Origin of the sequence: Seohaeicola saemankumensis (genome assembly GCF_021021435.1) — a bacterium.
Classification (GTDB): Bacteria; Pseudomonadota; Alphaproteobacteria; order Rhodobacterales; family Rhodobacteraceae; genus Seohaeicola.
The window spans coordinates 57672-173014 of sequence record NZ_JAINWI010000016.1; the positions used below are offsets into that span (position 1 = coordinate 57672).

At 60.7% G+C, this 115343-nt stretch carries 101 protein-coding genes (2 of these 101 cut by a window edge); 64 read left to right on the forward strand and 37 right to left on the reverse strand.

Annotated elements, in window-relative coordinates; translation table 11 throughout:
- The 8 genes from K7H22_RS15050 to K7H22_RS15085 form a co-directional block, all read left to right on the forward strand.
- A protein-coding gene (locus K7H22_RS15050) for an amidase (RefSeq protein ID WP_230801697.1) crosses the window boundary here: on the forward strand, positions 1–251 show its 3' end. The gene continues 1108 nt to the left of window position 1, outside the view; only the last 251 of its 1359 coding nucleotides appear in the window; its start codon lies beyond the left edge, outside the window; it ends in the stop codon at positions 249–251.
- 4 nt (positions 252–255) lie between these two features.
- Complete coding sequence (locus K7H22_RS15055) at positions 256–417, forward strand: hypothetical protein (protein WP_230801698.1); 162 nt, start codon at positions 256–258, stop codon at positions 415–417.
- Between the two features lie 167 nt (positions 418–584).
- On the forward strand, positions 585–1379 hold the full coding sequence (locus K7H22_RS15060; protein ID WP_230801699.1) for a UDP-2,3-diacylglucosamine diphosphatase: 795 nt from the start codon (positions 585–587) through the stop codon (positions 1377–1379).
- Positions 1376–2506 (forward strand): ceramide glucosyltransferase, encoded by a 1131-nt coding sequence (locus tag K7H22_RS15065; protein WP_230801700.1) that lies wholly within the window; start codon positions 1376–1378, stop codon positions 2504–2506. Before K7H22_RS15060 ends, K7H22_RS15065 begins: the two co-directional genes overlap by 4 nt.
- 4 nt (positions 2507–2510) lie before the next feature.
- Positions 2511–3083, forward strand: coding sequence for a DedA family protein (locus K7H22_RS15070; RefSeq protein ID WP_230801701.1), 573 nt, complete (start codon positions 2511–2513; stop codon positions 3081–3083).
- Positions 3080–3784, forward strand: a complete 705-nt coding sequence (locus K7H22_RS15075) for a glycosyltransferase family 2 protein (RefSeq protein ID WP_230801702.1) — start codon at positions 3080–3082, stop codon at positions 3782–3784. Before K7H22_RS15070 ends, K7H22_RS15075 begins: the two co-directional genes overlap by 4 nt.
- Before the next feature lie 52 nt (positions 3785–3836).
- The gene (locus K7H22_RS15080) at positions 3837–4187 is read left to right on the forward strand and encodes an MbcA/ParS/Xre antitoxin family protein (protein ID WP_230801703.1); all 351 of its coding nucleotides are present in this window, start codon (positions 3837–3839) and stop codon (positions 4185–4187) included.
- Positions 4187–4699, forward strand: a complete 513-nt coding sequence (locus tag K7H22_RS15085) for an RES family NAD+ phosphorylase (RefSeq protein WP_230801704.1) — start codon at positions 4187–4189, stop codon at positions 4697–4699. Before K7H22_RS15080 ends, K7H22_RS15085 begins: the two co-directional genes overlap by 1 nt.
- Here the strand turns inward: K7H22_RS15085 and K7H22_RS15090 are convergent.
- The 8 genes from K7H22_RS15090 to K7H22_RS15125 all read right to left on the reverse strand — a co-directional run bounded on the left by K7H22_RS15090 (position 4696) and on the right by K7H22_RS15125 (position 13394).
- Positions 4696–5448: a DUF1028 domain-containing protein gene (locus K7H22_RS15090; protein WP_230801705.1), complete on the reverse strand. Its 753-nt coding sequence runs from the start codon at positions 5446–5448 to the stop codon at positions 4696–4698. The two genes, K7H22_RS15085 and K7H22_RS15090, sit on opposite strands and share 4 nt — an antisense overlap.
- A 3-nt stretch (positions 5449–5451) precedes the next feature.
- Positions 5452–7239 carry a gamma-glutamyltransferase family protein gene (locus K7H22_RS15095; RefSeq protein ID WP_230801706.1) on the reverse strand — a complete coding sequence of 596 codons (1788 nt, stop codon included), beginning with the start codon at positions 7237–7239 and terminating at the stop codon, positions 5452–5454.
- A 19-nt stretch (positions 7240–7258) separates the two neighbouring features.
- Positions 7259–8119 carry an ABC transporter permease gene (locus K7H22_RS15100; RefSeq protein ID WP_230801707.1) on the reverse strand — a complete coding sequence of 287 codons (861 nt, stop codon included), beginning with the start codon at positions 8117–8119 and terminating at the stop codon, positions 7259–7261.
- Entirely contained in the window at positions 8116–9063 is a 948-nt protein-coding gene (locus K7H22_RS15105; RefSeq protein WP_230801708.1) for an ABC transporter permease, read from the reverse strand. Before K7H22_RS15105 ends, K7H22_RS15100 begins: the two co-directional genes overlap by 4 nt.
- Before the next feature lie 69 nt (positions 9064–9132).
- Positions 9133–10638 carry an ABC transporter substrate-binding protein gene (locus K7H22_RS15110; RefSeq protein WP_230801709.1) on the reverse strand — a complete coding sequence of 502 codons (1506 nt, stop codon included), beginning with the start codon at positions 10636–10638 and terminating at the stop codon, positions 9133–9135.
- Positions 10635–11717, reverse strand: coding sequence for an ABC transporter ATP-binding protein (locus tag K7H22_RS15115; protein WP_230801710.1), 1083 nt, complete (start codon positions 11715–11717; stop codon positions 10635–10637). The genes K7H22_RS15110 and K7H22_RS15115 overlap by 4 nt, the downstream gene beginning before the upstream one ends.
- Entirely contained in the window at positions 11714–12703 is a 990-nt protein-coding gene (locus K7H22_RS15120; RefSeq protein WP_230801711.1) for an ABC transporter ATP-binding protein, read from the reverse strand. Before K7H22_RS15120 ends, K7H22_RS15115 begins: the two co-directional genes overlap by 4 nt.
- The gene (locus K7H22_RS15125; protein WP_230801712.1) at positions 12696–13394 is read right to left on the reverse strand and encodes a FadR/GntR family transcriptional regulator; all 699 of its coding nucleotides are present in this window, start codon (positions 13392–13394) and stop codon (positions 12696–12698) included. Before K7H22_RS15125 ends, K7H22_RS15120 begins: the two co-directional genes overlap by 8 nt.
- 410 nt (positions 13395–13804) lie before the next feature.
- Here K7H22_RS15125 and K7H22_RS15130 point away from each other — a divergent pair, with 410 nt between their 5' ends.
- From K7H22_RS15130 to K7H22_RS15215, 18 genes are all read left to right on the forward strand, one after another.
- Positions 13805–15577 (forward strand): type I secretion protein, encoded by a 1773-nt coding sequence (locus tag K7H22_RS15130; protein ID WP_230801713.1) that lies wholly within the window; start codon positions 13805–13807, stop codon positions 15575–15577.
- Between the two features lie 876 nt (positions 15578–16453).
- Positions 16454–17158: a sugar transferase gene (locus K7H22_RS15135; RefSeq protein ID WP_230801714.1), complete on the forward strand. Its 705-nt coding sequence runs from the start codon at positions 16454–16456 to the stop codon at positions 17156–17158.
- A gap of 144 nt (positions 17159–17302) precedes the next feature.
- A complete protein-coding gene (locus K7H22_RS15140; protein WP_230801715.1) occupies positions 17303–18685 on the forward strand; it encodes a hypothetical protein in 1383 nt (460 codons plus the stop codon).
- A gap of 95 nt (positions 18686–18780) precedes the next feature.
- Positions 18781–20457 (forward strand): hypothetical protein, encoded by a 1677-nt coding sequence (locus K7H22_RS15145; RefSeq protein WP_230801716.1) that lies wholly within the window; start codon positions 18781–18783, stop codon positions 20455–20457.
- Positions 20438–21595, forward strand: a complete 1158-nt coding sequence (locus tag K7H22_RS15150) for a glycosyltransferase family 1 protein (protein ID WP_230801717.1) — start codon at positions 20438–20440, stop codon at positions 21593–21595. Before K7H22_RS15145 ends, K7H22_RS15150 begins: the two co-directional genes overlap by 20 nt.
- 70 nt (positions 21596–21665) lie before the next feature.
- Positions 21666–23669 carry a hypothetical protein gene (locus K7H22_RS15155; RefSeq protein WP_230801718.1) on the forward strand — a complete coding sequence of 668 codons (2004 nt, stop codon included), beginning with the start codon at positions 21666–21668 and terminating at the stop codon, positions 23667–23669.
- Positions 23670–23890: 221 nt separating this feature from the next.
- Positions 23891–24742, forward strand: coding sequence for a glycosyltransferase (locus K7H22_RS15160; RefSeq protein WP_230801719.1), 852 nt, complete (start codon positions 23891–23893; stop codon positions 24740–24742).
- Entirely contained in the window at positions 24739–26115 is a 1377-nt protein-coding gene (locus K7H22_RS15165; RefSeq protein ID WP_230801720.1) for an oligosaccharide flippase family protein, read from the forward strand. The genes K7H22_RS15160 and K7H22_RS15165 overlap by 4 nt, the downstream gene beginning before the upstream one ends.
- A gap of 118 nt (positions 26116–26233) precedes the next feature.
- Positions 26234–32707 carry a type I polyketide synthase gene (locus K7H22_RS15170; RefSeq protein ID WP_419248190.1) on the forward strand — a complete coding sequence of 2158 codons (6474 nt, stop codon included), beginning with the start codon at positions 26234–26236 and terminating at the stop codon, positions 32705–32707.
- Complete coding sequence (locus K7H22_RS15175; RefSeq protein ID WP_230801721.1) at positions 32704–33741, forward strand: glycosyltransferase family 2 protein; 1038 nt, start codon at positions 32704–32706, stop codon at positions 33739–33741. Before K7H22_RS15170 ends, K7H22_RS15175 begins: the two co-directional genes overlap by 4 nt.
- Positions 33741–38555: a MupA/Atu3671 family FMN-dependent luciferase-like monooxygenase gene (locus K7H22_RS15180; protein WP_230801722.1), complete on the forward strand. Its 4815-nt coding sequence runs from the start codon at positions 33741–33743 to the stop codon at positions 38553–38555. The genes K7H22_RS15175 and K7H22_RS15180 overlap by 1 nt, the downstream gene beginning before the upstream one ends.
- Positions 38552–39247, forward strand: a complete 696-nt coding sequence (locus K7H22_RS15185; RefSeq protein ID WP_230801723.1) for a 4'-phosphopantetheinyl transferase family protein — start codon at positions 38552–38554, stop codon at positions 39245–39247. The genes K7H22_RS15180 and K7H22_RS15185 overlap by 4 nt, the downstream gene beginning before the upstream one ends.
- 123 nt (positions 39248–39370) lie before the next feature.
- A complete protein-coding gene (locus tag K7H22_RS15190; protein ID WP_230801724.1) occupies positions 39371–40408 on the forward strand; it encodes a glycosyltransferase 61 family protein in 1038 nt (345 codons plus the stop codon).
- 112 nt (positions 40409–40520) lie between these two features.
- Positions 40521–40997 (forward strand): serine acetyltransferase, encoded by a 477-nt coding sequence (locus tag K7H22_RS15195; protein ID WP_230801725.1) that lies wholly within the window; start codon positions 40521–40523, stop codon positions 40995–40997.
- On the forward strand, positions 40994–42568 hold the full coding sequence (locus K7H22_RS15200) for an AMP-binding protein (RefSeq protein ID WP_230801726.1): 1575 nt from the start codon (positions 40994–40996) through the stop codon (positions 42566–42568). The genes K7H22_RS15195 and K7H22_RS15200 overlap by 4 nt, the downstream gene beginning before the upstream one ends.
- 21 nt (positions 42569–42589) lie before the next feature.
- Positions 42590–42826, forward strand: a complete 237-nt coding sequence (locus K7H22_RS15205; RefSeq protein WP_230801727.1) for an acyl carrier protein — start codon at positions 42590–42592, stop codon at positions 42824–42826.
- Positions 42807–44027 (forward strand): type III PLP-dependent enzyme, encoded by a 1221-nt coding sequence (locus tag K7H22_RS15210; protein ID WP_230801728.1) that lies wholly within the window; start codon positions 42807–42809, stop codon positions 44025–44027. Before K7H22_RS15205 ends, K7H22_RS15210 begins: the two co-directional genes overlap by 20 nt.
- Before the next feature lie 232 nt (positions 44028–44259).
- Entirely contained in the window at positions 44260–45465 is a 1206-nt protein-coding gene (locus tag K7H22_RS15215; protein WP_230801729.1) for a chain-length determining protein, read from the forward strand.
- Here the strand turns inward: K7H22_RS15215 and K7H22_RS15220 are convergent.
- A complete protein-coding gene (locus K7H22_RS15220; protein WP_230801730.1) occupies positions 45462–46394 on the reverse strand; it encodes a CpsD/CapB family tyrosine-protein kinase in 933 nt (310 codons plus the stop codon). The genes K7H22_RS15215 and K7H22_RS15220 overlap by 4 nt on opposite strands.
- A gap of 190 nt (positions 46395–46584) precedes the next feature.
- Positions 46585–47592, reverse strand: coding sequence for a glycosyltransferase (locus K7H22_RS15225; protein ID WP_230801731.1), 1008 nt, complete (start codon positions 47590–47592; stop codon positions 46585–46587).
- Positions 47593–47798: 206 nt separating this feature from the next.
- On the opposite strand from K7H22_RS15225, the gene K7H22_RS15230 reads away from it, so the two are divergent.
- From K7H22_RS15230 to K7H22_RS15255, 6 genes are all read left to right on the forward strand, one after another.
- Entirely contained in the window at positions 47799–48551 is a 753-nt protein-coding gene (locus K7H22_RS15230; protein ID WP_230801732.1) for a WecB/TagA/CpsF family glycosyltransferase, read from the forward strand.
- A 29-nt stretch (positions 48552–48580) separates the two neighbouring features.
- Complete coding sequence (locus tag K7H22_RS15235; protein ID WP_230801733.1) at positions 48581–49786, forward strand: glycosyltransferase; 1206 nt, start codon at positions 48581–48583, stop codon at positions 49784–49786.
- 623 nt (positions 49787–50409) lie between these two features.
- The gene (locus K7H22_RS15240) at positions 50410–51471 is read left to right on the forward strand and encodes a polysaccharide biosynthesis/export family protein (protein ID WP_230801734.1); all 1062 of its coding nucleotides are present in this window, start codon (positions 50410–50412) and stop codon (positions 51469–51471) included.
- A gap of 6 nt (positions 51472–51477) precedes the next feature.
- Positions 51478–51918, forward strand: a complete 441-nt coding sequence (locus K7H22_RS15245; protein ID WP_230801735.1) for a low molecular weight phosphotyrosine protein phosphatase — start codon at positions 51478–51480, stop codon at positions 51916–51918.
- Between the two features lie 3 nt (positions 51919–51921).
- Positions 51922–54114 (forward strand): polysaccharide biosynthesis tyrosine autokinase, encoded by a 2193-nt coding sequence (locus tag K7H22_RS15250; protein WP_230801736.1) that lies wholly within the window; start codon positions 51922–51924, stop codon positions 54112–54114.
- 11 nt (positions 54115–54125) lie between these two features.
- Complete coding sequence (locus K7H22_RS15255) at positions 54126–55067, forward strand: hypothetical protein (protein ID WP_230801737.1); 942 nt, start codon at positions 54126–54128, stop codon at positions 55065–55067.
- Positions 55068–55079: 12 nt separating this feature from the next.
- Here K7H22_RS15255 and K7H22_RS15260 read toward each other — a convergent pair whose 3' ends face one another.
- On the reverse strand, positions 55080–55970 hold the full coding sequence (locus tag K7H22_RS15260) for a hypothetical protein (protein ID WP_230801738.1): 891 nt from the start codon (positions 55968–55970) through the stop codon (positions 55080–55082).
- A gap of 339 nt (positions 55971–56309) precedes the next feature.
- Between K7H22_RS15260 and K7H22_RS15265 the strand changes: the two genes are divergently transcribed.
- From K7H22_RS15265 to K7H22_RS15275, 3 genes are all read left to right on the forward strand, one after another.
- Complete coding sequence (locus K7H22_RS15265) at positions 56310–57149, forward strand: 2OG-Fe(II) oxygenase (protein WP_230801739.1); 840 nt, start codon at positions 56310–56312, stop codon at positions 57147–57149.
- A 170-nt stretch (positions 57150–57319) separates the two neighbouring features.
- On the forward strand, positions 57320–58945 hold the full coding sequence (xrtE, locus tag K7H22_RS15270; protein WP_230801740.1) for an exosortase E/protease, VPEID-CTERM system: 1626 nt from the start codon (positions 57320–57322) through the stop codon (positions 58943–58945).
- Between the two features lie 6 nt (positions 58946–58951).
- A complete protein-coding gene (locus K7H22_RS15275) occupies positions 58952–59545 on the forward strand; it encodes an isopropylmalate isomerase (protein WP_230801741.1) in 594 nt (197 codons plus the stop codon).
- A 9-nt stretch (positions 59546–59554) separates the two neighbouring features.
- Here K7H22_RS15275 and K7H22_RS15280 read toward each other — a convergent pair whose 3' ends face one another.
- Positions 59555–60847, reverse strand: a complete 1293-nt coding sequence (locus tag K7H22_RS15280) for a replication initiation protein (RefSeq protein WP_230801742.1) — start codon at positions 60845–60847, stop codon at positions 59555–59557.
- Positions 60848–61453: 606 nt separating this feature from the next.
- Between K7H22_RS15280 and K7H22_RS15285 the strand changes: the two genes are divergently transcribed.
- Positions 61454–62890, forward strand: coding sequence for an AAA family ATPase (locus tag K7H22_RS15285; protein WP_230801743.1), 1437 nt, complete (start codon positions 61454–61456; stop codon positions 62888–62890).
- Positions 62883–63992 carry a ParB/RepB/Spo0J family partition protein gene (locus K7H22_RS15290; RefSeq protein WP_230801744.1) on the forward strand — a complete coding sequence of 370 codons (1110 nt, stop codon included), beginning with the start codon at positions 62883–62885 and terminating at the stop codon, positions 63990–63992. Before K7H22_RS15285 ends, K7H22_RS15290 begins: the two co-directional genes overlap by 8 nt.
- Before the next feature lie 86 nt (positions 63993–64078).
- Here K7H22_RS15290 and K7H22_RS15295 read toward each other — a convergent pair whose 3' ends face one another.
- Entirely contained in the window at positions 64079–64951 is an 873-nt protein-coding gene (locus K7H22_RS15295; RefSeq protein ID WP_230801745.1) for an integrase, read from the reverse strand.
- A gap of 143 nt (positions 64952–65094) precedes the next feature.
- Here K7H22_RS15295 and K7H22_RS15300 point away from each other — a divergent pair, with 143 nt between their 5' ends.
- Both K7H22_RS15300 and scpB read left to right on the forward strand, forming a co-directional pair.
- Positions 65095–65988, forward strand: coding sequence for a DUF1403 family protein (locus K7H22_RS15300; RefSeq protein WP_419248189.1), 894 nt, complete (start codon positions 65095–65097; stop codon positions 65986–65988).
- A 1-nt stretch (position 65989) separates the two neighbouring features.
- Positions 65990–66580: an SMC-Scp complex subunit ScpB gene (gene scpB / locus K7H22_RS15305; protein ID WP_230801746.1), complete on the forward strand. Its 591-nt coding sequence runs from the start codon at positions 65990–65992 to the stop codon at positions 66578–66580.
- 56 nt (positions 66581–66636) lie between these two features.
- On the opposite strand, the gene K7H22_RS15310 is transcribed toward scpB, so the two are convergent.
- Entirely contained in the window at positions 66637–67257 is a 621-nt protein-coding gene (locus K7H22_RS15310; RefSeq protein ID WP_230801747.1) for an exopolysaccharide biosynthesis protein, read from the reverse strand.
- Positions 67258–67579: 322 nt separating this feature from the next.
- Here K7H22_RS15310 and K7H22_RS15315 point away from each other — a divergent pair, with 322 nt between their 5' ends.
- On the forward strand, positions 67580–68140 hold the full coding sequence (locus K7H22_RS15315) for a helix-turn-helix transcriptional regulator (RefSeq protein WP_230801748.1): 561 nt from the start codon (positions 67580–67582) through the stop codon (positions 68138–68140).
- Positions 68141–68153: 13 nt separating this feature from the next.
- On the opposite strand, the gene K7H22_RS15320 is transcribed toward K7H22_RS15315, so the two are convergent.
- The 11 genes from K7H22_RS15320 to K7H22_RS15370 form a co-directional block, all read right to left on the reverse strand.
- Entirely contained in the window at positions 68154–69917 is a 1764-nt protein-coding gene (locus tag K7H22_RS15320) for a pilus assembly protein TadG-related protein (RefSeq protein ID WP_230801749.1), read from the reverse strand.
- Positions 69918–69924: 7 nt separating this feature from the next.
- Positions 69925–70362, reverse strand: coding sequence for a TadE/TadG family type IV pilus assembly protein (locus K7H22_RS15325; RefSeq protein ID WP_230801750.1), 438 nt, complete (start codon positions 70360–70362; stop codon positions 69925–69927).
- Position 70363: 1 nt separating this feature from the next.
- Entirely contained in the window at positions 70364–71332 is a 969-nt protein-coding gene (locus K7H22_RS15330) for a type II secretion system F family protein (protein ID WP_230801751.1), read from the reverse strand.
- Positions 71325–72278 (reverse strand): type II secretion system F family protein, encoded by a 954-nt coding sequence (locus K7H22_RS15335; RefSeq protein ID WP_230801752.1) that lies wholly within the window; start codon positions 72276–72278, stop codon positions 71325–71327. Before K7H22_RS15335 ends, K7H22_RS15330 begins: the two co-directional genes overlap by 8 nt.
- A 3-nt stretch (positions 72279–72281) precedes the next feature.
- The gene (locus K7H22_RS15340; protein WP_230801753.1) at positions 72282–73928 is read right to left on the reverse strand and encodes a CpaF family protein; all 1647 of its coding nucleotides are present in this window, start codon (positions 73926–73928) and stop codon (positions 72282–72284) included.
- Complete coding sequence (locus K7H22_RS15345; RefSeq protein ID WP_230801754.1) at positions 73925–75148, reverse strand: AAA family ATPase; 1224 nt, start codon at positions 75146–75148, stop codon at positions 73925–73927. Before K7H22_RS15345 ends, K7H22_RS15340 begins: the two co-directional genes overlap by 4 nt.
- Positions 75149–75231: 83 nt before the next feature.
- On the reverse strand, positions 75232–75438 hold the full coding sequence (locus K7H22_RS15350) for a Flp family type IVb pilin (RefSeq protein WP_230801755.1): 207 nt from the start codon (positions 75436–75438) through the stop codon (positions 75232–75234).
- Positions 75439–75786: 348 nt separating this feature from the next.
- Positions 75787–76992 carry an acyl-CoA dehydrogenase family protein gene (locus K7H22_RS15355; RefSeq protein WP_230801756.1) on the reverse strand — a complete coding sequence of 402 codons (1206 nt, stop codon included), beginning with the start codon at positions 76990–76992 and terminating at the stop codon, positions 75787–75789.
- 239 nt (positions 76993–77231) lie between these two features.
- The gene (locus tag K7H22_RS15360; RefSeq protein ID WP_269063141.1) at positions 77232–78317 is read right to left on the reverse strand and encodes a methyl-accepting chemotaxis protein; all 1086 of its coding nucleotides are present in this window, start codon (positions 78315–78317) and stop codon (positions 77232–77234) included.
- A 193-nt stretch (positions 78318–78510) separates the two neighbouring features.
- Entirely contained in the window at positions 78511–79896 is a 1386-nt protein-coding gene (locus K7H22_RS15365; RefSeq protein WP_230801757.1) for an aspartate aminotransferase family protein, read from the reverse strand.
- A gap of 66 nt (positions 79897–79962) precedes the next feature.
- Complete coding sequence (locus K7H22_RS15370; protein ID WP_230801758.1) at positions 79963–80895, reverse strand: 3-hydroxyacyl-CoA dehydrogenase NAD-binding domain-containing protein; 933 nt, start codon at positions 80893–80895, stop codon at positions 79963–79965.
- 165 nt (positions 80896–81060) lie between these two features.
- Between K7H22_RS15370 and K7H22_RS15375 the strand changes: the two genes are divergently transcribed.
- From K7H22_RS15375 to K7H22_RS15385, 3 genes are all read left to right on the forward strand, one after another.
- Positions 81061–82437, forward strand: coding sequence for a glutamine synthetase family protein (locus K7H22_RS15375; protein ID WP_230801759.1), 1377 nt, complete (start codon positions 81061–81063; stop codon positions 82435–82437).
- The gene (locus K7H22_RS15380; RefSeq protein ID WP_230801760.1) at positions 82434–83120 is read left to right on the forward strand and encodes a GntR family transcriptional regulator; all 687 of its coding nucleotides are present in this window, start codon (positions 82434–82436) and stop codon (positions 83118–83120) included. The genes K7H22_RS15375 and K7H22_RS15380 overlap by 4 nt, the downstream gene beginning before the upstream one ends.
- A 186-nt stretch (positions 83121–83306) precedes the next feature.
- Positions 83307–84620, forward strand: coding sequence for a sensor histidine kinase (locus tag K7H22_RS15385; protein ID WP_230801761.1), 1314 nt, complete (start codon positions 83307–83309; stop codon positions 84618–84620).
- A 15-nt stretch (positions 84621–84635) separates the two neighbouring features.
- Here the strand turns inward: K7H22_RS15385 and bchO are convergent, their stop codons facing one another.
- Genes bchO through crtA form a run of 4 tightly spaced genes read right to left on the reverse strand, consistent with a single transcriptional unit; the run spans position 84636 to position 88923 of the window.
- Positions 84636–85529 carry an alpha/beta fold hydrolase BchO gene (gene bchO / locus K7H22_RS15390; protein WP_230801762.1) on the reverse strand — a complete coding sequence of 298 codons (894 nt, stop codon included), beginning with the start codon at positions 85527–85529 and terminating at the stop codon, positions 84636–84638.
- 3 nt (positions 85530–85532) lie between these two features.
- Positions 85533–87218, reverse strand: a complete 1686-nt coding sequence (locus K7H22_RS15395; protein ID WP_230801763.1) for a magnesium chelatase subunit D — start codon at positions 87216–87218, stop codon at positions 85533–85535.
- Positions 87215–88219 carry a magnesium chelatase ATPase subunit I gene (gene bchI / locus K7H22_RS15400; protein ID WP_230801764.1) on the reverse strand — a complete coding sequence of 335 codons (1005 nt, stop codon included), beginning with the start codon at positions 88217–88219 and terminating at the stop codon, positions 87215–87217. Before bchI ends, K7H22_RS15395 begins: the two co-directional genes overlap by 4 nt.
- Positions 88216–88923, reverse strand: coding sequence for a spheroidene monooxygenase (gene crtA, locus K7H22_RS15405; protein ID WP_230801765.1), 708 nt, complete (start codon positions 88921–88923; stop codon positions 88216–88218). Before crtA ends, bchI begins: the two co-directional genes overlap by 4 nt.
- Before the next feature lie 108 nt (positions 88924–89031).
- Here crtA and K7H22_RS15410 point away from each other — a divergent pair, with 108 nt between their 5' ends.
- The 3 genes from K7H22_RS15410 to tspO are packed head-to-tail and all read left to right on the forward strand — an operon-like array spanning position 89032 to position 92101.
- A complete protein-coding gene (locus K7H22_RS15410; RefSeq protein WP_230801766.1) occupies positions 89032–90591 on the forward strand; it encodes a phytoene desaturase in 1560 nt (519 codons plus the stop codon).
- On the forward strand, positions 90588–91628 hold the full coding sequence (crtB, locus tag K7H22_RS15415) for a 15-cis-phytoene synthase (RefSeq protein ID WP_230801767.1): 1041 nt from the start codon (positions 90588–90590) through the stop codon (positions 91626–91628). The genes K7H22_RS15410 and crtB overlap by 4 nt, the downstream gene beginning before the upstream one ends.
- A gap of 5 nt (positions 91629–91633) precedes the next feature.
- Positions 91634–92101, forward strand: coding sequence for a tryptophan-rich sensory protein TspO (gene tspO, locus K7H22_RS15420; protein WP_269063143.1), 468 nt, complete (start codon positions 91634–91636; stop codon positions 92099–92101).
- On the opposite strand, the gene crtC is transcribed toward tspO, so the two are convergent.
- A complete protein-coding gene (crtC, locus tag K7H22_RS15425) occupies positions 92102–92977 on the reverse strand; it encodes a carotenoid 1,2-hydratase (protein WP_330165858.1) in 876 nt (291 codons plus the stop codon). It lies immediately after the preceding gene.
- The gene (gene crtD, locus K7H22_RS15430; RefSeq protein WP_230801769.1) at positions 92974–94554 is read right to left on the reverse strand and encodes a 1-hydroxycarotenoid 3,4-desaturase CrtD; all 1581 of its coding nucleotides are present in this window, start codon (positions 94552–94554) and stop codon (positions 92974–92976) included. Before crtD ends, crtC begins: the two co-directional genes overlap by 4 nt.
- Before the next feature lie 108 nt (positions 94555–94662).
- Between crtD and K7H22_RS15435 the strand changes: the two genes are divergently transcribed.
- The 13 genes from K7H22_RS15435 (at position 94663) to dxs (ending at position 107965) form a co-directional block, all read left to right on the forward strand.
- On the forward strand, positions 94663–95532 hold the full coding sequence (locus tag K7H22_RS15435; protein WP_230801770.1) for a polyprenyl synthetase family protein: 870 nt from the start codon (positions 94663–94665) through the stop codon (positions 95530–95532).
- 4 nt (positions 95533–95536) lie between these two features.
- Positions 95537–96679 carry an acetylserotonin O-methyltransferase gene (locus K7H22_RS15440; protein ID WP_230801771.1) on the forward strand — a complete coding sequence of 381 codons (1143 nt, stop codon included), beginning with the start codon at positions 95537–95539 and terminating at the stop codon, positions 96677–96679.
- A gap of 123 nt (positions 96680–96802) precedes the next feature.
- Positions 96803–97744, forward strand: coding sequence for a chlorophyll synthesis pathway protein BchC (gene bchC / locus K7H22_RS15445; RefSeq protein WP_230801772.1), 942 nt, complete (start codon positions 96803–96805; stop codon positions 97742–97744).
- The gene (locus K7H22_RS15450) at positions 97741–98745 is read left to right on the forward strand and encodes a chlorophyllide a reductase iron protein subunit X (protein WP_230801773.1); all 1005 of its coding nucleotides are present in this window, start codon (positions 97741–97743) and stop codon (positions 98743–98745) included. Before bchC ends, K7H22_RS15450 begins: the two co-directional genes overlap by 4 nt.
- A gap of 87 nt (positions 98746–98832) precedes the next feature.
- Positions 98833–100407, forward strand: coding sequence for a chlorophyllide a reductase subunit Y (gene bchY, locus K7H22_RS15455; protein ID WP_230801774.1), 1575 nt, complete (start codon positions 98833–98835; stop codon positions 100405–100407).
- A gap of 91 nt (positions 100408–100498) precedes the next feature.
- Positions 100499–101989 carry a chlorophyllide a reductase subunit Z gene (bchZ, locus tag K7H22_RS15460; protein ID WP_230801775.1) on the forward strand — a complete coding sequence of 497 codons (1491 nt, stop codon included), beginning with the start codon at positions 100499–100501 and terminating at the stop codon, positions 101987–101989.
- Positions 101986–102207, forward strand: coding sequence for a cytochrome PufQ (pufQ, locus tag K7H22_RS15465; RefSeq protein ID WP_230801776.1), 222 nt, complete (start codon positions 101986–101988; stop codon positions 102205–102207). The genes bchZ and pufQ overlap by 4 nt, the downstream gene beginning before the upstream one ends.
- Before the next feature lie 166 nt (positions 102208–102373).
- Positions 102374–102523, forward strand: coding sequence for a light-harvesting antenna LH1, beta subunit (gene pufB, locus K7H22_RS15470; RefSeq protein WP_230801777.1), 150 nt, complete (start codon positions 102374–102376; stop codon positions 102521–102523).
- 13 nt (positions 102524–102536) lie between these two features.
- Entirely contained in the window at positions 102537–102698 is a 162-nt protein-coding gene (gene pufA / locus K7H22_RS15475) for a light-harvesting antenna LH1, alpha subunit (protein WP_068289567.1), read from the forward strand.
- Positions 102699–102848: 150 nt separating this feature from the next.
- A complete protein-coding gene (gene pufL / locus K7H22_RS15480) occupies positions 102849–103688 on the forward strand; it encodes a photosynthetic reaction center subunit L (RefSeq protein WP_230801778.1) in 840 nt (279 codons plus the stop codon).
- Positions 103689–103690: 2 nt separating this feature from the next.
- Positions 103691–104677, forward strand: coding sequence for a photosynthetic reaction center subunit M (pufM, locus tag K7H22_RS15485; RefSeq protein WP_230801779.1), 987 nt, complete (start codon positions 103691–103693; stop codon positions 104675–104677).
- Position 104678: 1 nt separating this feature from the next.
- Positions 104679–105788: a photosynthetic reaction center cytochrome PufC gene (pufC, locus tag K7H22_RS15490; protein WP_230801780.1), complete on the forward strand. Its 1110-nt coding sequence runs from the start codon at positions 104679–104681 to the stop codon at positions 105786–105788.
- Between the two features lie 209 nt (positions 105789–105997).
- Positions 105998–107965, forward strand: coding sequence for a 1-deoxy-D-xylulose-5-phosphate synthase (gene dxs / locus K7H22_RS15495; protein ID WP_230801781.1), 1968 nt, complete (start codon positions 105998–106000; stop codon positions 107963–107965).
- Positions 107966–107972: 7 nt separating this feature from the next.
- On the opposite strand, the gene K7H22_RS15500 is transcribed toward dxs, so the two are convergent.
- The 4 genes from K7H22_RS15500 to dctP form a co-directional block, all read right to left on the reverse strand.
- Entirely contained in the window at positions 107973–108413 is a 441-nt protein-coding gene (locus K7H22_RS15500) for a universal stress protein (protein ID WP_230801782.1), read from the reverse strand.
- 12 nt (positions 108414–108425) lie between these two features.
- On the reverse strand, positions 108426–109712 hold the full coding sequence (locus K7H22_RS15505; protein ID WP_230801783.1) for a TRAP transporter large permease: 1287 nt from the start codon (positions 109710–109712) through the stop codon (positions 108426–108428).
- Between the two features lie 3 nt (positions 109713–109715).
- A complete protein-coding gene (locus K7H22_RS15510) occupies positions 109716–110333 on the reverse strand; it encodes a TRAP transporter small permease (protein ID WP_230801809.1) in 618 nt (205 codons plus the stop codon).
- A gap of 109 nt (positions 110334–110442) precedes the next feature.
- Positions 110443–111459, reverse strand: coding sequence for a TRAP transporter substrate-binding protein DctP (gene dctP, locus K7H22_RS15515; protein WP_230801784.1), 1017 nt, complete (start codon positions 111457–111459; stop codon positions 110443–110445).
- Between the two features lie 386 nt (positions 111460–111845).
- On the opposite strand from dctP, the gene K7H22_RS15520 reads away from it, so the two are divergent.
- From K7H22_RS15520 to K7H22_RS15535, 4 genes are all read left to right on the forward strand, one after another.
- A complete protein-coding gene (locus K7H22_RS15520) occupies positions 111846–112037 on the forward strand; it encodes a DUF3008 family protein (RefSeq protein WP_230801785.1) in 192 nt (63 codons plus the stop codon).
- A 73-nt stretch (positions 112038–112110) separates the two neighbouring features.
- Positions 112111–112887: an ion channel gene (locus tag K7H22_RS15525; protein WP_230801786.1), complete on the forward strand. Its 777-nt coding sequence runs from the start codon at positions 112111–112113 to the stop codon at positions 112885–112887.
- 108 nt (positions 112888–112995) lie between these two features.
- Positions 112996–113484 carry a DUF892 family protein gene (locus K7H22_RS15530; RefSeq protein ID WP_230801787.1) on the forward strand — a complete coding sequence of 163 codons (489 nt, stop codon included), beginning with the start codon at positions 112996–112998 and terminating at the stop codon, positions 113482–113484.
- 175 nt (positions 113485–113659) lie between these two features.
- Complete coding sequence (locus K7H22_RS15535; protein ID WP_230801788.1) at positions 113660–113827, forward strand: hypothetical protein; 168 nt, start codon at positions 113660–113662, stop codon at positions 113825–113827.
- 92 nt (positions 113828–113919) lie between these two features.
- Here K7H22_RS15535 and K7H22_RS15540 read toward each other — a convergent pair whose 3' ends face one another.
- Both K7H22_RS15540 and K7H22_RS15545 read right to left on the reverse strand, forming a co-directional pair.
- Positions 113920–114063: an entericidin A/B family lipoprotein gene (locus K7H22_RS15540; RefSeq protein ID WP_230801789.1), complete on the reverse strand. Its 144-nt coding sequence runs from the start codon at positions 114061–114063 to the stop codon at positions 113920–113922.
- Positions 114064–114200: 137 nt separating this feature from the next.
- Complete coding sequence (locus K7H22_RS15545; RefSeq protein ID WP_230801790.1) at positions 114201–114644, reverse strand: Lrp/AsnC family transcriptional regulator; 444 nt, start codon at positions 114642–114644, stop codon at positions 114201–114203.
- A gap of 124 nt (positions 114645–114768) precedes the next feature.
- Between K7H22_RS15545 and K7H22_RS15550 the strand changes: the two genes are divergently transcribed.
- Positions 114769–115343, forward strand: the beginning of a protein-coding gene (locus tag K7H22_RS15550; protein ID WP_230801791.1) for an indolepyruvate ferredoxin oxidoreductase family protein. The gene runs 2839 nt beyond the window's last position; 575 of the gene's 3414 nt are visible here — the first part of the coding sequence; the start codon lies at positions 114769–114771; its stop codon lies off the right edge, out of view.

Genomic DNA, 115343 nt, shown 5'->3' on the forward strand with positions numbered 1-115343 from the left:
GTTGTGACGCGATCCTGTGCCCTGCGGCCCTTGGCCCTGCCCCCGAAGGACTTGACGATACCGGCAGCGCGATCTTCAATGGTCTTTGGACATTGGGCGGAATGCCCGCAATCACCTTGCCGGTGTTCACGGCAGAAAACGGCCTGCCGATGGGCGTGCAACTGGTCGGACGGCGCGGCGATGACGCGCGCCTGTTGCGGACCGCGCGTTGGCTTGCGACACATCTGGAAACACTGGATCAGCGGAGTTGAACAAATGAATAAAGTGATGGCGGTGTTTGCCTTTCTCGTGCTTGTCGCCTTTCTGGCGATCCTTTTGATCCATGTCCCCCGGCTGGATCTGATTGTGGTGATCGGTTTCACCGTGCTGCTTGCCGCATGGGATCTCTACACCACACACCGTCCGCGCAAGCGCTGATTCAAAGCCGGACAGCGCACTTAAACGAATGACCGACAAAGGGTGTCCCGCAAGGGTCGCCCTTTTCCCGTTATTGTCGCTGCATTGCAGCAAAACTGTCATATTCCCGTTGCCTTGCCCGCCGATGCTGCGCCCAAAATGTCCCGAAGAGGCAAGGAGCAGCAGCAATGGCCCACCCCCTGCGGTTTCACAGAACGCTTCTTCTGTCTGATCTGCATCTTGGCGCGCTTGGCAGCAGGGCCGATCTGATCCTGTCCTTCCTGCAAGCCAACCGTGCCGAAACCTATGTTCTGGCCGGTGATATTCTGGACCTGTGGCAACCGCTTCTGCCGCATTGGACGGACGAGGCGCAGCGCGTGCTGACCCATCTGCAAGACCGGCAGGCCAGCGGCGCCACTATCCACTACCTGCGCGGCAACCATGACCCCGATCCGAATTGTGCACCTGCACCCAAGCGGCTGGACGTGACAGTGCAGGACCACCTGATCCATACCAGCCCCGACAAACGCCGCTATCTGGTGCTGCATGGCGATATCGTGGATGCGCGGATGGTGCGCTCGCATGCCATGACGCGGTTCGGCAGCCGGGTCGACCACCTTTTACGGCGGTTGGATCGCGGCCTGTCGGTGCTGCGCCGTGGAACATCCGCCGAGGCCCGCAGCACGATCGAAACCCTGCTGAGCGGTGTAAACGCCATGCTCTACCGCAGCCGCAAACACGAACGCCAACTGGTCGAAATGGCGCGGCGTCTGGATGTGCAAGGCGTCATCTGCGGACATTTCCACATCGCCGACCTGCACGAGGATCACGGCCTGATCTACGCCAATTGCGGGGACTGGCTGGACAGCATGACCGCACTGGCCGAAGCGCATGACGGCACCCTCAGCCTTCTGTCGGGACGACCGGCAGAAAGCCCCGAAACCGGCAGGGCACAGGCACTCGGACAAGGGGGAATGGCATGATGGCGCTTGGACTGACGCTTGCCGCTGTGACGCTTCTGCTCCTGCATCTGGGCGCCGTCGCCCTTTACCTGCTGCGCCTTGCGCGCCCTGATCCTGTGGGCAGCGTCATCGGACAGCCCTTTGTCACCTTGCTGCGCCCTGTCTGCGGGCTGGACCCGTTCGATGATGAAACCCTCCGCGCCTCCTTCCATCAGAACTATCCGCGATACGAGGTCATTTTCTGCGCGCAAACTCCCGATGATCCGGTAATCCCGCTTGTGCGCCGCCTGATCGCGCAGCATCCGCACATTCCGGCCCGCCTGCTGATCGGTCTTGATCGCAAGACCGGCAATCCCAAGCTGAATAATGTCTGGAAAGGCTGGCAACAGGCCGCCGGTGACTGGATCTGCATGACCGACAGCAACCTGACGCTGCCGCGCAACTATCTGGCCAATGTGGTCGGATCATGGGGGTCCTCGACGGGGCTTGTCTCGTCCCCGCCCATCGGGATCATGCCGCAGAACATGGCAGGTCATCTGGAATGCGCGTTTCTGAACGGCAATCAGGCACTTCTGCAACATGCCGCAGCCAGCGCGGGCATGGGTTTCGCGCAGGGAAAGACCCTGTTTTTCAACAAACCCATGCTGGAACATGCAGGCGGCCTGCATCTGCTGGGTCAGACATTGGCCGAAGATGCCGCCGCCACGCGGGTCGTGCGCGAGATGGGGCGCAGGGTCAGCCTGACACCTCTGCCCTCGGGCCAGCCTATCGGAAAACGGTCGCTGAAACAGGTCTGGGACCGTCAGTTGCGCTGGAGCAGGATCAGGCGCGACGCCTTCCCGCTGCTGTTCATGTTCGAGATATTCAACGGCGCGCTATTACCTGTGACCTTCGCCTTTGCCGCATCGCTGGCGCAGGATCTCAATCCATTGTGGGGACTAGGCTATGCCGCGATATGGTATCAGGCCGAGCTTGGCCTGAACAGGCGTGCAGGCTGGCCGACCGGCTGGCACACACTGTCGCTTTTTATCCTGCGCGATCTGATGATGCCTGCGATCTGGCTGGCCACCTATCTCAGGCGCGGCTTTGAATGGCGCGGCACCCCCTTGGACCCGACCGCAGGCAATACCGCCCTGCCAGCCGCGTGATGCGATGACCGAGGCCGATCTCGGCGCGCTGGTCCGCCACTACGGGATGCTGGTCATTGCCCCGCTCGCCCTGCTGGAAGGTCCCGTGATCTCGGTCATATCGGGCTATCTGGCCAAGCTGGGGCTGATCCGCCTGCCGCAGGTCTATGCGGTTCTGGTGCTGGCCGATCTGGCGGGTGATGTCCTGCTCTATACATTGGGTCGTCAGGGGCGCGCAGGCATGGCGCTGCCGTGGCTGTCGGTGTTCGGTGTGACACGGCGGCGGCTGGCACGGGTATTGCGCGGATTTCGCGCCAAGGGCGGGCGGCTTCTGGTGATCGGCAAGCTGACCCATTCGGCAGGGTTTGCCGTCTTGCTGGCCGCAGGCATGGCCCGCATGCCGTTTGCCCGCTTCCTTGCGCTGAACCTACTGGCAACCCTGCCCAAAGTGGCCTTCTTTCTGGCTTTGGGCTGGTGGTTCGGCCGGATCGCGGACCGTGTCGGCAACTGGCTTCTGGGCGGCACAGTGCTGGTGCTGGCCTGTGCCGCTATCGCGATCACCTTCATGATCATCAACCGGAAAAGAGGTGCCGAATGACCCCTGAAGTCACATGCCTGATCCCTGCCCACAACGAGGCCCCGCGCATCGCCGCCGTGCTGCGCGCCGCCCTGCATCATCCGTTGATTGCCTGCGTGATCGTGGTCGATGACGGCTCGACTGACGGCACCGCGCAGATCGCGCAGGATGCGGGCGCCGAAGTGCTGCGCCTGCACCCCAATCGCGGAAAGACCGCTGCACTGGCGCAAGCGCTGGCACAGGTCGGCACCAGCCATGTGATGTTGCTGGATGCCGATCTGACAGGGCTTCACCCCACCGACCTGACACGCCTGATCGCCCCCGTTTTGCGTCGGCAGACCGACGTGAGCCTGTCGCTGCGCGGCAATGCCCCACGCCTGTGGCACTGGCTGGGGGTGGATTACATCACCGGCGAACGGGTGCTGCCAATGGCTTTGCTGACACCCTGCCTACACCAGTTGCCGGACCTGCCCCGCTTCGGGCTTGAGGTATTTCTGAACAACCGCATCAGGGCGGCAGGTCTGCCGATCGCCATTGTCAGATGGAACAACGTGGCAAGCCCTTCGAAATCCAGCAAACGCGGATGGCTGGCAGGGGTTCGGGCCGACATCGCGATGCTGCGGGATATCTCGCGCACCGTGTCACCGCTGACGGCCCTGCGCCAGATCGCCTTTCTGCGCGCCGCCGCCACAAAGCGGGATCGCAGCGTTGCAGGCTTGTAATCCGGTGCTTTTGACGCTATTTACCGTCAGTATGACCGGTTAGGAAGCAGATATGACGATCGCCCAATATGCTGAGTGCGGCTTGTTCGAGCCCAAGAAGATTGCCGCGATCCTGCGGACCAGCAGTGAAGAAATCGCGATGACGGTCGGCTTGGGCAAAGATGCCCTGCAACGCCGCGCGCGTATCCAGTCGGATCGGACGCAACGCCGCTTGCGCGAACTGGTCGAACTTCTCAACAAGGTGGAGCCGCGCTTTGGCTCGGAACTGATGGCCTATGCGTGGCTGCGTTCGGAACCGCTTGCGGGGTTTGACGGGCGCACCGCGATGCAACTGGTGCAGGATGGCAAGGCCCAGCAGGTGCTCGACTATATCGACGCGGTAGATGCGGGCGTCTACGCCTGATGCCTCTGGTCAAAGGGCGCTACAAGGGCCCACTTTACCGCGCACTGAACCCTGTCTATGCCCGCGATCCGCTGTCGGGACGCGGGGCAGCCCTTTATGGCGGCCGGTTCAACCCCAAGGGGGTCGCCACGCTTTATACCGCCCTTGATCCTGTCACCGCGCTGCGCGAGGCCAATCAGGTCGGCGATCTGCAACCCACCACGCTGGTCAGCTACCGCGCCGATCTGGGACCGGTTTTCGACACCCGCGAGGCACAGGCCCTTGCCGCGTATGACATGACGCCAGAGGCACTGGCCGATCAGGGCTGGCGCGCTGCGATGCTGGACGGGCGCAAGGTTCCCACGCAGGAATTTGCCAGGGCATTGATCAAGGCCGGTTTCGCAGGCTGTCTGGTCCGCAGCTTTGCCCAAGGCACGGGGGTGGTCAACCTCAATCTGGTGCTCTGGCGCTGGGATAGTGCCGACGGCCAGCTTGCGGTGGTCGACGATGAAGGCAGGCTTCTTCGAACCTAGCCCTTGTTCACCATATGTGACGCCGTGGGTCGGCCCGCCGCGATCCGCTCTGCCTCAAGCCTAGCGATTGTGTCGTCAATCGCGGTCCGGTCCACCATGCCGTGCGGGTTTTCGCGTGTCGGCATGGTTTCGGCCACATGCAGGAACCGTTCCTGTGCCACAGCGTAAAGGCGGCGCAGCTCGGCCAAGGGATCACCGTGATCATCAGCGCGGATATCCAGCCACGCGTAGTCCTGATCGCGATACAGAACCAGACAGGCCGATTGCTTGCCGCGTTTGTCGCCGCCCGCATCCTCGCCCGCCTGCATCGCGATCAGCAACCGCTCGGCCAAAGGCTTGTCCATCGCGGCTTGATAGGCCGCCAGCGTTTGCGCGATAACGGCAGGTCCTTCCAGCATATTGCCTGCAACAGATACGCCATCCGCCACCAGATGCCCGCACCAATCCACGCAATTCGCACCTGTAAACGCAGCGTTCCGCCCTTTTGCGTCGATCAGATGGAATTGCCGGTTCGGATGCCCGTCATCCCGCCCCGTCAGGACCCCGATGATCGCATCCGGCGGCGCGCCCGCCTCCAGCAGGCGCAGACCGTCAGGCCCGTAGGTCGGATTGACGAAAGCCTGCGTCGCCACTGCCCCCACCCGCCCTTTCAGGAAGGGCACCGCACAGCCCACCGCGAAAAAGCGGCTGGCCACCGCGATGCCCAGATGGCCGGTAGCAGGGTCACGCGCTACGATGGAATAGGTCATGGCTCAGCGTCCTACCGCATAGGCTTGCATCAAACGGGGCGTCGCCGCCGCCCGCAACAACCCGTCGGGATCGCGCCGCGCGGCGGTCATGCGGCCCACGGTCCAGGGCTCGGCCTCGGTGATCAGATGGCCGCGCGCGCGCAAATCGTCCAGCACAGCAGCGCCAAAGCTTTTCTCGGCCATGATCATCCCCGGCTCGCGCGAGCGCGGGTAAAAGCTCGACGGGAAATGCGTGGAATGGAACAGCGGCGCATCAATCGCCTCTTGCAGGTTCATCTGGTGATGGACGTAGCGCAGGAAGAACACCAACTGCCACTGGTCCTGCTGGTCGCCGCCGGGCGTGCCGAAGCACAGTTGCGGCACCCCGTCTTTCAACGCAAGCGAAGGCGTCAGCGTGGTCCGTGGCCGCTTGTTCGGCTCCAGCGATGTGGGCAATCCCGGTTCAAGCCAGAACATCTGCGCGCGGCTGTTCAGACAGAAACCCAGACCGGGGATCGTGGGCGAGGATTGCAGCCAGCCACCCGATGGTGTTACCGAGACCATATTTCCCTCGTTGTCGATCACGTCGATATGGACGGTATCGCCCTTCTTCTCGGACAGATGCGCCATTGTTGGCTCATACACCGCCTCATCCGTGCGGCTGAGGGCGGACAAAAGCGCCATCGTGCGCGCCGCCTGATCTTCGAAACCTGCAACCGTTCCGGGGCGCAGGTCCATGCTGGCACGGTCGCCGATCAACTTGGCACGGTCCGCGTTATAGCTGTCGGATAGCAGCACATCGAGCGGCACGCGCGCGAAATCGGGATCGCCGTAATAAACCTCGCGGTCGGCATAGGCCAGTTTTTTGGCCTCGACGACATGATGGATGAAATCCGCACCCATCGGGTCCATCGCCGACAGATCGAACTTCTTGAGCAGCGCCAGCGCTTGCAGGAACACCGGCCCCTGCGTCCAGGGCCCGCATTTGGCAACCGTCCAGCCGTGATAGTCATAGGTCAGCGGCGCCTCGACATGCGCGGCATAGCCCGCCAGATCATCCGCGCTCAGCACGGCCTTGTGCTTGCGGCCCGAGGCATCCATCACCTCGGCGCGTGCCAGATAGGCGGCGATCTCCTCGGCCACGAAGCCGCGATAGAAGGCATCGCGCGCCGCATCAATCTGCGCCTCGCGGCCCTGCTTGGCCTCGGCCTCGGCCAGAATGCGCGTCCATGTATTTGCCAGCGCGGGGTTGGTGACATTGCCCCAAGGTTCCGGCGCTTTGCCATCCGGCAACCATGTCTCATGCGATGTCGGCCATTCCTTGGCGAAGAAATCCCCCAGCCCCGCAATCGTTGCCGCAACACGCGGCAGCACGGGATGACCTTGCGCGGCATAGAAGATCGCGGGCTCCAACACATCACGCAGGCTCAACCGCCCGTAATCGCGCAGCATCAGCATCCAGCCATCCCAAGCGCCGGGAATGACCGTGGCCAGCAGTCCGTCACCGGGGATGACCTTTATCCCTTCCGCTTTGTAATGATCAATCGTGGCACCCGCAGGTGTCGGGCCTTGGGCGCAGATCACCTCGACCTTGCCCGTCGCTGCGGAATAGATGATCGCGGGCATATCGCCGCCCGGCCCGTTCAGATGCGGCTCGACCACTTGCAGCACCAGCCCTGTGGCCACAGCCGCATCAAAGGCATTGCCGCCCTGCTCAAGCATCTTCATGCCCACAGCCGAGGCAATCCAGTGGGTCGAGGTCACAACCCCGAAACGGCCCAGAATTTCAGGCCGCGTGGTAAAGGCAGTCATTCGTTTCCTCCCGAGAAAATCAATGTTCGCGCGGGTCCAGCGCATCGCGCAACCCGTCACCCATCAGGTTGAATCCCATCACCACCAGAAAGATCCCCGCCCCCGGCCAGATCGCCATCCACGGCGCTTGGGACAGGAAGTTCTTGGCAGTGTTCAGCATCGAGCCCCAGCTTGGCGCGGGCGGTTGCTGGCCCAGACCCAGAAAGGACAGCGCAGCCTCGGCAATGATCGCGGTCGCGATGGTCAGCGTTGCCTGCACCAGAATGGGCGGAAAGACATTCGGCAGGATATAACGTGTCATGATCGGGATATGGCCAAGACCGATAGCGCGCGCGCCCTCGACATAATCCTCGGTCTTGACGGCCAGCACTTGCCCGCGAGTCAGGCGGATAAAGATCGGGACGGCAGACAGGCCGATAGCGATCATCGCATTGGTCAGCGATGGCCCCAAAAACGCCGCCAGCGCAATCGCCATGATCAGGAACGGCATGGCCAGCAGCGCCTCGGTCACGCGGCTGATGATGCTATCGGTCCAGCCGCCGAAATAGCCCGCGATCAGGCCGAACGGCACGCCGATCACCACGGCGATCAGCACCGACACAACCCCCGCCAGCAAGGAGGCCTGCGCGCCCCAGATCATCCGCGACAGCACATCGCGCCCGATCTCGTCCGTGCCCATCCATGCCGCACCCGATGGCGGCTTGCGGATCGCCCCCCAGTCGGTGCCCGCCGGATCGGCAATCGGCAGGATCGGGGCCAGCAATGCCAGCCCCACGAACAGCGCGACAATCAAGGCCCCCACCAGCGCGCTTTTATTGGCACGCAGCTTGCGCCACGCACGACTGGAGGTTCTGACAGACGGATCGGCGACAGCGCTCATTGTGCGGTCCTCAGTCTGGGGTTCAGGATCACGTAAAGCACATCCGCCACAAGGTTCATCAGGATGAAGCCGACGGCTGTGCACAGCACAACACCCTGCACCACGGCATAGTCACGGTTGAACACCGCATCCACGATCAGCTTGCCGAAACCGGGGATGGTGAAAATCTGCTCGGTCAGCACAGCCCCCGCCAGCAATTCGCCGAACAGCAGCGCCGACAGGGTGACAACCGGCAGAACCGCATTGCGGAACGCATGTTTCAGGATCACGACCCGCCCCCGCAACCCCTTGGCGCGCGCGGTGCGGACATAATCGGCCTGCAACACGCCCAGCATGGCGGACCTTGTATGCCGCATCAGCGTCGCCGCCAGCGCCGTGCCCAGCACAAAGGCGGGCATGATCATGGTTTGCAACGATTTCACCGGATCGACAAAGGGGCTTTCATAGCCTGACGCTGGCAGCCACCCCAGATTGACCGACACCAGCAGGATCAGCATGATCCCCAGCCAGAAATTCGGGATCGACAGGCCCGACAAGGCCACCAGATTGGCCAGCCAGTCCACCCATGTGCCCTTGCGGACAGCCGACAGGATACCGGCGGGAATACCGATCAGAAAGGCAAACAGCATCGACATCAGTGCAAGCTGGATCGTCACCGGCAGTTTCGACGCAATCAGGCTCAGCACCGGCTCGTTTGTCCGCAGCGAGATCCCCAGATCGCCGCGCAGCACGTCAGCGGCCCAGTAAAGATATTGCATCGGGATCGGCTCGTTCATGCGGTATTTCTCGCGCAGCAGCGCGATCACCTCGGGGTCGCGATCCTCGCCCGCCATCACAAGGATCGGGTCACCCGGCAGAAGTTTCTGCAAGGCAAAGACGAACATCGACACAAGGATCAGTGTCGGGATCGCGATCAGGATGCGGCGGAGGATGAACAACAGCATGGGCCTGTCCGTTTGGTCGGGGTCTATCCGGGGCCTCGTGGCCCCGGACTGTTTTGCAAGCCGTCAGGCTTATTCCATCGTCACACCGGACAGTCGGATCATGCCGTCAGGATAGGCGGTAAAGCCCTGCACCTTGTTCGACATCGCCCAAAGCCATGTCTGGTGATACAGGTAGATGATCGGCAATTCGTCCCGCAGGATCGCATTGGCCGCGTCATATTTGGCCTTACGGTCTGCCGTGTCTGTGGACAGGCGCGCCTCGTTCAGCAGAGTGTTGATCTCTTCCGAGCAGAACTTGCTGTCATTCAGACCGCCCTCGCAGGTCATGAAGGAATGGATGTTGCCATCGGGGTCCGTACGCCCCGACCAGCCCACCTGACTGCCTTCATAGTTACCGGCTGTCTGCTCTTGCAGCATGGTTGCGAACTCGGTCGCCTTGATCGAAATCTCGATCCCAGCTTCGGCGGCCATTGCCTGAATGACCTGCATCAGTTGCAACTGTACCGGATTGTTCGGGGCCTGGATCTCGATGCTGATCCCGTCCAGACCTGCCTCGGCCAGCAAGTCCTTGGCCGCATCGACATCGCGCGCCTGCACAGGATTGGTCTGGTCATACCAGGGCGAGGTCGGCGGGAAAGGCTGATTGCCCGCAGCATAGGTCCCCTCGAACACGACCTGATTGATCACCTCGCGGTCGATCGCCAGCGACAGGGCCTGACGCACGCGCTTGTCCTGACCAAAGGGCGTTTCCGCCCGCGCGCCGTTGTTCACGTTGACGGTGATACCCTGATAGCCAAGACTTGTGGCCGCCGAAAACGCCAGATTGCCATCTTCCTTCACACCAGCCACATCCGAGGGCGCCAGCCGCTCGAGCATGTCCAGATCACCCGAGCGCAGGTTGGCCAGACGCACAGTCGTGTCGGGGATCGGCAGGAAAATCAGACGGTCAAAGCTGTAGCTGTCCGCGTCATAGTGATCGGCAAACTTCTCCAGCACGATACGGTCCTGCTGGATACGCTCGACGAATTTATAGGGCCCCGAGCAGACCGGATCATTGGCCAGTTCCAGACCTTTTTCCGCCGCAGCCGTGGGCGACAGCATCATGCCCGCGCGGTCCGACAGTTGCGCGATCAGCGTCGCATCCGGCGAGGCGAGCGTGAATGTCACCTCATGCGTGCCGGTCGCCGCCACGCTTTCGACCGAGGCAAGTTCCGACTTACGGCGGCTTTCGGCAAGGTTCTTGGAGCGGTCGATATTCGCCACGACAGCCGCCGCATCAAAAGGCGTGCCGTCATGGAACACCGCATCGTCACGCAGTTGCATGGTCAGGGTCTTGGCATCCTCGGACCATTCCCAGGACGTCGCCAGTTCCGGCACGAAGTCCAGTTCCGGCGTGATGTTCACCAGCTTGTCGCACAGCGATTCAAACACGATCCGGCCCACGAAGGTCCGCGCCTGATCTGTATCCAGCGCATCGGGGTCTTCCTGCAACCCGATCCGCAGATCGGCGGCAAAGGCCCCTGTTGTCATCGCGACCGACGCCAGAAGCGCGGTCGTCAGCTTTCTTATGGTCATGTTGTCGTCTCCTTGTTGTTTGGTTTTTCATTCGTGGCCGCACGATACAGCGCGAAACGCGCTTCGGCGGCGAGGCTGCGGGTGCCGGTTCTGGCAATCGGAAGATCCGGAGGGGGCAGAGTCTGATGGTGGTGACAGGCCACCTGATGCACCGTCCCATCCAGCACCGGCCTTGTGCTGCGGCACAGATCGGTCGCATGCGGGCAACGGGTGTGGAACTTGCAACCGCTTGGCGGATTGGCGGGCGACGGGATATCCCCGCCCAGCACAGTGCGCGCCTGTGCAGCCCCCGGCACGGGCACCGGAATGGCCGCCAGCAAAGCCTGCGTATAGGGATGGCGCGGGGCCGTGAACAATGTCTCGGTATCGGCAAGCTCGACCACCTCGCCCAGATACATCACCGCGATCCGGTCGCTCATATGCCGGATCACGGCCAGATCATGGGCGATGATCACCAGCGTCAGGCCGAACTCCTGCTTGAGATCCTCCAGCAGGTTCACGATCTGCGCCTGCACCGACACATCAAGCGCGGATACAGGCTCGTCCCCGATCAGCAGTTTCGGCGCACTGGCAAGCGCGCGCGCAATGCAGATACGCTGCCGCTGCCCGCCGGAAAACTCGTGTGGGTAACGATCCGCCATATCGGGCCGCAAACCCACCCGCGCCATCAGTTCCGCCACCCTGGCCCGCCGCGCAGATGCGCCCAATGCGGTATGCAGACGCAACGGTTCCCCGATGATCGCCTCGACGCTCATGCGCGGGTTCAGCGATGAAAACGGATCCTGAAAGATGAATTGCAGATCGGACCGCAGCGCGCGCATCTGCGCCCCGCTCAACCCTGTCAGATCCTGCCCCTCATAGGACACGCGCCCTTCACTGGCATCAATCAGCCGCAAAAGCAGCCGCGCCAGCGTGGATTTCCCGCAACCGGATTCGCCCACAATGGCAAAGGTCTCGCCCCGCCTGACCTGAAGCGAGACACCGTTGACCGCATGGATTGTCGTCGTCTTGGCAAACAGACCGCCGCCTTGAACAAAGCGCTTATGCAGATCACGGGTTTCAAGGATGATATCGGTCATTCCGCCGCCACCATGCTATCCAGCGGCGCACGCAGGCAGGCCACCGATTGACCGTTGGCATCGGTCACCAGATCGGGCCGCACTGTCCTGCAAGCGTCGATCACAAAGGGGCAGCGCGTGGCAAAGCGACAGCCCGCAGGCATCGCATCCGGCGCAGGCACCGACCCCGGAATGGTCATCAACCGCCCCTGACGCCCCGCAATCGCGGGCATCGAGCCCATCAGCCCCAGGGTGTAGGGATGCTGCGGCTCGTCGAAAATCCGCCCCACCGGTCCGCTTTCGACAATCCGGCCCGCATACATCACCGCCACATCATCCGCGATCTCGGCCACGACCCCCAGATCATGGGTGATCATCAGCAGCGCCGCACCCGTTTCGTCCTGCAACTCGCGCATCAGGTCCAGAATCTGCGCCTGAATGGTCACATCCAGCGCCGTCGTCGGTTCGTCCGCGATCAGCAGCGCAGGATCATTGGCCAGCGCCATCGCGATCATCACCCGTTGGCGCATCCCGCCCGACATCTGGTGCGGGTAGTCATCCAGCCGCTTTTCGGCCGCTGGCATCCGCACCTTGCGAAACATCTCCAAAGCGCGGTCCCGCGCCTCGGCTTCGGAACAACCCTTGTGCCGCCGCACGGCCTCAGCCACCTGATGGCCGACGGTAAAGGCAGGGTTAAGGCTGGTCATCGGCTCCTGAAAGATCATCGCCATGCTGTTGCCGCGCAGATCCTCAATCTCGTGATCCGGCAGCCCCAGCAGATCGCGCCCGTTGAACCGCACCGCGCCTTGCCGCACGGTCGCCGCGCGCTTGGGCAGCAATCCCATGATCGCAAGCGAGGTCACGGATTTCCCGCAACCGGATTCCCCGACCAGACATAGTGTCTTGCCGCGCGGGATCGCAAAGCTGACATCGTCGATCAGGTCGATCGCCTGACCGCGAAACCGGATCGACAGATTTGCCACCTCCAGCACCGGATCATCAGGCATCTTCCAGCACCTCCAGCGATGTCAGCCGCAGGATACTGTCATTCAACGTCATCAGATGCGTCCGCATCGCAGCTCCTGCCCGCACCGGATCATGGGCAGCAATCGCATCGACAAGCTCGCGGTGCTGGCGCGTGGTCTGTTCCAGATTGGCACGGCTGCGCGCCCTTTCACGCAGCGCGCGCCATGCATCATCATGCCGCGCACGGTCCATCGAATCGAAAATCATCAGGAAGAACCGGTTGCCCGCCGCCCGCGCGATCTCGCGGTGAAGGGCGGAATCCCACAATTCGCGCCCGTCTGCATCCTGCGTCGCCTCCAAGCGCCCCAATATATCCCGCATCCGCGCGATATCGGCCCCCGACGCCCGCAACGCGGCCAGTTGCGCCAGTTGCGGCTCAAGCCGCAGGCGCACTTCCATCACTTCGGTGAAATTGGCATCCAGCGCCTCCGGCTCGGCCAGCGTGTCGGGGCGCGGTCCGGCAAAGGTTCCCGCCCCCTGCCGCCGCCAGACAAGACCCTCGGCCTCCAGCACCTCAAGCGCGCGCCGGACAGAGCGGCGGCTGATGCCGAGGCTTGTCGCCAGTTGACGCTCGGTCGGAATGCGATTGTCACCTGTTGCGGGAATGTCCCGCAGCATGGCGCGCAGCCGCTCCAGCGCAAGGGATGAGTTATCGCGATCTTGATCGGGCATAGCGGACCTTTGCGAACCAATTGGCAATAGGTTCATCATGTGCAGTTTCGGATTCGACGCAAGAAAAAATCTGCGCCGTCCTGTGACAGCACCGCTGGCGCAGTAAAACAAAGCCCCCTCTGCCCAAATTTTCACCGGCGCTTGCAACAAGGTCAAAGCCACCGGACCCGCCCCTGCAGATTCGCCACGCGCAGCGCGTATCGCGCCCATTTGGTTCGCCGCCACCACGCGCAGCACAGCTCAAAAGTTTGGCACGCGCTTCTGCGCGATGCAGCAGACCCATCCAAAGGTCTGTGCCGACTCCCGGTTGGCGCCGAAACCCATGCCAACGCCAGATCATTGCGGTCGCTGACGGCACGTAACCTGCAACCGGTTCCACCAGAAATTAACCAACTTGTCAGGGTCGGGACATGGAATTGCTTGCTCTTAAAGGCTTTCACGGGCGCACATTCACCGAAGAGCATTTCGGAGCCAACATTTTGTCCACGCGCGACAGGCTGGGGAACGATGGCACGTTCGACGATGCCGCGGACTATCTTGGTGCAGGCCCCATCCGCTATCCCGGCGGTTCGCTGACAGAACGCTATTTCGACATCACCGACCCCGACCGGATTGAAACCGAGCACTACAAGTCCGGCGCACCGATGGAGATGCTGCCCTATTCCGATTTCATGGACTGGGCCGAAGAAACAGGCCGCGCCGTTCTGATCGTCCTGCCCACACGCACCCAGTTGAGCGAGGAAACCGACGCCAATGGCGACCGCTACGCCGAAGTGGACGAAGACGCGTTGCGCACCTTCATCCGCGACACGCTGGACGGGACCTACGGCCAGCCCGAAATCGCTGGATTCGAAATCGGCAACGAATACTGGGGCAGCGGCGAGATGACGTCGGTCGAATATGGCCGCGTCGCCAGCACAATGGCACGCATCGTCGACGCGGAACTGACCGCACATCCCGAGTATGACGCGCTGTTCAGCGAGACCGATATCCTTGTGCAGATGGGTCTGAACTATAATTTCGCCAGCCTCAGCGACCGCTACGAGGGCACAGCAGAAGAACAGATCGCGCAATTCTCGGCCGAATACGACCTGCCACTGGAAGATGGATACATCTATTCCAGCGGCGAGATTGCATGGCCCAAGCTTGCAAACCTGCTAATCATGCGCGAGTTCGACGAGCCCGCTGAAATCGACGCCTTGGACGGGATCGTCGCGCATGTCTATTCGCGCGGAGAGGATCTGACCTCTAGCCAGACATTCGAGTTGCGCACGATCGAAGATACATGGGGTCAGGAATACGAAGACCTCAAGCCCGTCGTCACCGAATGGAATGTCAAAGCCCCCAGCCGCGACTCGACCGAGGATTTCGGCTTGGTGCAGGCGGGCCAGATGCTCGACATGGTCGAAGCGATGGGCCTTTACGAGGCAACGTCGGCCTATATCTGGGCCGTCCAGCAAGGCAGCCAGTCAAACCTGACCGGCGATGAAGGCCAGCCCGACATGAAAGTCGGCGGCGAATTCTTCAAAATGATGGCCGAAGCCCTGCCCGGTACCCGCGCGATCGAGCTTGACGGCGCCGACCCGCGCGAAAGCGAGATCGCGTTCGAGAATTCCGAGGTCCATCTGTTTGCGGGCGCGGAACGGGCTGTCTTCTATATCCAATCCACCAATTCCACGGAAACCCACAGCACCGATATCGACTTCAGCAACCTGATCACCGGATTTGACAATATCACGATGACAAAGCTGGGTGTCGCCCCCGGCGATCTGGTCGGCAGCTCGAAAGCGACGCCTGTCGTCACCGAACTGGACCCGAACGATCACTATGACAACGGAACCATCAGCGTTTCCCTGAACGCGCGCGAGATCGTGCAAATCACCATTGAGGGCGCGGATTTCACGCCCGAACTGGAAGCAGGGCTGGCGCAGTCCGAAGCCACCGAATTCGGCTTCATGCCGGAAACGGCCGACAGCGAATTTTTCACCATGATGACACAGCAACCCGCGCCCCAAAGCGATCCGCTGACAATCGAACAGATCGCGGCGCAAACAGAAGCGGCAAGCGCGCAGGCCGAGGCCAATACAGAAGAGGATGATTCCCCGGAGGGTGGCGGCATGATGGGCGACATGGGGATTCTGGCCATGCTCTTGCCGCTGATCGCGCTGGCGGGGGCACTCTGATCCGCGCTGCGGCGCAGATCTCGAATCAAATCATGCCGGAATTCGGGCGCGTTTTGCCCCGATCCTGGCCAGTCCGGAAACAAAGTGGCCGGCTCTGCCACATTGTTTGGCGCAAGTGATCGTGTCTCGGCTGTTCTTTTACCAACTTTCGATAGCTTCTCCATAAACATCCTGTGATTGTTCTCTACTTGTAGCGCGCCTTTTTTCGGCCTTTTTTCGGCCTCGTGTCTGGCACCGTTCTCACCCGGCTCAAGGCGGGTCCATCCCGGCGTTCCGGCAACCAAAACCAGCAAAAGAAACAGTTTTGTAGCCACTAGGTAAACAAGTGGGGATGTTATCCTTTCTTTGTGCCGCTTTGCGCAACAGTCTTTAGCTTTTTCGAGCGATTCCAAGTCGATGCAACCTCTGCGATCTAACCATCGCGCCGACGTCAATCATCACTTTCAGTTGCCTTTTTTACGCCCTAAAGGTGACTTCTACGCTGTTGCAGGCCGGCAAGAGCCAATCCTTTTTTATCGAAAGTTGGCCAACCGCCCAATTGACGCGATGGCAAAAAAAAGGCTTAAATGTGTTCACTGTTGTTCGGTGCTGAGTAGCCTCGTTTAAATTCAACCAAAACGAAGTTTGCGGCCTATCAGGGCCGAAGCAGAGAGTAACAAGACCTAGCGAATATCCTCCGCGTTGTGCTGCCAGATAGGGCGGGGGTAAGGGGAAATATATAACGACATTCGGAATTTATAGCCGCGGACCGGTGGTCTGCGAACAGCTTTCCCATGCCTGTTTCCCTGCTTTGGTGCTCATCCCTGCCGCCGCAGATGACCTGTTCACCTGTTCCGGGCGCTTATTCTGCGCCCGCTCATTTGGGGGAATGAGACTATGGCTTATGATATGGGCGTGTACTCGGATTCAGTCCGGGCACGCGCAACACGAAATGTTCTAACCTCGGCAACACCGCGTCTGGCAGCCGAACATGCTATTATCTACCCTGGGTTGGGTAAACGTCTGTTTGATCTTGCCTTTGTGGCAGCCATCGCTGTTCCCGTCGCGATCGTCATGGGCATCCTCGCGCTATTGGTCGCGTCGGACGGTCGGGCACCCTTCTATGTGCAAGAACGCGTCGGCCGTCATGGGAAAGTGTTCCGCATGTACAAGCTGCGCTCGATGGTGGCGGATGCGGATCAGGTGCTCGCCGGCTATTTGGCAAGCAACCCTGCAGCCCGTGCAGAATGGGATCGCGACCAGAAACTTAAAAACGATCCTCGTATCACACGGGTCGGGCGGTTGATCCGCAAGACATCGCTGGATGAACTGCCACAGTTTCTGAATGTCCTGAAAGGCGAGATGTCCGTTGTCGGCCCGCGTCCGATGATGTGCAACCAGAAGGATATGTATCCTGCATCCGAGTATTTCGAGATGCGTCCGGGCATTACCGGTGCTTGGCAAACCTCGGCGCGCAACGAAAGCAGCTTTCGCGAACGCGCCGCCTATGACAGCGACTATTTTTACAAGCTCTCGCTTCTCACCGACCTGAAGATCGTTCTCAGAACATTCGGTGTAGTTGTGCGGGCAACAGGTCATTGAAACAAAGCCTTTAGCGGACGCCTTTTCGGCGTCCGCACCATTCATTTCTCCAAAGTGCTTTGACCTGAGCGCAGCATTAGGGTTTGATACAACTCCTGAGGTCTTTCTCACTGTCAAGAGACCCAACCCAAGGAGATCAACTGCGTGACGCCGAACGGATTTGCCTATCTGGTTCTGATTGCCTGGCCTTTCATCAGCCTCGCCCTGTTCAGAACCCAACCCGTCGGCCGCGCCCTGATCGCCAGCATCCTGATCGCCTACCTGTTCCTGCCACCAGGCCCGACAGGTTTCGACTTGCCGCTGATACCAGACCTAGACAAGGAAACGATTCCTTCTCTGACCGCCTTCGCGATCTGCTTTTTCATGTATGGCCGGAAGATGAGGTTCCTGCCCGGTCCGACACCGGCAAAGATCTTGGTAGCTTTGTTTGTGTTCAGCCCTATCGCAACCGCGATGACAAATGGCGAGGGGGTCACATTTGGTAATTTCTACATTCAAGGCCTCGGCATCAAGGACGGACTGTCGATGGTGGCCAGCAAGATGGCCGCGCTCATGCCATTCATTCTCGCGATGAATTTCCTGAACCGCGAAACAGATCAGCGCGACATCCTGATCGCACTTGTAATTGCGGGTCTGGCCTATTCCCTTCCAATGCTTCTGGAGGTTCGCCTCAGCCCGCAGTTGAACACATGGATTTACGGATTCTTCCAACACAGCTTTGGCCAAATGATGCGCGAAGGCGGGTTCCGTCCGATCGTATTTCTTTATCATGGCCTTTGGGTTGCATTTTTCTGCTTTACGTCAATAGTTGCGGCGTTGACATTGTATCGAAGCGAAAAACGTCACAACAAACCTGCTCTGAAGTATCTAATCGCTGGCCTCTATCTCTTTGTAGTTTTGGTTCTGTGTAAGTCCCTTGGCTCTCTTCTTTATGCTATATTCTTGACACCGCTTCTACTTTTCTTCAGCCCTCGCACTCAATTTAGAGTAGCAACGCTTATTACGATAGTAGCCTTGCTTTATCCAGTTCTGAAAGGCAATCAAATTATCCCAGAGCGCGCCTTGATTGAACAAGCCTACGAGATTAACCCAAGTCGCGCTGCATCGCTAAATTTTCGCTTAATTCATGAAGCGATTCTATTGGAACGCGCATCCATGAAACCCATTTTGGGATGGGGCAGCTTTGGTCGACCTCTTATCCACAGCTCTGATGGCCAAATCTTGACGATTCCAGACGGAAGATGGGTCATTACAATCGGCGCCCTCGGGTGGGTCGGATACGTGGCCGAGTTCGGTTTACTGGCTTTTCCAATTTTATTAATTCTATTTAAGGGAAGACAATATCCTACCCTTTACAGGTCTTCACTCACCAGCGGCCTCAGCTTAATAGTCGCGGTTAATATGTTTGATATGCTACCAAACGCAACACTTACGCCTCTGACTTGGCTAATGGCGGGCTCTCTTCTTGGATACATGCAAGCACCTTTCGTTAGGCAACGGCAAACTATTGCTGCACAGACAGCGTAGAATGCAATTACCTTAATCTGTTGAACTACTTGTAGCTTCTCCGTATTAGAAATTCACTTGATTGATTCAGTATTTAAGAAGCAGGAGTTCACTGAATGCAAGAAAACAACAGCACACCACAAACTTGGGCAGTTGATCGAAGTGGCGATTCTGGGTTTGATTGTGCACAAAACCCTCAAACGTGGATAGACAAAGGATTTAAGACCCCTTTCTTGTTCATAGATGCTTCAACGGGCTCTAGCGGTGCACGTGCCACTGGTCAATTCAAAGGATATGTCGGTCATAGAATAAAGCAATATGATGGATCACGTCCCAGCGGGCTGTGGGGGAAATGGAATTGGGACGGCCAGACACTGGTCGCCGAAGTCGAACCACTGGGTTACTTTAGTCTATTTGTATATATCAAAGGGGCACAAGTAGGTATCTCGCCATCAATCTTACAATTACTGGCGGAAGGCGCTGACCCTAGCCCTGATGAAATAGCACTAGCCGTATTTCACCGGATAGGAAATTTCGTCGGAAATGACACTCCTTTCAAATATATAAAAGTTTTGCCCCCGAACGGTCAATTGGTCTGGCGCGATGGGAAGCACCAAATCAAAGGCGGGGCAGTAGTTCCCAAGGTAAGTTCTCTAAGCCGCGCCCAAGCGGTCGAGGCTTTTGTTGAAGTACCACGCGCTACAATTCGCAGATTCGTTCAAAGTTGGGAGGGGCCTATTGCACTGCCCTTGACTGGTGGACGAGACTCCCGACATGTTCTTCTAGAGATGGCCCATCAGGGACGCAAACCGGACACCTGCGTTACTTTCCATCACGGGGGCAAGGCGCTGAACGCGGAAGTGCAGGCCGCACGAGCTATCGCAGAGCGCGTTGGCGTGCGCCATGTGATTTTGGGTAACCCACGAAAACGATTGAGAGATTCGCTGCGCGCGCTTTTAATGACGCAACTCTGCTCAGACGAGCACGCTCAGATGGTTCCAATGCACGACTATTTTTCCGGAAGTGGCACGGCAGCAATCGATGGTATCGGCGGAGACATTCTGACCAATCCTGATGACTGGGCTGCGGAATTCAAGGAGCGCGCAAATCAAAACGATTATGAAGGAATTGCGAAACGAATGGTGGAAGGGCACAGCCGTGTTATCAGTCGGCCGGGACACCTGGGTGGCGCTGGCGCTGTGTTTTCGTCTGATTTACATGATGCTGCGATTGAACGCATTGCGAAGGCCATTCAGGTTTTTGACGCGGCGCCGGACCCCTACCAGGCTTTCTGGTTTTATAATCGGACAAGACGCGAAATCTCCTTCACCGCCACAGCGGTAATGGGCGGCGCTGAAATGGTATTCTGCCCCTATCTGGACCCAGAATTCGTTGAGCTCGGCTTGTCCTTGGATTGGTCAGTTACCCGCGATCAGAAGCTACATGATGACGCGATCTTCAGTGCATATCCTGGGTTTTCAGACATTCCATTTTCTTCCGGTTTTGTCAGTCAGCCACTAGCCAGATTTCGGCCCAGTCGCGTGACAAATATGCTAGATACACTCCGCGTCGGCTTGATGACCAGTCCTGATAAAAAAATCAAAGGATTGCAAAATGTATTTAAGCCGACGCCAATATGGCGCGGTCCGTCGGACACTTATCGGATGCATCACGATTTCGTTATGCAAATGGATCAATCTGAAGCAAGAAGACTGCTCGAACTTGGCATGAATTTGTCAGATACAGCGCCAAAAGGCGAGAATGTGGTAAGCAATGTCCATCTCGGCCACTAAAGTCCTGGCAAACAGGTTCCGCATTCATACGCGTTTCCGTCGTGCGGAGCGGCTTCGCAAACTAGCGATGGAACGCCCCTTTCTGGATGGCGCGCACACGCGGCTTCTTCTGGTAAGCCAGTCACATAGAATCCCACAAAGCCAAATCTTTCCTTTCCATCATTATGCGAAGGACCTGAAACGGCTATATGGAGCACAAGTTCGCGAGATTGATATCTCATCTGTTTTATCTGGCGAACCGGCTAAGGCGATGGGTGCAAACGTTGTTGCATTCCAAACACCTTTTGACATTGAAGACGAAAAGTTATGGCGGTTATTGGACCGTTTAAATCATGATCATCCGAAGGCAAGGATGGTATATCTTGATTGGTCTGCGCCGACCGATCTGCGCAATGCAGAGCGTCTAGATAAATATATTGATGTTTACGTCAAAAAACATGTCCTACGCAATCGCTTGGAATACTCTCAGTCAACGATCGGAGAAACCAATCTGAGCGACTTTTATAGCCGCCGTTTTGGTGTGGATGCACCTATAAGGCTCTTTAACGTTACACCGGATTTCTTGAGAAAATTAGTGGTCGGCCCATCATTTGCGACGGCGCCTGGTATTCTGCCGAGCTTACTTGGATCACCACCACCGCTTGGACCCCGCCCGATAGACCTGCACGCGCGTTTCGCCGTAGGTGGAACAGCTTGGTATCAATTGATGCGGGCTGAAGCCGAAGCCGCGCTTTCGCAGGTTTCCGATCTGGTTGTTATCAAAGGCAACAGCGTCGGACTAGCACGGTTCTTGGTCGAGATGCAGAGTACAAAAATTGTCTTCAGCCCTTTTGGCTATGGAGAGGTCTGTTGGCGCGACTACGAAGCCGTCATGGCAGGAGCAGTCCTACTGAAACCTGATATGAGCCATATTGAAACTAATCCGGATATTTTTGTGCCATGGGAAACTTATGTACCTTTAAAGTGGGATTTGTCCGATTTTGATGACTGTGTTCGCCAACTCGTGACAGATACGCAGCTACGACACAGGATCTCAAGACAGGCTTTTGACGTATTACATCGTTGGCTCGCTTCCGACAATTTTGCAAAAGCCATGGCTCCGTTGTTCGAACCTAATTCGATTCAAAATATCCCCTAAACGATGCAAGAGATGGAAACACGCCACCAAAAGAATTTTGACCTTTAACTGTTTTTGACCGGAGCACAAAATGGCGCCACTCAACGGATTGTCCAAAAGTCGGCTTGGTGTTTTTTATCTGGTGTGTAGCTTTGCTATTTTTTTGGTGGTTCCACTTTCCACCAGAGCCCAAACAGAACCAGCGCGCCAGAACCCCGCCCTTGCTATCGGGCTAAGTGGTGTTGCGGATTGGTCAACCCAGCACCCTTTCATTGATCTGATGAAAACGGCACGCCCCTGGATTGGCCATCGACCTGGCCAACATGGAGGTATGGACTACGAGGTGTTGCAATCAAACGGCCTGATTGATCCACAAGGTTGGCCCATTTCTGTCCCACTGGGCATCGAAGCGCTTGAGACCTACATTTTGGCCGATCAGCCTGCAGAGGCTAAAAGTTTGGCCGGCCGCTATTTACTCACCTATGAGGGAATCGGACGGGTCCAAGTTACAGGGCCAGTCTCGCAACTGCGCTACGGCAAGGGAGAGATAAGGTTCAACTATCAGCCCGGAGATGGTCTCGTGGGTGTGCGTCTTTCCAGGATTGATCCGACAGGTAGCGGCAATCATATCCGCAACATCCGCGTCATGCGCGAAGATCATATACAGCTTTATGAACTTGGTCTGCGTTTCAACCCTGACTGGCTTCGCCATATCAGTGACATGCGCGCTTTACGCTTCATGGACTGGATGGGAACAAACAATTCACGCCAGACTGTTTGGGATGATCGCCCCAAAGTCGAAGATTTCAGCTATGCCTATCACATTCGCGGCGTTCCTGTCGAAATCATGGTCGATTTGGCCAACGAAGTTGGTGCGGACCCCTGGTTCACCCTGCCACATCTGGCAGATGATGATTATGTCCGTCGTTTTGCAACCTATGTCCGGGACCATCTCGACACTGATCTGAATGCCTATGTCGAGTATTCCAATGAAATGTGGAACTGGCAATTCGAGCAAGCACATTGGGCTGCAGAACAAGCCGCGAAACGTTGGAGCGAAGGTGGTGACGGATGGGTGCAGTATGCAGGCATGCGCGCAGCAGAAATGGCGCGTATTTGGTCAGAGGTTTTCGGGGAACAAAACGCACAACGCCTTGTTCGTGTTATAAGTACGCAAACCGGATGGCTTGGCTTGGAACATGGCTTATTGAATGCCCCTAACTTCTTGGCCGAAGATGATACACACCGCCCCCCATTCGAGGATTTTGATGCCTATGCTGTAACCGGATACTTCAACGTGGAAGGAGACAGTGACGAAGCAGCACAGCGTGTTCTTTCCTGGCTCGAGAAAGGCGAAGGACACGCAACCGACCGCCTGTTGAAGCACCTTGCCAACACATCTGTCGACGCTTTGGTAAAGAGCTACTTCCCTTATCATGCCGAAATTGCCGCGCGGCATGGACTTCAATTGATCATGTACGAGGGTGGCACCCATGTCGTGGGAAGGGGCGAGTGGGTCAACAACCAGCAGCTGACCGACTTCTACACGCGGTTCAACTACAGTGAAGAGATCGTCAGACTCTACCAGATGATATTTGATGGCTGGCAGAGCGCCGGTGGCACTCTGTTCACCGCCTATCACGATGTAGCCGCCCCCGGCAAATGGGGTAGTTGGGGACATTTGCGACATCTCGACGACATCAACCAGCGTTGGACCGCACTTATGAACTACAACGCTACCCGATCAGTCACGTGGGAAACCCGGGCAACGGGGACGTTCGATAACGGCACCATTCGTAGAGCCGATGAAGAAGGGGGCAAAACGCTTGCGCGACATCCAAGCGACATTCTCTTGGGCGGTCCCGGAGATGATATCCTGATTGCCGAAGGCTGCTGCACGCGCATGCATGGCGGCAAGGGGACCAATACAGCAGTGCTGCCCGGAAAGGTGTCAGACTACACTCTGAAGTGGGATAACAACACTTTGCTCGCTGTTTCGGAACAAGGCGAGGCACGACTGATCAGCATGCAAAAAATTCTTTTCTCTGGTGAAAACACACCCGGGATTGACCTGATAATCGGAGTGCAGCCCTGAGATTTGGGGACCACAGCGATTGTGTCGGCCCTCAACACAATAACTCGATCATCCGATCATTGCGGACGAAACACAGATATCGATTGCCATATTGTTGCCAACATGCCGCCGGCCGTGGCAGGATATAGATGTTCGGTAATGGTGATGGCGGCTTTGGCTGCGGCTGGCGGCTCTCATGAAGGGCCAAAGCGTGATTTGACCCATTTTTCAGGATTACTGCAGTGCTCAGCGTTATCATTCCCGCCAACAATGAAGAGGCATTGTTGGGCACCTGTCTCGAATCCCTCTTGGCCTCAGAACCTCCAGCATGTTGTGTCGAAATTGTGGTTGTAGCGAATGGCTGCAACGACAACACGGCCGGAATTGCGCGCGAGTTCCAAACCCGCGTCGAAGCACGTGGATGGAAAATGCAGGTGCTGGATCTGACGAAGGGCGGCAAGATTCGCGCCCTAAACGCGGGCGATGCGGTGGCAAGCCTGCCATGGCGCGCATATCTTGACGCTGACGTGACCGTTAGCCCCACGCTGCTTGATCAGTTGTGCCGCGCGTTGGACGGACCAAAAGCGCGCTATGCAAGCGGCAATTTGCGGATAACAGCAGAGGGGTGGGTCAGCAAAGCCTATGCCGCTACTTACCGCAAAGTGCCATTTATTGCGCGCGGTGTTCCGGGTTGCGGATTGTTCGCGGTTAATGCCGCAGGACGCGCGCGATGGGGCCAGTTCCCTGATATCATATCGGACGATACTTTCGTCCGACTCCTCTTCCGCCAAGAGGAGCGCATTGCCGTAAAAGCGCGCTACAATTGGCCGCTTGTCGAAGGTTTCGGAAATTTGGTACGCGTAAGACGGCGTCAGGATCGTGGCGTCCGTCAGGTTGCAGCGCTCTACCCCGAACTCTGCAAGAATGATGAAAAATCCGTGTTGGGCATCACTGGAAAGTTAGCGCTGCTTGCCCGCAATCCGGTCGGTTTCACCATGTATTCAAGCGTAGCTTTGGCAGTCAGACTAGGCGACACAAATAGCGGCTTAGCGGGCGTCAATGCCAACCTCCCCGACTGGAGCCGCGGCAGATGAGCTATGCAGCCGTCACAACAAGCAGATTGCGTGAAATATTATCGGGCACGAGCCTGACATCGCGGGTCATGAGATCCTCCGCCTTTACCGTAATGGGATATGGGTTTTCTCAAGGTTTGCGGTTGCTGGGTAATCTTTTGCTAACTCGCCTGCTATTCCCAGAAGCTTTTGGCTTAATGGCGCTCGTTACTGTTTTTATGGTTGGCCTCCAGATGTTTTCCGATTTTGGCATCGGACCGGCAATCGCGCAGAGTAAAAGAGGTGACGACCAGATATTTCTGAATACCGCGTGGACAGTTCAGATATTGCGTGGCGCAATTCTGTTCCTTATTGGCTGTGCACTAGCCTACCCCGCATCTTTGATCTACGGCGAGCCTCTTCTTTTTGGCCTTTTGATACTTGCCTCAGTACAATTTTTGATTTCGGGCTTCATTCCCACGCGCCGCGATACGGCAGGGCGGCATCTGCGGCTTGGCCACGTAACTCTTATCGAGATGACTTCTCAAACTATTGGTTTGATCAGCATGATCTCCCTTGCATTTTGGACGCGCTCGGTCTGGTCACTCGTGGTTGGAATGGTTATTGGCACAATCGCGCAAACTATATTGATGACCATTTTTTTACCCGGTCAACGAAACAGGTTGCGTTGGGAAAACAACGCTATCCATGAGTTGATCCACTACGGCAAATGGATCTTTCTCAGTACAGTTTGTGGTTTTGCCGTAGCGCAGGGAGACAAACTCGTGTTGGGGAAGTTCCTGCCGCTAGATTCATTCGGTATTTACAACATCGGCTTTTTTCTTGGTAGCTTTTCATTGCTTCTGGGCATGATGGTCACCGGTCGCATCCTCATTCCCGTCTATCGGGATCGCCCCCCTGCTACTTCCCGAGAGAATTTCTTGAAACTGCGAAAACTTCGTGGATTGGTTACTTTGGGAATTTTGAGCCTTTTGCTTATTGTCGCCTATTCAGGTGTCTGGCTTGTCGAATTGATGTACGATGTTCGTTATCAGGATGCAGGCGCAGTCGTTGTATTGATCGCCTGTCTACAAATCCCGGTAGCAATCGGCCTAACCTATGATCAGGCAGCTTTGGCGGCAGGAGATTCGAAACGGTTTTTCATAGTAACCTTTGTCAAAGCCTTCCTTACCATCACAGGCCTGCTGATCGGCGTACAGACCTACGGGCTGATCGGCGCGCTGGCGGGGCAGGCTTTGGCGATCATCCTTGCCTATCCGGCCCTTGTCTGGCTGTCCGTGAAAATCGGGGTGTGGGACCCTTTGCACGACCTTGGCTTTGCCATCATCGGGCTGTGCCTCGCGGCAGGTGCGATCTGGTATAACTGGGCCGCGATCTCCGCTTTGGCCGCTTAGGCCGGACCACTAAATTCGACCGTCTTTGGTCAGATTATCACCTTATTTTGCGGCTACTCCAGCCGATGTGCCAGTAACGAGTTGACCAGTAAAGCCTCTGACGGACCTCAAAAGGGAGCTGGCAGCAGTGAACGCTGACAACGATATCGCCATCGTGGGCATGGCCGCGCATCTTCCGGGTGCGGGGGATGTCGGCACATATTGGCACAACCTGCGTCAAGGCCTCCGGTCGATCCGGCAGCTGTCCGAGGACGAGTTGCTGGCGGCGGGCGAGGCGCGGCATGTCATGGCGCGGCCCGATTACGTGCCTTTTGCCGCCCCTCTGGACAGGTTCGACCATTTCGATGCGGAGTTTTTCGGGTTCAGCCCCAAGGATGCGGCGATCATGGACCCGCAGCACCGCCAGTTTTTGGAAGTGATCTGGGAAGCGCTGGAAAACGCAGGCCATATGCCCGAGGATTTCAATGGTCCTGTCGGCGTGTTCGGCGGCTGTGGCATGGGCAGCTATTTCTATTTCAACATCTGCTCGAACCCCGATCTGGTGCAGGATGTGGGCATGTTCCTGCTGCGCCATACCGGCAATGACAAGGATTTCCTGACCACCCGCGCAAGCCATGTGTTCAACCTGACAGGGCCGAGTGTGAACGTGCAGACCGCCTGCTCCACCTCTCTGGTGGCGGTGCATTACGCGGTGCAATCCCTGCTGACGGGCGAATCCGATATGGCGATTGCGGGCGGTGTGACGATCGAACTGCCGCAGAACCGTGGCTATATCTATAAAGACGGCGAGATCCTGTCGCCTGACGGCGAATGCCATGCCTTCGACCATCGCGCGCAGGGCACGGTGTTCGGCTCGGGCGCGGGGGCTGTCGTGTTGCGCCGCCTGTCGGATGCCATTGCAGACGGCGATCATATCTGGGGTGTCATCAAAGGCACCGCGATCAACAATGATGGCGCGGCCAAGGCCGGATACCTGGCCCCGTCCGTCGATGGCCAATCCGCCGCGATTGTCGAGGCGCAGGCGGTGGCGGGCGTGTCGCCCGACACGGTCGGCTATATCGAATGCCACGGCACCGGCACCTATCTGGGCGACCCGATCGAGGTTGCCGCCCTGACCGAGGCGTTCCGCCAAGGTGGAGCGCAGGGCGAGGGCTTCTGCCGGATCGGATCGGTGAAAACCAATATCGGCCATCTGGACACAGCCGCAGGGGTGGCGAGCCTGATCAAGACAACGCTTGCACTGCATCACGGGCAGATCCCGCCCTCACTGGGATACGAGGCGCCGAACCCCGTAATCGGGTTCGAGGGCAGCCCCTTCACCGTGAATGACCGGCTGACCGACTGGCCACGTGGGACAACGCCGCGCCGTGCCGGTGTGAATTCGCTGGGCGTGGGCGGCACCAATGCCCATGTCGTGCTGGAAGAAGCCCCCCTTGTTGATGCATCGGGCCAAAGCGATTTTCCCTTCCAGCCGCTGGTGATCTCGGCCCGCAGCAAGGCAGCGCTGGACGAGGCCGCGCAAAGGCTGGCCGACCATCTGGAGCATAACCCCGATCAGCCGTTGCCCGATGTGGCCTTTACCCTGCGACACGGACGCCGCGCCTTTGAACAGCGCCGCGTGATCGTGGCCGAAACCCATGCCGAGGCTTCGGCCACCTTGCGCGCCAATGACCCGCGCCGTGTCTTTACGCATAAAGTGCTGGGCGACGCGCCTGATGTGGTCTTCATGTTCCCCGGTGGCGGCGCGCAATATGCTGGCATGGCGCGCGATCTTTATGATGCCGAGCCTGTGTTCCGCGACTGGATGGATCGCGGGCTTGATGTGCTGCAAGCCAAGCTTGATTATGACATCCGCGCGTTGTGGTTGCCCGCAGCGGGGCAGGAAGCCGCCGCAGACGAACGCCTGAAACAGCCATCGGTGCAATTGCCGCTGATCATGATCGTGGAATATGCGCTGGCGCAGCTCTGGATCAGTTGGGGCGTAAAGCCCGCAGCCCTTGTCGGCCATTCGATGGGCGAGAATACGGCCGCCTGCGTCGCAGGTATCATGAGCTTCGAGGATTGCATCGGGCTGGTCCATCTTCGCGGCACCTTGTTTGATACCGTGCCTGCGGGCGGTATGCTGTCGGTCGGTCTGCCCGCCGAGGATCTGCGCCCGCTTCTGGGGGATGATCTGGATCTTGGCGCGGTCAATGGTCCCGCGCTCAGCGTGGCCTCTGGCCCGCAAGCTGCACTTGACCGTCTGCAAGCCGAGTTGGAAGCCCGCGAGGTGGAATTCCAGCGCATCCCCATCGACATCGCCGCCCATTCGCGGATGCTGGAGCCGATCCTGCAACGCTTTGGCGATTACCTGCGGTCGATCAAACTGAACGCGCCGCAGATTCCGGTCATGTCCAACCGGACGGGCCAGATCCTCAGCGATGCGCAGGCGATGGACCCGTATTATTGGGTCGGCCATTTGCGCGGCACTGTGCTTTTTGCCGATTGCATCGCCACGCTGGCCGCCGATGCGCCCAAGGGTCAGGGCCGCGTGTTTCTTGAAGTCGGCCCCGGCAAGGGGCTGGCATCGCTGGCCGGACAACATGCGAATGTGACACCAAACGCCGTGATAGGGTCGTTACGCCATCCGCAGGACCATGTGGCGGATGATGCCTATTTCATGGCGATGCTGGCGCGCATGTGGGCCGTGGGTGTCGCCATCGACTGGGACCAGATCTGGGGCGGCGTGCCGCGCAATCGTGTGCCGCTACCAAGCTATGCTTTCCAGCGCAGCCGCTATTTCATCGAACCCGGCAAAGGCGCGCAGACGCAGGATGATGCCGATTTGTGGCCGCTCAGGTCCGACAATCTGGATGCTTGGGGTTACCGCCCCGCATGGGTGCCGCGTCTGGCCGAATGCGATGTCGATTTCGACAATCTGTCCGATCTGCCCACGCAAAACTGGCTGGTGTTCGAGGATGACGCAGGTCTTGGCGCGACCCTGACCGCGAAATTGCGCGCCGCGAACCAGCAGGTGATCACCGTACGCCCTGCCGATGCTTTTGCCCGCGCGGGCAAGGATGGCTATCTTCTGGCCCCCGAACAGGGGCGCGCCGGATATGACCAACTGGTCCGCGATCTGGTGGAACGCGGCATGATGCCCGACCGCATTGTTCATCTGTGGCAGGTCACGCGCGAACGCAGCTTCCGCCCCGGCAGCAGCTTTTTCCATCGCACGCAGGAACAGGGCTTCTACAGCCTGCTGTTTCTGGCGCAGGCCCTGGCCGAGGAAAACGCAACCCCGCATATCCAAGTCGTCACATCGGACGCGGCACAGGTGCGCGCCGAGCCTCTGACCGATCCCGACAAATCGACCATCATGGGCCCCGCCCGCATCATCCCGCGCGAAGTGCCGGGCATGTCCTGCGCCGTGCTGGATATCCGCCTGCCCAAACAGGGCAAGCGCCGCGATCAGGCGGCCCTTGATGCTCTGGCAGACAGGTTGCTTGAGGATCTGCTCGCAGCACCCGCCAATACGGTTGCCGCCCTGCGCGGCGACAAACGCTTTGCGCTGGAATTCAAACCAACCCCTCTGGCCAAGGTTGACGATACCGCTCTGCCCCTGCGCGACGATGGCGTGACGCTGATCACCGGCGGTTTCGGCGGTATCGGCCTCAGCATCGCAGGCGCCTTGATCGCGCGCGGGCAGAAACATGTCGTGCTCATCGCCCGCTCGCCCTTGCCCCCGCGCCCCAGATGGGACGCGCTGGTGCAAACCGGTGTGAATGACGCGACCGTGCAACGCATCCGCGCGGTTCAGGCGCTCGAGGCGCAGGGTGGCAATGTTCTGGTGCTTCAGGCCGATGTCAGCAATATCGAGGATATGCGCGCGGCCTGTGCGCAGACCGAGGCCGAGTTCGGCCCTGTCACCGCCGTGATCCATGCCGCAGGCGTGATACATGACGCGCCGCTTCTGACCAAGTCCCTGACCGAGATCGAGGATGTCTTTACCCCCAAAATCCACGGCACCAAGGTTCTGGAAGAGCTGTTTCCCGATGGCACATTGGACTGGATGGTGCTGTTTTCATCCTCCTCCACCGTCACCGCGCCGGTGGGTCAGGTCGATTATGTCGCCGCCAACGAATATCTGAACGCCTATGCGAAATCGCGCAAAGGCGGCAAGACGCGGGTGCTGGCGATTGACTGGGGTGTCTGGTCGGGTGTCGGCATGGCCGCCGATGCGATGGCCGCAAGGCTGGCGGGCGATGCGCCCCCCGAACGCCGCAACACGCCAGCGGATACGCCGCTGCTGTCCCAGATCACGCAGGACGAAAGCGGGCACCGCCTTTTCCTCAAGACACTGGATGCGCGCGCCGAATGGGTGCTTGACGACCACCGCACCAAGGCAGGCGATGCCGTCATGCCCGGCACAGGATATCTGCAACTCGCCGCCGCATCCCTGCGCGCTCAGGGCGAGGTCGGCGGGTTCGAAATCCGCGATCTCTACTTCCTGTCGCCCTTGCAAGTGCCCGATGGAAGCACCCTGGACATGCAGGTGCGCTTGCCCCGCGCGGATGCGGGCTATGGCTTCGAAGTGCAGACCGTGCAACCCACTGGCACCGTCACCCATGCCGAGGCGGAATTGTCGCTGCTCCCCCTCTCGCCGCCCGAATCCCTTGATCTGGACGCGATCGCCAAACGCTGTGCAGCACCTGAAACCGCCGATGCAGGCAGCTACCTGCCCGCCCCGCAAGAGGCGCATCTGGCCTTTGGTCCGCGCTGGCATGTGATCCGATCCATGGCCTTGGGGCAAGATGAAGGTCTGGCTTGGCTGTCATTGCCAGAACCCCATGCCGCCGATCTGACCCAAGGCTGGGGCCTGCATCCCGGGCTGATGGATCTCGCCACGGGTTGGGCGATGAACCTGATCGCAGGCTACCGCCCCGACCATCTGTGGGTGCCGGTCTCCTACGGATCGGTGCGCGTGCATCGTCCGCTGCCTGCGCGCGTCGCAAGCTGGGTCCGCAGCCGCAAGGACAACAGCGCCGATGGCCCGTCAGCCACCTTCGATGTGGTGATCACCGCCCCCGATGGCACCGTCTGTATCGAGGTCGAGGGCTTCAGCATCCGCAGGCTGGAAAACACCGCCGCTTTCGGGCGCGCCGCAGCGCCTGTCAAAGCTGCCACCAACCCGCAAACCCAAAGCGGCCCGCGCCCCCTGTCGCCCGCCGAAGAACGCCTGCGTCATCTGATCTCGCAGGGTATCCAGCCATCCGAGGGGTCCGAGGCTTTCTTGCGCGCCCTCGCCGGAAAGGACGCGCAGATCGTCATTTCCTCGCTCGATCTGTCCGCTTTGATCCGTCAGGCCAACGCCGTGGAAAGCGCCGCCGATACCAGCGGACAAAGCTTCGAACGGCCAAAACTCGACAGCGATTTCGTGGCACCGGAAACCGAGGTGGAAAAGCGCCTTGCCGGTTTCTGGCAGGAACTTCTGGGGCTGGACAGTGTCGGCGTCGAAGACAGCTTCTTTGATCTGGGCGGTCACTCGCTGATCGCGGTGCGCCTCTTCGCCAAGGTCCGCAAAGCCTTTGCCGTGGACTTCCCCATCTCCGTCCTGTTCGAGGCCCCAACCATCCGCAAATGCGCCGCCCTGATCGAGGAACGCGGCGTCGTGCCGGGGGCCGAGGCTGCACCTGACAGCGCGGCCAAACCCGCCACGCCGCAGCGCCGCTTTACCCATGTCGTGCCGATGCATAGCGGCGAGGGCGGCACGAAGACGCCCTTCTTCCTTGTTGCGGGCATGTTCGGCAATATCCTGAACCTGCGCCATCTGGCGCATCTTCTGGGCACGGATCGCCCCTTCTACGGCTTGCAGGCGCGCGGGCTTTACGGCGATCAGGAACCGCACCGCGATCTGAAACAGGCCGCCGCCGATTACATCGCGGAAATGCGGCAGGTCCAGCCGCAAGGCCCCTATATGCTGGGCGGCTTTTCCGGTGGCGGCATCACCGCGCTGGAAATCGCACAGCAACTGACCGCCGCAGGCGAAGACGTCAGCGCGCTGGTCATGCTCGACACGCCTTTGCCCGTGCGCCGTGGTATCACCCGCCGCGACCGTGCGCTGATCCAGTGGCAGGAATTGCGCGCCGCCGGTCCCGCCTATCTGGGTCGCTGGGCCGCCAACCGCATCCGCTGGGAGATCGAGAAGCGCCGCCCCAAATCCGACGATTTCGCGGAGCCTGCCGCGCAATTCCACAATGTCGCGATCGAAGCGGCATTCATGGAAAGCGTCACCACCTATCCGCTGCGTCACTGGGATGGTCCCCTGACCCTGTTCCGCCCGCCGCTGGTGGGCAAATGGCAGGTCGCACCGGATCGTCTGATCAATGCCGACCGCAACTATGTGCTGCATGACAATGACTGGACCGCATGGGCCCCCCGCGTTGACGTGCAGGAAGTGCCCGGCGATCACGATTCGATGGTGCTGGAGCCGAATGTGCGGGTGCTGGCCGCCCGTATGCGCCGCGTGATCGAAGCCGCCGAACGGCGCAGCACTCCGCGCAATCTGCGCGCCGTCGCAGGCCGCGATGTCGCGCAGGAGGCGGCTGAATGACACCCATGCCGACCGACCCCCGCCTGCTGATCGTGCTCCTGAACTGGCGCACGGCCCCCATGACCCTGCGCGCCGCTGCCGAGGGCCTCGCTGCAATGGCCGAACTGCGCCGGATCATGCCCACAGCACGTTGCGAGATGGTGATCGTCGACAACGCATCAGGCGATGGCAGCTACGAGATGCTGAGCGAGGCCGCGACGGGGCGCGGCTGGACCAAGGACGGCACCGTCCGCGTGATCCAGTCCGGCCATAATGGCGGCTTTGGCGCGGGCAATAACGTGGGCATCCGCGCAGGCATGAGCGATGGCACACCGCCCGATCTGGTCTATCTGCTGAACTCGGACGCATTCCCCGAACCTGATGCGCTTCTGGCCCTGATCCGCGCGCTGGCCGCCGATCCGGGTGCAGGGATCGCGGGCAGTTTCATCTTCGGCGAGGATAGCACGCCGCATGAAACCGCCTTCCGCTTCCCGTCCTTCTTGTCCGAATTCGAGACAAGCGCCTGCACCGGCCCGATCAGCCGCCTGCTGTCGCGCTTCCGCGTCCCGCTGGATATCCCGCAGCACACCACCCGCGTCGATTGGCTGGCAGGCGCCAGCATGATGATCCGCCGCGAGGTGCTGGAACAGATCGGTCTATTTGACGAAACCTTCTTTCTCTATTTCGAGGAAACAGACCTCTGCCTGCGCGCTGAACGGGCGGGTTTTGCCACGCTCTATGTGCCTGAAAGCCGCGTCATGCATATCGGCTCGGTCTCGACCGGCATGAAGACATGGGTCGAACTGCCCGATTACTGGTACGACTCGCGCCTGCATTACTTCACCAAGAACCACGGCAAGCTCTACGCAGGGCTGTGCAGTCTGGCGCAAATTTTGGGCGCAGGCGTGCAGCTTTTGCGTCGCCCTGCCAAACGCAGGGCCAGACCCGGCCAGCTTGGGAGATTGCTGGGCCACCATCGCCGGACCCTCGCCTCCGGCACGCCGAACAGGGGCGAAACACCGATGCCCCTGCGTGATATGAAAGGTAAATCGTGATGAGCTCTTTTTCCGCCGTGCTGATCGGCCATGAACCCCTGACACAAAACTGCGGTCAGGTGCTGCTGGATACGGGTCATAATCTGGCCGCCGTCGTCACGCGCTGCCCCAATATCACCGCTTGGGCCATGGATGCGGGCCTGCGTATCGAGGCTCCGGGGCCGGATCTGGCGCAGCGTCTGGCGGGACTGCCTTTCGACTGGCTGCTCAGCATCGCCAATCTGGACATGCTGCCCGCCGATCTGCTGGATCTGCCGGCAAAGGGTGCAGTCAATTTCCACGATGGCCCCCTGCCCCGCTATGCCGGCCTGAACGCCCCCGTCTGGGCCAAACTGGCAGGCGAGGCGCAGCACGGCATCACATGGCACCTGATCGCAGGCGGCGTGGACAAGGGTGATATCCTGCTGCAACGCATGTTCGACATTGCAGACGACGATACCGCCCTCAGCCTGAACAGCCGCTGCTTTGCCGAAGCGATCGACAGCTTCCCCGAACTGGTCAGCCTGCTGGCCACCGGCGCGCCCGCGCAGCACCAACAGGATCTCGCGCAGCGCAGTTATTTCGGCCTGTTCGACCGCCCCAGCGCCGCAGGACGTCTGGATTTCGCGCAGGATGCAATTTCACTAGTCCGGCTGGTGCGCGGTCTGGATCACGGTCATCACGGCAATCCGCTCTGCCTGCCCAAGATCATGACACCGTCCGCTCTGCTAGCTGTGCAGGGGGCCGAGGCTATCGCGGGCGGCGCAGGCGCACAGCCCGGCACGGTGTTGCAAGCCGATACGGACAGCCTGACCGTGGTCACCGCGACGGGCCCCCTGAAGCTGTGGGGCTTCACCGATCTGCACGGGCAAACCGTGCCGCATGGCGTGCAGGCGGGGCAGGTTCTGCCGGTTCTGAGCACAGCGGAAACCGAAGCGCTGGACGCCGCCCTTGCCCCCCGCATCAAGATGGAAGGTTTCTGGCGCAGACGGCTGGAAACGCTGGAGCCTGTGACGCTCGATCTGGCACAGGATACCAGCGCATCGGGCGAGATCACGCATGACCTGACCATCCCGTCAGACCTTGGTGCCGAAGGTATCATGGCTGCAATGGCCGTCCTGATGGCCCGCATGTCGGACCGCGACCATGTTGATCTGGCATGGCAAAGCGCTGCGGCAAGCGATCCCGCCCAAGCGCCCTATCTTGCCGGATGGGCCCCCTTGCGGATCACCCGCGCAGCGGCCCTGTCGGATGCGGCCCAAGGTTTCGGCACCGATCTGGCACGCGCCCGCGCCAGTGGCGGTTTCGTCGCCGATCTGCCGCCCCGCATTCCGGGCACAGCCCCGTTGCATATCCCTGCCGTCGGGCTGACCGAGGGCGCATTACAGCGGATCACAGGCACCGTCCTGACGCTGGCCATCGCAGGCGACCGCGCCCGCTTGATCGCGGATGCGTCCCGCCTGTCGCCCGTATCGCTTGACCTGATCGCCGCGCGTCTGGCTGTCGTCGCCGCAGCGCTGGATCATGACGATGCCGTGGACACACCCGTGGCCGATCTGCCGGTGATGCCCGATGCCGAACTGGTGCTTGTGACGCAAGGCTGGAACGACACCGCCACCGAACTGCCCGATACCGCCTGCCTGCATCACATGATCGAAGCCCAAGCGGCCCGCACCCCCGACGCAACCGCACTGGTTTTCGAGGGCCAAAGCCTCAGCTACGGCGATCTGGACAAAGCCGCCAACCGCACCGCCCATGTGCTGCAAACCATGGGCGTGGGTCAGGGCACGCTGGTGGGTCTCAACTGTGCGCGCAGCCCCGATATGGTGATCGCCGCCTTGGGTATCCTCAAGGCAGGTGGGGCCTATGTGCCGCTTGATCCGGCCTTCCCGCCGGACCGCATCGCGCTCTATATCGAGGATTCGGCCTGCCCCGTGATCGTCACACAATCGCGGCTTGCCCCCGATCTGCCGCAACATTCCGCGCAGATTCTGGTGATAGACACCGATCCACGCCTTGAATCCGCGCCCGACACGCAACCCGATTGCGCGGCCACCGCCGGCGATATGGCCTATATGATCTACACGTCAGGCTCGACCGGCAGACCCAAGGGCGTGATGGTCGAACACCGCAACGTGGTGAATTTCTGCATCGGCATGGATGCCCGCATCCCCCACAAACAGGGCGATACATGGCTCGCCGTCACCTCGCTTTCCTTCGACATTTCCGTGCTGGAACTGTTCTGGACGCTGGCACGCGGCTTCAAACTGGTGCTCAGCAGCGACGAGACCCGCGCGCTGGTCTCGAACGGTCCGGTCAATGTGACGGGCAAAGGCATGGAATTCAGCCTGTACTACTGGGGCAACGACGACGGCGTCGGGCGCGACAAATACAAGCTGCTGCTGGAAGGCGCGAAATTCGCCGACCAACACGGCTTTTGCGCGGTCTGGACACCGGAACGGCACTTCCACGCTTTCGGCGGCCCTTATCCGAACCCCTCGGTCACAGGCGCTGCTGTCGCGGCCGTGACGCAAAACATCAGCGTCCGCGCAGGCAGTTGCGTGGCCCCCCTGCACCATCCGGCACGGATTGCCGAAGAATGGGCGGTGATCGACAACCTGACCAACGGGCGCGCAGGCCTTGCCATCGCCAGCGGCTGGCAGCCCGATGATTTCGTGCTGCGCCCTGAAAACGCGCCACCCAACAACAAGCCCGCGATGATGCAATCCATCGCGGATCTACGCAAACTCTGGGCGGGCGAAACCGTCGACTATCCCACCGCCGCTGGCGGGATGCACGGCGTTGTCACGCAACCGCGCCCCGTGTCCAAAACCCTGCCGATCTGGGTCACCACCGCAGGCAATCCCGACACATGGCGCGAAGCTGGCACCATCGGGGCCAACGTCCTGACCCATCTTCTGGGCCAGTCCATCGACGAGGTCGGCGGCAAAATCCAGCTTTACCATCAGGCGCTGCGCGAGGCGGGGCATAACCCCGACGATTTCAAAGTGACCCTGATGCTGCACAGCTATCTGGGGCAGGACCGCGATTCGGTGCGCGAGATCGCGCGCGAACCGATGAAGGATTATCTGCGCTCGGCGGCGGGCCTTATCAAGCAATATGCCTGGGCCTTCCCCGCCTTCAAACGCCCGCAAGGGGTCAACAACGCCTTCCAGCTTGATCTTGGTTCACTGGAAGAGGACGAACTGGAAGCGATCCTTGATTTCGCCTTCCTGCGCTATTTCGACGAATCCGGTCTGTTCGGCACGATTGACGACGCAATGGAGCGCGTCGAACAGGTCCGCCGGATCGGTGTGACCGAAGTGGCCTGCCTGATCGACTACGGCATTCCCGTGGATCAGGTTCTGGAAGGTCTGGTGCCCTTGGCCGAGGTTGTGAAACGTGCCAATTCCGCGCTGGAACCTGACGCCGGTGATTATTCCATCGCGGCGCAGATCGTGCGCCACAATGTCAGCCACCTGCAATGCACCCCCAGCATGGCCCGCATGATCGCCATGAATGACGAGGCGCGCGGCGCGCTGTCCAAGGTCAAACACCTGATGCTGGGTGGCGAGGCGCTGCCCGGCGCATTGGTTGGCGAATTCGCCAGCATGACGCAGGCCAGCGTTGAAAACATGTATGGCCCGACCGAAACAACCATCTGGTCCACAACCCAATCCGCCACGCCGGAACAGGGTGTCATCAATATCGGCACGCCCATCGCCAATACGCAGGTCTATGTGCTGGATGACGCGATGCAGCCCGTCCCCGTCGGCATGGCGGGCGAGCTTTATATCGGCGGGCATGGTGTCACACGCGGCTATTGGCAGCGCGAGGATCTGACGGCAGAGCGTTTCCTGCCCGATCCTTTCGTCACGCCGGACCGCGCCGCCCCTTGGAGCGCGCGCATGTATCGCACCGGCGATCTGGTGCGCTGGCGCAGCGATGGCAGGCTCGATTTTCTGGGCCGCGCCGATCACCAGATCAAGCTGCGCGGCTACCGGATCGAACTGGGTGAGATCGAAGCCGCGATGGACGCCTTCACCGGCATCCGCCAAGCGGTCGTGATGGCGCGCGAGGATGTGCCGGGGCTGGTGCGTCTGGTCGGCTATTTCACCTGCACCGCCGCCGTGGATCAGGTCGCGCTCAAGGCGCATCTCGCCGCGATGATGCCGGACTATATGGTGCCATCGGTCTTCGTGATGCTCGACGCATTTCCGCTGACCCCCAACCGCAAAGTGGATCGCAAGGCCCTGCCTGCACCCCAAGTACGGACCGTCGCCACAGCACCGGCGCCCATGGAAACCGCCGTCGCGGCCCCCGCACCAAGGGCGGAAGAGCCTCCGGCGATGACGCCCGCCCCAACCCCTGCCGCTTCCGCCGCGCCCTCCGGCGATACCTTCACACAGTCCACAGCCGAGGCCGCCATCGCTGCGATCTGGTCGCGGATATTGGGCGTGCAGGGCATCGGCGCGCGGGACAATTTCTTTGATCTGGGCGGCCATTCCCTGCTGGCCGTGCAAGCGCATCGCGAAATTCGCGCCGATCTGGGCATCCGCAGCCTCAGCATCACCGACATCTTCCGCTTTCCGGTCCTGTCGGCGCTTGCCGCAAAACTTGTCGACCAACCCCTGCCCGAAGGCAGCACACCCGTCGCGGCCCCTGCTCCGACCGCTCCGGCCCCCGCAGCCCCGCAGGTCGCGGCCCCACCACCACCAGCACCGCAACCGGCAACGCAGCTTCTGCACCCGTCCGAAGACCGCGCCACCTTCCGCACCGAGGCGATGAACCGGCGCCGCCAACTCAGGGCCGAAAGGCTGCCGCGCACCGGATGAGCATCGCCTTGGAACAAAGTATTTCGGGTCTCTTCGGGGCTGGCGTCGCCGTGGCGGTCCTGCCCGTGACGGGCGCGCATCCCCCGCTTTTGCCCATAGAAGAGGTTGCGATGCGCCGCGCGGTCCCGTCCCGCCGCGCCGAATTTACTGCCGGACGCGCCGCCGCAAGACTGGCCCTGCAACGCCTCGGCCTGCCCCCCGCCGCCATTCCCAGCGCACCGGATCGCAGCCCCGTCTGGCCCGCCGGCGTCACCGGCTCCATCAGCCATGCCGCAGGCCTCTGCGTCGCCGTCCTGTTACGCGATCCCGCCGCAACACTCGGCCTGGATATCGAAGAAGCCACGCCCCTCGATGAAGACCTCTGGCCTCTGGTCCTGACGCCCTCGGAACTGCTGTCGCTCGACACCCACCCGCCCGCACAACGCGGCCGCATCGCCAAACGCATCTTCAGTATCAAGGAAGCCGCCTATAAGGCGCAATTCCCCCTGACAGGCGCGGTCATCGGCTTTCAGGCCCTCGAAGTCACCCCCGATTTCACAACCCATACTGCACAGATCTGCTGCACTGACATCGGCGCACAGGTGCCGGGCTTGGCCGCGCTGTTTCCGCCTAAAGGCGCTGCCTGTCAGATTCTCAAGGACGGCGAAGAGACGACCCCCATTTTCGTCGCAGGACTGGAACTCCGCAAATGATCAAATCAATGTCTGATCCCGCCTCATCCGACCACTTCCATACCGCTCCAACATTCGCCGACAACTTTCTGCGTTTGCGTATTTTCCAACCCGCCAGTCGTGTTTAGGGAAAGGTCGAAACCCGTGTTTTCAGCAAGTCCTCTGATTGGCAAGTTGCGCCGCATTCTGACAAAAGACGCCTCCGACTTCTTTGTAGGCGCGGAAGAGAAGTGGACTATCACGCCTGCGGAACAGATATCCTTTCCAGCCGCAATCATCCCTGTGGGACACAAGGACAAGGTTATCGCAACAGAATTTGGCAGTTTCGATGAGGTCATGCTTTCGTTGACTGAACCCAGCCATGGAACAGTTGGCTCAACAGTCGGCTATCGGTTCCGTGATGTCGATTATGTCGACGGGGTTCTGTATCACAAAGGTGCCGAACTGCATCTCAGACAGCGGCAATCGCGTCTCCCCCTTTATCGCCGCCCTCAACGCGAGATCTCTGGCGCGCTTTACGAAAGCTGGGTTGGAAACCGGTGGTTTGGAAACTGGTTGATGGATGATTGCCTGACATACCAACTGGCCGCAGAAGCGGGCGAACCTCTGACAAGTAACGACGCAATCGGTCATATGCCACGCTATGAAAACCTGCAGAGCATGAAACCTGTCAGGATCGGTGATGCCCATTTCAATGAACTGATCCTGTTCGATGACCGTCACAACAACTCGAACCGCATGGCCCGCGCCGCCGCCCAGCGTACCCTGTTGGCGGCAGGCCGTGATACATCATCAACTCCCGGTGTATTCCTTCTGAGGGGCACAACAGGCGATCACCGGCGTCTGTTGAACGAGATGGACCTCGCGGAACGCCTTTCTGCCAGATACGGCATCCGCTTCATGCTGGCCGAGGACTACACCACAGATGAACTTCTGGATGCCTGTGCTGGTGTAAAGCTGGTGATCGGTGTCGAGGGTAGTCAGCTTGTACACGGTTTGTCCGTGATGCCCGCAGGCGGCTCCCTCATCACCCTGCAACCACCCGACAGGGTCACAACAGCCCTCAAGCTGATGTGCGACCGGTTGGACTTGCGGTTTTGTGCCCTGATCGGTGAAGGCTCGACGGAAGGTTTCACCATAGATGCCAATGACGTGGACGCGGTGCTGGACATGATCCAATGACACAGGTTTTGCAAACTCAACCACATGCCCAAACAACCCGAGGCGCCATATGTTCGAAGATGTGAGAAAAGACTACGTCCGGCACGGACGTTCATTTACGGAACCCGCTTTCGTGTCTCTGGCTGTCTACCGCTACGGCAAATGGTCTATATCGGTAAAATCCAAACCACTTCGCTGGCTCGCGACAAAGCCCTATGCGCTCATGCGGATTTTCATTCTGAACGTCACCAAAGTCTGGATTCCCCCGGAAACGAAAATCGGAAGCGATTTCCACATCATTCACGCCGAAGGATCGCTTTCAATCCATCCCGACGCGATCATCGGCGACCGCGTCGGGGTCATGCACAATGTCACCATCGGCACCAATATGCGGGGTGGCGCACCTGTAATCGGTGATGACGTGTTTATCGGGGTGAACTCGACAGTGCTTGGACAAATCCGCATCGGAAATCGGGTCCGCATTGGTGCCAACACCTCTGTGACCACCAATGTCCCCGACGATTGCGTCGCTGTCGGCTCTCCTGCAAAGATTTACCCCAGCCTTCCGCTTTTCGCGCAGAAAAAATCGACGCCAAGGGACCAGAAATGAACGTCCTTGATCCGATTGACGAAGCTGATTCCAGCGTTTACCGCCTGCTTGACGACAACCTGCCAATGCGTTCAGGACAAATTGCGCTGATCGACAAAAGCGCAACTGTCACCTACGGCGCCTTGGCGATTGAAGTTGACCGTTTGGCCGCATGGCTTGTCAGCTGCGGCATTGTTGCCGGTGATCGGGTGATTATCTACCTGAGGAAGAGCATTGGCGAGGTCGCGGCCATGTTCGCGGCGTGGAAAATCGGCGCCGTTGTTGTCAACGTCAATACCCAGTGGACGGGCGCGCAACTCTCCTATGTTGCCCGTGATTGCCGCGCGCGTGCTGCGATCATGGATATCCCCAACAAGAACTGGCTGGAGGGCGCGGCCCTACCCGACACGCTCAAAGCGATCCTTGTGCGTGGCAAGCCGGTGGAGTCCGATCAAGTCATTCAATCATGGGCGACATTGCCCGAAAGTCAGGCCACCCAAGCAAGGCCGGACCCTTCAGACCTTGCCATGATCATCTACACGTCCGGCTCTACGGGCTTGCCCAAAGGCGTCATGCTCAGCCACCGCAATATCCGCGTGGGCGCAATTGCTGTCAGCACCTATCTGGAACTGAAGGACGACGACCGCCTTTTGTCGGTTCTTCCCTACAGTTTTGACGCGGGGTTGAACCAGTTGACCTCGATGTTCTGGAAGGGTGGATCGGTTGTCCATCAACCGCTCAGCATTCCATCGGAAATCGTCAAGATGGCGCAGGAATGGAATGTCACCGGCATTGCAGGCGTGCCGCCGCTTTGGAACATGATCGTGCGCTATCTGCATGACGCACCGACATCCTTGCCGGCACTCCGCCGCATAACGAATACTGGCGGCAAGATCGCGCCCAATATCCTAGATCTGATGCCGGACGTTTTTCCCGATGTGGACATCTACCTGATGTATGGTCTGACCGAAGCTTTCCGCTCGACATATCTTCCGCCAAAAATGTTCGCCTCCAAGAAAGGCGCAATCGGGCGTCAGATCCCGCATGCGCTTGTCTGTGCGATCCGCGCCGACGGTCAGATTGCAGGTGCTGGCGAAGAAGGGGAATTGGTTCATGGCGGCCCTCTGGTCAGTCTGGGTTACTGGGAACGTCCCGAACTCACAGCCCAGAAAATCCGCCCCTGTCCCGCTCTGAACGACGCCCTTTCCGGCGCCTCTGTTGTGTGGTCCGGCGATCTGGTCCGCGTTGATGACGATGGCGATATGTGGTTCGTCAGCCGCATGGATGAGATGATCAAAACAATGGGTTTTCGTGTCAGTCCAACTGAAGTCGAGGACCATTTGGCCAGAAGCGGCCTGATCCTCGAAGCCGTGGCTTACGGGGTCGATGATGATGAACGCGGCCAGAGGATCATGGCGGTTGTGACACTCTTGCCGCAGGCGGATGCCGAAACTCTGATCGCCTATTGCCGCAAACATATGCCTGGATACATGGTTCCCTACAAAGTTGATCTTTGGACAGGACCTATGCCCCGTACAGCCAGCGGCAAGATTGATCGCCCCTTGGTTGTTGGCAAGTTCTTTAATATCTAAACAAAAACCGAGGTAACTATCATGCGTTTGACAACCGACGAGCTTCACACATTCCTGACAACAGAACTGGGGCTGGAGGATGATGTCACTGCGGAAACCGAACTGTTCTCGACCGGAATGCTGGATTCCGTCGCCATGATGAACATCATCGGTTTCATCGAGGAAAAGTCCGGAATTGATGTGCGTCCGGCGGATGTGACCCTCGACAACTTTGATACAATGCAACGGATCGTTGATTATGTCGCCGCAGAATCCTGAGCGCGACAAACAGCTTTCTGTCGCGGTACAAAGGTTCGGCACCCCGTCCTATGTGTATTTCAGTGACTTGATCGACAACCGTATCGCATCGCTGAATACAAATTTCGGGCGCTGGTTTGCACTAAGCTATGCGATGAAGTGCAACCCCAACCCGAAGTTGCTGAACTGGCTGTCATCGCGGATCGACTATATCGACGTGTCCTCGGGCGGAGAGTTTCACGCAGCCGTCAAATCCGGTTGGGACGCCAGCCGGATCAGCTTTACTGGTCCTGCGAAGACCGCGCAGGAGCTTGAAGGCGCGATCACTGCAGAGCTCGGGGAATTGGTCATCGAAAGCCTGCGCGAGGCACGGCTTGCCAACAGCATCGCCCAATCGCATGGGAAGGTTCAGAATGTTCTGGTGCGAATTTCGCCAGACAGGGTGCCGCGCGGATTCGGCGATCACATGGCCGGACGGCCCAGCCCTTTCGGGATAGATATCGAGGAAGCTGATGCCGCGCTGCATGAGATCATCGCGCTACCGAACTTGGCTCTGAAAGGGCTGCATATCTATTCCGGAACGCAAAGCCTCAAACCCGCAGCGATTGCTGAAAACTGGCGCATCTTCATCGCGACGTTCCGCGACCTTTGCGAAACGCATGACCTGAAACCCGAAAAACTGATTTTCGGGGCGGGCTTGGGCATTCCCTATCATCCGGGGGATCTGCCTCTGGATATCTCGGAAATCGCCTCGGACATAGGCGGTGATCTGGACAATCTGCAATCCGATCCGCGTTTCAGCAACACAAAACTTGTTCTGGAACTGGGCCGCTATCTTGTCGGCGAGGCAGGTTTTTTTGTCACCCGTGTTGTCTCTATCAAGGAATCCCGCGGTGCCCGTATCGCGATTTGCGATGGCGGCATGAACGCGCATCTGGCGGCGTCCGGCCATTTCGGGATGGTTCTGCGCCGCGCCTATAACATGCACAGGCTGGGCGGCGGTACAGACGCGGAAAAAGTCGACATTGCCGGTCCGCTATGTACATCGATCGACAGGCTCGGCGGAAATGTGATGTTGCCGAAACTCGTCGAGGCAGATCTTATCGTGATCCATGCCAGCGGTGCCTACGGCCCGACGGCAAGCCCGACCCGCTTCATTTCCCATCCCGACCCGCGAGAGGTCTGGGTGGATACGACCGATATGGAAGACGTGACGCCGTAATTAGTGAGTGCGCGCGAAGGTAAGAACCTATCCAAGAAAATCGCCCCCGAAACGCTCTGTTTCGATCCGGTTTACTTTCCTTCCGGCCCTGAATGTGGCACTTGTGTGGCAAGGCGTGTGCGTAGCCTTTGTGCTCGGTTTTCCCAGATTTTGACAATGTGCCCGCAAGGCTGGCATCCGCCCGATAAAGGCGGATCACCGACCATACCGGCGCCTTATCCAAGGACCGCGCATGGCGCAGATCGACACGGTAGGACAAGGATTGCGCGTCCTGCACCGGCATGCGCGGCTGGCCTTCGCCTTGTTCATGCTGGGCTGCACGATCTCGCTGGGTGTCGCGCTGAAATCGCCCCGCGTCTACGAGGTCACAGCCTCAGTCCAGATCGAAACCCCTGCCATCACCATCGGCACCACCGGACGCAGCGGTCCCTCGATCGCCAGCCGCATCAGCCTGATTGAACAGAAGCTGAAATCGCGCGGCACGCTGGAACAGGTCATCACCGATTTCAACCTCTTTGACGAGGCAGAGGACCTGCCGATGGTGCAGCGCGTCACCATGCTGCGCGAGGCGGTGGGGATCACACGCATGATGGACCGCGATTCGGGTTGGGGTTCAGGCATCCAGCCCACGGGCCTGTTGATAACCGTGCGGATGGACGACGCGCAGATCGCAACCGATGTGGCCAACACCTTCCTTGATATGGTGCTGGCCGAGGGACGCAGCCGCGCCACCACCCGCGCCGACAGCACACTGTCTTTCTTCAGCGCCGAGGAACAGCGCGTCACCACCCAGATCGCCGAGGTCGAAAGCCGCATCGCCGCCCTGAAAGCCGCCAATCTCGGGGCATTGCCCGAAGCCGTCGACACGCGCAATGAACAGCTTGGTCTGCTGCGCGAAGCGCAACTGTCACTGGAACAGCAGATCATCACATTCGAACGCGGGCGCGACCGCTTGCGCGACGAAGAAGCCGCGCGGCAGGATGCGATCCTGCGCCAGCAAAGCCAGTTAATCGCCGACCGCATCAGCGAGGTGCAGGCCCTCAACGATGCGGCCCCCGAAATTGAACGCCAACTCACCCTGCTCGAACGGGACCGCAACCGCCTACAGGACGAATACACCGCCATCACCTTGCGCCGGGCCGAGGCAGCTATGACTCAGGAACTTGAAAGCCGCGATCAATCCGACAGGTTCGAAGTGCTGGAACGCGCGCTTGTGCCGGAATACCCCGTCAGCAAAAGCCGCCGCAAACTGTTGATGGCGGGCGTAATTGCCTCGCTTTTCGCCGCAATCGGCGCGGTTCTGGCTTTGGAATGGCTCAGCCCGAATCTGCGGACCGCCCTGCAGATCGAACGCGCCACGGGCCTGCGCCCCATCGTCGTGATCCCCGAACTTACCTCACCACGCCGCCGCCGCAGAACGGCCAGCCGCCCCGCCTAGGGCTCGCCGCGGTTCAGCACGACACCCAGCACAGGCGTATCATCGCCCAAACGCCGCATTGTTTCGGACAGATCGTCAGCACTGGTCAGCGCCCCGTTCGAAACCAGAAGCACCGCGTCATATTGCCTGCGGAATGTCAGCACATCATCATGGCTCAGTACCGATGGCAGGTCATGGATCACAAAGTCCGGCCCCAGATCTTCCATCATCCGGTCCAGCACCCGCGCCGAATCGGGATGCGCCAGAATCTCGGCGGCATAGGAATCCTCGCGGTCGTTCAGACCGATCGCCAGATTGGGCCCGATCCGTAGCAGATTCTGCCCCATCCGCATGAGGCTGCTCTCAAGCGCGCGCTGCCCGCGCAAAAAGCCGGCCATACTGCCGGCCTGCCGCGCGCCCAACATCCGCGCCACATCACCGGCACGCCGCAGGTTCATGTCCATCAGCACGGTGCGACAGCTTTCATAGCGCGACAACGCAATCGCCAGATTGACCGCCGTAAAGGTCTTGCCACAGCCGTCCGTCGGCGAGGTCACGGCAACCCGCTTCCAGTTATTGTCTGCCAAAGCCTTCACGATCCGCGCCCGCAACACCTCGAAATGGGCATGCGCCGGATCGGTCCGCGTCGCGGTGATGACCAGATTGCTGTCCAGCAACGCCTCGTCCACGGGGATATGCGCCATGTCGTTCCACAGATCGACCACCCGTGGCAGGTGCCTGTCAGCCTTGGGCGTCCCGCGCTTGAGCGCACGATCCCCCACGGCCACAACCTGCCCCGCCGACCTTTCGGCCTGCAATTCCGGCATCAACCCGTCCAAAGCCCCTTCCTCGAGCACACGCGCCAACACCCTGCGCCGCGCCTGCCCGTCAAGCCGAACCGTCTTGCGCCGTCTGGGTAGATATTCCGTCATTTCACCTGTCCGGCTCATTCATCAACCTTCCCGATTGTATCATCGGGTCTGACCCCCGTAAAATCCCTTACACTTGAACAAAGCGACCAAAATAAGCCAACTGACATTGTTTTGAAAGTTCGGGATGATCTGTTGCAAAAGCTTGGCCAAGTCCGCGATCCAAATGACTACCCTTGGATTGTGGTGAACCTGTCCCTGTCAACCGACCCTACTTATACTCGATCAACCGCATCTCCCGCCGCCGGAACCGCCGCCAGAAAAACCGCACGGCGCCGACCAGATTGGGAAACTTCGACAGGGTCAGGAACAAGGCCTGATGCGCCGCATGTCCTGCAGTCAGCCCTTCACGCATCAGGCCGCGCATCGTGCGCAGCCATGACAGTTCATAGACCGACAGAGCCAGAATAACCACGAACAGCCCCCATAAAACCGGTCCCGCAAGCAACATCACCACCCCCGCCGATGCAATCAACGGCAGCACTACGGCATAGAACAGGATGCGCCGCCTCGGTGCCACGAAATGTTCGGGGTGCAGCCCCCCGATCTGGGCATAGGCATGTCCGGCCCGCACAGCCCGTTGCCACCATTCGGAAAACCGCGTCATCGCGGCGTCATGGCGGGTCATCGCAAGTGGCAGGCGCTCCAGTCCCCAGCCTGCCTTGCCAAGCCGCAAACAGAATTCTTCATCCTCGCCTGCAATCAGGTCAGGCGTCAGCCCGTCCAGCGCCTCGAACGCAACGAGGCGCACCATCATATCCCCGCCGCAAGCCGTGATCGGCCCCGCAGGCCGGTGCCATTCCACATCGCACATCGCGTTATAGACGCTGCGCGCGGGGTCGATCTCGGAGCGCCAGCCTGTCACAAGGCCCAGATCGGGACGCGCCTCCAGATGCGCCAAGGCGGCTGTGATCCAGCCATCAACCACCGCGCAATCACCATCGACGAATTGCACAAATTCAGGCGCAGGTCCGCTTTGCATCAAGGCCGCAAAGCCTGCATTGCGCGCACGTGCCGCCGTAAAGGGGCGCTCCATGTCCAGCGTGACCACCTCGACGCCAAGGCTGTGCGCGAAGGCCACGCTGTCATCGGCCGAGCCGCTATCGACATAAACAACCCGCGCCACCTGCGCGGTCAGCGAGGTCAGGCAACGCTTGAGACGCTCCCCCTCGTTCCGGCCGATCGCGACCGCTGCAACTTTGCTGGCAGAGGGGATCATGCAGCTATCCAAGCCGCGTGTTCTACCCTTGGGTGCGTTTTGAAAACCATTGGCTGAACAACAATCTCTTTAAAGTGTATCACGCCCCAGGGAACGCAATGTCTTTTCATCAGCAGATATTGTCAGTAATTTGTCGCAGTTAAAACGTTTTCTTGACCCCAACTTCCGATGGCGGACCTAGCATTTAAATCAGGGCTATAATTTATATGAAATTCACAACCGGAAGCAGTGAGACAGTCGTAAACATTCCGACCCGCAGTATGCTCGAGGATGTCGTCACGGCACGTCTGGCCGCAGGTCAGGGCTTTGCACTGGCCACGCTGAACCTTGATCACCTTGTCAAACTGGCCAGTGATCCTGCCTTCCGCGCCGCCTATAAAGCGCAGGATTTTGTTGTCGCCGACGGCAATCCCATTGTCTGGCTGTCACGTCTGGCCCGCCAACCGGTCGATCTGATGCCCGGCTCGGATATGGTTGTGCCATTATGCGCGCTTGCCCAGAAAGCAGGTCAATCCGTGGCGCTGGTCGGCACGACCGATGACAGCCTGCGTCGCGCGGCAAACGCCCTGCAATCCGCCGTCCCCGGCCTTGTTATCGCGTGCCGCATCGCACCCCCTTTCGGTTTCGATCCCGAAGGCCCCGAAGCCGATACAATCCTGCGCACAATCGCAGCCTCCGGCGCGCGACTATGCTTTGTAGCGCTTGGATCTCCCAAACAGGAACGCTTTGCCGCACGCGGGCGCGTCATGGCACCGCAAGTCGGTTTTGCTTCGGTCGGCGCTGGCCTTGATTTTCTGTCAGGCAGCCAGACACGGGCCCCACGCTGGGTCAGGCAGCTTGCACTGGAATGGCTCTGGCGACTTCTGGGACAACCCCGCCGCCTTCTGGCCCGCTATCTACGCTGCGCGCTGATCCTGCCCGGTCACACATTCGATGCCATGCGGAAGCGATTTCAATGAATGGGCAAGGCAACCGAAAAGGCTTGGCGATGAAGATCGGCTATCTGGTGAACACCTATCCGTCGCCGTCGCACAGCTTTATCCGGCGCGAGGTGCAGGCGCTGGAGCGTCAGGGCATGACCATCCACCGTTTCGCCATGCGGGGCATGCGCCCGCAACTGGTCGATCCCGAGGATATCATCGAGCATGACAAAACCGAACATGTTCTCGACAAAGGCTTGGCCCGCATCGGCCTTACCGCGCTGGTGCAGATCGCCACCGCCCCACGCCACAGCCTAGCCGGTCTTCGTCGCGCCATTCGTCTTGGCCGGCGTCAATCCGGCGGGCTGATACGGCACCTGATCTATTTCATCGAAGCGTGCTATCTTGTCCGCCGCTGTGCCGCTGAGGGATTGGGTCATATCCACGCCCATTTTGGCACCAATCCAGCCGCGGTCGCAAATATCATGCGGGCTATGGGCGGGCCAAGCTACAGCTTCACAGTCCACGGCCCCGAAGAATTCGATGCACCCCACGCATTGGGGCTGGACCTCAAGATAGCTGATGCCGCCTTCACTGTCGCGGTCAGTTCCTTTGGCCGCAGCCAGCTATGCCGCTGGGTCGATCACCGCCATTGGGCGCGCATCAGAATTGTCCATTGCGGCATAGATCCCGCAAAATTCGCAACCGTCGCCCCGATGCCGGACGGTCCGCTCAGGCTCGTGGCCATCGGGCGGATGGTAGAACAGAAAGGCCAGATGGTGCTGATCGACGCATTGGCCGGATTGCAGCACAGTGATCTTCTTCTCACACTTGTCGGTGACGGCCCGATGCGCCCCCAGATCGAGGCCGCGATAAAAGCCGCAAACCTGTCCGGCAAAGTCACCATCACCGGCTGGGTCGATGAGGCACGCGTGCGAGCCGAGCTGGTCAATGCACATGCGCTTGTGATGCCAAGCTTTGCCGAAGGCTTGCCGGTCGTGATCATGGAGGCCATGGCCGCTGGCAGGCCGGTGATTGCCACCTACATCGCAGGCACACCCGAACTGGTGCAGCAGGGTGAAAACGGATGGCTGGTTCCCGCCGGAAGCGCCAATGCCTTGGCCGAGTCAATTTTGCAGGTTGGGGCCCTGCCCATCGCCACATTGCAGAAAATGGGGCTGTCGGCCCGCGCACGCGCCTTGGAGCGGCACGATATCGACACAGAGGCCGGAAAACTGCGGGCAGAATTTCAGAGATTATCGCGGCTGCCGTAGTCCTCCAGATATCTCAGGTACCGGCAAGCCAACGATACTTCCGGCAGCGTTGTCTTTCTCCCAGATGGGTTGAATTGTAACTGTCGAAAAATGGCAACACAGTGTTTCAATCCTGAACGTCCCGATTTCATAAAGCAGCGGTACACCCCTTTGCAGAAAAACCGGAATCCTTGCTGGCAGCCACAGATGTAAAAAAGCTAGAGCTTTCGCAATCCCGCAGGAAAGTATCGGCTAAGCCATTGCAAAGACGCGCTTTACCATTCTGCTTGCAGGCGACTTCATAGGCATTCGGATCGAAAAGACATCGCTTCCGGAAGGCCCACAACTGCACAAGCCGTCCGCGCGCCCTGAATCTGTCCCCGTGCCACAACCAATTGCCACATTTATGCCAACCTATCGAAAGGGGTTTTTGCACTCAAAGGGTGTTTACTCTTGATCTGATAGCCGTTTAGAGTTTGTTCCAAGCTTTGGCTTGCCTGGGGATTGCTGCCGCTTTCCATCAACAGAACTGCTTCTGGGATATTGGTTGACCTCGTCAATCTGTTTCCGGGTAACGCCTTACGCGTAAAAAATGGTCTGGCCTCGACGCCGGACCCAAAAACCTGGGATGTGGAGACAGAAAAATGCGCAGATTGATCGGTTCGCTGGTGACAACCTTGTTCCTTGCCGCTTGTACGCAAGGATTCACCGAATTTCCGATCAGCGAGGACCGTCAGGCCGATTTGCCGCCTAACGTTGTCGTGACGCGGCTGGATGCCAATAACGTAGGCAGTTTCTCGCAGCAGCGCCGCGTGCCCGGCTCGCAGACTGTGCCTGACAGCCAGGTCTGGAACTACCAGATCGGCGTGGGCGATATCCTCAGTATCGACGTCTTCGACCATCCTGAACTGACCCTGCCCGCCGGACCGATGCGCAGCGCAGCCGAATCCGGTTTCCGTGTGCAGGCCGATGGCAGCTTCTTCTACCCCTTCGTCGGTCAGGTGCAGGCCGCAGGCCGCGCGCCCGAACAGATCCGCGAGGAACTCCAGACCAGTCTGGCGGAATTCATCCCCGATCCGCAACTGGAAGTGCGCGTGGCGGCCTTCAACTCGCAAGCGATCGTTGTCACGGGCGAGGTTAATACACCCAACCGCCAGTCCCTGACCAATGTGCCGCTGACCCTTCTGGAAGCCGTGAACGCCGCAGGCGGTCTGGCACCCGAAGCAGATCCGGCCCGCGTGACCCTGCAACGGCGTGGACGGACCTATAACATCAACTTCAACACCTTTCTGCAGGGTGGCCGTCTGACCAACAACCCGATTCTGATCAATGGCGATACCATCTCGGTTCCGCGCCGCCGGATCATGGACGCCTTCGTTCTGGGCCAGATCGTGGCACCCGCCACAATTGACCTGTCCGAAGAAGATATCTCGCTGACGCAGGCTGTTACCCGTCAGGGCGGCCTGGCCGATATCCGTGCCGATGCGCGCGGCATCTTTGTTTTCCGCAACCACGGTCAGGTCATCAATGTCTACCAGTTGGATACCAGCACACCCACCGGTTTCGTTCTGGGAACGCGCTTCATGCTCTCGCCCAATGATGTTGTCTTTGTCACCCGCTCGCCGCTTGGCCGCTGGAACGACACGATCAGCGCCATCCTCCCCTCGATCTCTGTGGCAGACGGGGTAACAACACTGGCCGAATGATGCAGCATGTTTAACGCGGTACTTGTGGTTTGTGTCGGCAATATCTGCCGCTCGCCTCTGGGCGAAAGACTGCTGCGCCAGCAACTACCCGAACTTGAAGTAACGTCGGCAGGCATTAACGCCCTTGTGGGCAAGCCTGCCGACAAAACCACCAGCAAGGTGGCCGCTGCACACGGACTTTCCATGCACGGCCATGTTGCGCGGCAGTTCACTGCCGAAATTGGGGCCGCTCATGACCTTATTTTGGTCATGGAACAGGGGCATAAGCGCGAGATAGGCCGGATCGCGCAATATTTGACCGGCCGTGTGATGTTGTTTGACCAGTGGACCGGAAATACAGGCATCGCCGACCCTTATCTCCGATCAGAAGAATTTCACGAAAAGACATATGCCGCGGTCTCCGAGGCCGCGCGGGCATGGGCACAGCGCCTCGCCCCCAAGGAGTAGAGAATGACGTCGACAGAACCCGACATGCTGCCAGAGGCATCCGAAGCAGATATGGCCCAACTGCTGCGGCAGGCTTGGGCGGGCAAATACTGGGTCTTGTTGTTCACGATCCTGTTTGGTCTGGCCGGCACCATCTACACCAAAAGCACCCCCCCGACCTATCGCGCCGATGCGCTGATGCAGCTTGAGGATAACAGCCGTCAGATGACGCTGCCCAACTCGATCCGCGATCTGACCTCGGGCACACCGCGCAGCGTGACCGAGATCGAGATTCTCTATTCGCGCCTTGTTTTGGGGCAGGCCGTGGCCGACACCCACATGGACTGGATCGCGGAACCCCGCCGCGTGCCAGTCATCGGCGAGGCGCTGAACCAGCTTGGCCTGCCGCTGCCCGACCTGCCCTTTCTGCGCCCCTTCGCCAATGGTGGCGAATCAATCGAGATGGACCTTCTTGAAGTGCCGCCCCAATGGATCGGGCGTGGTATCTTGCTGACCATCGAGAACGAGGCCGCCACCAATTTTTCCCTCCTTTTGCCGGATCAGCGCGTGATCACAGGCAGCGTGGGCGAACAGATCACTGATGAACGGCTCGGCTTCGGCATACGCGTCCGCAACCTTCAGGGCGAACAGGGCCGCGAGTTTATCATCGCCCAGATCGACGAGGGCGGCGCCATCATCGGATTGCGCAACAACCTGTCGGTGTTCGAGCGTGGCGGTCAGTCCAGCATTCTGGAACTCTCGCTGACCGGCGGCGACCCGCGCGAAATCGAACGCGGACTTCACGCGATCACGCAGGCTTACCTGCGCCAGAATGTCAGCCGTTCCGCCGCCGAGGCGCAAAGCAGTCTGGAATTCGTCGAAAGCCAGTTGCCCGATGCCGAAGCCGCTGCGCGCGAGGCTGAAAACGCCCTGAACGCCTACCGTCAGGCACAACAGGCTATCGACCTTGGATTCGAGGCGCAAAGCCTGCTGACGCAGGTCAGCTCGATCGAGGTCGAGTTGCAGCAGCTTGACGCGCAGGAAGACGAGCTGTCGCAGCGCTACACCACTAACCACCCCAATTATCAGCAGCTTCTGTCCAACCGCGCGCGTCTGGAAGAACGGCTGGAGCGGCTGCGCAGCGATGTTGGTGAACTGCCGGAAACCCAGCGCGAAGTTTTCAACCTCACCCGCAATCTGGAACTCGCCCGCGAGGTTTACGGCCAGCTACTGAACCGCGTGCAGGAATTGCAGGTGCTACGCGCCAGCACCATCGGCAATGTGCGTATCGTCGATGTGGCGCGCGCCTCGCCCATCCCGATCGCCCCGCGCGAACGCCGCACCATCGCACTCAGCATCATTCTGGGCATGATGGCCGGTGTCGGTTTCGTCTTTCTGCGCCTCTGGCTGCGGCGCGGCGTGCAAAGCGCCGAACAGATCGACGCGCTGGGTCTGCTGGTTTTCGCCACTGTCAATGTGGCGCCGCAGGCCGAGAATGCCCATAAACGCAAAGGGGCCATCCCGATTCTTGCCCTGACCGATCCCGGCAATCTGTCGGTCGAAGGGTTCCGCTCGCTGCGTACCAGCCTGCATTTCGCCATGATGGACAGCCGCACCAATTCCGTGGCCCTGACCAGCCCCGCGCCCGGTGTCGGCAAATCCTTCACCGCCGTGAACCTTGCCGTTGTCGCCGCGCAAGCCGGCCAGCGCGTCTGCTTGGTCGATGCCGATATCCGGCGCGGCTACTTGCGGCGCTATTTCGACATCGCCAAGGACCAGCAGGGCCTGTCCGATTTTCTGGCAGGCGAGGCCAAACTAGACAAGATCCTGCTGTCGACCGAGGTGCCCAAGCTTTCAGTCATCACCACGGGCCATTACCCGCCCAACCCCTCGGAATTGCTGATGTCCTCCAGCCTGCAAGACCTGATGCGCCAGCTCGACAGCCGGTTCGATCTGATCATCGTCGACACGCCCCCTGCCCTTGCCGTGACCGATCCGGTCATCGTGGGCCGTCAGGTGGGTGCGACCATCGCCGTGGCCCGTTTCGACGTCACCCCGCTGCGCGAGATTGACGCGATGCACCGCCTGCTCCGCAGTTCCGGCGTCAACGTCGCAGGCGCTGTGCTGAACGGTTTCGATCCCGCCCGCGCCAAAGTCTCCAGCGGCTATGCCTATAGCGCCAGCTACCGCTACGAGTACAAAAGCGCCGGAGAATAAAGCGCGTGCCGATGCTCAACCGCTTGAAGCTCAGAAGCTCGTCCCTTGTCATGTTGCTTCTGGCCGGCTTGGGGCTGTCCCGATGCGACACGCCCAAGCCGTTGGACCCCGCCGCCTATGACGCGCTTTATGTGACACCGGCCGCGATTCCAGCCGGACCGCAGCGCGTTTTCCATCTGGGACACAGCCTTGTCGGGCGTGACATGCCTGCAATGCTGGCACAACTCGCAGGCGACGGGCACCGCTATGAAAGTCAGCTTGGCTGGGGTGCGACCCTGAAATCGCATTGGGACCCCGATGTGCCGGTGAACGGCTTTGCCGAAGAAAACGCCCACCCCCGCTACCGCGATGCGCGCGAGGCGACAGACTCGGGTGATTACAACGCGCTGGTCCTGACCGAGATGGTCGAGATCAAGGACGCGATCAAGTATTTCCAAAGCGCCGATTACCTGCACCGGTTCGCGCAGGCCGCATGGCAAGCCAATCCCGACACGCGCGTCTATCTCTACGAGACATGGCACAACCTGTCCGATATCGACGGCTGGCTGGAACGGATCGACCGCGATCTGCCCACATATTGGGAAGGCGAGATCCTGCGCCGCGCCCTTGCCTATGACGGTATGGACCGCCCGATCTATCTGATCCCCGCAGGTCAGGTCATGGCGCGGATCGTGCGCGAGATCGAATCCCAACCCGACGGCCTCGGGGGTCTGACCAACCGGCAGGATCTCTTCTCGGACGAGATCCACCTGAACGATCTGGGCGCCTATATCATCGCCCTCACCCATTACGCCGTGCTCTACCAACGCGCGCCCGTCGGCCTGCCGCATGAGTTACGCAAAGCAGACGGAACGCCTGCGCAGGCCCCCACGCCAGAGGCCGCCGCGATGATGCAACGCATCGTCCGGGATGTTGTGCAGTCCATGCCGAACACCGGCCTGCCGCAGGAATAAAGGCGCCGCACGTCAGCTTCCGCTAACGCCGGTCCCCTCATATTCCGTCACGACCTTCCATACCAGTTCTTGCATCCATTCCGCCTGCTCCCGCGTGGGCGAGGTCGGCATCCCCAACCGGTTCGGCAGCCCGCGCGGATCACGCTCGTAAATCACAGCAAAATGCGCCAATGCGATGAAATAGGCGCCCAGATCGTTCACATGGATCGCATCCAGGAACAGGTCCGAGATATCCGTCAACCCCGGCGCCTCTCCCGCCTTGATCGCATCATACATCGCCGCCATCAGCAACGGTCCCGGAATCATCCGCATCGGCGGCGACCCGTCCGGACGGTTCGCGTTCACATGATCCTGTATCTGCTCCCACATCCCCATCTCCCGCGGCAACCGCTCGCGGAAGGGTATGTTTCCGTCAGGGTCGTTATACGGATTCTCGGCGTCCGGCCCGCTATTGATATCGACCCAAGTCGCATAAAGAATGGTTTCGGCCCCATTCCTGCCGTTTCCGTCCGTCCAGGCATGGTTAAACCAACGCAAGGCTTCGTCAGGCGAGTTATGCCAAGGAAAGGTGCCAGACAGGGCAACACGTTCAGTGATGACCAGAAGTTCATACTTGCCAATATCCTTACGGGCATCGTCTGGCCCATTTCCGGATTCATTGTTCCAGCGCCAATCCATCGGACTGCCGGGGATCGTCGAGCGCGTCATGACAACACCTCTGTTCCCCGACGCGGCAACCATTGCTCGCAACGGCTCAAAAACCGGATCGGTCAGACTGTGGCCCGACTGGATCACCTTGGTCGTCAACGGTAGCGGTTCCGCATAGGCGCGTTGCGAACCCGCCCCCCCAAATGTGATGGCCAGTGATAGTGTTGATACAACTGACAACAAAATTCTCGTCATTAAAAAATCCTCACGTTGAATTCTTAATTCATCACTACAGATGCTCCGCCCGAAACGCACCCACCACAAAGAATCGGGACTTCACTCATTTTCGGATCAGCACAGGAAACATTTTCTCCATACACTCAACAATGGATGATTTCGTTGCACACTGTACTGTCGCAATGATTGTTTTACGGTCCACGGGTATTTCGAGATCTCAAAATTAGCTTTCTCGCAAACACTACTACAGCTACAATAATCTCGCTCAAGAAATAGTCTTGGGCTGGGTTTTTGCAACTGCCATCAGAATAAACCTTAAAGTCATTGATAGTTATGGTCACAGAAATGGAAGTGAACATGAAAAATCCCGTCCTGCCGTTCGACGTAGACACACTCTCTTTACGTTCAAGCGCGGCTAAAGAAGTTGGAACCCAACACGCCGCCGACTACAGCAGTCGCGCACCCTACCCGCATGGTTCTTTTGACAACTTCTTGCCGGAAGAGATCCTTGAGCGGGTCCTGAAAGAGCTTTCACAACTGCCCGAGGCTGAATCGAGCTTTAGTCGCGCGCAGGAAAAACTGAAATCGGCCTATTCACCGGAAAGACTGCCACCATACACGCGAAACCTGTTCTATGCGTTGAATTCACGGCCTTTTCTTAGCTTCCTTGAGGAACTCACCGGCATAGAAGGACTGATCCCCGACCCCTACTTTATCGGTGGTGGTGTGCACATTACGCAGAATGGCGGTCACCTCGATATCCATGCCGACTTCAACCATCATGGCAAACTCAATCTCGAACGCCGGTTGAATGTACTGATCTACCTGAACAAGGACTGGAAGCCAGAATGGGGCGGCGAGTTCGAGATCTGGAATCCCGACATGACCGAGAAGGTGAAATCATTCACGCCAGTCTTCAACCGCATGGTGTGCTTCAACACCCGCTCTGATACATGGCATGGCAATCCGGAACCCGTGAACCATCCCGATGGCGAACCGCGCATGTCCCTTGCGCTTTATTACTATACAGCCACTTGGTCCGAGCTTCGCAAGAGTCATACAACACTGTTCAAACCGCGCCCTGGTACAATTGACAAGGTCGATCGGCAGGTTGCAAGACACGCCTTTCTTCAAGATATTCTTCCTCCAGTTGTATATCGCAAAGTTATCTGGCGACTTGCGCGTTTAGGGTTTTGATCCTACCCAGAACAAGTTGATTGCCCTGCAAAGGCATTGGATGACATTAACCCCAATCGAAGCCAGAGTATTTCCCGATCTGGTATAGCAGTGTCGTGTTTTTGGTTTTCAAATCTGCCATTTGACGCAGATGTAACGAGTGGAAAGACGCCAAGAACAGAGACAAAGACATGCAGACGCAGGCGTCGAGAAGAAAGCGTAACCCAAGACCACTCAAGCTGCATCGCGGCCTCCTGATCTTTGCGCTATTCCTCCTCGAATTATTCGCGCTCGTCATCGTCCACCAGTTCTTTGTCACCTTCGAATGCGGCGACACGGATGCGATGGGAACCTGCCGTTTCCTGCGTAGTCTGGTGGCCCGCAGTCTGGTCGTCTTTGCCGCGTTCGGCGTTCTTTATTGGGCAAGACCGCGCGTCTTCTCCGACTTTGCCGGTGCATCCGCACGTTATTCCGGCGGTGGCTGGATTGGTGTGCACTTTGCCGGACTGGCCCTGATATGGACACCACTTCTGTTGACCGGGTCGGAAGGTCTCGGCGCGAATTTCGACACATGGGCGCTGCTATGGGCGCTCGGCTCGGCCCTGTGCGGGTTGGGAGGGATGTTCTGGATTGCCGCGCCCAAGGACTGGTTGCGCGTGCTGGCACAGGACAGGTTTCTGCCGGTTCTGTTGTTGTCCATCGCGATCATCCTGCCGGATGTCGCTGACCTCATCCTGCCCCTCTGGGATCTCGGCTACATAACAAACGCCACCTTCTTCGTCGTCTACCAACTCCTCAGCCTGTTCAACAGCACAACCTATGCCGACCCCGCCGCCTATATCATCGGGGTCGAGCAGTTCGCCGTTCATATCGCGCGCCAATGCTCCGGCGTCGAGGGCGTTGCCCTCACAACCGCTTTCGTCCTCTTCTACGCGCTGCTGTTCCGGCGCGATCTGCGGTTGACGCGTTACTGGTTGACGGTTCTACCGCTCGGCATCCTCTTCAGCCTCTTGCTCAATGTCGTCCGCATCGCGGTGCTGATCCTGATCGGGGCGCATATCTCGCCGGACCTCGCGGTGAACGGGTTTCACAGCTATGCAGGCTGGCTCTTTTTCACCATCCTTGCCCTCGTGCTGATCTTTGCGGTCCAGAAGGTCAGATGGCTGCACCGCGACACTGTCACCAGACCCCCCGTCGCACCGGTCAAGGACGATCCGCTTGCCGCGCAAATCCTGCCTTTCGTGGCCTTCATGCTGGCCGGCATCCTGACCCAGGCGCTGATCCCTGTGCCTTCGCTCGGCTATCCGCTGATCGTGCTGGTCCTTGGCCTTGCCACATGGACCTTCCGCCACCACTACCGCAGCTTGCCATGGTCGCTTGATCCGCTCTCCATCGGGGCGGGCGTTGTCGTCGGTCTGGGTTGGGTCGTTCTGGCCCAGACCGGCACAGCCGAGGCCTCCAGCCTCGCGCAGGATCTGGCTTTGCTCTCGCCTGCTCTTCTGGCCTTCTGGATCATTATGCGCCTGACCGGCACGATCCTTCTGGTGCCCTTGGTGGAAGAGATGTTCTTTCGCGGCTACATCCTTGCCCGCCTTGACCGTGGCGGAATGCTCTGGCGGATCATCGCGGTGGTTTTCTCAAGCCTGCTTTTTGCCGCTTTGCATGGCCGTTGGGTGGTCGCCGGTATTGCGGGCGTCATCTTTGCGCTGGTGATGTTGCGGCGCGGGCGTGTCTCGGATGCGGTGATCGCCCATATGACAGCCAATGCCATTGTCGCCGCAGCAGCTTTGCTGATGCGGGATTTCGCGTTAATCTGATCGGCAATGGCAAGCCTCTTTTCCGAACAGACCCTGACCTGCGTCCGCGAAAGCTGGTCACCCGGCATCGGTGATCCCGATATCATGGGATGGGTGACCGTCGGCGTCTATGTCATCAGTGCCTTTTGCAGCCTCGCCCTTGCCGCGCGCATCCCGGCAGACCAACCACATGCTGCCCGTGAGCGTGTGTTCTGGGCCGTCATCGGCATGATCCTGACATTCCTCGCCATCAACAAACAGCTTGATCTGCAATCCGCCATGACAGCGCTTGGCCGCTGTTTGGCGCAACTTCAGGGTTGGTATGACGAACGTCAGGCCGTGCAGCGCCGCTTCATCCAATGGCTGGCGATCGGGGCGATATCGGTCGCCCTGTTTGCGGCATGGTTCCTGCGTCACAGCCTGCGACGCAACGGGTTGGCCGTGCTGGGCTTTGCCTTCCTGCTGGGCTTTGTTGTGATCCGCGCCGTGGGCTTTCACGATGTGGACCAGTTAATCGGCACACGCCTCCGCTCGGTCAGGCTGAATTGGGTGCTGGAACTGTCAGGGTTGGTCCTGATCCTCGTAAACGTCCTGCCCCGTCTGTTGTCTGGCCGAAAGTAGCGCGCGCCCTCACGCGTCGGGATCGAAAATACCCGGCACCATGTCTTCCCAGAATGCACAGATCGCCTGCGCGTTGATGGCCGAGGCCCAGCCGAGGCGGGCGAATTCCTCGCGGCCCATCTCGTCTTCCAGCTGCGACAGGAACAGCCGCCGGTCACTGTCGCGCTGTGTCGGGTTGCGGGCTTCCGCCACCGCGCGGACACGGGCCAGTTTGCGCGCACGTTCGCGCCGGGCGGTGCTGATCTCGATTTCACGCGCCTCCGCTTCCTGCTCGGCCAACGATTGCGCCGCGCGCCGTTCAGCCAAAGCGACCACCGCTGCGGGCGAGGGTTGCGGCGCCTCCTTGGGGCGGTAATCATCGCGGATCGCCGCCGACAGATAGCGCGCGGTATCGGCAACTCCCGCTGTCTGGCTGACAAGGCGCAGCTTCTCGCTCACGTAATCCTCGCCATGTTCCGCGATCCATTGCCGCGCCAGACGGTCCGACACCCCCTGCCCCGTCAAGGCGCGGTAGATCGCACTGGCGCGCACACCTTCGCTATCGTCGATCTCGAACATCGCCAGTTGCGGGTTTTCCTTGATCAGAAACCTGATCTCGGTCACCGCCCGCCCTTCTTTACGCAATTGCGGCGTCAGGATGATATTCGAGGTCTTGTTCACCTCGGCCACGGCAGGTTTGATGATCTTGGCGTTCAGATGCTTGAAAGTCTCGTAATAGACACTGTCATCCACCCCCATCAGCCGCCGGAACAGATCCAGCGGCCACCAGCCAGTGCTGCCGGTCCGCACGAAGCGATAGCAATTCTCATAAAGCGCCAGCGCATGGCCACTGGTGAACCGCCGCTGGATATTCAGATTGATCAGCGCGAAAACTTTGGGGTCATGCAGCTTTTCCGCCAAAGCCGGGGAATAGGCATATTCGCACACGCCCCCTTTCAGCTTGGCATAGGACAGCAGCGCCGAAACACCCCATTCCTGCCGCCCCTTGTCATCCAGCATGTCCCATTCGGCGACAGTCTCTGCAAGGCCGCGCAGAGCCTGTTTCAGCGTATCCATATCGTTGGAGTTGTAGCCGATCATCAGACACAGCGTGCGCGCGTCGATCCGGTGTTTCGGTTGGCTGATCAGCGTGTCATAGGCATTCAGCAACAGGACATTCGACAGCTTGCGCTGCAACAGCGACAGCTTGCCCGACACATGGATCGCGGCCACATTCTTTTTGACCGATTCCCGCTTCAACGCGCCACTCAGGTTCCCGCGCAAGGGAAGTGTGGCGTCCTGTTTGTGTTCTACTGATGCCATGGCCTGTCCGCTCTTGTTCGCACTCTTTGCGGTGCCCCTTCAGTTTCGCAGAAAAAGCACCCGCGCTCAAGTCTCTCATGGGTGCCCGTATACAGGACGGGCTCGCCTCCCCTGCCCTCCTGTAAACGGGTTCCTTTGGTGACGCTTGACCCACAGCTTTGACATTCAGGTGCTTTTCAGAGGGTTTCAGCCGCATCCAGGGGCACAGCGGAGTCGAATCAAACACGCAAATCGGGCTGTATTAGTCTCTCCTGCGAATCGGCACCCTTATTCCCGTAGGCGGGGACCTGTCAGCCCGCAGACGGGTACCTGTGATCCTGTATACGGGCACCGGTCAGCCTGTTTTCAGGCACCTATGTGCATCTAAGCTTCTGTTTTAACTAAGGTATCAGGAGCCAAAGATTCTATAGTCTCCTAAAGACTCTACAGTTTAAGCGCCCTGTGTCTTCATTTTATGGTAAGGTTAAGAGATCAAGATGCCCACTTTCGTCAGATTAACCGCTTTGATCACGCAAAGCCCAGCAGAGTGATTCACTTTCTCTCCACGATGTGCGATGATTTACGATACAGCACAGAAATCATGTGACATCGAGGCAGACAGCGACAATGACGAAAAAGCAGGATCTCTACACGCCCCCCTATCAAAATCTCGATCCGGCGCGTGCCGCAGCGAAACTTGGCGAGCCTGTGGATACCGCCCGATTCGCCAAAGCCGCCGCATTCTGCGAACGCGGACGCTCGGATCTGGCCAAACGCGGCTACTCGCCGGACGGGACCAAACGGTTGCGGAAATTCTCGACCTGGGAAATCTGCCGCTACCTTCTGCCCATCGCCCCCGCCCATCTGCGCCGCGTTCTCAAGAACAATCCCGACTTGCCACAGGGCGAAGGGGCCAGCGGTTCCAAATGGTTCACGCTGGAGGAGGTGGTTTCGCTGCGAAACCATTTCGCCGCCGAAGGTATGGCCTCGAAACACTACCTCCCCTTCCGGCCCAAGGGTCTGCCCGCGAAGGTCGCAGCCGTGGCCAACTTCAAGGGCGGGGTCGGCAAAACCTCGACCGCCGCGCATCTGGCGATGTCGGCCGCGCTGGATGGCTACAAGGTGCTGGTGATCGACCTTGACAGCCAGGGCTCCATGACCTCGATCATGGGCGGCAAGGTGGCGGATGAATGGACCACCGTGTTCCCGCTTCTGGCCAAGGATTACGCCCGTCATGTGCAGCAGGAAAACGCGCTGCGGGAAGCGCGGGGCGAGGCCCCCCTGCCCCTTGATGAAACTCTCACCGAGGCGCTGACCGTTAACGCGTCCGACGTGATCCAGAAAACCCACTGGCCCAATATCGACCTGATCGGCGCGCAGCTGAACCTTTACTGGGCCGAATTTCAGGTGCCGGTCTGGCGCATGGCCCTGCGGAACTGGCCGCTCTGGGATGCGCTGACCAACTTCCTGCAAAACGAATCCGTGCTGGATGAATATGACATCATCTTGCTCGATACCCCTCCTGCACTTGGGTACCTGACGATCAATGCACTGGCCGCAGCCGATATCCTTCTGGTGCCTTTGGGCGCATCCTTTCTGGAATTCGACAGCACGGGTCGCTTCTTCGATATGCTCTATTCCACCTTCGCCAGTATCGAGGAAGGCGAGAATTCCGCCCGCCGCCGCGCCGGTCTGCCCGAGATGAAATTCGAATGGGACGTGGTGCGCGCCCTGATCACGCGCTTTGATGCGAACCAGCAGACCGATCTTGCCAATGTCATTCAGGCCTATTTCGGCGATTTCATGAACGCTTACCGGCAGGAATTCACGGCCCTTGTCGGTCAGGCCGGCGAACAGGTGAACGGCATCTACGAGGCGGATTACCGCGACTTCAACCGCGACACCTATGCCCGTGGCCGCGATGCTTTTGACCGGACCTATGCCGAGTTCAAGGAAATCCTGATCGGCGCATGGTGGCGCGATCAGGCGATGGCGGAAGCACAGGCCGCAGAGGATGCAGCAGCAATGACAACACCAGAGCAGAAGGAACAGGCAGATGGCTAAACGCAAACGTTTGGAAGCCCCCAGCGCCGATGCACTGAAAGAGATCGAGGAAGGTTTCGCGCGCGAAACCTCCGCCACCGGCCCGTTGGGGCCTATGCCCCCGATCGCCCAGATCGCCAGCGAAGCCGCTGCCGGATCATCCCCACTCAGCAGTGACGAGCGTTTGCGCGCCACCCGTGACAGCGCCGATGCCGCCCGCTTCCGCCGCGCGCTCGAGGCGGGATTGATCGTGCAGGAAATCCGTGTCATCGACATCCGCGCCGAGGCATTGTCGCGTGACCGCATGACCGTCAGCCGCGAGGAAATGGAAGAGCTGAAAACCTCGATCCGCGCCCATGGTCTGCGCCTGCCGATCGAAGTTTTCGAAGAGCCGCCAACCAGCGAGAATGGTCCGGTCGGCTATGCTGTCATCTCGGGCTGGCGGCGTTTGATGGCCTACCGCGAGCTGATGTCGGAAGGCGGTGACGAGTTCCTGACGATCAAGGCGCTGGTCCGCTCGCCCGCCAGCGCCGCCGATGCCTATGTCGCGATGGTGGAAGAGAACGAGATCCGCAGCGATCTCAGCCATTATGAACGTGGTCGCGTCGCGGTAATGGCGACAAGCCAGGGCGCGTTTGTCTCGGTCGAGGATGCGGTGAACGCGTTGTTCCACGCGGGCAGCAAGGCCAAACGCTCCAAGATTCGCGCCTTTGCCGAACTGCATGAGGAGTTGGGCGATCTGTTGAATTTCGCCCCGAACCTTAGTGAACGGCAGGGCCTGCGTTTGGTGGGCGCGATCCGGTCCGGCATGGCGCCCGATTTGCGCCGCACCTTGGGGGCAGGTGTCGCGCAGGATGCGGCCAGCGAATGGGCGATGGTGGAGCCTGTCGTGTTGCAGGCCGAGTCCCTCGACAAGCCCCAAAAGTCTCCGGGTCGCCCGCGTATCAAACCGCCGATGCGCTCGGAATTCGGTGATGGCTATTACAAGCTGGCCAACGGGATCACGATGATGCGCGATTCCGATACGCGCGGCCATTACATCCGGCTTGAAGGGCATGCCGTGAATATCGAACTGATCGACGTTGTGATGCTCGAAATCCAGCGCCTGCTGGAACGGGTCTGACAGAGATTACCGCACAGGTTTCGCGTGCGAAACCCTATGACAACCAAGCAAACCGCACCCCTGATCCGGCGCGGTTTGCTCATGGCTCAGGCAGCACCTTCCTTGGCGCGCGTTCTGCGCAAGGATTGCCCCGCATAAAGGCGCAGCCGTTCAGCTTCGGGCAGATCAGGGCGTAGTCCCGCCGCCAGCACAGTCTGCTTGATCAACCGCACCACATGCTTGTCATTCAACCGCCGCTCCAGCGCCTTTTGCCCGTCGCGCGACACGGCCACGAAAACCGGCCCGAACCCGATCCGCCCGAAATGCAGCCATTGCTCCAGCGCATGCACCGCGCAAAGCTGTTGCACCCGCCTGCGCCCGATCCTGACCTCACGCTGGCCGCGTCTGTCGCGCAGGGTGATCACCACCGCATCTTGACCGATCTCGATCCAGCCACCGCTGTCCGGCGTGTCATCCTTGCCGCGATCCAGCCCCACAATCTGTGACCGCCGCAAGCCGCCAGCATAGCCGGTCAGCAGCAAGGCACGATCCCGCAAACCGCGCAGATCGAAGGGCAGGCTAGCCACCATCGCACCAATATCTTCGGGCCCGATCTTGTCCTTGCGCACAGGTGGTCGCGCATCGACCAGCCGGACGGCCTCCATCGCCGCAGCAATCCCCTCGGCCTTGCGATCCAGAAACATCCCGCGCTGCCGGTAGCCATGACAAAGCCCGAACAAGCGCCGCTCGATTGACGTAACCGAAAGGGCAGGGGCCGTCCCCTGCGCCGATCCCAAGTCTGCGATATAGCGCCCGACCAGATCAGGCGAGGGCGGCAACGGATCCGCTCCCTCTATCCGGCACCAGCGCGAGAAATCAGCCCAATCCGTGGCATAGGCCAGAACGGTGTTGTCCGGCGCATCCGGTTCAGATGTGTCCTCCTGCGCGGGCAGGATAAGCTTGCTGGCAAGGTTGTTCATTGGGCATCCTAGGCTGATGAGGAAACCTTAAGCGGAAAACGGACTGAAAAGCAAACTTATTGGACATAAATTAACCTTTCGTACAGCGGCGCTTTGTAATCTATTTTGTGGAATGAAGCGCCGCCAGCCGATATGCTTCACGTATGCACGTGACTGACCCATATACGCCGGATGAAACACTGACATTACCCCGCATGCCGCGTCGGGTCATGTCGGTTTCGGGCGAAAGCCTTGAAGATGTGGCTTTTTTATCAGGTGCAGCCCTTGCGCAACTGCATGCTGTGGTCTCGAATCCCGCGATTCCCCACAGCTTGTTGCGCGACCGTCTTGCCCTTGCTGCGGCGACGGCCTGTGTAGACTTTGCAGGGCGGTTGGAAACAGCGGCGGATCTACGCGACGCGGTCCATTTGTTGCGCGCGGGCGATCAGCCCGGTCCGGCGGGCGCGCTCTATCTGCAATGGCGGCGTGCCGTGGCGCGCAAGGTCAGCGCCAAACATCTGGCCGCCGTCCTGCCGGATCAATTGGCCCCGCATGCCGCGTTCTGGCTCAAACCGGGGCAGGGCACGCCCGTCGCCCAAGCCGCCCTTGTGCTCGAGGCGATCCTGAAAGACGCCCCGCGCGCCGAGACCGAAGCCCTGATCATGGCCGATGCGGTTCTGGCGCAGGCGATGGGCTGGAACCATCTGGTGCCGCTGCTGGCCGCCGGTCTGCCGGCCCGCGCCTTGCGTCTGTCGGGCGATGATCTGCGTCTGGCCTGCCATAAGGCAATCACCGCGAAAGCGCAGGACGCGGTCACCATGGCGTTGGACCTCGCGCGCAGGGCAGGGCGGTTGCAGGCGATATCCCCGAAACTGCGCGCCAAGGGCGCGGATGCCGCGATTGCGCTGTTTTTGTCCCATGACGCGCTGTCCCCCTCGCTGGCGCTCACGGGTCTGATGTCGGATCGCGCCGCAAGGCGGCTTTGCGACAGGCTGGTGGCCTTGGGCGCGTTGCGTGAACTCACGGGCCGCGCCACATTCCGTCTTTACGGTGTCTAGGATGGTGAAAGCGCCCGCTCCCGATACCGCTCTCGACCGCGCGCTGGAGGATCTGCCCCCGGCAGACCGCTGGCGCGCATGGATGCGCCGGATCGAGGCAGTGCTCTTCGCCAGCGCAACCTCCGTCCCGCGCGAGGCTCTGGCCCGCGTCGTAGGGCAGGGGGCCGCCGTCGACCTGCTCATCGCGGATCTGGCCGCCGACCTGACCGACCGCCCCTACGAGATCGCCAAAACCGCCGAAGGCTGGCTGTTGCGCACGCGCCCCGCCTATGCCGCCGTGATCAGGGCTGCGGCAGATGTCGGCAGTCAGGCGCTTGATCTGAACGCATTCGACACCGCCGTTCTGGCCGCCATCGCCTACCACCAACCCGTCACCCGCGACGGGCTCAAGGATATTTTCGGCAAGGAGATCAGCCGCGACCTGATCGGGCGTCTGCACGATCAAGGCCTGATCGCCACCGGCCCCCGCAGCCCCCGCCGCGGCGCGCCCTATACGTTCGTGACAACCGAAGGCTTCCTGACCGCCTTCGGCTTGGAAAGCCTGCGCGACCTGCCGGACCCCGAGCAGTTGGGGGATGCGGGGGTTTTGTGACTAGGCCGCTATCCTGCACGGCGGCGTCTCGATCACACCGTCACGCGTCCGCCACATCAAAACGCCCCACCAACCACCAGAGACAGCACTGTCGCCAGTGTCGCCATAATCACCATGCCGATCAGAACGAACAGGCCGTCTTGTGTCAGCAGGGCGACGGCGAAGGAGAGGACAGCGGCACCTATGATCGAGGAGGAGAAGGGGACGATCTCGAGCAGGGGCATCATTGCGCCGGCGATCACGCAAAGCAGTTGTGGCAGTATTCGTCCGCCGTTGCCGACAAGCTGGTGGAGCCGTCCCTCATGTGTCCGCCGGTCCAGAAAATCGGCGATGTGGTGCATTTTCAGCAAACCTGCGCGCAGTTTCTCGCCCGGGACGGTTTGCCTTGTGAGAAGGTCGGGCAGGTGCAGATGCTGGCGCTTGAACAGCATCTGCGCGGCGATGAAGGCAATGGTGATGCCGCAGAATGTCGAAAAGAACGGGATACCGCTGAGCGGCGAGACAACCAGCAGGGCAGGCACGATCAGCGCGGGGATGAAGGATGCGGCCCCGCCTGCCTGCAAAAGGTCGCGCAGCGTGACGCTGTCATGATCCGCGCGTTCTTCCAGCCGCGTGACGATCTCACGGACAGGACGATCGGCATTGCGTTGGTCTGTGCTGTCATTTGGATCGGTCATCTTGCCTCCCGGTCGGGGTCGCGGTGCAGTCGTGCCAAGATTGGCCCCGCGGGTTGTGTTTGCAAGACCGGACTGGGGTTAACCGGCGCGTGTCTTGCCGTTAGGCGGCCAATGGAGCATCTGCAGGGCAAGGGGATGTCTCATCTGACAGTATCGTGAACGGAAACGCGGCGTCGTTTCCGGTTTCGATATAATCACCCTTTTGTCGCTGCAAATTGGCCACAATCCTGCAGTGAAGTTCTCTTTGATATGATCCATTGGCAGGGCCGTTTCCGGTCTTGCCCGAGCGTGATCAACCACATGGCAGGAAAAGGAAGTTACTATGATGCAGCATTGGGTTTTGGTCGGTACGGTTGTGGCCGGTGTTGCGGCCTTGAAGACTGTTTTGCTGGTGACGCTGGTTCTAACGCCCGCGCAGGTCGATATGGCGACTGTTTCGGGACTGTTCGCGCTGTTCTTCGCGCTGACCGCAGGCGTCGGGTATCTATGCTACGGCATGTTCAAGACCTATGCCGACAACCAGCGCAAGAAGCGGTTGTCGCCCGGTGAAAGCATGCCGGTGGCCAAGGAAACCGTCATTGCCCGCCATGCGCCCAAATGGGGCCTCTCGCAATCCGAGGCGGATGTGGCGATCTTTGTTGCCAAGGGTTTTTCCAATAACGAGATCGCCGAGATGCGGGGCAGCGCGCTTGCCACGGTGAAGTCGCAGCTTGGCAGCATCTACCAGAAATCGGGTCTGGAGAACCGCTATCAACTGATCGCTTTTGTCACCGACGAGATTGTCGATATGGCGCAGGACGAGACACCGGTGCAAAGGATCGTCGAAAAGGGCATTCCCACGCGCAATGTGTTGCCGCTTGCCGGACGCTCGCGCGCTTCGTGATCATGCGGATGACCTAGCGGACCAGTTGCACGCGTTCGCAGTGATGGCCGGTGAGGGTCAGTTCCCCTTCCCCCAAACGCAAGCCCGTCTGGTTCAGGATATCGTCCAGTGCCGTATCAAGCGGGGTAGTCAGCCCTGACACGATCCGGGCGGGAAGCAGGGCCAGCACGCTTTGCAACAGCGTGTTGGCCACACCTGACACAAGCCCTTCCTGTCCCGGTTTGACGCGCAGTTCGATCCGGTCGGGGGATAGCAGATCGGCGATGCCCGAGGTCAGAACATCGCCCGACCCGAAGTAGCGCGTGGTGCGTCCGGCGCTGATATCCTCGCCCGTGAAGCTGATCATCCGCGTTTGCGAGGTGCCAAGCGCGGCGCGCGCGCGGGCTTGCAGGGTGATACCGCCGATCTGGATCGCGGGCAGCAGGGGCAGTTCGATCCGCAGCGACAGATCAAGGATATCGGCGAAATCCAGCGCGGCAGGATTGACCGGACCGCTTGCAAAGACCTGTGCGGGCAGACTGCCCAGATAGAGCGCGGCCAGCGCCGTGCCGTTTTGCGGATGCAAGGGTGTCGCGCTGGTGGCGAAACGCGCGGCGGTGTCCTGTGGGGGGGCGCCGCATGTGATTTCCTCCAGCGTAGCGGTGGCGCCAGCCAGTTCGACATAGACCGGCAGGCGCAGGCCCGTGGCCGATACGCCAACGCCAAGCGCGCCCAGCAGATCGGGGGCCAGTTCGATATCCGTCCGCAGACGTGTGGCGGCGCGGTGCAGTTGCACGCCTTCCTCGCCGATGGCGATCCATCCCGAACGGGCTGGGGGCTCGCCCACGGCCAGACGTGTCTGTGCGCTCAGGATACCCGGAAGAGTGGCGGCGGTATTAAGGGTCAGGGATTGGTCGACCCTGTTGACCTGTGCGACAGCCTGGATCGCGTCCAGTGCCGAGATGCGGGTTTGCGCCAGAAATTCGGTCGCAGTCAGGCCAAGATCAGTGTCTATTCCGCCCACAATCGCGGCAACCGGCAGGTCCAGCGATGTGGTGATGCGCTCCACATCCCCAAGGATCGTGGCGGCGCGCCCGTCCAGCAGGCTTGCCAGCGCTGTTGCGACCTGTGCCCCCGTGGTGCGGGTGTCCAGAATGGCGGCTGGGTTGCGGCGGTTGGAACCGCTCTGGCTGTCCAGCGTGGCGATCAGATCGCCCAGATTGACGCTGCTTTGCGCCAGCAGGGCATAATCGCCCGTGCCAAAGGTGACCGAGGCATCGAAACTGTTCGACAGCAGGGCGTTCAGGTTGGCGGGGTCCAACCGTGCCAGATGGCTGCCAAGCGAGAAACTGGCAGCACCAGTGCGGATCGCCAGCGCGCGGCGGGTCAGGGTCACGTGGTCGGTATCCGAGAATATCCGCGCGAAATGCAAGGGGGCCGCGTCCTGCAATGTCAGCGCGACCGCGTTCACGCCTGCCGATCCGTTGGCCAGCGGAACAAAGCGTTCGGCGGCAGGAATGTCGGGGTTGCGCAGGAAGCGGCCTGTTTGCAGGTCGGACAGGCTGTTTGCGCCGCGCTTGTTGCGCTCCAGCGTCTGCACGGCACGGGGCTGGCTGTTTTCAAGGGCGGCAACGCTGCTCATCGCGGCCAGATCGGCATCGGCCTGAAGCTGCGCCCTGTCGCGGTAAAGCGAGGCGACATCGACACCCAGCGCCACAAAGCCCAGCAGGACTGTCAGAAGCAAGGCCACAATGACGGCAACGGCACCATCCTCCTGCCGCAGGATGCGGGGGGACATGAGGCGATCAATAGGCAAGATAGGCTCTTTTCGTGATGGTGCCGATATCCAGCCCCAGAAAGCCGTTGGCCAGATCAAGGATCGAATCCTCGACAGCATAGGCGACGCTGACGGTGATCGCGGCGGGGCTGGGGCCTTCCATCACAACATCCGATGACAGGGCGGATTGCACCAGCAGCGGATAGCGGCGGTTGGCATCGGCCAGATAGGATTGCACCAGCGCTTCACGCTCGACGCTGTCCAGTCCCGCGACCGAGGCGCGCGCCGCACCTGTGGCCAGTTGGGACACCGAATGGCTGACGCCGATGTAATAGCCCACGACCACGGTGCCGAAGAGCAGCGCAAAAAGCAGCGGGGCGATCAGCACGAATTCGACGGCGACGGCGCCGCTCTGGTCGCGGTTGAAACGGGCAAGGCGTTGTCTTGTGCGGGTCAGCAGGTCCATTTCAACCCCCCGACAGGATGTTGTCGATCACGCTGAGGACCGCAGGCCCCACCAGCACGACAAAGACGGCGGGCATGATGCAGAAGATCAGCGGGATCGTCATGATCACCGGCAGACGCGCGGCTTTTTCCTCGATCGCGGTCATGCGGTTGCTGCGCTGTTCATCCATCAAGGTCCGCATAGCGCGCGAGAAGGGCGTGCCGTAGCGGTCGGACTGGTCCAGTGTCTGGGTGAAGACGCTGATTTCCGGCAAGGGGATGCGGGCGTTGAAGCTGTCATAGGCGCTGCGGCGGTCATTGGTCATCGTCATTTCCGAGACAAGTTGCAGCACGTCGCGGCCCAATTCGGGATGGGTGGCGGACAGTTCGTGCGCGACACGGTGCAGGCCGGGCTGCGGGCCAAGCCCTGCCTCGGCGGTGATGACCAGCAGTTCCAGCATATCGGGAAAGGCCAGCCTGATCTTTTCCAGCCGCGCCTTGCGCTGCGCGTCGATGAACATATCGACGCCTTTCGACAGGCCAAGCGCTGCGGCGATGACGACAGCGACGGGGATCAGCAGGCCAAGGTCCAGCGGGCGCGTCAGTATCAGCCAGCCCAGCCCCAGAACCAGCGTGGCCAGCGGCAAGACGGTTTTCATGAAGGCAAAGATCAGCAGCGCATCGCGGCCACGATATCCGGCAGAAGCGAGTTCTTGGGCTGTCTCGCGTGCCTCGCTGCCCAGAACGATCGACAGTCTTTCGCCGATGCCAAGGATGATCCGGCGCAGACCTGCCCCGCAACGTGCCCAAAGTCCGGCGGCGCTGGTGCCCTGTGCCGTGTCCAGATGGCGCGCGGTGCCGTTGGCGCGGCGCAAGCGCGCCCTGTGTTGGCTGTTCTGGTTTTCGGCATAGAGCAGGGCCATCAGGCCCAGAAAGCCGAAGCTGAGGCCGGCAAAGGCCAGCCAGAAGACGGGTTGGACCGGTTCAAACATTCAGCTTTCCCATCCGTATCATCACATAGATGCCAAGCCCGATGCTGCACAACGCGACCAGCGACATGATCTGTCCGCGCGGATCAGCATAGAGCGGTTCCAGATAGCCTGCATTCAGCAGGGCCAGCGCCACGGCGACGGCAAAGGGCAATCCGGCAAGGATCACCGCACTGGCCCGCGCCTCGGATGACAGGGCATGCGCCTTCTTGCGCAGCTTGCGGCGTTCGCGCAGCTGGCTGGCAAGGCTTTCCAGAGTTTCGATCAGGTTGCCGCCGGTTTCGGCCTGCAAGGTTGTGGCAACCGAGAAAAACACGATCTCGGGCAGGGGCAGGCGCTGGCTGAGGCGTTCGAAACTGTCGGGCAGGCTGTGGCCCATGCGGATTTCGTTGTGGCAGCGGGCGAATTCGCGCTGCACGGGGCCGCTGATATTGTCCAGCACAACAGCAAGAGAATCGGTGATCGGACGACCGGCGCGCAACCCGCGGGCAAAGATATCCAGCGCCTCGGGCAGTTGGGCGACAAAGGCGGCGCGGTAGCGGGCGCGCGCGATCCGCAGCACCAGCGCAAAGACCGCCGCATAGACCACAAGCGTGGCGACCAGTGCGCCCAGCGGGGACAGCCCCAGCAGCAGAACTGACACCGCGTAAAGACCCAGCACCACGATCATGGAATGCAGGATAATTTCCTGCACTGTCAGCCTGAGGGTGGACTGGTCCAGAAACCGCTCGAGCAAGGCAACGGCGCGTTGCAGCGGGCCTGCATCCTCGGGGGTGGGGCGGTTGCGGGGTTTGACGACCACCAGCGCGGGGCGCGCCGTGCCTGTTGCCGCGCGTTGCAGGCGGGCCAGATGCCGCCTGCGGTGACGGTCCGCCAGAACCGCCGCCAGCAGAACAAGGCCGATATTCACGACAAGACCCGTTGCCGCAAGGATGATGAAGGCAGACATGGGCTATTTCCTCAGAATGGCGTTCAACTGGTCCAGCACGCCATAGTCGGCGGCGCGGCTGGCGAATTTCGGGCGGTATCCGGTATAGGTGAACTGCCCGTTGACCCGCGCCTGTGTGCTGTCGGACGCGATCTGGAAGGTGAACAGGTCTTGCAGGGTGATCGCATCCTCGGCGATCCCGACAATTTCCGAGATCGAGGTGATCCGCCGCTTGCCGTCGCGCATCCGCGAGACCTGCACGATCAGATGCACCGCATCGACCAGTTGCCGCCGCACCACGCCACCGCCGGGAACGAAGCCCGCCAGCGCCGCCATGCTTTCCACGCGGGTCAATGCCTCGCGCGGGGAATTGGCGTGCAGAGTCGTCATTGATCCGTCATGGCCGGTGTTCATCGCTTGCAGCAGGTCCAGCACCTCGTCGCCGCGCACCTCGCCGATGATGATACGGTCGGGGCGCATCCGCAGTGCGTTGCGCACAAGCGTCCGCATGGTGACCTCGCCCTTGCCCTCGACATTTGGCGGACGGGTTTCAAAGCGCACGACATGGGGCTGTTGGAAGCGCAGTTCGGCGGCGTCTTCGATGGTCACGACACGTTCGCCTTCGGGGATAAATTGCGACATGGCGTTGATCAGGGTTGTTTTGCCCGATCCGGTGCCGCCCGAGACAAGGATGTTCAGCCGCAGATAGGTGGCAAGGGCCAGAAGCCCGCTCATCTGTGCGGACATGCTGCCGCCTTCGACAAGGCTTTCCAGTTTTACCGTGCCGGTCGGGAATTTGCGGATCGTGATGGTAGGGCCGTTCAGCGCCAGTGGCGGGACGGTGATATTGACGCGGCTGCCATCCTTGAGGCGGGCATCGACCATCGGTTGCGCCTCGTCGATGCGCCGCCCGACAGCGGAAACGATCCGGTTCGCGATGGCATCGACATGGGCATTGTCGCGGAACCGCACCTCGGTCAGTTCCAGCTTGCCGCCGCGTTCAACATAGACCTGATCGCAACCGTTTACCATGATATCGGTCACTTCGGGATCGGCCAGCAGACCTTCGAGCGGGCCAAGGCCCAGCATGTCGGCCAGCACCGCGTTCACCAGTTCGGACACTTCGCGGCTGTTCAGATGCAGCTTGCGATCCGCCGAGACAGCCTCGATCCCCTGCTGGATCAGGGTCTTTTGTTCGGCATAGGGCTTGCCCGCAAGAGAGGAGAAATCCAGCACTTCAAGCAGGGCAAGGGTGACGTCATTGGCCAGCGACAAAAGAATCTTGGACGGGGCTGCGGCTGTTGCTTTGGGCGCGGGCGCGTCAGCAGGGGCTTTGGCGGCGGGGGCCGGTTTGAGGCTGTGGAGCTGTGTCACGGGTGCCAGAGCCGATACGGGTGCGGGAGCGGGTTGCGCCCGGTGGATACGCAGCGGGATGGGCTGGCGCGGGGTATCTGTCGCCTGTGTTTCGGTCGTCAGGGCGTCGATGGCATCGGCCAGCACCTTGCGTTGGAACGACAGCGGCCAATGCGTGCCTGCACGGTCCACGACATGCGACACGGCGGCATTGGCGCGTTCCTCGACCGATAGCCTGTCGGCATCCATCTGGCGGGCGATATTGACGACATTGGCCAGTGCCTCGCGCAGGGCGGGTTGGGGCATATGGAGGGTCATGCGACGGCCTTTCCGAGCAGGCACAATGTCCACGGTGCAGACCGTGCCGAGGGCGCAGGGTTTGTGGGGGCGATGGCGTTCTGCCAAAGGATTTGCAGCGCCTTGGCATAGGGGCCGCGCGGCTGCATCTGGATCAGCGGTTTGGCGGCCAGATGGGCACGGCGCAGGCCGGTATCGTTGCGCGGCAATGTCGTGATGACAGGCTGCGCGATGCTTTTCTCGATATCCTTGAGGGCCAGCCCTGCATCGGTTCGCAATGTCGACAGGACCGGCAGCAGGCGGGTTGACGGGGCATCGGCACGCAGGCTGGCCATCAGGCGGCTGGCGGCATTCACACCGGCATAGCCTGCCGGAACCACAAGGATGATCGCGTCGAAAGCCTCGGCCATCTCGGGCTGGTCAAACAGGACGTGACGCGGCAAATCGACGATCAGCGCCTCGAAACAGGCTGTGACCGAGCGGACTAGGCGCGGCAAGGCGGCTTCCAGCGTGCCAAGACCCTGTCCGTGTCTGACCTGATGGGCGTATAGCGACAGCGTGTCGGTCAGCTTTTCCATCGTGACGTTCAGGAATGTCTCGTCCACACGCTCGGGCGCGCTGAGGGCCTCGAAAAGGCCGGGCGTATCGGCACGGTCAAGATCCACCGCTTGCGTGCCGAAACGCAGATCGGCGTCGATCAGGGCGGTGCGGTAGGCAGCGCCCTTGGGCGCGCTGGCGAGATAGGCAAGATTCTGCGCCAGCAGGCTGGCCCCGACGCCGCCATTGCATCCGACAACCGCGATCCGCAGCGATCTGGCTGCTACCGGATGATCCGGTGCGGCGGGTGCCATTGCGGGGGCGGGTGTTGCGGCCTGCACAACCTCGTCGGTGTGGACGGGGAAGGCAAAATAGTCGGACGCACCCGCCTGAAGCAGCGCGCGATAGGTGACAAGGCTGTTGGTCTGACCCAGCACGATCACGGTGGCGCCGCTGCGCGCGATCTCGGCCACGCATTCGCAGGCCGCGTCTTGCGGCAACTGGCCAAGCTCGGCCAGCACGGTTTGCGCCAGTGGGCGATCCGTGCTGATGCGGGCGGCACCGCTGAGCCCGCCGCCATAGATGGCGGTCAGATCCGCACCCATGGCGGTCATCACGTCACGCGCTGTCTGGGCACCGGCGTCGGTGCAGACATAGGCGGCCATGCGGGTGATATGATCTGGCGGGGAATTCGGGGCTGTCATGAAACTAACCTTGAAAGGAGTGGCGGGTTTCGGGTGCGCCCAACGGGGAGAAGCGCACCCATCAACCACAGGTCGGAACGGGGTTACAGGGCCTCGTCGCTTTCGCCTGCGAGAGCGTCACTCATTGTTGTGAAGCCGGAATTGGTTTGCGTACCAAGCGTGGCGACGGTGCCGACGATGACCGCGCCGATCAGGGCGGCAAACAGACCGTATTCGATGGCGGTTGCGCCATCCTCGTCCTTGCAGAACATGCGGATGGCGGTTTTCAGGGTTTTGCGTGTCAGGCTCATTTTCGTATCTTTCTTCACTGGGTTGATCGGGGCCGGGATTGGCCTTCCATGTCGATGGTGATGCCCCGATCAGGCCAAGCTTCGATATCCGCCATCAGGTGGAAAAAGGCGCGTCCAACCGCATGGACAAGCAAATATATACCAAGGTCTGATGCGTTCTTGGTCGCATTGCGGCGGGGGGCGTCCATGCCTGTGGCAGCAATATGGCGCATGGCCCTGCCGGTTTTGGCGGGCCTGTGCGGATGCCGCTGGACAGGGCCGAAAGCGAGGGCAAAGCGGTGCGGAATCCGCCCGTCGGGGGGCGGATTCGCGGTGTTGTTCGGTCGATTCGGGATGTGTTTCGGGCGGTCAGTCTTCGGGCAGCCAGCGCCAGAAATCGCGGCCTTCTTCGGCCAGATGGCGGTTCAGCACCATCTGGTGCACCTCGTCCGCACCATCGACCAGACGGGCCTGACGGGCATAGCGGTAGATCCATTCCAGCACGGTATCCTGCGAATAGCCGCGCGCGCCGTTGATCTGGATCGCCACATCGGCCGCCTTGTGCAGCAGGTTGGCGCAATGGATCTTGGCCATCGACACCTCTTTCCTGGCAAAGCTGCCCTGATCCAGCGCCCATGCGGCCTTCATCACCAGCAACCGGCCGATTTCGATCCCCATGGCCAGATCGCCCATCTTGATCTGGATGCTTTCGCGGTCGGACAGGCGGATGCCGAATCCGTGACGGTTGGCAGCATAGTCGCCTGCGATCTCGGTGCAGCGTTTCGCCAGCCCCAGCCAGCGCATGCAATGGGTCAGGCGGGCTGGCCCCAGCCGCATCTGGGTGATCTTGAGGCCCATCCCCTCGCCCATGATGATACGGTCGGCGGGCAGTTCCATATCCTCGTAGACCAGTTCGCAATGGCCGCCATGTTCCTCGGGCCCCATGATCGGGATGCGGCGGTCGATGCGCCAGCCGGGTTCATCCTTGTGATGCAGAAAGGCGGTCAGGCCACGGCGCGGATCGTCCGAGGTGCGGGCGAGCAGGATGAAATGGCTGGCATCTGCCGCACCCGTGATGAACCATTTGCGCCCGCTGATGATGTAGCTGCCACCCTTCTTTGTGGCGGTAGTGATCATCATGCCGGGATCGGACCCACCGCCCGGATGCGGTTCTGTCATCACGAAGGAAGAGCGCACATCGCCGCGCACGATGGGATCAAGCCAGCGCTTTTTCTGCGCGGCTGTGCCGGCCTGTTCAAGCACCATCATATTGCCATCGTCAGGGGCGGCGGAGTTGAAGATCACAGGCCCGAAGATCGAGCGGTTCATCTCCTCGTAGCACACCGCCATGCCCATCCTGCCCAGACCCTGCCCGCCGGTTTCGGGTTTGAGTTGCAGGCACCACAGCCCCTGTTCGCGGGCCTTGGCGCGCAGGGGTTCCATCGCGGGGTAGCCGATATTGTCATGTGCGTCCCATGTGCTGCGGTCAGCCTCGACCGGCAGGATCTCGTCCTCGACAAAGCTGGCGATACGGGCGCGAAAATCCTCGATCCGTGGGGAGATGGTGAAATCCATGGTCTGTCCTTTGTAGCGATGACACGCGGCGTTGGCGGTGTTGGGCAAAGGTATTCGCCCTGTTCGCGCATCACGCTAGAAGGCGGGCATTGTGTGCACAAGGGGCGTTAGCGCCTGCTTGCCTTGCCGCCCCCACTGATCGATGCTGGCTTGCGGAACGCGGCACAGGCGATGGTGTGGGCGCGCCACCCCCGCGCATCGACACACCGCCGCTGGCGTGATCAGCCGGACACCGACCTTTAGTCAGCCAGCTTGTCTTGCGGGATGTCCTGTGTGACGACGCCTTTCCAGCCAAGACCCTTATAGGTCTCGAACCCTTCGGTTGCGTGATAGGCGACCAGTTTGCCGTGCTGCCGGAAGAAACCCGCTACGGGGTCGGCATCTGCGGGGAAAGTGATGCTTTCGACCATAAAACCGCGGCCATCCGATGCGGCGATCACGCGGTTTTTCCGGTCGACCAGCAGCAGGCGGGTCTTGTTCCTGACCATGCTGTCATCCATCCGCACCGACGAGACCACAGAGCGCGCCTGCGGTTCCCAGTCGAAACAGGTGATCATGACCCCGATGATGCGACCGTGTTTGTCGCCATTCTCGCGGATGGCGCAGGCGTAATAGGTCACCTGTCTGTCCTGCAACAAAGGCGCGCACATCGCGTCGCCCGCGACGAAGTCATCGCCCGATGACTGGGCCAGCGCTGCCTGGAACACTGTTAGATCCCTGACGGATGCCCCTGTGACATTGAATTTCTGCGGTCTGGCATTGGCCAGAATCCGTCCTTGTGTGTCGCAGACCCACAGATCGAGATAGATGTTATAGGCGTCCAGTATGACGCCAAGCCGCTGGCCGGCAAAGTGCAGGTTGGACTGTGACGGATCAGTCAGGGCGGTCACGAATGACGAATCCGTAGCCCACCAGCGCACGTCGCAGGTGCGTTCGTAAAGGTTGCGGTCAATCGTATCGACGCTGGTAAAGGCCAGATCGACCAGTCTTTCGCCGGTCGTGTCGTGATCCATCGCGGTGACCATGTCGGCCAGTTCGGACAGGCGGCGGGTCAGTTCGGTCTGAATGTCCTGCGCGATGCCGTTGATCTCGTCGCCGACGATGCCGACCTCTTGGGCGACGACCGAGAAACCGCGCCCGAAAGGTCCGGCTTTGGCGGCTTCGATCTTGGCGTTGAGGGCCAGCATTTTCATCTGGCTGGTGATCCGGCGGATGCGGTTCACGCTCTGGTTGGCATGCACCGTGGCTTGGGCGGATTGCGTCGAGATCGCATCCATTGTGACACGTTGGACGGGCGACGGGGTTACATCTGTGGTGTCTTTCAAGGCGCTCTCCTGTTGCCGCTGAATTGCTAACGACTGGCAGGGCGTTCAGTTTAGAGCGTCTTTGGGTTTTTCTGCGATCGCCCTCCCGCAGTGCTTGTACCGCATTGGTCTGTGGGTGCGCTCGGCTGCCGATCCGCAGCGCGTGCCAAAAAATGGCGGCGCCACGGATCGGCCTGTTGTGAAGCGAAAAAGGTCAGCCGCGCATCTTGTCCAATGCGGGTGTGGCTGCCTCCAGCGCCTTCGAATAGCGTGTCGCGGCCTCGGTGATCTCGGCCTCGGTCACGCAGAGCGGGGGCGAGAAGGATGTGACCGGCATGAAGGGCAGGCCACGGGTCAGCACGCCTGCTTCCATCGCGTGTTTGGCGACCAATTTATGCGCCGTGGTGCCAGCAGGGAAACCGGCAAATTCGACGCCTGCCATCAGGCCGATGCCGCGCACGTCGCCGACATGGGGGTTGTCGCCCACCGCGCCGCGCAAGGCGTCCAGCAGGACGGGTCCGAGCTTGGCGGAGTTCTCGACCATGTTTTCTTTCTCGATGATGTCGAGATTGGCCAGTGCTATGGCCGCGCCAACCGGATGGCCGGAATAGGTAAAGCCGTGCATCACCGCGCCTTTTTGTTCGGATGCACTGGCAAACACCTCCCACATGCGGTTCGAGATGATCGAGGCGGACATCGGGAAATAGGCGCTCGTCAGGCCCTTGGCGAGCGAGACGATATCGGGGCGCAGCCCGTAGGTGCCGCTGCCGAACCACTGGCCGGTGCGCCCGAAGCCGGTGATCACCTCATCCGCGATCAGCAGGATGTCGTGGCGGGCCAGCACCTCTTGCACGCGGGGGAAATACCCCTCGGGCGGAAGCAGCACGCCGCCGGTACCCATGACGGGTTCCGCGATGAAGGCGGCAATCGTGTCGGCACCTTCGCGGGCGATCATCTCTTCCAGTTCCGCGATCAGGCGGTCGGTAAAGGCCGCCTCGGTCTCGCCCTTGTGGGCGAAGGCGAAATGATGCGGGCAGGAGGTGTGCAGCACGCCTGAAATCGGCAGATCGAAAGCGGTGTGATAGCCCTCAATCCCTGTCAGGCTGCCCGAAGCCATGGTCAGACCGTGATAGGAGCCCTTGCGCGAGATGATCTTTTTCTTGGCGGGCTTGCCGCGCAGGTTGTTGTAATAGGTGACCAGCTTCATTGCCGTGTCATTGGCATCCGAGCCGGAATTGCCGAAGAACACGCGCGCCATGTCCGATCCCGGAACGGTATCGCGGAACAGGCCCAGCAGACGGTCGGCCAGCCGGATCGTAGGTTCTGCCGAGGCGCCGCCGAAGAAATGCTGGAAGCTGAGGGCCTGCATTGCCTCGGCCCCCGCTTGCACAAGTTCCGAGCGGCCATAGCCGATATTTACGCACCACAAGCCCGCGCCCATATCCAGCAGGGTCTGGCCACTGTCGCGCGTCACCTCGACGCCGGTGGCGGAGGTATAGATCTGCGGGCCGTTTTTCTGGATGTCGTCGATCGAGCTGACGGGGTGGAAGAGGCTGAGCTTGTCCAGTTCGGCAAGCGAGATATTGGGTAGGTCGTTCATGGCGTGGTCCTTTCAGGCGGTGTGGATCAACCGGCGCGGGGGTGCGGGGTCATGTGTGGGCAGGTGTCAGACATTGGGTGCATCATTGCGGGCGCACAGGGCGGCAATCAAGGCTTTGTCGCGCGCAGCTTCCAGTTCGGTGATACTGCGCCCGTTTGCGGCCGCGGTCGTGCCTGCAACCAGAGCGGCCTGCACGTCGGGAGTCAGCGAAGGTTGCCCCAAGGCAGACCAGCGGCGTTCCTGACTGGGGCCGAGATGCGCGAGATATCCCGCCATCCCGCCAGCCCCGCCGCCCAGATGATAGGCCATATGCGCGCCCAGCACCGACCAGCGCAGGCCCGGTCCGTTCACGAGGGCCGCGTCTATCGCTTCAACATCAGCGATCCCGTCCTGCACCATGAACACGGCCTCGCGCCACAGGGCCGAGGCAAGGCGGTTCGCGATATGGCCGGTTGCATCCTTTTTCAGACGCACCGGCACGCGGCCTGCCGCGCGATAGATCGCTTCGGCGCGGTGGATGCGGGCGGGATCGGTGCCGTAAACCTCGACCAGTGGCACAAGATGCGGCGGGTTGAACGGATGCGCGGTGATCAGGCGCGCGGGGTCTTGCAGGGCGGGGGCAAGATCGGACCATGTCAATGCCGAGGAGGAGGAGGCGAGAATGGTGTCCGTTGCCAGATGCGGTTCGACTTGGGCATAGAGCACGTGTTTGACAGGGATGCTTTCGGGCGCGTTTTCCTGAACCAGCGCCGCGCCGGTCACCGCGTCTTCCAGCGATTTGCACAGGGTCAGCGTGCCGGATCGCCCTGCATCGGAGGCGATTTCGGCCAGTTGCGCCAAAGGGATGGTCATACGCGCCTCGGCGCTATCCAGCGCTTCGGGGGCAGGGTCCCAGATGCGGACGTCAAAGCCGTGGTGACGGAATAGCGCAGCCCAGGCGGTACCGATCAGGCCGGCGCCAAGAATCGCGATCCGCGTTGTGCTGTCTGGCTGTTCCATTCCGGCTTCCATGTTTTGCGATCGCAAATTAGAAGGCGACTGTCTGACTTACAAGAGAGTAATCACCGCACTATATTTCGTAAAAAATGCGTATACGTTCGTGTTTTCCGTGGAACGCCGGATTGCGATAGATTATGCGATCACAAAAAATCAGAGACAGGTCACATGCTCCAGTCACCCCAGCCTTCCCAACGCGCCCCCTTGTCCGAGGCAGTGCGTTTTCTGGAAACCTATCCTGATGTGCAGGCTATTGATATTGTGCTGAGCGATCTGCACGGGGTCGGGCGGGGCAAGATCATCCGACGGCATGAATTGGAAAGCCTGTTTGCCTCGGGGCGTGGGATGCCAGCCTCGCTTTTTGCGCAGGATGTGGCGGGCGATGATGTGGCAGGGGCGATTGCGGTCATGCAGGATGGTGGCGGCGACAGCCGGTGCTGGCCGGTGCCGCAGACGCTGAGCTATCAAACGGCGACGGGGCGCGGGCTGGTGCTGTTGCAGATGGACAGCGCGGATGCTGCGCCCCATCCGCTGGACCCGCGCCATGCGCTATTGGCGCAGATCGACCGCGCGCAAGCGATGGGCCTCACCCCGATGGGGGCGCTGGAGCTGGAATTCTATCTGGTTGATCAGACCCGCGATGCCGATGGGCGGCCACGGCCGGCGCGCGCACCGATGACGGGGCGGCGTCTGACGGGCACCAACTGCATGTCGGTGGACGAGCTGGACGAGATGGCCCCGTTCTTCGATGCGGTTTACGAAGGTGCGGCGGCGCTGGAACTGCCGCTGGAAAGCCTGATTTCGGAATATGCGCCGGGACAGTTCGAATTGACGCTGCGCTACCGCGCGCTCGCGCGGGCGGCGGATGATATCGTGCGCGCCAAGCGGTTGTTGCGGACCACGGCAAGGCGCTTCGGGATGGAGGCCTGTTTCATGGCCAAACCGTTCTCGCACAGTTCGGGATCGGGGATGCATTTGCATCTGTCGCTGACGGATGAACAGGGCGCGAATGTCTTTGCCGATCCGTCCCAGGGGGAACTGTCGGCGGTGATGTTGCAGGCCATTGGCGGTATCCGGTCAAGCATGGCGGCGTCGATGCTGGTTCTGGCACCAGTTCTGAACAGTTGGCGGCGCTTTGCGGGCACTGTCTATTCGCCTGCCTCGAATACATGGGGGGTCGAGGATCGCAATGTCGCGCTGCGGATTCCCGCGGGCAGCGCCACGTCGCGGCATTTCGAGCATCGCGTGGCAGGTGTCGATGCCAATCCCTATCTGGTGGCCGCCATCGTGCTGGGGGCCGCGCTTGACGGGATCGCGGCGGGTCTTGAGGCCGGTCCCGCGGGTGCGGGCGGCGCTAAAGGCTATGCGCCCATGCCAAGCGGCTGGCTGGATGCGATCGGGCAGTTCGAGGCCTGCACGCAGATGCAGGCCTTGCTGGGCGCGCCGCTGCACCAAATGTTTGCGGCGGTGAAACGCGGCGAGCATGATGCGCTGGCGGTGACGGTGACCGATCTTGAATGGCAGCTTTACGGCACGACCCTATGAGCAGCCAAACCCCTTTTGGCCTTGGTCCCATCGCGGCGCAGCCCCTGCATGAACAGGTCTATGAGCGGCTGCGCCATGCGTTGATGTCGGGCCAGATCGCGCCGGGGCGCAAGCTGACATCGCGCAAACTGGCGGCGGAGCTGGGGACCAGTGACATGCCGGTGCGCTCGGCGCTGATGCGGTTGCAGGCCCTGCATGCGCTGGACCAGTTGGCCAACGGATCAATGATCCTGCCTGCGATGACGCGGACGCGGTTTTCGGACCTGATGACAACGCGGCTGATTTGCGAGCCTGCTGCGGCGCGCAGGGCTGTTGACGGGCTGGACCGCGCCGGTCTGGTGAAGCTGCGGCAGGTGGCCGTGGCCCTGACGGCCGCTGCCGAGGATCAGGATATCGACGCCTATTTGCTGCATAATCATGATTTCAAGTTCAGTATCTATGCCGCCTGCGGATCGCCCTCATTGCTGTTTCTGATTGAAACGCTATGGTTGCAGGTCGGTCCGTTTCTGCGCCAGTTCAGCGGGCAGTTCGACAATGACCTGCGCGGTATCCTTGCGCTGGACTACCATGACGAAATCGTCCGGCGTTTGGAAGAGGGCGACGGCGAGGCAGCCGCCGGTCTGCTGGCCCGCGATATCCGCGAAGGGTATGATTTCCTGATGCAGAACGGGCAATTCGAATAGGCTTGTACGGCGCGTGTTGACCCGTCGAACCAGCGCCGACCTTTTGGGCAGCCTCTTTGCTGAAAGACAAGGCCCGCGTCCTTCGGCGCAGGGCAAGCGGGCTGGACAGTGCAACCCGCATCGCGGCATAAGCACTGCGATTTTGCGGTGTGTTTGCGGTTATCCGGTCCGGATATGGGTTGTTTTATGAGTTTCGTGATATCAGACGAAAAACGTGCCTTGGAGGGCAGACAGGTGGATGGTGACAATACAGGCATCGGTCGCGCCGGTATTTCGTTCATCTTCATCACTTACGGTTTGTTGATCTGCTCGGGTTGGCTTGTGCTGACCGCGTTCAGTGGCGAATTGGGTCCGTTTGGTATTGCGGCGCTGGCTTTCGGCGGATTTGCCCTTGCCCGCCTGCTGAAAGGGCGGGTGTCCTTGCTTTGCGTCAATATGATCTGGTTGCTTACGACGAATATCGCAGTTTTTCTGGCGGCATGTGTTGTCCATCCTGCGGGGCTGATGGCGGTGATACTGGTGCCCTTGGCAGGGTTTCCCTTTGCGCTTTTCTCGCCGAGCCGCGAACGGGTTCTTCTGATCGGCATGGCGGCGCTGCCGGTGGTTTTGTGGCTGCTGTGGTTCGGGATGCGCGACCGGTTTCCGGTTCTGATTCCCGAGGATCTGGCGGGCAGCATCTATGCGCCTGCGGCTGTTCTGTCAGCTTTCAGCATCGTGATCCTGCAATTGCTTTATTATGCCAATGCCACCGAGGTCTATGCCGTCAGTCTGGAGAAAGCGCGGCGCGAATCCGAGCAATCGAGCCGCGCCAAGACGGCGTTTCTTGCGGGGATCAGCCACGAGATGCGAACACCCCTGCATACGGTGATCGGTATGGCCGGTCTGATCCGTGACGAGGCGCGCGATGGGGGGGATACCCAGCAATCGGAATATGCGGCCCATATCGCCGAGGCGGGGCAAGCGCTGTTGGGCACAGTGGAAAAGACGATGCATTTTGCGGATGTGGCGGCGCGGCGGGCACCTGTGAACCTGACGCCGGTTAGCGTGTCGCAATCTGTGGCGCGCGTGTTGGAGCGCTACCGCGCCGAGGCCGAGGATCGCAAGATCACGGTGACATCGGGTGCGACCGATGCACGGGTTCTGGCCGACCCTGCGCTGCTGGATGATGCTTTGGCGCAGATCGTCGAGAACGCGCTGCGCTATTGCGGCAAGGGCGGTGTCGTGTCGGTTGACGTGACGCGGCACGGTTTTGGTCGCGTCCGTATTATCATCAGCGATAACGGGCCGGGGTTCGGGGCCTTCGATTCCGATCTGGCCTTTGCGCCGTTTGAGCGGCTGGACCATGCTGCGGGCACCACCTTCGGTGCGGGGCTGGGCCTGCCTATCGCGCGCATCAAGGCCGAAGTGATGGCGGGCCGTGTCGGAATCGCGCTTGGCCTTGCAAAAGGCGCGCAGGTCTGGATCGAGTTGCCGGAGTTTGTGGAAGACATGCCCGGCTAGGTGGCCTGTATGCTGTCAGTCTCTGATCCAGCCCGAAATGCCGTTTTTATGCAGGGTTTCGCGGATCAGATTGCAGATCAGGGCGGGCTCTTCCTCATGCGCCAGGTGGCCCAGATCGGGCAGGGCGATATAGCGGGCATCGGGCAGGCGGGCGGCGGCGCGTTCCGATACATCGGGGGGCACGGCCTTGTCCTTGCGGCCTGCGATCAGGGTGACGGGCGTTGTGATCTTTGGCAGATCGTCCAGCAGGCGGTCGAGTTTCCATTGCGACATCATCAGCAATGTGGAATCGACATGGCCCTTGTCGCGGATCAGACGCTCGTAAAGCGCCATGCCCTGCGCGTCGAGATCAGAGCCTGTCGAGCGGATCAGAGCCTGCACCCGCCCCTGACCCGAGACCGAGCGCACGAACAGCCCAGCCGTCAGCGGGTTGAGCGCCAGCAGCTTGGCCAGCACGGGAAAAAGCCAGCCAGCCATGCCCTTGAAGGGGCCAAGTGCTGCATTGAGGCCGATCACCACGGGGGTTTTTCCTTGCGCCGAGTGCAGGCGCTGCGACAGGCGCAAGGCAATGGCGGCACCGGCGGAATGGCCGATGATCGCATCGGGCTGCCAGCCCTGTGCGGCGCAAAGGCTGGCGATATCCTCGGCCATCATCTCAAGCCCGCAACGCTGGCGCGACCCCAGCGCGGTGAATCCTTGCCCCGGCAGATCAAGCGCTACAACGTGGAAATTCCGCGCAAGATCGGGCAGGATATCGCGCCAGCTATGGGTGGCCCCGCCTGCGCCGTGGATCAGCAGGATCAAAGGGCCGGTGCCTGATTCCTGCACATGCCAGCGATGCGGGCGGTTGGGCACCAGCCGCGACAGGGCGGCATTGGGCCAGTTTGGTAGGTCGCGCGGCCAGTCCATGGCTCAACCCTCCAAGGCGGCGGAAATGGCACCGCTGAGGCGTTTGGCATCGGCGCGGGGCAGGGCGATATAGGGCGCGCCCATATGCGCGGCGAGACCGCGCAGCGCCTCTTGCGGGCGGACCGAGACATCCAGCACCAGACCCGCGATCCCCTGCGCGCGCAGCATCCGTGCCAGCGTTTCGGCATCGGTGGCGGCGCGGGGGCGGTTGGGTTGGCCGTCCAGCGCAATATTGGCGCGCCCGTCGGTCAGCAGCGCGAGCGTCGGGCTCAGGCCGCGACCGCGCGCCTGCACAGCCAGTTCGCCTGCGGCTTTCAGGCCGGCGGCCAAGGGTGTGCCGCCACCGCCGGGCAATCCGGCCAACCGGCGCTTGGTCTGCACAAGCGAGCGCGTGGGCGGCAAAAGCACTTCGGCCCCGTCGCCGCGAAAGGCGATCAGGGCGACGTGATCGCGGCGGGCATAGGCCTCGGCCAGCAGCAATTCGACCGCGCCTTTCGCCTCGCCCAGACGGGCCATCGCAGCAGAGCCAGAGGCGTCGACGACAAAGATCAGCAGGCGGTCGGATGTTTCCTCGTAGCGTTTCAGGCGGATATCGGCGGGGCGGATCATCAGGCCCTTGGCGTCGGGAGTGGCTGTGCGGCGCATCGGCTGCCACGGGGCGGCGGCGCGCAGGGTGGCGACCAGATCAATCCGCGCGATGCCATCCAGACGACCGGGGCGCGAGGGTAGGGGACGACCGCGCCGGTTGCCCTTGTGCCGCGCGCCAGCCCCGCCTGATCCGGTGGCACCGCGCGCGGTCGCGCCAGCGATGATCCTGTCCAGCAGATGCGGGGGCAGCAGGGCACGCACAGCTTCGATCAGCAGCTCGTCGGGGATGCCTGTCAGCGGTTCGGGATTCTCGCCCTCGGCCGGTTGATCTTCCGGCGGGGGAGGGTCTTGGGGGGCGTCTTCCTGCGGGTCTTCATCAGCGGGAATCATCGTGGCGCGCGAGGGATAGACAAGGCTTGCGGCGGCGGTCACATCCGTGGTCTCGATCCGGTCATGGCCCATCAGGGCGGCATGGGCGCGGGCGGCGCGCAGGGCCAGAAGGGGTGCGCGCAGGCTGTCGATGCCGAAACGGAGCGCGATGGTGACAAGGCTGGTCACGTCATCCGCGCTGGCGGTGATCACGGCAAGCCGTTGGCGGGCTGTCACCAGATCGGACAGGTTGACGGGCGGCGTCGTCAGTTCCTGCGCGCCGATCCCGTCAAGGTCCAGATGGAAGGCCAGCCGTTCCTTAAGGGCAGGGGGTGCGGTTTCCTCGTCCCCCGCACCTTCGTCCAGCATGACAAGGCAGTGACCCTGATCCGTGTCCAGCACCTGCGCCAGTTTCGCGGCCAGATCGGGTCCGGCGCGTTCGGCCATTGACAGCATCAGGGCGGCGGGTGTCGCGGTCAGCCCCTTGTTCAGCACGACCCTGTCACCGGCAAGGGTGGCGGCCAGATCAATGCCGCCGAAAAGCTGTTCGTCCGAGATGGTGGGATGCAGTTTGCGCGCGGGCAAGGGCAGGATATGCAGCAGATCGGCAAAAGCCTGACGCGGCGGACCCATGCGGGCGCGCAGGCACAGACCTTTCAGGCCGACAGGATCAACCGCCAGAAGCCGCAAGGCCAGACAGGCGTTCTGCCATCTGTCGGCCCCCTCGCTCACCCCAGTACGTCCGCGACGGTGCGGGCCACGCGTGTGGCCGATCCGGCCTCGTCCAGCGGATCGCGGCGCAGGCGGTGGCTGAGAGCGGAGGGCGCGATGTCGCGCAGATGATCGCGCGTCAGGGTCGTGTCCTCAAGATAGGCGGCCAGCGCGCGGGCGGTGCGGAGCAGGGTCAGCTCGCCGCGCAAACCGTCCGAGCCGAGGGCGACGCAAAGTTCGGCACAATCGCGCAGGATCGCGTCAGATGTCACGATCTGCGGCAGGGCTTTACGCGCGGCCAGAATGCGGTTGCGGATCTTGGTATCGGCGCTGCGCCAGCGCTTCATGAAGGCGGCATTGTCGGATTCAAAGCCGTCGCGGCGGCGGATCACCTCGATCCGTTCCTCGATATCCGTGGGCGAGCGGACTTCGACCGACAGGCCGAAACGGTCGAGCAGTTGCGGGCGCAACTCGCCCTCTTCGGGGTTGCCGGAACCGACCAGCACGAAACGGGCGGGGTGACGGATTGACAGACCTTCGCGTTCGACCACGTTCTCGCCCGATTGGGCCACATCGAGTAGCAGGTCGACGATGTGATCTTCGAGCAGGTTCACCTCGTCTATATAAAGGTAGCCGCGATTGGCGCGGGCCAGCAGGCCGGGTTCAAACGCCTTCTCGCCGCGGGTCAGGGCGCGTTCGATATCCAGCGCACCGACGACGCGGTCCTCGGTCGCGCCCAAGGGCAGGTCGATCACGGGGGTCGGGCGGGACACGACTTTTTTCGAGCCTATTTCGGTCCATTCGGGGCAATCCTCGATCCGAGCCGAGTTTACGGGGCAGCCTTCGACCGCCGTGATCGGGGGCAACAAGGCGGCCAGCGCGCGCACGGCGGTGGATTTGCCGGTGCCGCGATCGCCGAAGACCAGAACACCGCCAATGCCGGGGTCGATCGCGGTGAGGATCATCGCCTGTTTCATCGCGGTTTGCCCGACGATGGCTGAAAACGGGAAGGGAGAGGTCATGCAGGTCTGTCCAGTCTGGTAAGCGGGCTGCCGCCCTGCCAGCTTCCTGCGTCGCCAAGGACACGGAAGCGGGCGTAAAGTTCCTCGCGGAACCAGTTGCCTTCGCGCACGGCGCGGACGGCGCGCGCATGGGGACCGTCCTCGCGGGCGAAGGCGGCCATGCTGTCGGTATCGGGCCAGATCGAGAATGTCACCTGATGGAACAGCGGCACCTCGCCGATGCCGATCTTGAAGGCGACATTGGTGTCAGACCCGATCATCTGGCTGATATCGGGCACGCGGCGCCAGAATTTCAGCGCGACCGAGGGTTTGACCGTGGCGCGGGTCAATGCTGCCAGCGGGCCGGGGGTGGGGGTTTCGGTCACGGTGAACGGGGCGACTCCGGACCAGACGCCACGCGCCGAAGTGGGGGTGAGGAACACGGTCCAGTTTTCGACGGCGCGCCGGCGGTAGCGTTGGAAAATGCGTGCCTGTGCGGTCTGGCGGCGGGCTGTTGCCTCGTCCGGCCAAGTAGCGAGAATGGCATAGACAGCGGTATTGGGTAGCGGCATGAAGCCCTCGCCCGTGCCGGAGCCGCAGAGTTTCCAGAATCCGATCCCAGCCACGCGCGGCATCGACAGGCGCGCGGCGCCCATCATCGCCAGCGCCCAAAGCCGGTTTAGCAGGCTATCATAGCGGAAGAAGCTGAGGCTGACGGTCTGCATCGGTCACTTTCATCGCATGTGTCAATTTAGTCTGACATGTCGCAGCGGAATTGGAAAGAGATCAAGCTTGCAGATTGTAAACTAAACTAGACATGTTACAGTTGACAGATGATGACACGAGTCGATACACGTCTTGCAGACGAAGCCGCCCGCGCGCTTGCGCCACATGCCGTTGTAATCGGTGCCGGTCTGGGCGGTCTTGCCTCGGCCATGCGATTGGGGGCGCGCGGTTACCGCGTGACCGTGATCGACAGGTTGGACATGCCCGGCGGGCGTGGGTCATCCATCACGCAAGGGGGGCACAGGTTCGATCTGGGGCCGACCATCGTGACGGTGCCGCAAATCCTGAAAGAGCTGTGGGCGATCTGCGGGCGCGATTTCAAGGCCGAGGTCGATTTGCGCCCGATGGACCCTTTCTATGAAATCCGCTGGCCCGACGGGTCCAGCTTTACCGCCCGTCAGGATACCAATGCGATGCGCGCCGAGGTTGCGCGCCTGTCGCCGGGTGACTTGCCGGGCTACGAGAAGTTTCTGAAAGACAGCGAGGCGCGTTACTGGTTCGGGTTCGAGGATCTGGGCCGCCGGTCGATGCACAAATTCGCCGATCTGCTAAAAGTGCTGCCGAGTTTCGTGAAAATGCGCGCCGACCGTTCAGTCTATGCCCATGCTGCCAAGCGGTTCAAGGACGAGCGGTTACGCATGGCGTTTTCCTTCCATCCGCTGTTCATCGGTGGCGATCCGTTCAACGTGACTTCGATGTATATTCTTGTGAGCCATCTGGAGAAGGAATTCGGCGTCCATTATGCGATGGGTGGCGTGGTCGCGATTGCACAGGCGATGGCGCATGTGATCGAGGAACAGAACGGCCTGCTGCGGCTGAAAACCGATGTGGATGAGATCGTGGTCGAGAACGGGCGCGCCGTGGGTGTCAGGCTTGCGGGCGGCGAGAGGATTGATGCCGATATCGTGGTGTCCAATGCCGATGCGGGGCATACGCATACGCGGCTTTTGCGGAACCATGCGGTGAAACGCTGGACCGACAAGAAGCTGAAAAAATCGCGTTGGTCGATGGGGCTTTATGTCTGGTATTTCGGCACCAAGGGCACGCGCGGCAAATGGGCCGATGCGGGCCATCACACGATCCTGAATGCGCCGCGCTACAAGGGTCTGGTGAACGACATCTTCATCAAGGGCAAGCTGGCCGACGATATGAGCCTTTATGTCCACAGGCCCAGTGTCACCGATCCGTCGGTGGCACCTGAAGGGGACGATACATTCTATGTCCTCAGCCCCGTGCCGCATCTGGGGCATGACAATCCTGTTGATTGGAAGGCGGAATCGGCGGCCTATCGCGACAAGATGATCAAGGTGCTGGAAGAGCAGTTGCTGCCCGGCCTGACCGAGCATCTGACCGAGGAATTGATCTTCACGCCCGAGGATTTCCGCGACCGTTACCTGAGCCCCTACGGGTCCGGTTTCTCGATCGAGCCGCGTATTTTGCAAAGCGCGTGGTTCCGGCCCCATAATGTCAGCGAGACCGTGCCGGGCCTGTTTCTGGTGGGCGCGGGCACGCATCCCGGTGCAGGCTTGCCCGGTGTGATTTCCTCTGCCGAGGTGCTGGATACACTGGTGCCTGATCCCGAAACGATTGTGGCGGCACGCAAATGATCGACCCCCGCGACATGGCCCATTGCGAAGAGGCGATCCGCCACGGATCCCTTTCTTTCCATGCGGCGTCACGCTTGTTGCCTGCCAAGGTGCGTGATCCGGCGCTGGCGCTTTATGCGTTCTGTCGTCTGGCCGATGATGCGGTGGATTTGCAGCCCGAAAAGGCGCGGGCTGTGCTGTCCTTGCGCGACCGTCTGGATCTGGCCTATCAGGGGCGTCCGTTGGATGCGCCTGCGGATCGGGCCTTTGCCGCGATGGTAGAAGATTTCGACATGCCGCGCGCCTTGCCGGAAGCCCTGCTTGAGGGGCTGGCCTGGGATGCGATGGGTCGGCGCTATGCCACGGAATCAGAGCTTTACGACTATTGCGCGCGGGTGGCTGCGGCTGTCGGCGCGATGATGTGCGTGCTGATGCGGGTGCGCTGCCCTGATGCCCTGGCGCGGGCCTGCGATCTGGGCGTTGCGATGCAACTGACCAATATCGCCCGCGATGTGGGCGAGGATGCGATGGAAGGGCGGCTTTACCTGCCGACCGACTGGTTGGCCGAGGCCGGTCTGACGCCCGAGCAGTTTCTGGACAATCCGCGCCCCACCAAGGCGGTGCGGCAGATGGTGCGGCGTCTGCTGGTGCAGGCGAACCGGCTTTATGCGCGTTCGGAAGCGGGAGTTGCAGGCCTGCCGCGCGGCGCGCGTCCCGGTATTTTCGCGGCGCGATTTATCTATGCCGGGATCGGCGCGCAGGTGCAGAAGGCGGGATACGATTCCTTCACCACGCGGGCGCATACATCCAAGCCGCAGAAGATTGGCTGGCTGGGCCTGTCGGTGCTGCGGGCAGGTGCGACAATGGTGATGCCGAAGTCGGCGCTGCTTTTTGCCGAGCCTCTGGACGAGGTGCGGTTTCTGGTCGATGCCGCAGCGCGCCGCCCGATGCAGGAAAGCAGCCGTTCGGACGCGTTCATCGGTGCTTTGGCGCAATTGGAGTATCACAGCCGCAGACAACGGGCGGCCTTGATAACGGGGGCAGAAAGGGCTAGCTGATTTTTATGGATTGGCTGCTTTTTCTTGTATTTTTCGGGGCCTGCCTTGGGGCGGGCCTGACGGGTGGGTTGTTCCAACCCGGCGAATGGTATCGAAACCTGAGAAAACCGTCATGGACGCCACCTGATTGGGTGTTTCCTGTTACGTGGTTCGTACTTTACGGCTGCATGGCAGCGGCAGGCGCGCGGGCGGCGGTTCTGCCCGGTAGCCAGTATGCGATGGCCTTCTGGGCGTTACAAATTGCGCTGAACGGGCTGTGGACGCCGGTTTTCTTCGGTTTGAAGCGCATTCGGTTGGGATTTGTTGTCGTATCCTGCCTGTGGCTGGCGGTTTTTGGCGCGATGGTCGCGCTGTGGCAGGTTGACTGGATCGCGGGTGCGCTGTTTGCGCCCTATCTGCTCTGGGTCACGATTGCCGCATCGTTGAACGCGGCGGTCTGGCGGCTGAACCCGGCTGTAGCGCGGGGCGCCTGATCAGTCGGTAAAGGTCCAGTTTGCGCGGCGCGGCACACGGCAGGCCAACATCGGTTTCAGAAGCGGGCTGCGATAGCGCACCAGATCCAGCGCCTCGTGCACACCCACGGTTTCCACGCCGTCCAGCTGCGTTCTGACGGCGGAACGGCTGTAGAATGGCGCGTCCAGCATGTTCTTGACCTGTCGCGGCTGATAGCCCGCATCGGCCCGCGTCTCGCGTGCCACAGCCCAGAGGCTGCGCTTCATCCGCGCTTTGGGGGGCAGGGGGATCGCCTGCGCCTGCCCTGCCGCGTCGAAACGGATTCCGGCGGCCAGTTCGCTGCCATCCAGCCGTGTGGCATCATAAAAGCAGGTGCTGCCTTCCGTGGTGGGATAGCGGCCCCATGTCCAATAGGTGAAATCATCCTCCAAGGCGCGGGTGCCGAAATTAGCGTCGAAATAGCCGTGGCCCTGCCATTGCCAGCCGGGGCTGTTCAACTCGACGCTGATCGTCGAGGTGGGCGCGAAGGGTCGCCAGATATGCGCGCCATCGGGGGTGAGGGGTAGTTCCACGCCGGTGATGGCCGAGGGGGTGACGCGGATTTGTCCGCGCACGCGGCTGATCACGGGGGGGGCTGAAATCTCGTCGATGTCGATGATCAGTGCGTCCCCGTCCCACCGCATCATCGAGGGGCCGACTTCGAGCCGCGATGCGGTCTGGCGCAGGGCTTTGCTGCCCCTGTCTGTCATTGTGAAGCGCCCGCCGAGTCCATAGGTAGCCACGTTGATGCAGCAATGGTTGGCCGGATCGCGCCGCCCCGACCAGCGATACCACGGCGAGAAGACCGAGCCGATAAAGCCGATCACCGAAACGGCGCGGCTGCCGTCATCGCTTATTCCGTCGATATACCACCATGCATAGCCATTGGGCGGGATGTCGAGGTTGAAGAAAGGTCGTTCAAGATCGCCGCGACCGCGTGCTGTGCGGAGATTGTCGCCATCGGCACGCCCGCCCCCGGATGGGTGCCGCCCCCCGCCAGATAGAGGCCGCTGATCTGCGTGCGCGCTGTCGGACGCTGGAAGGCCGCCATCATGCCGTGCGGGCTCTGCCCGTAGAGGGAGCCGGTCGAGGCGGGAAAAAGCCGGGCGAACCCCTGCGGTGTGGTCAGCGCCTCCGGTCCCGGAAGCCTGTCGAAGCTCAGGCCGAAACGGGCGAGAGACTGGAAGGTCTGCGTCTGACATGCGGTGAAATCCTCAGGGGTCGAATTGGGGGACGATGTAGGTGTCGTGACGGGCGGGGCGTTCGCGATGATCTCGAACCGCTCAAGCGCAGGCACCGCGCTGTTCTGGCCGCGATCTTCGGCGCAGATGTAAAGCGTGGGGTCTTGCGGGGCCTTTCCCTTTTCCAGCGCTGCGAATTCGGCGCGCGGGTCGGCGCAAAAAAAGACGTTGTGATGGACAAGATCGGGGCCTGATGGCGTGGCGGTAAAGCTCCAGACGCGCGCGGACAGGCTGCGGGCGGTGCTGCGGGAGGCGGGGGCGACGGTTGCCATGTCGGGGCCAAGCGCGCCTGTGGACAGGGCGCGCGGATCGCCGTTGAAGAGCACGGTTTCGGCGGCAATCACCTGACCATCCGCCAGATGGACCGCGCGGACGCGGCCTTGGGCCGCCTCGATCCGCTCGACATGGGCACCGTAGTGGAATTGCACGCCGCGCGCTGCCGCAAGATCGGCGATGGCCTTGGCCAGTTGGTGCATGCCGCCCTTGACGCACCAGACGCCAGCGGCCTCGGCCTGCCAGATCAGCGCAAGGATCGCGGGCGAACGGTAAGGCGAGCCGCCTACATAAGTGGCATAGCGCCCGAATAGCTGCGCCAGACGCGGATCGCTGAACTGGCGCGCCAGCATATCGGCCAATGTGGATTGCGGCGCCATCGCGGGGATCAGCGTGGGGTTCCGCATCACATAGGCGCTAAGCGATGACAGGCTGGGTTCGGCGGCCTGCATCATCGGGGCGTCGAACGCCTTGAAGAGTTGCGCCGCGCGCTTGCTGAAGGCGCGGAATTCGCGTTCGGCCTTGGGGCCTGCAAAGGCGCGGATTGCGGCGGCGCTGGCATCGGGATTGGCGTGCAGATCAAGGTGGCTACCATCGGGCCACCAGTGGCGGGCCAGAATATCCTGTGGAATCAAGGTCACATGATCTTCGAGCCGCGCGCCCGCATCGGCAAAAAGCGCGTCAAAGACGGGGCGCATGGTCAGGACGGTCGGGCCTGCATCGACGGGGCCAGCATCCGAAGGCAGGGTGCGCATCTTGCCACCGGGGGCGGCTTGGCGTTCCAGAACCAGCACCTCGCGGCCGGTATCGCGCGCGACAGCGGACAGCCGAAGGGCTGCGGCGAGGCCCGCAATGCCCGCGCCGACAATGACGATTCTGCTGGATGATCCGGACTGATCCGTCGGAATTTTCGGGGGCATTTTCGCAAACCTCTTGTCTGGATTGTTGACTCAACAGCCCAAACTGTCCAGTATGATTTACACATTGGTGTCGGATTTACCTGACATCTGGGCGAGAGGGCCGATGAAATGGGTTTGCAAACGCGTATCGACGCCGCTGTTTCACGGGCCATAGCGACAGGACGGGGCGGTGTGGCGCCGTCGAAGCTGTCAGCGGCGCTGGAATATTCAACATCCCCGGGTGGTGCGCGGATCAGGCCGACGATCCTGATGTCGGTCGCGATGGCCTGCGGGGATGACAAGCCCGCGCTGTCCGATGCGGCGGCGGCGGCGCTGGAACTGATCCATTGCGCCAGTCTTGTGCATGACGATCTGCCCTGTTTCGATGATGCCGACACGCGGCGCGGCAAGCCGTCGGTGCATCGCGCCTTTTCCGAGCCTTTGGCGGTGCTTGCGGGTGACAGCCTGATTGTGCTGGCCTTCGAAGTGCTGGCGCGCGAGGCCAGGCATGATCCGATGCGTTGTGCCGAACTGGTGCTGACGCTGGCACGGCAGACGGGCATGCCCAACGGGATTTGCGCAGGCCAAGGATGGGAAAGCGAGGCGCAGATTGATCTGTCGGCCTATCACCGGTCCAAAACCGGCGCTTTGTTCATTGCCGCGACCCAGATGGGTGCGGTTGCGGCGGGGCAGGAGGCCGAGCCGTGGTTCGAACTGGGCGCACGGATTGGCGAGGCGTTTCAGGTCGCGGATGATCTGCGCGATACGCTTTATGACGCGGAAACGCTGGGCAAGCCAGTAGGTCAGGATGATCTGCACGGGCGTCCCAATGCGGTGGCCGCTTTGGGTGTGGATGGGGCGATAAGGCGGCTCAAGGATATTCTGGGCGGGGCGATCGCCTCGATCCCGGCCTGCCCCGGCGAGGCGCAACTGGCTGAAATGGTGCGTAAACAGGCCGAGCGTCTGACGCCCGTCGCCCCGGCCCGCAGCACAAGGTAATATCATGAGCGATGCGGCCACAGGCCAAGATATGGCGCGTCCCAAGGGACTGCGTCTGACGGGCTGGTTCCATCGCCTGATTGCCAAACCGTCTTTTCAGACTTGGGCCAGCCGGTTCCCCCTGACGCGTGGCGTCGCGCGGCGGGAAGGGGCGCAACTGTTTGATCTGGTGTCAGGATTTGTCCAGTCGCAGGTGTTGATGGCCGTGGTCGAATTGCGGCTGCTGCACCGACTGATGGACGGCCCGCGTGCTGCTGCCGGTCTGGCGCATGAGGCGGGGATGACCTCCGAGCGCATGGAGATATTGTTGCAGGCCGCGACAGCACTTGGCCTGATCCGGCGGCGGCGTGACGGGCGTTTTGCCATTGCGCGCAAGGGGGCCGCGATGCTGGGCGTGCCGGGGCTTGAGGCGATGATCCTGCATCACCGTGCCTTCTACCGTGATCTGGAAGATCCCGTGGCGCTGCTGCGCGGCGAGGTGGACACCGAACTGGCCAATTTCTGGCCCTATGTCTTTGGTGCGCGCGGCGCGGTCGATCCGGCGGTGACGCAGACCTATTCCGATCTGATGGCCGACAGTCAGGGGCTTGTCGCGCAGGATACGTTGCGGATGGTCGAACTGTCGGGCGTGTCGCGCCTGTTGGATGTGGGGGGCGGATCGGGGGCGTTCCTGCTGGCCGTGGCGCAGGCCTATCCCAAGCTGGGGCTGATGTTGTTCGATCTGCCCGATGTTGTGCCGACCGCCCGCAGCCGTTTCGAGGCCGCGGGGCAGGGCGGACGGCTGGCAATCCACGGCGGGTCGTTTCGTAGCGATTCGTTGCCGGATGGTGCTGATGCAATTTCACTCATTCGCGTGCTTTATGATCATTCGGATGACACGGTGCGCGGCTTGCTGTCCAAAATATATGACACATTACCGGCTGGCGGGCGGCTGATTGTCTCGGAGCCGATGTCCGGCGGCAAGGTGCCGGAGCCTGCGGGCGATGTCTATTTTGCCTTCTACACCATGGCGATGCGGACCGGAAAAGCCCGTTCTGCTGAAGAAATAGGCCGCTTGTGCAGGGATTCCGGCTTTGTCGGGATCAAGGCCCCTACAGCACATCGCCCCTATGTCACCTCGGTTGTCACCTGTGTGAAGCCCTCCTGACAAGCTGCGCTGTAAACTGTCAATTTTTGTTGACAGTCCAGCCTGTAACATTAAACTGACAGGTAACGAAGCCGAGCAATCCGAGTCTTTCCCGCGCGGATTTTGCAGCCACAGGAGGGAGCCATGCAGACACACGCAGTCCTTCTGAACGGTCCCCGCGACCTGTCTGTGGAGATGCTGGACCTAACCGACCCGTCCGCGGGTGATCTGGTTGTCGAGATCGCGCATTCGGGTATTTCCACCGGCACCGAAAAGCTGTTCTGGTCCGGCCAGATGCCGCCATTTCCCGGCATGGGCTATCCGCTGGTGCCCGGTTACGAGGCGGCTGGCGAGGTTGTCGAGGCGGGTGCCGATACCGGCTACAAGGTCGGCGATCATGTCTTTGTGCCCGGTGCAAGTTGCTACCGCGATGCGTTCGGTCTGTTCGGCGGGGCAGCGCGCCGTCTTGTGACGGCAGCGGACCGTGTCACGCGAATCGATGCGGGCCTCGGGGCCGAAGGCGCGTTGCTGGCGCTGGCCGCGACCGCGCGCCATGCGATGGCGGGGATGGACAAGACCGTGCCCGACCTGATCATTGGCCATGGTGTTCTGGGCCGCTTGCTGGCGCGTCTGACGATTGCCGCCGGTGCGCCCGCGCCCACGGTGTGGGAGGTCAATGCAGACCGCCGCAGCGGAGCCGACGGTTATGAGGTGATCGCCCCCGAGGATGACACCCGCCGCGATTACCGTGCGATCTACGACGCATCGGGCAACGGAGCGCTGCTGAACGAGTTGGTCACGCGCATCCGCAAGGGTGGCGAGATCGTTCTGGCGGGCTTTTACACCGACCCACTGAGTTTTGCCTTTCCGCCCGCTTTCATGAAGGAAGCGCGGTTTCGCATTGCGGCGGAATGGGCGCGTGACGATCTGACAGCGACCCGTGCGCTTGTCGAAAGCGGTGCTTTGTCACTGGCGGGGCTGATCACGCATCAGGCCGCCGCGACAGATGCACCCGCAGCTTACAGGACGGCCTTCGATGATCCGGCCTGCCTGAAAATGATACTGAACTGGAAGGACGCAGCGTGAAAGACGATGTACCGAATCTGAAGGACTTCGACCAACGCCTGCGCGATGAAGCGCATGAGGAACCCACGCTGGAGGTGCCGCAGGGCGAGCCCACCAGCAAGACGCAGATCATCGCGATCTATGGCAAGGGCGGGATCGGCAAAAGCTTCACGCTGGCCAACCTGTCCTGCATGATGGCTGAACAGGGCAAGCGTGTCCTGCTAATCGGTTGCGATCCGAAATCCGACACGACCTCGCTTCTGTTCAACGGCAAGGCTTGCCCGACGATCATCGAGACCTCGACCCGCAAGAAACTGGCGGGCGAGGAAGTGGCGATCGGCGATGTCTGCTTCAAGCGCAACGGTGTTTTCGCCATGGAGCTGGGCGGCCCCGAAGTGGGGCGCGGTTGCGGCGGGCGCGGCATTATCCACGGGTTCGAACTGCTGGAAAAGCTGGGCTTCCACGATTGGGACTTCGACTATGTCCTGCTGGATTTCCTGGGCGATGTGGTCTGCGGTGGCTTCGGTCTGCCGATTGCCCGTGACATGGCGCAAAAGGTGATCCTGGTCGCGTCGAACGATTTGCAGTCGCTTTATGTTGCCAACAACGTCTGCTCGGCGGTGGAATATTTCCGCAAGCTGGGGGGCAATGTCGGTGTCGCCGGTCTGGTGATCAACAAGGACGACCATTCGGGCGAGGCGCAGGCCTTTGCCGCAGCGGTGAATATCCCGGTGCTGGCCGCGATCCCGCAGGATGACGACCTGCGCAAGAAATCCGCCAATTACCAGATTGTCGGCACGATGGAGTCCCAATGGGGCGGCCTGTTCGCCGATCTGGCCGAAGCCGTCGGTGTGGCCCCGCCGGTGCGCCCGAAACCGCTGGATCAGGACGGCCTGCTGGCCCTGTTCGATACCAAGGACACGGGGGGCGATTACCAGTTGGTGCCCGCCACGGACATGGACATGCGCGGCAAACATGCAGCGCCGAAACCCTCGCTGGAAGTGGTCTACGACGATGTTTGATCTGGACCAGCTAGCCCAATGGGATGCCCTGCTCAAGCGCATGGCTGTTCCCGTCCAACCGCAGAAACAAGCCGAACAGAAGTCCGCATGAATGATGAAGTTACATATGACACCGCCGCTCAGGCTGATGTGATCCTCGGAAAATCTGACCCGGTCAGTGAAACCCCGATGGTGGCTGCACTGCAGGACGGGGCCGGTTGCCACGCCGGTGCCGAAACGATGGAAGCGGCTGCGCGGCAGGCGGGACAATCCGAGATTCTGGACCGCTATGCTGCCGACTATCCCAAAGGTCCGCATGACCAGCCGCAGAGCATGTGCCCTGCATTTGGCTCGCTACGCGTGGGGCTACGGATGCGCCGTGTGGCGACGATCCTGTCAGGGTCGGCCTGCTGCGTTTACGGGCTGACCTTCGTGTCGCATTTCTACGGCGCGCGGCGGTCCGTGGGTTATGTGCCTTTCAATTCTGAATCCCTCGTCACAGGTAAACTGTTCGAGGATATCCGCGATGCCGTGCATGAACTGGCCGATCCGGATCAGTTTGACGCGGTTGTCGTGACCAACCTTTGTGTTCCCACTGCCAGCGGCGTGCCGCTGCGTCTGCTGCCCGAGGAAATCAACGGCGTGCGGATCGTGGGTATTGATGTGCCGGGGTTTGGTATCCCCACCCATGCCGAGGCCAAGGATGTTCTGGCTGGCGCGATGCTGAATTATGCGCGCAAAGAAGTGCAGGCAGGCCCTGTTGCGGCCCCTGCTGGCGGTAAATCCGACCGCCCGACCGTGACCCTGCTGGGCGAGATGTTCCCCGCCGATCCCATGATGATCGGCGCGATGCTGGCCCCGATGGGTTTGGCGGTTGGTCCCGTGGTGCCCTGCCGCGAATGGCGCGAGCTTTACGCCGCCCTTGATTGCGGTGCGGTTGCGGCGATCCATCCTTTCTATACCGCCGCGATCCGCGAGTTTCAGGCGGCTGGCCGTCCGGTTGTCGGATCGGCCCCTGTCGGTCACGATGGCACTGCCCGCTGGCTGGCCGCGATTGGCGAGGCGTTCAACCTGCCCGCCGAAAAGGTGGCCGAGGCCCAAAATATGTTCCTGCCCGCGATCAAGGCAGCACTCGCTGGCGCGCCGATCAATGGCACGATCACCCTGAGCGGTTACGAGGGCAGCGAATTGCTGGTTGCGCGTCTGCTGATCGAGAGCGGCGCGAATGTGCCTTATGTCGGGACCGCCTGCCCGAAAACGCCGTGGTCCGCCGAGGATGCCGAATGGCTGCGCTCCAAGGGTGTGACGGTGAAATTCCGCGCCTCATTGGAAGACGATTGCGCCGCGATGGAGGCGATCCGCCCCGATCTGGCCATCGGCACAACTCCGGTTGTGCAGAAGGCCAAGGAACTGGCGATCCCCGGGCTTTACTTCACCAACCTGATTTCCGCGCGTCCCCTGATGGGTCCGGCAGGGGCAGGGTCCTTGGCCGAGGTGGTGAATGCCGCCATCGCAGGCAAGGACCGGATGGAGCATATGAAGGAATTCTTCGAGGGTGTGGGCACCGGCGATACCGCTGGTATCTGGGAGGGCAGCCCCAACCTGCGCCCCGATTTCCGCGCCCTGCATCAGAAGAAGCTCGACAAGGCGGCACGTGCTGCCAAGGCCGAGGAGATGATCTGATGGGGGGCGTATTTTGCACAAATGCGCCCCGAGCGTGGAAGCGGATCACCAAGGTGATCTGCGTGCGCTTCTCGGTTGAGGAGTGCAAAGGATGCTGATTCAGGACCATGACCGCGCGGGCGGATATTGGGGCGCGGTCTACGCGTTTTGCGCCGTGAAAGGCTTGCAGGTTGTGATCGACGGTCCCGTGGGTTGCGAGAACCTGCCGGTGACGTCGGTTCTGCATTACACGGATGCTTTGCCGCCGCATGAGTTGCCCATCGTGGTGACAGGCTTGGGCGAATCCGAGATGGGATCGGGCACCGAAGAGGCGATGAAGCGCGCTTGGGGCACGCTTGATCCGGCGCTTCCTGCCGTGGTGGTTACAGGCTCGATCGCCGAGATGATCGGCGGGGGTGTCACGCCGCAGGGCACGAATATCCAGCGCTTCCTGCCGCGCACGATTGACGAGGACCAGTGGCAAAGCGCCGACCGCGCGATGACATGGATCTTTACCGAATTCGGTATGACCAAAGGCCGTATGCCGCCCGAGAAAAAGCGCGAGGAAGGCGCTGCCCCCCGCGTGAATATCCTTGGGCCGATGTATGGCGTGTTCAACATGCCTTCCGATCTGGCGGAAATCCGGCGTCTGGTCGAAGGCATCGGGGCCGAGGTCAACATGGTGCTGCCGCTTGGTGCGCATGTTGCGGAGATGCGGAATCTGGTGAATGCGGATGTGAACATCTGCATGTATCGCGAGTTTGGTCGCGGCCTGTGCGAATGTCTGGGCAAGCCCTATCTGCAAGCGCCTATCGGCGTGGACAGCACGACGAAATTCCTGCGCAAACTGGGCGAGATACTGGGGCTGGACGTTGAGCCCTTTATCGCGCGCGAGAAACATTCGACGATCAAGCCGGTCTGGGATCTGTGGCGCAGCGTGACGCAGGATTTCTTTGCGACCGCCAGTTTTGCGGTTGTTTCGAACGAGACTTACGCGCGCGGTATCCGGCATTTCCTTGAGGGTGATCTGGGTTTCCCTTGCGCCTTTGCTGTGGCCCGTGTCGCGGGGACCAAAACGAACAATGTCGAGGTCAAGGCGATGCTACACCAGAAGCGGCCGCTGATCGTTCTGGGCAGTATCAACGAGAAAATGTATCTGGCCGAGATGAAGGGCGGGCATGGACCCAGCCCCGCCTTCATCCCCGCGTCATTCCCCGGTGCCGCGATCCGGCGGCACACCGGCACGCCGATGATGGGCTATGCCGGTGCGACCTATCTTTTGCAGGAAGTGTGCAACGGGCTGTTCGATGCGCTGTTCCACATCCTGCCTTTGGCCAGCACGATGGACGCGGCTGATGCGACCCCCACGACCCTGCGCCGCGACTTCCCGTGGGATGCCGACGCGCAAGCCGCCCTTGACCGTATCGTGTCACGCCATCCGGTGCTGACACGGATTTCGGCAGCCAAGACTTTGAGAGACGAGGCAGAGCGTGCCGCATTGGCCCAAGGGGCCGAGCGCGTCGTGCTGGAAACTGTCGAGGCGCTCAATCCCGACCTTGCGCGATCCGCGCGAGCACCTGAGGTGAAAGGAGATCTGTCATGACAGATGCAACATCAAATACCCCGATGACCCGCAGCCACAAACCGCCGCGGACCGAGTTCATGGTCTATTTTGGCGTGATCTTTCTGGCGACGCTGCCGCTGGCCACCCTGACATGGGCGCTGGCGCTGCTGAAAGGTGGCCGCATTCCTGACAAGGGCCCGATTGCCCGCGCCTGGAGCCAGGCCGGTATCATCACGCCCATGATTTTTTCGGCCTGATCCATGAGGATCGGTCTGCATAGGGCGCCCAAGCGCGACACGGCAGACCGCCGAACACGAGATCTGTCCATTCGGAAGGATGGCCAGAGCCCGGCGGGGCGCTTGCACCCCAAAGGACCCGGCCGCGGGGAGCGCGGTCTCACCATTACATTCCGGAGGAAAGTTGATGGCTGATAAATCCGACCTGTCGTTTACAGGTCTTACAGACGAGCAGGCGCAAGAGTTGCACTCGGTCTATATGAGCGGGCTTTGGCTCTTCACAGCCGTTGCGGTTGTGGCGCACCTGGCTGTCTACATTTGGCGTCCCTGGCTTTAAGGAGCAATAAACCATGGCTAAATTCTACAAGATCTGGCTGATCTTCGATCCACGCCGCGTGTTTGTTGCACAAGGCGTCTTCCTGTTCCTGCTGGCCGCGATGATCCATCTCGTCCTGCTGAGCACAGAGCACTTCAACTGGTTCGAACTGGCTGCTCAAAAAGCGGCCATGTGATCTGTTTCCCCCCAATGGGAACAGCTCACTACCAGTCGAGTGACGACACGATAGCTGCGGGCGCGTCAGGCGTGGCCTGCCCGCGGCAAACCAAAATCCATCGACGGCTTGAAGTCTGAACAGACAGGCCGCCAAACGCGGAGACAGAAGATGGCGTTGCTCAGCTTCGAGAGAAAGTATCGCGTCCGTGGTGGGACGCTGATCGGCGGCGATCTGTTCGATTTCTGGGTAGGCCCCTTCTATGTGGGCTTCTTTGGGGTCACGACAGCATTTTTCGCCTTATTAGGCACCATTCTGATTTTCTGGGGAGCGTCCCAACAGGGCACGTTCAATCCCTGGCTGATCAATATCGCACCCCCCGACCTTGCTTACGGTCTGGGCATGGCTCCCCTCATGGAGGGGGGGCTCTGGCAGATCATTACGTTCTGTGCAACCGGCGCCTTCATCAGCTGGGCCCTGCGCGAGGTCGAGATCTGCCGTAAACTGGGCATGGGGTATCATGTGCCCTTTGCCTTCGGATTTGCCATTCTGGCCTATGTCACGCTGGTGATCTTCCGCCCGCTTCTGATGGGCGCCTGGGGTCACGGGTTTCCCTACGGGATCTTCAGCCACCTCGATTGGGTCAGCAACACCGGCTATGCCTATCTGCACTTCCACTACAACCCGGCGCATATGCTGGCGGTCACGCTGTTCTTCACGACCACCTTCGCGCTGGCCCTGCATGGTGCACTGGTGCTGAGTGCGGCCAACCCCGAAAAGGGTGAGGAGGCGCAAGGCCCCGACAACGAGGACTCGTTCTTCCGCGACTTCATCGGCTATTCGGTCGGCACATTGGGTATCCACCGTGTGGGTTTCCTGCTGGCGATCAACGCGGTCTTCTTCTCGGCTGTCTGCATCATCATCTCCGGACCCGTCTGGACCAAGGGTTGGCCCGAATGGTGGAACTGGTGGCTTGAGCTGCCGATCTGGCCCTCTCAGGTAGGAATGTAATCATGGCTGAGTATCAGAACATATTCACGCAAGTGCAGGTCCAGGGCCCGGTCGAATGGGGCATGGAAAACGAAAACAACATGATGGAAGAGCGGATCGGCAAGCCTTTCTTCAGCCAGTTGGCTGGATGGATCGGCAACGCGCAGATCGGACCGGTCTTTCTGGGTTGGACAGGGATGATCAGTCTTGCGACAGGTCTTTTGTGGTTCAACATCGTGGGCCTGAACATGTTGGCGCAAGTCGGCTGGTCGATCCCCGAATTCCTGCGGCAGCTTTTCTGGCTAGCGCTGGAGCCTCCGGGACCGGAGCATGGCCTGTCCATGCCGCCCCTGAATGACGGTGGCTGGTATATCATCAGTTCGTTCTTCCTGCTGGTGTCGGTGATGACATGGTGGCTGCGCTCTTACCTTCTGGCGCAGCAGCACAAGATGGGCAAACATGTGGCCTGGGCCTTTGCCTCGGCGATCTGGCTGTTCCTTGTGCTGGGTCTCTTCCGTCCTGTCCTGATGGGCAGCTGGTCCGAGGCTGTGCCCTACGGCATCTTCCCGCACCTTGACTGGACGACAGCCTTCTCGATCCGCTACGGAAACCTCTATTACAACCCGTTCCACTGCCTTTCGATCGTCTTCCTCTATGGCTCGGTCCTGCTGTTTGCGATGCATGGTGCGACCATTCTGGCGGTCACCCGTTTCGGCGGCGACCGCGAGCTGGAGCAGATCTATGACCGTGGTACGGCCTCGGAGCGAGCGGCGTTGTTCTGGCGCTGGACCATGGGCTTCAATGCCACGATGGAAGGTATCCATCGCTGGGCATGGTGGTTCGCGGTTCTGACACCGATTACCGGTGGTATCGGTATCCTGCTGACCGGCACGGTCGTGGACAACTGGTTCATCTGGGCACAAGAGCACAATTTCGCGCCCATGTATGACGGCTCCTACGGTTATGCCGATTACGGGTCTTACGAAGCCTTCATCGGACAGGAGAATTGATATGTTTCCCAAATGGTTTGATGACTGGAACAAGAAGAATCCGAAAGACATCTACGGTCCCGCGATCCTTGTCGGGGCTGTAGGAGGCGCGATCTTTGTGGCGGCTTTCCTTGTGACATGGGGGCAACCCCTTGCCACGGACAGCATGCAGACCGGACCGCGCGGACAGGGCATGTCGGTGCCCGAATTCAAGGCTGATCTGGCGACACCCGATCCCGCGATCGCGCTGGTCTCGGAGAACGAGCCGCTGATCCCCGAAGCGGGCGAGCAACTGGCCGGTGACATCTACGAGAACGTTCAGGTTCTGGGCGGGCTAACGGATGCCAACTTCAACCGGCTGATGGCGGCGATGACGGAATGGGTGGCCCCCGAACAGGGCTGCGCCTATTGCCACGGTGATGGCGATCTTGAAACCTACGGCGAGGACAACCTTTATACCAAGGTAGTGGCGCGTCGCATGATCGAGATGACCCAGAACATCAACGAGAACTGGGACGGTCACGTCAATGCCAACAAGCAGGTCGGCGTCACATGCATGACCTGCCACCGTGGTCAAAACGTGCCCAGCAACATCTGGTTCAAGATCACACCTGTGAACGAGTCCGTCGCGGGCTGGTCTGCCAACCAGAACCGCGCCACCAGTATCAGCCAGTCGACATCGCTGCCGTCGGATGCGCTGGAGAAATACCTGCTGGAATACGAAACCATCGCGGTTCACGATCTAGAAAGCCGTGTAGACAACCAGCCGGGCGATCCGCTGATCCAGCAGACCGAACGGACCTTCTCGCTGATGAACTACTTCTCGAACTCTCTGGGGGTGAACTGCGTGTTCTGTCACAACAGCCGCGCCTTCTATGACCCCGGTCAGGTGACACCGCAATGGGGCACCGCCTCGCTGGGGATCGCCATGGTTCAGGAGTTGAACAACGACTACCTTGTGCCGCTGCAGGATATCTATCCCGAGCATCGCCTTGGCCCGATCTATGCGGACGCGCCGAAAGCCGCCTGCAAGACTTGCCACCAAGGTTATCAGCAGCCGTTGCAAGGCACCAACGTGATCGCGGACTGGCCGGAACTGGCCACGACCTCGGGCACGCCGGTCTACGAATAAGGCAGGGGCGGACTCCCCTCCGCCCTTACCTTAGCCATGTTCGGAACGCGTCGTTCGCGCCACGCATTCCGGGCACGGGGCTTCAACACCCCGGTTCCCTTCCTGTTGGCTACAGGACAAGGGCGCCACACCGGGGACACCTGGTGTGGCGTCTTTTCATTTTACATCCCGAGACGACCTGCGGGATGCCTGACGAGCGGGAGGCTCTGATGACACAATCCAATGACACGCCCGACACAACCGCCCATGAAAAGACCGAAACGCCCTTTCTGGATCGCGTGGCGGGGCCTGCCGATCTGAAGCGCTTTTCGGATGCGGAGTTGAAGGGGCTGTCGAAGGAATTGCGATCCGAGGTGATCCGGTCCGTGGCGCAGACAGGCGGGCATCTGGGGTCATCACTGGGAGTTGTGGAACTGACCGTGGCGATCCATGCCGTGTTCAACACACCGATGGACAAGCTGGTCTGGGATGTGGGGCATCAATGCTATCCGCACAAGATCCTGACAGGGCGGCGGCACCGCATGACAACCCTGCGCCAGCGCGACGGGCTGTCAGGTTTCACCAAGCGCAGCGAGTCCGAATATGATCCTTTCGGGGCGGCGCATAGCTCGACCTCGATTTCCGCTGCACTTGGTTTTGCCGTGGGCCGCGATATGGGCCAGCCGACGGGTGACGCGATTGCCGTGATCGGCGATGGTTCGATCAGCGCGGGCATGGCCTATGAGGCGATGAACAATGCCGGCCACGAGGGGCGGCGGCTGTTCGTGATCCTGAACGACAATGAAATGAGCATCGCGCCGCCGGTAGGGGCGATGTCGTCCTATCTGTCGCGGCTTTATGCGAACGAGCCTCTGGCCGCCTTGCGCCAGATGGCCGAAGGGTTCGAGGCGGCCTTGCCCGCACCGATGCGCGAAGGCGCGAAACGTGCGCGTCAGCTTGTGACCGGCCAGAGCGCCAGCGGCACGCTGTTCGAGGAGTTGGGCTTTACCTATATCGGGCCGATCAACGGCCATGACATGGACCAGTTGCTGCCCGTTCTGCGCGCGGCACGGGCAAGGGCCACGGGGCCGGTGCTGATCCATTGCTGCACGGTCAAGGGCAAGGGCTATGCCCCCGCCGAGGCGTCACGCGACAAGTATCACGGTGTGGCGAAATTCGACGTGCCGTCCGGCGCGCAGGTCAAATCCAAGCCGAATGCGCCCAGCTATACCTCGGTCTTCGGGCAGGCGCTGACCGATATCGCCGCGCGTGATCCGCGTGTGGTCGCGGTGACGGCGGCGATGCCGGATGGCACTGGCCTTGATATCATGGCCAAACGCTTTCCCGCGCGCGTGTTCGATGTGGGTATTGCCGAACAGCATGGCGTGACTTTTGCCGCAGGCATGGCGGCCAGCGGGTTGCGGCCCTTCTGCGCGATCTATTCGACCTTCCTGCAACGAGGCTATGATCAGGTGGTGCATGATGTGGCGCTGCAAGGTCTGCCCGTGCGTTTCGCGATCGACCGCGCCGGTCTGGTCGGTGCTGATGGCGCCACCCATGCAGGCGCTTTCGATGTGGCCTATCTGTCGAACCTGCCGGGTTTCACGGTGATGGCGGCGGCAGACGAGGCGGAACTGGTGCATATGGTGGCCACCGCTGCGGCGCATGACGCAGGGCCTATCGCCTTCCGCTACCCGCGCGGATCGGGCACGGGTGTGGTTCTGCCCGAGGTGGGGCAGGTGCTGGAGATCGGCAAGGGCCGCGTGATCCGCGAGGGCAGTGATATCGCGATCCTCAGCCTTGGCGCGCATCTGTCGGAATGCGAAGCGGCAGTGGAACTGCTGGAGGCCGAGGGCGTGTCTGTCACGCTGGCCGATGCCCGCTTTGCCAAGCCATTGGATCTGGAATTGCTGATGCAGCTTGCGCGTAACCACGGTGTGCTGATCACGGTGGAACAGGGCGCGCGCGGCGGGTTCGGGGCGATGGTGCTGCATGAACTGGCGGCGGCGGGTGTGTTCGACCGTGGCCTTGCGGTGCGGACGCTGACCCTGCCGGACAGGTTCATTGATCAGGCAAGCCCTGACGAGATGTATCTGGATGCGGGTCTCACACGGCATGATATCGCGGCCAGCGCGATGCAGGCCTTGGGGCGCGCGCGGAAAATTCTGGGCTTCAAGGATGCGCCAAAGCGCGCCTGAACGCGGATCAGACCACCAGCACGGGCATTTTCGACAGGCCCGTGACCTTGTGCGAGACCGAGCCGAGTAGAAAATTCTCGACCGAGCCCAGACCACGGGCGCCGATCACGATCAGATCGGCCTCGTGCTCTTTGGCGAAATCCACGATTGTGCGCGAGGGATGGCCGGTGCGGGTGAAGGCGCGCACCGAAGGCAAACCCGCGTCCAGCGCGATCTGTTTGGCATGGCCTGCGACCTCTTTCGCGTGCTCTTTCAGGGCGGCGTCAGGGTTGCTGGGTTGCGACTTGGGTCGCACCATCGACAATGATGCCTCGATCATCGCGTGATGGCGGTAGACGGTCAGGATCTGCACCTCGGACCCGCAAAGTTGCGCCAGTTCCACACCGTGCCGCAACGCGGCCTCGGCGCATTGCGAGCCGTCGAAAGGGATCAGGATACGTTTGTACATGGCTGGCTCCGCTTATTTCGAGAATGCCAGATCCCGCAGAAACAGAGCGATTTGCGGGAACATGATCAATGCTGCCGACACGCATAGCAGGATCGCGATAAAGGGCGGCGTGCCGCGGATCACCTCCATATAGGGGCGTTTGAACACGGCGATGGCGGTGAAGATATCGCAACCGAAAGGGGGCGTGGCCGACCCGATGGCGACTTGCAGCACGATGATCGTGCCGACCAGCACGGGGTCCAGCCCCACCGCATCGACGACGGGCGAGAAGATCGGCACCAGCACAAGGATCACCACGATCGGGTCCACGAACATACAGCCGACAAAGAAGGCGACGGAGATCACGACAAGCACACCGATCTGGCCCATCTCGTCGATACCGATGCCCGACAGGATCGCCTGCGGGATCTGCGCGAAGGAGATCACCCACGAGAAGGCCGCACCTGCCCCGACAAGGATAAAGACAACGGCTGTGATCAGACCTGTGGATTTCGCGGTTTCATACAGATCGGCCACCGACATTTCGCGAAAGACCACCATTTCGAGAAGGATGGCGTAAAGCACGCAGACCGCCGCCGCCTCGGTCGGCGAGAAGATCCCGCCATAGATGCCGCCGATGATGATGGCGGGAAACCCCAAGGGCCAGAGCGCATCTCGCAAGGCGATCAGGCGTTCGGACCAGTTCAGCTTGTCCTCGGTGGGCACGTTGTTGCGGATCGCGTAGATCCACGCATAGACCGAAAAGAGGAACAGGATCAAAAGCCCCGGTCCGATGCCGGCGATGAACAGTTCCGCGATGGATGTGTTGGACACCACACCATAGATGATCATGCCGATGGAAGGCGGGATCAGAAAGGCGATGTCCGATGCGTTCACGATCAGGGCCAGAACGAAACTGTCCTTGTATCCCGCCTTGAGCATACGGGGACGTAGGGGCGAGCCGATCGCCACGACGGTGGCCTGCGTCGATCCCGAAACCGCCCCGAACATGGTGCAGGCCGAGGCTGTTGCCACCGCAAGCCCGCCGCGCAGATGGCCGACAAAGGCCATCACAAGATTGATCAACCGCCCCGCGGATTGTCCGCGCGTCATGATATCAGCGGCAAAGATGAACATCGGCACCGCGATCAGCGAGGCAGGCCGGATGCCCGCCATCATCTGCTGCACCATGGTCTCCATCTGCCCGAAACCATTGAACATGGTGTAGAAGCCCACGGCGGCACCCACCAGAAGCGGGATCATCATGGGAAAGCCCATCAGCAGCAGCACAACCATGACCGAGAATATTGTCCAGCCCATCGCTCAGACCTCTTCTTCGTTGTTGTCATAGCCTTCCAGCACCCCTGTCGAGAGGTAGATGTCAGGCTCGAGCATGTTCTTGATGGCGGTCAGGATATATTGCGTGCCGGTCATGAACAGGCCGACAGGCACCCAAACCAATGTCCACCAGACGGGGATCTGCAAGGATGGCAAAAGGCGCCCGCGACCGGCCTGTGTCTGGATGAAAGCGAAGGCATACCAGGCCAGCGCCAGCATCACGAGGCCTGAGAAGATGCTGATCACGATCATCATCATCTTGCGCGGGCGCGGGGGCAGGGCGTCGAAGATCGCGGACATGCGGATATGCCGCCCATGCCGCGCGGCATAGGATATCCCTGCAAAAGTGATCAGGATGATCAGGATGCGGTTCAGCTCTTCCGAGAAGAACAGCGAGTTCTGGAACACGAACCGCCCCAGAACATTGGCTATCGTATTGGCGGCCATGAGCAAGACACCTGCCGCCAGCAGCACGGCTTCGATCCGTGCAATGCCGTTATCCACCCAACCCAGAGGGCCGGGGAGAGTGCTGATATAGGGGCCGATCCTTGTGTCGTCCGTTCCGGTCGTGTCAGTCTGGCTTTGTAGCTGGGACTTTTGCAGGTCGCTCACGCGCGCTTACTCCTGTCTTGCAATCCGGGGCGGAAAGGCTCTGCCCGCACGGGTCATGTCCCGGCCTGATGGCCGGGACGCATGGCGTGACAATGCCGGGTCAGTCGGCCGCGGCCGCAAGATCGGCTTTCATCTGGTCAAGGATTTCCTGACCGCTTTCGCCAGTCATCTCGATGAAAGCAGCCTCGACCGATTCCGCCGCGTCCTGGAAAGGCGCGCGCTGCTCTTCGGTCAGGCGCGTGACGGTCATCGAGGGCTTTGCCTCAAGGATCGTGTCCAGCGCGCTTTCGGTCAGACCTTCCTGATATTCCAGGATATGGTCAAAGGCGACGTCGATCGCATCCTGCACCATGGTCTGCTCTTCCTCGGACAGGCCGTCAAAGAAATCCTTGTTGGCCATAACAGCGGTGGTGAAGTTGTTGTGACCCGTGAAGGTGATGTGATCCGTAACCTCGTACATCTTGGTCGATTCCACGAAGAACATCGGATTCTCCTGACCCTGAATGATGTTGGTCTGAAGACCGCCATAGACCTCGCCCCAGGGCAGGGGGGTCGGGGTCGCACCGAAGGCGCGGTAGCTTTCCACCAGAAGCGGATTGGTCATCACGCGCACCTTGACCTCGTTCAGGTCTTCGGGGCTGGTGACGGGTTCCTTGGTGGTCATCACCACTTCACCCTCTGGGAACATGGTCAGCAGTTCCAGACCCTGTTCGGCATAAAGCGCGGGGAACATCTCGTTGATGGCGACAGAGTTGCGGAAGAAACTGTTCAACTGCTCCTGATCCTGCGGCAGCAGGTAGGGCACGAAAAACACCTGCGCCTCGGGGATCAAAGAGCCGGTAAAGCCGGGGCTTTGGTCCACAAACTGGAGGATGCCAGCCTGCGCCTGCTCCATGATATCGGCGGATTCACCCAGCGTACCATAGGGGAAAAGCTGCACCTCGTGATCCGAGTTCGCCTCGATTTCTTCCTTGAATTTCTGTGCAAAAACACCCTGCACCTCGTCCAGCGCTTCTTCGAAGGCATAGCGCCAGGTATCGGCCTGCGCGGTGGTCATGCTGGCGGTCAGCGCCACCATTGCGGCCGAGCCTGTCAGAAAGCTTTTGAGCGTGGTCATCGGTTCCTCTCTTTCATTTTATGCCGGAGAACGGGAAGGCCGCGCTCCGGTCGGAAATTGTGTGCCTGCCGGCGCACCGGGGTAGAACATGCCCCGCAGCCAGCTTGCTAAAACCAAATTTAGTTCGATTATCAAACCAAATTTGACACCAAATCTACGGCATGCAGGGGTGGCTTGTCAAACCATTCGACAAAAACAATAATAAATACCAATAAGTTTTCAATGGAGCAAAAATCAGAGTGGTGCGCTATCAGCTAAAAATATTAGATTGCCTTAGTAGTTTCCATGGTGACGCAAGAGCATAGTGAGCCCATGGAATGTCCGAGTAATTAACATAATCAAGATTATACGACTTTTGTGATGTGTCGAAGCGAAAGGAGAATGACATGCCTGCCCGATCAAAGGCCCAACAGAAAGCCGCCGGTGCTGCCCTGGCCGTCAAGCGCGGCGATGCGGAGAAATCCAGCCTGCGAGGGGCCTCGAAAGATATGTATGACAGCATGAGCGAGGAAGAGTTGGAGGATTTTGCAGCCACCCCGCATGATGACCTGCCGGACAAACTTGAGGATGAGGACTAGCCTTTTGCCCTGCATGTCCGGTGCCAGAGACAAACCCTCGCCAAACAGGGACAGCATGCCGTAGTCAGATGATATGGAGACCCTGAAACGCAAAATCCGGCAGCTTTATACCGGACATAGCCAAGGCGCGCAGTTGTTCCGTTACGCGCTGGTCGTCTTTGATGTGGCGACCATCATCTATTTCATCATCAGCGTGTCATGGCTTCAGACCGCCTTCACCCGCACCGTCGATATCGGTTTGGGCGTTGCGATCCTTGTCGATCTGCTGGTCAGATTGTGGATTTCCGAGGACAGGCGCAAGGAATGTCTGCGGATCTACACGCTTGCCGATATCCTGATTATTGGGTCGCTGTTGCTGGCCCCCATCTTTACCGACGATTTGGCATTCCTGCGTATCCTGCGTGGCTTGCGGTTGATCCATTCCTATCACCTTGTGCGCGACCTGCGCCGCGACAGCCGTTTTTTCAGGGTGCACGAAGATGCAATCGTGGCGTCGGTGAATCTGTTCGTGTTCATCTTCGTCATGTCATCGCTGGTCTTCGTGATCGCCTTCGGGGACCAGCCCGATACGGATGCCTATATCGACGCGCTCTATTTTACGGTTGCGACGCTGACGACAACCGGCTTTGGCGATATCACGCTGGATTCGCCGGGCGGCAAGCTTCTGTCTGTCTTTATCATGGTCATCGGCGTGGGCCTGTTCCTGCAACTGGCGCGGGCGATTTTCCAGCCGTCCAAAGTGCATCACAAATGCCCCGAATGTGGCCTTAACAGGCACGAGACCGACGCGGTGCATTGCAAGCATTGTGGCGAACCACTGAACATCGAAACCGGCGGGCGCAACGGTTGATCGCGGCAAGGTCTGTCGCCATTCCCGAAAATCCGGACGGAACCACGCTGACTGACGGGCGTTGAGTCAGGGAGATAAAAATTCACTTTCAGCAAGGAGAATGTCGGAATGGACAATCTGAAAGACGTCTACATTGATCAGCTCAAGGATCTGTACAGCGCCAACAACCAGGCCAAGAAAGCGACCAGCGATTTGGCCAAGGCCGCGCAGAACGACAAGCTGCGCCGCGCCTTGGAGCGTGGTGTCGCGGGGATCGAGGATGGCCGCGCCAAGCTGCGCGAGATCATCAGGACACATGGTAGCGACCCCGAAGGCGAGCATTGCAAAGGCATGGAAGGTCTGGCCCGTGAAGCCAAGGCGCATGCCATCGAAGAGGATTTCGGCACGCCCGCGGCGCGCGATGCCATGATCATCAGCCAGTACCAGCGGATGGCGCATTATGCGATTGCGGGCTACGGCTGCGTTGCAAGCTATGCCGCCCATCTCGACTTGGCGGACGAGGCGGACACACTACGTCAAATGCTGGACACCGCCTATGATGGAGATCGCACGATGACGGAAATCGCCGAGGAAAAAGTCAACCTGACCGCTGCGTGAGGCAGTGGTTACGGTCGCGCGATCAATGCATGAAAGGCCCGTCCCATGCGTTGGGGCGGGTTGTTGAGATGCAGGCTGTTGTTTGAGTGTCCGTGTCGGAAATGATACCCGTCACAATCCATTTGAAAAAATTTCAATGCCGCGAGATGCGCGGCACGGTTTCAGGAGGGAACAAATGAGCCATTCAGAAAACAACCTTGATCGCCAGAAAAAGCGTCACAAAGGTCCTTTGATCGGTATTGCGGTGGTGATCGTCTTTGCGGTCGTGGCGATATTTGTCTTGAGTGCGGCAGATGTCGATGACGTCAATCCGGCGGCCCTGACGCCAGCGCAAAGTGATTGATCCTCACTGGAGCGGATCACGCCGCAGTTGCGTGGTTGCAAGAAAAAAGCGCGCCTGAAGGAAACTTCAGGCGCGCTTTTTATTGCGGCGTCTCAGAGTTCTTCTTGGACTTCCTGCGATTCCGTAGTGATCGCCTGTCCAGCGCTGGAAACGTCGCGTCCCGCACCTTCAATGGTCTCGCAGGCGACAAGCACGCCCAAAGACAGAATGGCGATGGCAATTTTGGTGGTTGGCATATCAGATCTCCTTGTAATCAAAACACCGCTGTTGCGGGTGTTCGCATTCAAACGCCCAAGGCCGCGACCGGTTCCCTATTTTTCCAGAAATGAGATATGCCTAAATGCTGCGCCTGCAGAACGGCTGGCTTAGCCCCCTACCCCTTGATCGTTCGCAGGATCACGTTGGTCTGTGCGCTGGCGACGGCGGGGATGCGGAACAGCACGCGTTCCAGAAAATCGTTATACGCCTCGATATCGGCGCAGACGACATGCAGGTGATAGTCGGCCTGCCCTGTCGTGGCATAGCAGGCGCGGATTTCGGGGCGGCTTTGGACGGCGCGGATGAAAGCGTCAAGCTGGTCCGGATCGTGGCGTGTCAGGTGGACATGCACGATGGCCCCAAGGCCGAGGCCCTGTTTTTCATCGTCCAGCAGCACGGTATACTGGCGGATGATGCCGCTTTCCTCGAGCGCCTTGACCCTGCGCCAGCAGGACGAGGGCGACAGCCCTGCCCGATCGGCGAGATCGGCGTTCGAGATGCGGCTATCTTCCCGCAGGGCGTCGAGAATGCGTTGATCGCTTGGGTCAAGTTCCGGCACAATTAACCATTTATTTATTAATTACTGACAAAAAATACCATAAAATTAACCAAACATCAATCATTCTGACCGGATTTTTCACCATTTCCGTGCGATCCTGCCGATTGCGAACAGGAGAACCGAGATGACCACGCAGGATGCCAGCTTTGCCACCTACCAGCTTGCGGACCGATACACGCGGACCGCGGGGCGCGTCTATCTGACCGGCACGCAGGCGCTTGTGCGGATCATGTTCGATCAGGCGCGACGGGATCGTGCGGCGGGGCGCAAGACGGCGGGTTTCGTGTCGGGCTATCGCGGCTCGCCTCTGGGTGGTTTGGATATGGAGTTGTGGCGCCAACGCGCGCGGCTGGAGGAGGAGCGGATCGAGTTCCTGCCTGCTGTAAACGAGGATCTGGGCGCGACGGCGGTTCTGGGCGCGCAACAGGCGGTGCTTGATCCGGCGTGCGAGGTCGAGGGCGTGTTTTCCATGTGGTATGGCAAAGGCCCCGGTGTGGACCGTTCGGGCGATGCGCTGAAACATGGCAATGCTTATGGAACGTCGCCGATGGGCGGTGTTCTGGTCGTGGCGGGGGATGACCACGGATGTGTCTCTTCGTCGATGCCGCACCAGTCGGATGTGGCCTTCATGTCGTGGTTCATGCCGACGCTCAATCCCGCCAGCATCGCGGAATATCTGGAATTCGGTGCCTATGGTAT

What these genes read in the sequence shown, in the direction of transcription:
- K7H22_RS15055 (WP_230801698.1), top strand. Translation starts at nt 256, where the DNA reads ATGAATAAAGTGATGGCGGTGTTTGCCTTTCTCGTGCTTGTCGCCTTT.
- K7H22_RS15060 (WP_230801699.1), top strand. Translation starts at nt 585, where the DNA reads ATGGCCCACCCCCTGCGGTTTCACAGAACGCTTCTTCTGTCTGATCTG.
- K7H22_RS15065 (WP_230801700.1), top strand. Translation starts at nt 1,376, where the DNA reads ATGATGGCGCTTGGACTGACGCTTGCCGCTGTGACGCTTCTGCTCCTG.
- K7H22_RS15070 (WP_230801701.1), top strand. Translation starts at nt 2,511, where the DNA reads ATGACCGAGGCCGATCTCGGCGCGCTGGTCCGCCACTACGGGATGCTG.
- K7H22_RS15075 (WP_230801702.1), top strand. Translation starts at nt 3,080, where the DNA reads ATGACCCCTGAAGTCACATGCCTGATCCCTGCCCACAACGAGGCCCCG.
- K7H22_RS15080 (WP_230801703.1), top strand. Translation starts at nt 3,837, where the DNA reads ATGACGATCGCCCAATATGCTGAGTGCGGCTTGTTCGAGCCCAAGAAG.
- K7H22_RS15085 (WP_230801704.1), top strand. Translation starts at nt 4,187, where the DNA reads ATGCCTCTGGTCAAAGGGCGCTACAAGGGCCCACTTTACCGCGCACTG.
- K7H22_RS15090 (WP_230801705.1), bottom strand. Translation starts at nt 5,448, where the DNA reads ATGACCTATTCCATCGTAGCGCGTGACCCTGCTACCGGCCATCTGGGC.
- K7H22_RS15095 (WP_230801706.1), bottom strand. Translation starts at nt 7,239, where the DNA reads ATGACTGCCTTTACCACGCGGCCTGAAATTCTGGGCCGTTTCGGGGTT.
- K7H22_RS15100 (WP_230801707.1), bottom strand. Translation starts at nt 8,119, where the DNA reads ATGAGCGCTGTCGCCGATCCGTCTGTCAGAACCTCCAGTCGTGCGTGG.
- K7H22_RS15105 (WP_230801708.1), bottom strand. Translation starts at nt 9,063, where the DNA reads ATGCTGTTGTTCATCCTCCGCCGCATCCTGATCGCGATCCCGACACTG.
- K7H22_RS15110 (WP_230801709.1), bottom strand. Translation starts at nt 10,638, where the DNA reads ATGACCATAAGAAAGCTGACGACCGCGCTTCTGGCGTCGGTCGCGATG.
- K7H22_RS15115 (WP_230801710.1), bottom strand. Translation starts at nt 11,717, where the DNA reads ATGACCGATATCATCCTTGAAACCCGTGATCTGCATAAGCGCTTTGTT.
- K7H22_RS15120 (WP_230801711.1), bottom strand. Translation starts at nt 12,703, where the DNA reads ATGCCTGATGATCCGGTGCTGGAGGTGGCAAATCTGTCGATCCGGTTT.
- K7H22_RS15125 (WP_230801712.1), bottom strand. Translation starts at nt 13,394, where the DNA reads ATGCCCGATCAAGATCGCGATAACTCATCCCTTGCGCTGGAGCGGCTG.
- K7H22_RS15130 (WP_230801713.1), top strand. Translation starts at nt 13,805, where the DNA reads ATGGAATTGCTTGCTCTTAAAGGCTTTCACGGGCGCACATTCACCGAA.
- K7H22_RS15135 (WP_230801714.1), top strand. Translation starts at nt 16,454, where the DNA reads ATGGCTTATGATATGGGCGTGTACTCGGATTCAGTCCGGGCACGCGCA.
- K7H22_RS15145 (WP_230801716.1), top strand. Translation starts at nt 18,781, where the DNA reads ATGCAAGAAAACAACAGCACACCACAAACTTGGGCAGTTGATCGAAGT.
- K7H22_RS15150 (WP_230801717.1), top strand. Translation starts at nt 20,438, where the DNA reads ATGTCCATCTCGGCCACTAAAGTCCTGGCAAACAGGTTCCGCATTCAT.
- K7H22_RS15155 (WP_230801718.1), top strand. Translation starts at nt 21,666, where the DNA reads ATGGCGCCACTCAACGGATTGTCCAAAAGTCGGCTTGGTGTTTTTTAT.
- K7H22_RS15165 (WP_230801720.1), top strand. Translation starts at nt 24,739, where the DNA reads ATGAGCTATGCAGCCGTCACAACAAGCAGATTGCGTGAAATATTATCG.
- K7H22_RS15175 (WP_230801721.1), top strand. Translation starts at nt 32,704, where the DNA reads ATGACACCCATGCCGACCGACCCCCGCCTGCTGATCGTGCTCCTGAAC.
- K7H22_RS15180 (WP_230801722.1), top strand. Translation starts at nt 33,741, where the DNA reads ATGAGCTCTTTTTCCGCCGTGCTGATCGGCCATGAACCCCTGACACAA.
- K7H22_RS15185 (WP_230801723.1), top strand. Translation starts at nt 38,552, where the DNA reads ATGAGCATCGCCTTGGAACAAAGTATTTCGGGTCTCTTCGGGGCTGGC.
- K7H22_RS15200 (WP_230801726.1), top strand. Translation starts at nt 40,994, where the DNA reads ATGAACGTCCTTGATCCGATTGACGAAGCTGATTCCAGCGTTTACCGC.
- K7H22_RS15205 (WP_230801727.1), top strand. Translation starts at nt 42,590, where the DNA reads ATGCGTTTGACAACCGACGAGCTTCACACATTCCTGACAACAGAACTG.
- K7H22_RS15210 (WP_230801728.1), top strand. Translation starts at nt 42,807, where the DNA reads ATGTCGCCGCAGAATCCTGAGCGCGACAAACAGCTTTCTGTCGCGGTA.
- K7H22_RS15215 (WP_230801729.1), top strand. Translation starts at nt 44,260, where the DNA reads ATGGCGCAGATCGACACGGTAGGACAAGGATTGCGCGTCCTGCACCGG.
- K7H22_RS15220 (WP_230801730.1), bottom strand. Translation starts at nt 46,394, where the DNA reads ATGAGCCGGACAGGTGAAATGACGGAATATCTACCCAGACGGCGCAAG.
- K7H22_RS15225 (WP_230801731.1), bottom strand. Translation starts at nt 47,592, where the DNA reads ATGATCCCCTCTGCCAGCAAAGTTGCAGCGGTCGCGATCGGCCGGAAC.
- K7H22_RS15230 (WP_230801732.1), top strand. Translation starts at nt 47,799, where the DNA reads ATGAAATTCACAACCGGAAGCAGTGAGACAGTCGTAAACATTCCGACC.
- K7H22_RS15235 (WP_230801733.1), top strand. Translation starts at nt 48,581, where the DNA reads ATGAAGATCGGCTATCTGGTGAACACCTATCCGTCGCCGTCGCACAGC.
- K7H22_RS15240 (WP_230801734.1), top strand. Translation starts at nt 50,410, where the DNA reads ATGCGCAGATTGATCGGTTCGCTGGTGACAACCTTGTTCCTTGCCGCT.
- K7H22_RS15245 (WP_230801735.1), top strand. Translation starts at nt 51,478, where the DNA reads ATGTTTAACGCGGTACTTGTGGTTTGTGTCGGCAATATCTGCCGCTCG.
- K7H22_RS15250 (WP_230801736.1), top strand. Translation starts at nt 51,922, where the DNA reads ATGACGTCGACAGAACCCGACATGCTGCCAGAGGCATCCGAAGCAGAT.
- K7H22_RS15255 (WP_230801737.1), top strand. Translation starts at nt 54,126, where the DNA reads ATGCTCAACCGCTTGAAGCTCAGAAGCTCGTCCCTTGTCATGTTGCTT.
- K7H22_RS15260 (WP_230801738.1), bottom strand. Translation starts at nt 55,970, where the DNA reads ATGACGAGAATTTTGTTGTCAGTTGTATCAACACTATCACTGGCCATC.
- K7H22_RS15265 (WP_230801739.1), top strand. Translation starts at nt 56,310, where the DNA reads ATGAAAAATCCCGTCCTGCCGTTCGACGTAGACACACTCTCTTTACGT.
- xrtE (WP_230801740.1), top strand. Translation starts at nt 57,320, where the DNA reads ATGCAGACGCAGGCGTCGAGAAGAAAGCGTAACCCAAGACCACTCAAG.
- K7H22_RS15275 (WP_230801741.1), top strand. Translation starts at nt 58,952, where the DNA reads ATGGCAAGCCTCTTTTCCGAACAGACCCTGACCTGCGTCCGCGAAAGC.
- K7H22_RS15280 (WP_230801742.1), bottom strand. Translation starts at nt 60,847, where the DNA reads ATGGCATCAGTAGAACACAAACAGGACGCCACACTTCCCTTGCGCGGG.
- K7H22_RS15285 (WP_230801743.1), top strand. Translation starts at nt 61,454, where the DNA reads ATGACGAAAAAGCAGGATCTCTACACGCCCCCCTATCAAAATCTCGAT.
- K7H22_RS15290 (WP_230801744.1), top strand. Translation starts at nt 62,883, where the DNA reads ATGGCTAAACGCAAACGTTTGGAAGCCCCCAGCGCCGATGCACTGAAA.
- K7H22_RS15295 (WP_230801745.1), bottom strand. Translation starts at nt 64,951, where the DNA reads ATGAACAACCTTGCCAGCAAGCTTATCCTGCCCGCGCAGGAGGACACA.
- K7H22_RS15300 (WP_419248189.1), top strand. Translation starts at nt 65,095, where the DNA reads ATGCACGTGACTGACCCATATACGCCGGATGAAACACTGACATTACCC.
- scpB (WP_230801746.1), top strand. Translation starts at nt 65,990, where the DNA reads ATGGTGAAAGCGCCCGCTCCCGATACCGCTCTCGACCGCGCGCTGGAG.
- K7H22_RS15310 (WP_230801747.1), bottom strand. Translation starts at nt 67,257, where the DNA reads ATGACCGATCCAAATGACAGCACAGACCAACGCAATGCCGATCGTCCT.
- K7H22_RS15315 (WP_230801748.1), top strand. Translation starts at nt 67,580, where the DNA reads ATGATGCAGCATTGGGTTTTGGTCGGTACGGTTGTGGCCGGTGTTGCG.
- K7H22_RS15320 (WP_230801749.1), bottom strand. Translation starts at nt 69,917, where the DNA reads ATGTCCCCCCGCATCCTGCGGCAGGAGGATGGTGCCGTTGCCGTCATT.
- K7H22_RS15325 (WP_230801750.1), bottom strand. Translation starts at nt 70,362, where the DNA reads ATGGACCTGCTGACCCGCACAAGACAACGCCTTGCCCGTTTCAACCGC.
- K7H22_RS15330 (WP_230801751.1), bottom strand. Translation starts at nt 71,332, where the DNA reads ATGTTTGAACCGGTCCAACCCGTCTTCTGGCTGGCCTTTGCCGGCCTC.
- K7H22_RS15335 (WP_230801752.1), bottom strand. Translation starts at nt 72,278, where the DNA reads ATGTCTGCCTTCATCATCCTTGCGGCAACGGGTCTTGTCGTGAATATC.
- K7H22_RS15340 (WP_230801753.1), bottom strand. Translation starts at nt 73,928, where the DNA reads ATGACCCTCCATATGCCCCAACCCGCCCTGCGCGAGGCACTGGCCAAT.
- K7H22_RS15345 (WP_230801754.1), bottom strand. Translation starts at nt 75,148, where the DNA reads ATGACAGCCCCGAATTCCCCGCCAGATCATATCACCCGCATGGCCGCC.
- K7H22_RS15350 (WP_230801755.1), bottom strand. Translation starts at nt 75,438, where the DNA reads ATGAGCCTGACACGCAAAACCCTGAAAACCGCCATCCGCATGTTCTGC.
- K7H22_RS15355 (WP_230801756.1), bottom strand. Translation starts at nt 76,992, where the DNA reads ATGGATTTCACCATCTCCCCACGGATCGAGGATTTTCGCGCCCGTATC.
- K7H22_RS15365 (WP_230801757.1), bottom strand. Translation starts at nt 79,896, where the DNA reads ATGAACGACCTACCCAATATCTCGCTTGCCGAACTGGACAAGCTCAGC.
- K7H22_RS15370 (WP_230801758.1), bottom strand. Translation starts at nt 80,895, where the DNA reads ATGGAACAGCCAGACAGCACAACGCGGATCGCGATTCTTGGCGCCGGC.
- K7H22_RS15375 (WP_230801759.1), top strand. Translation starts at nt 81,061, where the DNA reads ATGCTCCAGTCACCCCAGCCTTCCCAACGCGCCCCCTTGTCCGAGGCA.
- K7H22_RS15380 (WP_230801760.1), top strand. Translation starts at nt 82,434, where the DNA reads ATGAGCAGCCAAACCCCTTTTGGCCTTGGTCCCATCGCGGCGCAGCCC.
- K7H22_RS15385 (WP_230801761.1), top strand. Translation starts at nt 83,307, where the DNA reads ATGAGTTTCGTGATATCAGACGAAAAACGTGCCTTGGAGGGCAGACAG.
- bchO (WP_230801762.1), bottom strand. Translation starts at nt 85,529, where the DNA reads ATGGACTGGCCGCGCGACCTACCAAACTGGCCCAATGCCGCCCTGTCG.
- bchI (WP_230801764.1), bottom strand. Translation starts at nt 88,219, where the DNA reads ATGACCTCTCCCTTCCCGTTTTCAGCCATCGTCGGGCAAACCGCGATG.
- crtA (WP_230801765.1), bottom strand. Translation starts at nt 88,923, where the DNA reads ATGCAGACCGTCAGCCTCAGCTTCTTCCGCTATGATAGCCTGCTAAAC.
- K7H22_RS15410 (WP_230801766.1), top strand. Translation starts at nt 89,032, where the DNA reads ATGATGACACGAGTCGATACACGTCTTGCAGACGAAGCCGCCCGCGCG.
- crtB (WP_230801767.1), top strand. Translation starts at nt 90,588, where the DNA reads ATGATCGACCCCCGCGACATGGCCCATTGCGAAGAGGCGATCCGCCAC.
- tspO (WP_269063143.1), top strand. Translation starts at nt 91,634, where the DNA reads ATGGATTGGCTGCTTTTTCTTGTATTTTTCGGGGCCTGCCTTGGGGCG.
- crtD (WP_230801769.1), bottom strand. Translation starts at nt 94,554, where the DNA reads ATGCCCCCGAAAATTCCGACGGATCAGTCCGGATCATCCAGCAGAATC.
- K7H22_RS15435 (WP_230801770.1), top strand. Translation starts at nt 94,663, where the DNA reads ATGGGTTTGCAAACGCGTATCGACGCCGCTGTTTCACGGGCCATAGCG.
- K7H22_RS15440 (WP_230801771.1), top strand. Translation starts at nt 95,537, where the DNA reads ATGAGCGATGCGGCCACAGGCCAAGATATGGCGCGTCCCAAGGGACTG.
- bchC (WP_230801772.1), top strand. Translation starts at nt 96,803, where the DNA reads ATGCAGACACACGCAGTCCTTCTGAACGGTCCCCGCGACCTGTCTGTG.
- bchY (WP_230801774.1), top strand. Translation starts at nt 98,833, where the DNA reads ATGAATGATGAAGTTACATATGACACCGCCGCTCAGGCTGATGTGATC.
- bchZ (WP_230801775.1), top strand. Translation starts at nt 100,499, where the DNA reads ATGCTGATTCAGGACCATGACCGCGCGGGCGGATATTGGGGCGCGGTC.
- pufQ (WP_230801776.1), top strand. Translation starts at nt 101,986, where the DNA reads ATGACAGATGCAACATCAAATACCCCGATGACCCGCAGCCACAAACCG.
- pufB (WP_230801777.1), top strand. Translation starts at nt 102,374, where the DNA reads ATGGCTGATAAATCCGACCTGTCGTTTACAGGTCTTACAGACGAGCAG.
- pufA (WP_068289567.1), top strand. Translation starts at nt 102,537, where the DNA reads ATGGCTAAATTCTACAAGATCTGGCTGATCTTCGATCCACGCCGCGTG.
- pufL (WP_230801778.1), top strand. Translation starts at nt 102,849, where the DNA reads ATGGCGTTGCTCAGCTTCGAGAGAAAGTATCGCGTCCGTGGTGGGACG.
- pufM (WP_230801779.1), top strand. Translation starts at nt 103,691, where the DNA reads ATGGCTGAGTATCAGAACATATTCACGCAAGTGCAGGTCCAGGGCCCG.
- pufC (WP_230801780.1), top strand. Translation starts at nt 104,679, where the DNA reads ATGTTTCCCAAATGGTTTGATGACTGGAACAAGAAGAATCCGAAAGAC.
- dxs (WP_230801781.1), top strand. Translation starts at nt 105,998, where the DNA reads ATGACACAATCCAATGACACGCCCGACACAACCGCCCATGAAAAGACC.
- K7H22_RS15500 (WP_230801782.1), bottom strand. Translation starts at nt 108,413, where the DNA reads ATGTACAAACGTATCCTGATCCCTTTCGACGGCTCGCAATGCGCCGAG.
- K7H22_RS15505 (WP_230801783.1), bottom strand. Translation starts at nt 109,712, where the DNA reads ATGGGCTGGACAATATTCTCGGTCATGGTTGTGCTGCTGCTGATGGGC.
- dctP (WP_230801784.1), bottom strand. Translation starts at nt 111,459, where the DNA reads ATGACCACGCTCAAAAGCTTTCTGACAGGCTCGGCCGCAATGGTGGCG.
- K7H22_RS15520 (WP_230801785.1), top strand. Translation starts at nt 111,846, where the DNA reads ATGCCTGCCCGATCAAAGGCCCAACAGAAAGCCGCCGGTGCTGCCCTG.
- K7H22_RS15525 (WP_230801786.1), top strand. Translation starts at nt 112,111, where the DNA reads ATGGAGACCCTGAAACGCAAAATCCGGCAGCTTTATACCGGACATAGC.
- K7H22_RS15530 (WP_230801787.1), top strand. Translation starts at nt 112,996, where the DNA reads ATGGACAATCTGAAAGACGTCTACATTGATCAGCTCAAGGATCTGTAC.
- K7H22_RS15535 (WP_230801788.1), top strand. Translation starts at nt 113,660, where the DNA reads ATGAGCCATTCAGAAAACAACCTTGATCGCCAGAAAAAGCGTCACAAA.
- K7H22_RS15540 (WP_230801789.1), bottom strand. Translation starts at nt 114,063, where the DNA reads ATGCCAACCACCAAAATTGCCATCGCCATTCTGTCTTTGGGCGTGCTT.